The following is a 110,851-nucleotide window of genomic DNA, read 5'->3' as shown; positions in this document are numbered from 1 at the left end:
ACGGCGGCGGGCACGAACTGGCCCAGGGCGAGGGCGCCGAGGCTGCCCGTGTGCAGCCAGTCCTCCACCTGGGCGCTGCGGTGCCGGCCGGTCTTGCACCAGTGGGCGAAATGCTCACAGTTGTTGAACAGCAGGTTGTAGCGCTGCTCGCCGATGCGGCCCATGGCCCGCCGCAGGGTGACGCCCACCGCGGAACAACTCCCCTCGGGGTAGGCGACGGTGCTGATCGGCTCGCCCCGGCTGAAGTCCGTCCGCGGGCTGCGCAGGATCTCCCTTCCCTCCAGATAGTGGGCCACCGTGCCGTCCCCCAGGTCGATGCCATGGTGCAGAAACAGGCCGTGCTGGCGGGGAGCCTGCAGGTGATCGGCGGCAGCCAAGGCGAGGCAACGCGGAAGGGTTCAGCTTCGCGCCGCCGCGGTGCTGGATCGGCAGGCCTCCCGGTACGGATGGCCGCTCCGTGGCCCCGCAGCCGGTGGCGCCCTCAGGCCGTGGCCTGTTCGCCCCGGTGGCCGTCAAGGTCGGCGGCGGCACTGATCGGCAGCACCTTCGCTTTGCTGCGCTGCTCCACCAGCTCCCGGGTGATGGTGAAGGTCTGCACATCCCGCCGGGAGGGCAGGTCGTACATGACATCAAGCATCAGTTCTTCGACGATGCCGCGCAGCGCCCGGGCACCGGTCTTGCGGCGATGGGCCTCGGCGGCGATGGCCTCGACGGCCCCGGGTTCGAACTCCAGCCGCACGTTGTCCATGCTGAGCAGGGTCTGGAACTGCTTGACCAGGGCGTCCCTCGGTTCGGTGAGGATCGCCTCCAGGGCACTGGTGTCGAGGGGTTCGAGCACCGCGCTCACCGGCAGCCGGCCGATGAACTCGGGAATCAGGCCGTAACGCACCAGATCCTCCGGTTCGAGGTGGCGCATCACTTCGCTGGACTGCTTGTCCTTGCCGGATCGCACCCGGGTGCGGCCATCGGCGGGCAGGAAACCGATGGCGTTGCGGCCCATCCGTTTCTGGACCAGGTCGTCCAGACCCACGAAGGCGCCACCGCAGATGAACAGCACCTGGCTGGTGTCGATCTGGATGCAGTCCTGGTAGGGGTGCTTGCGGCCCCCCTGGGGGGGCACGTTGGCGACGGTGCCTTCCAGCATCTTGAGCAGGGCCTGCTGCACCCCCTCACCGGACACGTCGCGGGTGATCGAGGGGTTTTCGCTCTTGCGGGCGATCTTGTCGATCTCGTCGATGTAGATGATGCCCCGCTGGGCCTGGTCGACATCGAGGTCGGCCTTCTGGAGCAGGCGCAGCAGGATGTTCTCCACGTCCTCGCCCACGTAGCCGGCTTCGGTGAGGGTGGTGGCATCGGCCACCGCGAAGGGCACGTCGAGCATCTCCGCCAGGGACTGGGCCAGGAGGGTCTTGCCGCAGCCCGTGGGTCCGATCAGCAGGATGTTGGACTTGTGCAGGCGGGTGGCGGTCTGGTCGGTCTCGCCCTTGCCGTCCCCCTGCCAGGCCAGGCGTTTGTAGTGGTTGTAGACGGCGACGGCCAGCACTTTCTTGGCCTCCTCCTGGCCCACGACCTGCTGGTCGAGGAAGGCCTTGATCTCCTGGGGCCTGGGGATGGTGGCCAGGGTGGGGGCGGGTTTGGGTGCCTTCTTGGCCGGAGCCTTGCGGCCCCCATCCACGGCGGGCCTGCCCTGGGGCCCCGGGCCGTGGTGTTCGACGAGTTCCTCATCGAGGATCTCGTTGCAGAGATCGATGCACTCGTCGCAGATGTAGACGCCCGGTCCGGCGATCAACTTGCGCACCTGTTCCTGGGACTTGCCGCAGAAGGAGCACTTCAGATGGGCGTCGAACTTGGCCATCGGCGAGGAGGCGGCGGGAGCGGCGTTGGTCGCCCGGGGGAGGGGGTTTGGAGAGGCCCGGCCCCCAGGATCGACCCCAGCCGTCGTTTTGTCAGTCGTTCCTGAGGTTCGGACCGGCGGTGGAAGGGCGGTGGAGGGGCGACGTCCTAGGGGACGACAGGGGCTGGGGCGTCATCGACCACCCGGTCGATAAGTCCGTATTCAACCGCTTCCGCCGGTGAAAGGAAGTAGTCCCTGTCCGTATCTTCAGCGATCTTGTCGAGCGGCTGGCCGGTGTGCTCGGCCATCAGCCCATTGAGGGTGTCCTTGAGGAACAGGATTTCCCGGGCCTGGATCTCGATGTCGACGGCCTGTCCCTGGGCGCCCCCGAGGGGCTGGTGGATCATGATCCGGGCATTGGGCAGGGCCATCCGCTTGCCGTGGGCACCGCCGGTGAGCAGGAAGGCCCCCATGCTGGCGGCAAGGCCGTAACAGATGGTCACCACATCCGGGGCCACCTGCTGCATGGTGTCGTAGATGGCCAGGCCCGAGGTCACCGAACCGCCCGGGGAGTTGATGTAGATCTGAATGTCCTTCTCGGGGTCCTCGGCTTCGAGGAACAGCAGCTGGGCCACCAGGGAATCAGCCACCTGGTCGTCGATGCCGGTTCCGAGAAAGATGATGCGCTCCCTCAGCAGGCGGGAATAGATGTCGAAAGCCCGGTCGCCGCGGCCCGATTGCTCGACCACCGTGGGCAACACCCCCGGTGCGGCGGAGGGGCCCCCATCGGCCAGGCCGTTCCAGGGCCGCGGCCCGTGCCAGAGGTTGCTGACGGGGTGGGGCCGCGTTCCCGTGGGGCCCGCCAGGGCGGCGGGCAGCCAGTCGGGGATCAGGGGCGAGGGGGCGTCGATCACGCGGATTCGCTGGCGGACGGGGGGAGTGGCCTCAATCTATGGCTGGGCACCGTCCCCCTGGGCCTTGCCGCCCCCGGCGCCGGCGGCTCCCTTCTTCGTTTTGGTCGCTGCCTTCGGCGCTTTCGGCTGCGCGTCTGCGGTGGTTTCGGTGGCGGCGTCGCCGGCGTCTGTGACCTCCTCAGCCACCGGTGCCTTGTCGGTGATCGTGCTGTTGGCCTCCAGCCACTCCAGCAGCTTCTCCTTCAGCAGGTCCTCGGCCACCGCCAGCCGCAGCCGCTCCTGGTCGATGGCGGCACTGTCGCTGAGGCCCTGGCGGATCTCGGCCAGCTTCGCCTCCAGGTCGGCGGCAGCCACCTCGATCGTCTCGGCCGCGGCCAGGGCCTTGAGCGCCAGGCTGCGCCGCAGGCGCTGCTCGGCCTCGGGCCGGGACGTGTCCATGAGGCTGCGCACCAGATCGGGGGTGAACAGCTTCTTGACGTCCATGCCCTGCTGGGAGATCTGACCGGCGGTCTGTTCGATCAGGTTGCGCACCTCCTGCTGGATGAGGGTCTCGGGCAGCTCCACCTCCAGCTCCTCCACCAGCACCGACAGCAGGGCTTCGTGGCGGTTGGCCCGATGGCGGCGTTCGGCATCCTCCCGCAGGCGCTGCTCCAGGTCGGCGCGGAGCTCGGCGAGGGTCGGCTTGTCGCTGGCCTGCTGGGCAAAGGCATCGTCGAGGGCGGGAAGCTCCCGGGTCTTGAGCTCCAGCAGCGTGATGGCAAAGCGGGCCTCCCGGCCGGCGGCCTGCTCCTGGGGGTAGCTGTCAGGGAAGCGGCAGGTCACGTCGCGGCTGTCGCCGACGGCCATGCCGATGATGCCGGCCACGAAGCCGGGGATCATGCGGCCCTCCTCCAGCTCCACTTCCATCCCCTCGCTGCTGCCGCCCTCGATGGCCTCGCCGCTGTCGACGAAGCTGCCGCTGAAGGCGATCTGGGCCACATCACCCTCGGCGGCCGCCCGGTCCTCCACCGGCACCAGGGTGGCCAGCTGGCGGCGCGACTGCTCGATCAGCTCGTCGACCCGGGCGGGGTCGAAGGCCACCGGCTCGGCTTCGGCCGTGAAGCCCTTCGTGCTGCGCAGGGTGGGGATCGGCTCGACGTCCATCTCCAGGGTGATGGTGAGCTCCTCGCCCGGGGTGAAGCGCTGCAGGACCAGCTCGAAGGCCTCGTTGAGTTCGGGCCGGCCGATGGCCTCGATGGCCTCCTGCTGCATCGCTTCCCGCACGACCGCATCGACCAGGTCCTCCAGGGCGGTGGCGCGGATCCGCAGGGGTCCGATCTGCTGCAGCAGCACCGGTCGGGGCACCCGTCCCTTGCGGAAGCCGGGCAGCTTGACGCTGCGGCTCAGCTTCTCCAGAGCGGCGTCGTAGCTCTTCTGGCTGCGCCCCGCAGGCACGGCGACCTCCACGGCCAGGCGGCTTCCAGGACGCGGGGAGGTGGTGACCCGGAGGTTGGCTTCGGTGCTGGCGGCAGGACTCATGAAACGGGTTCGCTCGGGTCAGCCCCCCATCCTAGAAACTGGCCGTTTCGGGCCCCAGCCACGTATTGTGCGGTCGACGCAACGGCGCGCCCATATCCCCAACTGAACACTCCTTTCCGGCCCCTGGTCGGTGGTTTTGTTTCAGGGTCCCGTTTCCGCAGTCCCCTTTCCGACCCCTCCCGCCACCTGTTCCTTTCCCCCCGTTGACCGTCTCAGCGACCCTGTCCTCCCCTCCGCGCCAGCTGCCCTCCCGGCCCCTGCGCATCGCCATCCTCGGCGCCACGGGAGCCGTGGGCCAGGAACTTCTGGCCCTGCTGGAGGAACGCGGTTTCCCCGTGGCGGAGCTGGTGCCGCTGGCCTCCCCCCGCTCCGCCGGCCAGGATCTCCCCTGGCGGGGTGAGCGGATCCGGGTACAGCCGGTGGGTCCTGGGGCCTTCGACGGTGTCGATCTGGTGCTGGCGTCCGCCGGCGGCTCCGTCTCCAGGCAGTGGGCCCCGGTGGCGGTGGCGGCCGGAGCGGTGGTGATCGACAACTCCAGTGCCTTTCGCATGGATCCGGCCGTGCCCCTGGTGGTGCCGGAGGTGAATCCCCAGGCGGCCTTCGCCCACGGAGGGATCATCGCCAACCCCAACTGCACCACGATCCTGCTGACGCTGGCCCTGGCTCCCCTGGCGGCCAGGCGCCCCATCCGACGGGTGGTGATCAGCACCTACCAGTCGGCCAGCGGGGCCGGCGCCCGGGCCATGGAGGAACTGCGCCAGCTGAGCCGCACCGTGCTGGATGGCGGCGAGCCGGTGAGCGACGTGCTGCCCCATTCGCTGGCCTTCAACCTCTTCCTGCACAACTCGCCCCTGGAGCCCAGCGGCTACTGCGAGGAGGAGCTCAAGATGCTCCACGAAACCCGAAAGATCATGGGGTTGCCGCAGCTGCGCCTGACGGCCACCTGCGTGCGGGTGCCCGTTCTGCGGGCCCATTCCGAAGCCGTCAACATCGAATTCGAGGAGCCCTTTCCCGTCGACGAGGCCCGCGCCCTGCTGGCGGCCGCCCCCGGGGTCGAGCTGATCGAGAACTTCGAGACCAACCGCTTCCCCATGCCCACCGATGTCACCGGCCGCGATGCGGTGGCCGTGGGCCGCATCCGCCAGGACCTGAGCGATCCCCGGGCCCTGGAGCTCTGGCTCTGCGGTGACCAGATCCGCAAGGGTGCCGCCCTCAATGCCATCCAGATCGCCGAACTCCTGCGCGAACCCACCGCGGTGTCTCCGGCGCCGGGAGGTGCCGCTTGAGCACGGCCACCCTGCGGGCGCCGAGCACGGCCCCTTCCCCCGAGGCCCCCTTCGGTCGGCTGCTGACCGCCATGGTGACCCCCTTCCAGCCCGACGGTGCCGTCGATCTGGAGCTGGCGGCACGGCTGGCGGACCATCTGGTCAGCCAGGGATCCGATGGGCTGGTGCTGTGTGGCACCACCGGCGAGTCCCCCACCCTCACCTGGCAGGAGCAGCACGAGCTCTTCGCCGCCGTGAAGGGGACGGTGGGCACGCGTGCCACCCTGCTGGCGGGCAGCGGCAGCAACTGCACCGCCGAAGCGGTGGAAGCCACCGGCGAGGCGGCCGCCCTCGGGGCCGATGGCGCCCTGGTGGTGGTGCCCTACTACAACAAACCACCCCAGGAGGGGCTGGAAGCCCATTTCCGGGCCGTGGCCCAGGCCGCGCCGGATCTGCCGCTGATGCTCTACAACATCCCGGGCCGCACGGGCTGCAGCCTGGCGCCGGACACCACCGCCCGCCTGCTGGATCAGGCCAACGTGGTGGGTTTCAAGGCCGCCAGCGGCACCACCGAAGAGGTCAGCCGGCTGCGGGAGCTCTGCGGTGACCGCCTGGCGATCTACAGCGGCGATGACGCCCTCACCCTGCCGATGCTGGCGGTGGGCGCGGTGGGTGTGGTGAGCGTGGCCAGCCATCTGGTGGGCCCCAGGATCCGGGCCATGCTCCTGGCCCACCTGAGCGGCGACGTCACTGCCGCCCTCGACGCGCACCAGCAGCTGCTGCCCCTGTGCCGGGCCCTGTTCTGCACCACCAATCCCATCCCCGTCAAAGCCGCCCTGGAGATCAGCGGCTGGCCGGTGGGTGCCCCCCGACTTCCCCTCCTTTCCGCCGATACCGACGTGCGCCAACGCCTTTCCTCGATCCTGGCCGCCCTGCGTCCCACCTGACGCCAAGGCTGATTTCCAGAGTCACATCCGCTTCCGTCTCCCTTTCCTTCCCACCGTCAACCCTTCCGTTTCCTACATGTCCAGTCAGAACGTCAATCCCATCGTCCGCTCCGGCAACGGCGCCAAAGCCAAGCACCAGGGCCTGCGCGTCATTCCCCTGGGCGGCCTGCACGAAATCGGCAAGAACACCTGCGTCTTTGAATACGGCGATGAGCTGATGCTCGTCGATGCCGGCCTCGCGTTTCCCAGCGATGGCATGCACGGCGTCAACGTGGTGATGCCGGACACCAGCTACCTGCGCGAGAACCAGAAGCGCATCCGCGGCATGGTGGTCACCCATGGCCACGAAGATCACATTGGCGGCATTCCCCACCACCTCAAGAACTTCAACATCCCGATCATCTATGGCCCCCGTCTGGCCATGTCGATGCTGCAGGGGAAGATGGAGGAGGCTGGTGTCACCGACCGCACCACGATCCAGACGGTCGGTCCCCGGGATGTGGTGCATGTCGGCCAGCACTTCAAGGTGGAGTTCATCCGTAACACCCACTCGATGGCCGACAGCTTCACGCTGGCCATCACCACGCCCGTCGGCGTGATCATCTTCACCGGCGATTTCAAGTTCGACCACACCCCCGTGGACGGGGAGGCGTTCGACATCCAGCGCCTCGCCCACTACGGCGAGCAGGGGGTGCTGTGCCTGTTCAGCGATTCCACCAACGCCGAGATCCCCGGGTTCACTCCGCCGGAGCGGTCCGTGTTCCCGAATCTGGATCGCCACATCAGCCAGGCGGACGGCCGGGTGATCATCACCACCTTCGCCAGCTCGATTCATCGGGTGTCGATGATTCTCGAACTGGCGATGAAGAACGGGCGCAAGGTGGGTCTGCTGGGCCGCTCCATGCTCAACGTGATCGCCAAGGCCCGGGAGCTCGGCTACATGCGCGCCCCCGATGATCTGTTCGTTCCCATCAAGCAGATCCGCGACCTGCCCGACCGCGAAACCCTGCTGCTCATGACTGGCAGCCAGGGCGAACCGCTGGCGGCCCTCAGCCGCATCTCGCGCGGCGAACATCCCCAGGTGCAGGTGAAATCCACTGACACGATCATCTTCTCGGCCAGCCCGATCCCCGGCAACACCATCTCGGTGGTGAACACCATCGACCGGCTGATGATGATGGGCGCCAAGGTCGTCTACGGCAAGGGCGAGGGCATCCACGTCTCCGGCCACGGCTGCCAGGAGGATCACAAGCTCATGCTGGCGCTGGCCAAGCCGAAGTTCTTCGTGCCCGTGCACGGCGAGCACCGCATGCTCGTCTGCCACTCCAAGACGGCCCAGTCGATGGGGGTTCCGGCCGATCACATTCTGATCATCGACAACGGCGACGTGGTCGAACTCACCCCCGACACCATCAACAAGGGTGAGCCGGTGAAGGCCGGCATCGAGCTGCTGGATGCTTCCCGCAACGGCATCGTCGATGCCCGGGTGCTCAAGGAGCGCCAGCAGCTCGCCGAGGATGGCGTCATCACCCTGCTGGCGGTGATCACCACCGACGGCGTGATGGCGGCACCGCCGCGGGTGAACCTGCGCGGTGTGGTCACCGCCGCCGATGCCCGCAAGCTGTCGGTCTGGGCGGAGCGCGAGATCACCTGGGTGCTGGAGAACCGCTGGAACCAGCTGGCCCGCAACACCGGTGGCAAGGCTCCGGATGTGGATTGGGTGGGTGTGCAGCGGGAGGTGGAGGTGGGCCTGCAGCGCCGGCTGCGCCGCGAGCTGCAGGTGGATCCCCTGATCATCTGCCTGGTCCAGCCGGCCCCGGCCGGCACTCCGGCCTACAAGGGCCGGGCCGATGCCGAACCCGACACCCGGCCGGCGCCCCGCGGCGGCCGCCGGGATGGCGGCGGCGGTGGTCGCCAGGCGGCGCCGGCCGTGCCCCAGCGCCAGCTGGTGACGGCCGCCTCCGCGGCGCCGGCGACCACCATGGCCGCTCCGGCCCCGGCCGCTGCGGCCGTCACCAAGGCCCCCGCGGAGGAGCCGGAACCCACCGGCCGCATCCGCCGCCGTCGCTCCGCCGCCTCCGCGGGCTGATCGCCCCGATGCCTTCCGCCGGGGCCCTTCCAGAGCCCCGGCGGAAGGTCTTCCAGGACCTCAGCTGATTCTGACCAGCATCAGGCCGCTGAGCAGGTCCGCGTCCGCGGTGTCCTCCGACTCCCTGGCGGGGGCCGGTTCCTTCCAGGAGAGTTCCACCTCCTCGGCCAGGGACGGGTCGGCCTGGTGCAGTTCGATCAGTTCGGGCTCCTCCACCACGTCTGGAATCAACGACGGTTCACTCCAGGGGGCGGCTGGTGTGACGGCAGGCGTGGCCGCCGGGGTCTGCTCCGTGGGCAACACCTCCAGAAGCCCTGCGGTGGCGGAAGCCGCCGCCGTCGTCGGGCCCCCTGGCTGGGTCAGCCAGGGGGCCGCAGGGCCGCTGCTTGCCGGGGCGGGGGCCCCGGAGGCGGGCGTGACGGCCTCGCTGAGGCTGACCGCCGCGGCCGACGCGGCGGGCGCTTCTTCGATCGCGCACTGCTTCAGCCCCTGGGCAGCGATCTTGGTGAGGGCGGCTTCAGTGCTCTGCTCCGCCACGGCCCCGTAGTACACGGAGGCGGCGGTCTTGTCGGTGTAGCCGTAGAGGTGGGTATGACCCAGCAGCAGCTGCAGCCGCATCTGCAGCCCGACGACCTGGGTGTTGTCCGATGACTGCAGCTGCTGCAGCAGCTCCTCCCCGTCCTGCAACACGGAGGCCCATTGCTCCTTGGAGTAGGCCTGCTCGATCACCGCGTAGCGCTGGGCGGCTTCGTTGGCGGTGGTCTCAGCCATGGAGCACGTCAGGAGTTCGGACCCACAGTGTGCTGCGATCCCAGTGCAGTTGCCATCCTCCGGCCAGATCCAGGCGGCCAGGATCCCCCCCGCGGCCCAACCGGCTCACCAGGGTTTCGAGGTTCTTCGCACCCGGGGGGCTGCCCAGGTGGCGCTGCAGCCAGTGCTGCAGCAAACGCCGCTGGCTGGCCGGGGCCAGGTTGAGCAGCCGACCGCGCTGCAGCCGACCGGGAGTCCCCTCGGCCTCCAGGGCCCCCAGGGCCAGCTCCAGCAGCTCCGTTTCCGCTTCAAACTGCTGCTCCAGCCGCTCCGCCTGGGCACTGATCCGCCGGCTGGCTCCCGGGTGGAGCGCCTCCAGCACCGGCATCACCTCGGCGCGCAGTCGGTTGCGGGCGATGCGCAGGTCGGCGTTGCTGCTGTCCTCCCAGACCGGCAGGTTTCGTTCCCGGCAGAGGCGGCCGGTGTCGGCGCGATCAAACACCAGCAGGGGGCGGGCCAGCCGCAGGGCGCCGGCTTCCGGGCCCAGGGGGCGGCTGGCCCGCAGGCTGGAGAGGCCCTGCAGGTGGCTGCCCCGGGCCAGGTTGAGCAGCACCGTTTCGGCCCGGTCGCTGGCGGTGTGGCCCGTGACCACGTGGGTGCATTGCCAGCGGAGCGCCGCCTCGGCCAGGCGGCCGTAGCGCCAGTCCCGGGCCTCGGCTTCGCTGAGCGGGACAGGCTCGGCCCGATCAAGCTGCAGGGCCAGTCCCTCACTCCGGGCCCAGGCGAGCAGTTCCTCGGCCTGGCCGGCGGCGTCGGGGCGCCAGCCGTGATCGCCATGCCACAGCTGCAGCCGCCAGCCATGTAGAGGCTGGAGGTCGAGCAGCAGGGTGACGAGGGCCATCGAATCCTGCCCACCGGACACAGCCAGCAGCAGGGACCCCCCCGCCGGCAGCAGGTCGGGGTGCCGCAGCAGGTGGCGGTGCAGGCGCGTCTGGTCGCTGCCCCAGGGCCGCCGCGGCTGACTTGGGTCGGGTGGGAGAATCACGTCACGCTTCCGTCCGCCCGCCGATGACCCGCCTCTCCAGCCTGCCCACCGCCCTGCAGCAGGCGATCCGCCAGGGGCGCACGCTGAAGGTCATCGCCGGACTGGATAACTTCGACGCGGCCCGGGTGCGGCAGGTGGTCAGGGCCGCGGCCGCCGGTGGCGCCGACCTGGTGGATCTGGCCTGTGAGCCCGCCCTGGTGCGTCTGGCCCATGGGCTGGCACCGCAGCTGCCGATCTGCGTCTCGGCGGTGGATCCGGCCCTGTTCCCTCCAGCCGTGGAGGCGGGCGCGGCCATGGTGGAGATCGGTAACTACGACAGCTTCTATCCCCAGGGGCGCGTCTTCGGTGCCGACGAGGTGCTGGCGCTCACCCACCGCACCCGTGAGCTCCTGCCGGAGACGGTGCTGTCGGTCACCGTGCCGCACACCCTGCCCCTCGCTGCCCAGGAACGGCTGGCGGTGGAGCTGGTGGCCGCGGGCGCCGATCTGATTCAGACCGAGGGCGGAACCAGCTCCCGTCCCCTCAGTGCCGGCGCCCTGGGACTGATCGAAAAGGCCGCCCCGACCCTGGCGGCCGCCCATGCCATCAGCCGGGCGGTGCCGGTGCCGGTGCTGTGCGCCTCCGGACTTTCGGCCGTCACGGTGCCGATGGCCCTGGCCGCCGGTGCCGCCGGTGTCGGCGTGGGCTCCGCCGTCAACCGCCTCGACGATGAACTCGCCATGGTGGCGGTGGTGCGTGCCCTGCGGGAAGCGATGCAAGCGGCGGCTGTGGTTCACGGTGAACGGGCTCAGTAAACTGATCGGGCTGCTGTATTTCCTCCCATGGGCTCGCTTGCCTGGCTCCTGCAATGGCCGATCCGGGCCCTCATCCTGCTCCTGGTGGCGCGGTTGCCCCTCGGGGTGGAGATGGCGAGCTTCCCGGTCGCCCTCCTGTCGGCCGTCGTCATCGGTCTGCTGGGCACGCTGCTGATCTGGCCGCTGAAGCTGATTCTCGGGCCGATCTGGGCTGTCACCTCCCTGGGGGGCATCATCAGCCCGGTGTCGTTCCTGTTCAACTGGCTGATCACGGTCATCCTGTTCGGCCTGGCCGCCTGGTTGATCAAGGGCTTCCAGCTCAAGAACGGTCTGGTCAGCGCCATCCTCGGCGCGCTGGCCTACAGCGTGCTGAGCAGCCTGGTGCTGGGTTGGCTGGGGCTGGATGTGCCGCTCACCCGCGCGATGGCGGCCACCACCGGCCTGGGTTGATCGGTTTTCCCCGCCGAGCCGTTCCCCGGGGGTGAACGCCAGAATGGCCCGATGCCATTCCAGCTTCACGCCCCCTACGTCCCCAAGGGTGACCAGCCCACCGCCATCGAAGCGATGGTGAAGGGCGTGGATGGAGGCGAACGCTTCCAGACCCTGCTGGGGGCCACCGGCACCGGCAAGACCTTTTCGATCGCCAACGTGATCGCCCGCACGGGGCGTCCCACCCTGGTGCTGGCCCACAACAAGACGCTGGCGGCCCAGCTCTGCAACGAGCTGCGGGAATTCTTCCCCAACAATGCCGTCGAATACTTCATCTCCTATTACGACTACTACCAGCCCGAGGCTTACGTTCCCGTCTCGGACACCTACATCGCCAAGACCGCCTCGATCAACGAGGAGATCGACATGCTGCGGCACTCGGCCACCCGCTCCCTGTTCGAGCGGCGCGATGTGATCGTGGTGGCCTCGATCAGCTGCATCTACGGCCTAGGCATCCCTTCGGAATACCTCAAGGCCGCCGTGAAGTTTCAGGTGGGCGACAAGCTCGATCTGCGCGGCTCGCTCCGGGATCTGGTCAACAACCAGTACTCCCGCAACGACATCGAGATCAGCCGCGGTCGCTTCCGGGTGCGGGGCGATGTGCTGGAGATCGGACCCGCTTACGAAGACCGGCTGGTGCGGATCGAGCTGTTCGGCGATGAGGTGGAGGCGATCCGCTACGTGGATCCCACCACCGGTGAAATCCTCCAGAGCCTGGAGACCATCAACATCTACCCGGCCAAGCACTTCGTGACGCCCAAGGAGCGGCTGCAGGGGGCGATCCAGGCGATCCGGGCCGAGCTGCGCGAACGCCTGGAGGTGCTCAACGGCCAGGGTCGGCTGCTGGAGGCCCAGCGCCTGGAGCAGCGCACCACCTACGACCTGGAGATGCTGGAGCAGGTGGGCTACTGCAACGGGGTGGAGAACTACGCCCGGCACCTGGCGGGCCGGGAGGCCGGCACGCCGCCCGAGTGTCTGATCGATTACTTCCCCGACGACTGGCTGCTGGTGGTGGATGAGAGCCATGTCACCTGCTCCCAGCTGCAGGCCATGTACAACGGCGACCAGAGCCGCAAGCAGGTGCTGATCGAGCACGGCTTCCGCCTGCCCAGCGCCGCCGACAACCGGCCCCTCAAGGGGGAGGAGTTCTGGGAAAAGGCTCGGCAGACCATCTTCGTTTCGGCCACCCCGGGCGCCTGGGAGCTGGCCCAGAGCCAGGGGCAGGTGGTGGAGCAGGTGATCCGCCCCACCGGCGTTCTCGACCCGATCGTGGAGGTGCGCCCCTCCGAGGGCCAGATCGATGATCTGCTCGGTGAGATCCGGGTGCGGGCCGATCGCCAGGAGCGGGTGCTGGTCACCACCCTCACCAAGCGGATGGCGGAGGACCTCACCGATTACCTGGCCGAGAACGGGGTGCGGGTGCGCTACCTGCACTCGGAGATCCATTCGATCGAACGGATCGAGATCATCCAGGATCTGCGCAACGGCGCCTACGACGTGCTTGTGGGGGTCAACCTGCTGCGGGAGGGCCTCGATCTGCCCGAGGTGTCCCTGGTGGCCATCCTCGACGCCGACAAGGAGGGCTTCCTGCGGGCGGAACGCTCCCTCATTCAGACGATCGGCCGGGCGGCGCGCCACATCGACGGGGTGGCCCTGCTCTATGCCGACAACCTCACCGACTCGATGGCCAAGGCGATCTCCGAGACGGAGCGGCGCCGGGTGATTCAGCACGCCTACAACGAGCGCCACGGCATCACGCCCACCCCCGCCGGAAAGCGGGCGGGCAACTCCATCCTCACCTTCCTCGAGCTCTCACGCCGTCTCAGTGACGACCAGCTGGAGGAGGCGGCCGACCAGGCCGAGCACAACGCGGTGTCCCTCGATGCGTTGCCCGAGCTGATCAGGCAGCTGGAGGACAAGATGAAGGTGGCGGCGAAGAGCCTGGAATTCGAGGAGGCCGCCAACCTGCGCGATCGCATCAAGAACCTGCGCCAGAAGCTGGTGGGCCGGCCGGCGGCCTAAAGGGCGCGCCGATCCAGGGCTTCGGCCAGGCGGTTGGCGGCGGCGGCCAGTTCGGCCTGGGGATCGGGGCCGGCATCGGCGGCCATGATCTCCTCCTTGCGTTTCATCGCTTCGATCGCCCGCACGATCAGGAACACCACGAAGGCGATCACCAGGAAGTTGATCAGGGCCACGATCACCGCCCCGGCGGGCCAGGCGCTGATCGAATCGACCTGCGCCGCCTTCAGGGCCGGCTCCAGCAGGCTCGTCATCACCAGGCTGACGATCGCATCGACCACCTTGCCGAAGGCACCGCCGATCACCACGGCCACCGCCAGATCGACCACGTTGCCCTTGTTGATGAAATCCTTGAAGTCGCTCAGAAAGGAGCTGGCGGCGCGCCGGGCCATGGACATCGTTCGTGCAGGATGTCCTTTACTACCCCATGGCCGGAGGGTCTAACGCAGTCCCAAGGGTTCCAGCCGGAGCAGCTGGCCATCGCCGGCTCCGTCCGTGAGCACATACAGGAATCCGTCCGGGCCCTGGCGCACGTCCCTCACCCTGGCGCCGACGGAAATCTCCTCCTGTGGTGTCACCGAGCCCTTCGGATTGGGGCGCAGCCGATGCACCTGCTGCGACACCAGTCCGCCGGCGAAGAGATCGCCGTGCCAGCCCGGATAGCGATCGCCGTCGTAGAGCGCCAGGCCGGAGGGCGCGATGGCGGGCGTCCAGACCAGCGCCGGATCCCGCAGGCCCGGAGCACTGCTGGCCGGCGCGATGGCGGGGCCGAAGTATTCGCGGCTGTGGGTCACCGTCGGCCAGCCGTAGTTCACCCCGGCCTCGATCCGGTTGAGTTCGTCGCCACCCCTGGCGCCGTGTTCGCTGGCCCAGACCCGGCCATTGCGGCGATCGATGGCCAGGCCCTGGATGTTGCGGTGCCCGAGGCTCCAGAGTCCCGGCAGGGTGTTGGGCCTGCCGGCGAAGGGGGTGCCCCTGGCGGGGCTGCCGTCGTCGTTGAGGCGCACCACCTTGCCCAGGGCGCTGCCGGGGTTCTGGGCCTGGAGGCGGATCAGGGCCCCCTCCAGCTGGACCGGAGGATTGCCCCCATCACCGATGGCCAGCAGCAGGGTGCGATCGGGCAGCCAGAGCAGGCGGGAGCCGAAGTGCTGGCTGTCTGCCTTCCGTTGCGGCACGGCGAACAGCACCTGCAGGTCGGTGAGGGCGTGGCCGTCGAAGCGGGCCCGGGCCAGCCGGGTGTGGTTGGCCGCGGCGCTGCCGGCCGCATAGGTGAGATAGATCCAGCGGTTGGTGGCGAAGTCGGGATGCACGGCCACATCCAGCAGGCCCCCCTGGCCGGCGGCCAGCACCTCCGGTACGCCCCGGATCGGCTCCGGTTGCAGCACACCGCCCCGCACCAGGCGCAGCCGGCCCGGCCGCTCCGTGATCAGCAGGTCGCCGTCCGGCAGCCAGGCCACGGCCCAGGGGTGCTCCAGGCCGCTCACCACCGGCACGCTGCGCACCGCGGCGGAGACGGCCGCAGGCTGGCAGCCCCCCACGAGGGCGGGCACCAGCAGGACCGCCGCCAGCCCGTTCAGGATCGGTGAACGGCGACGGGCCATGGCGTGGGGGAGATCTCCAGCAGCACCAGGTCGCGCAGGTCGTGGAGCAGGGCCAGTTCGGTGCTGCTCAGCTGGCGCGGCCGGGTGTCGATCAGACACAGGGTGCCCAGGCAGGTGCCGTCGTCGAGGATCAGGGGCGAGCCGGCGTAGAAGCGGATGCGCGGCTCCCCCAGCACCAGCGGGTTATCCGCGAAGCGGTCATCGAGCCAGGTGTCCGCCACCAGCAGATCCGACCTCTGCGCGATCGCATGGGCGCAGAAGGCCAGATCGCGGGAGGTCTGGCCGGTGGCCAGGCCGTGGCAAGACTTGAACCACTGCCGCTCCGCATCGATCAGGCTGATCAGGGCGATGGGCACGTCGAAGGCAGCGGCGGCGATCCGGGTGAGGCGGTCGAAGCGTTCCTCCCGCTCCGTGTCCAGCAGGCCCAGCTCGCCCAGGCGGCGCAGGCGCCGCTCCTCATCCCCCGGCGGCCGGGCCCGCTGCCAGCGGCAGGGGGTGCGCAGGCTCCAGGCCCGAAGCCTGGCGCGCAGGAAGCGTTCGGAGATGGGCCGCACCAGCCACTCGCTGACCAGGGGGTCGTCCAGCCGGGCCAGGCTCTCTTCGGCGGCCAGCATCAGCACAGGTGTCTCGGCCCTGCTGTTGCCCAGGGACTCCCGCAGGCGGCGGGTCAGACCGGGCCCGTCCGGATGGGTCACCGGTTCCAGCAGCAGCACCGAGGCCCCCTGCTGCTCAAGGGCTTCGAGCAGCTGCGATTCATCGCCAGCCACGCGGAAAGGCAGGCCCTCCAGGCGCAGGGCGGTGGTGAGGGCCGCCTCCAGGTCCCCGTCCGCCACCCACACCAGGGCCGGAGGGCCACTGGGCGTCTCCGCCTGGCTTCCGCCTCCGCCAGCCTTCGTTTCGACGCCGGGGCCTTCGCTGGGGGAGGTGCGCAGCACCAGCCCCTCCGAGGCCGCCATCACCTCCAGGGGGGAGCCCCGGTCGGCCAGATCGGCGTGCACCCGGGCCAGGATCAGGTCGATCGCCGCATCGTTGCGCAGGGGGTCGTGGTGGGTGAGCACCAGCCGGGCCACCCCGGCCTCCTCACAGAGGCGCACGGCGTACTCCACCGAGCTGTGGCCCCAGCCGAGCTTGGCCGGAAACTCCAGGGCCGTGTACTGGGCGTCGTGGATCACCAGGTCGGCCCCCTCGATGAACTCCGCGTAGTGCAGGTCGGGGCCGGACACCGGGCCACGGCCGCTGGCCAGCTCGGCGGCGTGGGGTTCGTGGTCGCAGCAGTAGACGACCGTGGCCCCATCGGCCTGGAGCCGGTAGGCCAGGGTGAGGGCGGGATGGTTGAGGTGGTGGGTCGTCACCGTCACGTCGCCGACGCGGAAGGTGCCGACGCCCAGATCGTGGTACCGGATCGTGGCCGCGAACTGGTCGAGGGTGACCGGGAAGTAGGCGTGCTGCATCTGGCCGGAAAGCACGCTGCGCAGGCTGCCCGAGAGGCCGCTGGGTCCGTAGACGTCCCAGGCGTGGCCAGGGGCGAAGAAGGGGGCGAAGAAGGGAAAGCCCTGGATATGGTCCCAGTGGGTGTGGCTGATCAGAAGGGACCCCTCCATGCCGTCGGGGCGCTCCTGCATCAGGGCCTGGCCCAGGCCGTGGGCGCCGGTGCCGCAGTCGATCACCAGCAGGGTGCCGGTGTCGGAGCGGACCTCCACACAGGACGTGTTGCCGCCGAAGCGGAAGGTGTCGGGGCCGGGTTTGGCGATCGAACCCCGGGTTCCCCAGAACCGGACCAGCATGCCGTCACCCTGTCGCCGCCCCAACCCTAGGAAGGGCAGGCGCTTTCAGCTGCGGGTGCTTCGGTTCCCTCGGCGGCGTGGCGGGCCGTGCCGCCCAGGCCGAAGGCCTGGTGCACCGCCTGCAGGGCGCGGACCCCATCGGCCTCCGCCACCACGCAGCTGGTGCGGATCTCGCTGGTGGCGATCAGGGAGATGTTGATGCCCGCATCGGCCAGGGAACGGAACATCCGTGCCGCCGTGCCGGCGGTGCAGGCCATCCCGGCGCCCACGGCGCTGACCCTGGCGATGGCCGGGCCCTCCTCGAAGCAGGCGCCGTCCCACTGGCGCAGGACCGGGGCCAGGGCCCGCTCGGCCCCCGGCCGGTCGTCGCGCCGCAGGGTGAAGCTCATGTCCCGCCGCCGATCCTGGGGGCCGCCGTGGGTGCGCTCCGACTGCACGATGGCGTCCAGGCTGATGCCCGCATCGGCCAGGGCCCGGCAGATGGCCGCGGCGGCCCCCGGCCGGTCGGGCACCCGCCGCACCGACACCTGCACCTGGTCGCGGTCGAGGGCCACCCCCCGCACCGCCGGATCGCCCAGGTGACAGGGGGGCGGATCGTGGCGCAGCTGCTGGTCGGCCAGCTCGAACGCCTCCCCCGCCGCCCGCAGGGCCCGGGCCCCCAGCTGGCCATCCACCACGCAGCTCACCTTCACCTCGCTGGTGGCGATCAGGCGCAGGTTGATGCCCAGGCGGGCCATGGTGTCGAACAGGCGGGCCGCCACCCCCGGCCGGCCCAGGATGCCGGCGCCGGCGATGCTCAGCTTGGCCATGCCGGCTTCGGCCGTGAGCTGGGCGCCATCGGCCCCCATGGCGGCCAGCACCTCCTGGCAGACCCGGCGGGCCGGTTCCATCTCCGTGGCCGCCAGGGTGAAGGCGATGTCGTTGCTTGTCCCCTCGTGAATCGCCTGCACGATCAGGTCCACGTTCAGGCCGGCGGCGCCGAGGGCCTCGAACAGGGTGGCGGCCACGCCTGGCCTGTCGGGCACATGGGAGAGGGCCAGCACCGCCTGGTCCGTCTCCAGTTCGGCTCCGTCCACGGGCCGGCCCAGTTCCAGCCCTTCACTGCCGATCGGGCGGGCCGGGCCACTGGTGAGGCGGGTGCCGGGGGCCTGGCTCCAGCTGGAGCGCACCGTCAGGGGCACCCCGTAGTTGCGGGCAATCTCCACGGCCCGGGGGTGGAGCACCGCGGCCCCGAGGCTGGCCAGCTCCAGCATCTCGTCGCAGCTGACACTCGCCATCAGCTGGGCATCGCTCACCTTGCGGGGGTCGGTGGTCAGCACACCGGGCACGTCGGTGTAGATCTCGCAGCCGTCGGCACCGAGGGCGGCCGCCAGCGCCACCGCCGAAGTGTCGGAGCCGCCCCGCCCCAGGGTGGTGATCTCCGGGGTGCCGGCGTGGCCGCTGCTGGTGCCCTGGAAGCCGGCCACCACCACCACGTGGCCGTCCTCCAGCAGGCGGCGCAACCGTTCGGTCCGCACCTCCAGGATGCGGGCCCGGCCATGGGCCGATTCGGTGATGATCCCCGCCTGGGTGCCGGTCATCGAGACGGCGGGCACGCCTTCGGTATGCAGGGCCATCGAGAGCAGGGCGATCGACACCTGCTCACCCGTGGCCAGCAGCATGTCCATCTCCCGCCGTGGCGGGTCACTGCAGAGGCTGGCGGCCATGTCCGTCAGCTGGTCGGTGGTATGCCCCATGGCTGAGACCACGATCACCAGTTCGTGGCCCTCCTCGCGACTGGCGGCGATGCGGCGGGCCACCGCACGGATCCGGTCGGTGTCGGCCACCGACGTCCCCCCGAACTTCTGTATCAGCAGGCCCATGGGCTCGTCGCCGGCGCGTCGGGCTCGATTATCGACGCGGGGCGTGGCCGGGCTGGTCGTGCCAGCCCTGGGCGGCGGCCAGCAGGAAGCCGTCCCGGAAGGCGTCGCCGGGGTCGGCGCCGCGCTTGAGGGCGGCCTCCACGTCGAGCAGGCGGCGCAGCAGGGCCAGGAGCTGGTCGGGGCTGCGGCCGCGGATCTGTTTGCGCATCACGTAGATCCTCTTGGGATTGCCGATCCCCGCCGCCTTGGCGATCACGGCCACGTCCTGCTCGCCGCTGCGCTCCAGCAGGCACACCCACAGCCAGCCCCGGATCTGGCTGGCCAGGGCCGCCACGATCCGCAGGGCCGGTTCGTTGGCCTCCAGGAGCGCTTCCACCAGGGCGATCGCCTCGGCGGGGCGCTGGGCCAGCAGGGCATCCCCCACGGCCAGGCTGCTGGTGACCTGGCCGCCGATCAGGGCCGCCACCGCCTCGGCTGTGATGGGGCCCGCGGCGCTGCCGGTGTGCAGCGCCAGCTTCTCCAGCTCGCTGGCCAGCCGCAGGCCGTCGCTGCCGATCGCTTCGGCCAGGGCTTCCGCTGCCCCCGGAGCCAGGGCCAGCCCCCGCTCCCGGGCGGCGCTCTCCACCCGCTCGATCTGGCCGGCCCCGTCCCAGATCGGGGGCAGGGGAAAGGATCGCTCCTCCGCCACGGCCCGCAGCCGCTTGGTGGTGCGCAGCCGGGCGTCGGGCTTGCCCTCGCTGACCAGGAACAGGTGGCCTTCGGCGGGGATGAGCTCAAGGGCGGCCTCCAGCTGGGCGGCCAGCTCCGCCGGACAGGCCTGGCAGAAGGGACTGCGCTGCAGCACCACCACCCGGGCCCCGGCGCCGAAGGGGGCCGTGCGGGCCTCCTCCAGGGCCCGGGCCGCCTGGAGGGGGTCGGCCCCGTCGAGGCGACTGAGGTTGATCGTGGCCCAGGCCGGATCCACCAGGGCCTCGATCTGGACCGCCAGGGCCCGCTGTCGGGCGGCCTCGTCGTCGCCCCAGTAGAGGTGGATCGGCATCAGGGCAGGGGTGGCCGCGCCGGCAGGGGCAGGGCGGCCACCAGGCGGGGGTCCCGGCTGATCATCGCCGTGGCCCCGCCATGCAGGGCCGAGGCCAGCTCCATGGCGCCATCGGAGCCCAGGGCCGGCCCGGTGCCGGGTCGTTGCAGGCGTGCCGCCGCCAGGGCGACCTGGGGCGTCAGGCTCACCAGGGTCCAGGCCGCGGGGTCGCTGAACACGGCTTCGTAGCGGGCCGCCAGGGTTTCGTCCCCCCGGAGCAGCGGCCCCTCCACCAGCGTCCTCAGGGTGGCCATGCTCAGGACCCCGCGCCAGTGGCCGGCGGCGATCGCGGCGATCAGGGGCTCGTGCCGGCGTCCGCCGGCGTCCCCGCGCAGCCAGGGAATCAGCACCGTCGCGTCGATGGCCACGGCCGATCCGAGGGCCAGGGCGGCGCCGCCGTCCAGGGGCTCCACTGGCCCGCTTCCGCCGGCGGGGGGTGGCAGGGGATCGGGCCAGCAGTCGCGGCCGCTGCCCTTGAGGGCGAGCAGGGCCTGCCGCTGGGCCCGGTGGCGGCGCCACAGGGGGACCAGGGCGGCCACCGCGTGGCCATGGCGCGCGATGAGGGTCTCCTCGCCTCCCCGGGCCCGATCGAGCAGTTCAGGGAAGCGCTTCCTGGCTTCGAGCACGCCGAGGGTGGGCATGGTTCGCGGCGCCGGAATCGGGATCTGTACACAATGTACAGGTCTTGAATTCGGTTGAGGGCCGCCCCTGCCCGTGCTCCTGTCTCCGGTTCTGTTCCTCCCGTCTCGTCGGAGCCTGCCCAGTCGTTTCGCTGCTGGCCAGGTCCAGTCCCGCCCCGTCCGGCGGCTCCCGTAGCCTCGCCGTTTCCCCTTCCGGGCTGCAGGCCGCGCCGGGCGCCGGGGGTGGCTCAGCGACCGGGGCGCCGCAGGCGATGGACAGCTTCGATTCTTCGGGCTTCGCAGCCTCCCTCGACCACCCGATCTTCCGGGAGAGCGTGCGCCGCATCCGCGGCTGGCTGGGGCCCACCGGCCTGGAGGGGGTGGAGCAGGAGCTGCTCGAGCGGCTGGTGCACAGCAGCGGCGACCTGGCCCTGGCGCCGGATCTGCGCCTCGGCCCGGGGGCCTGCGCCGCCGGCCTCCAAGCCCTGGCGGCCGGCGCACCGATCCTCACCGACACCGCCATGGCCGCGGCGGCCGTGGCGCCCATGGCCCGGCGCACCTTCGCCAATCCGGTCCATTCGGTGTTGGCCTGGGCTCCCGCCGTCGCCCCCGCCGGTGGCACCCGGGCGGCGGCGGGCATGGAGCGGGCCCTGGCGGCGCACCCAGGGGCGGTCGTGCTGGTGGGCAGTGCGCCCACGGCCCTGGAGCGGCTGCTGGAGCTGGTCGAGGCCGGCACCATCGCCGCTCCGGCCCTGGTGATCGGCATGCCGGTGGGGTTCGTGGGGGTGGCCGAGAGCAAACGCCACCTGGCCGCCAGCGCCCTCCCCCAGATCCGCCTGGAGGGCAGCAAGGGCGGTGCTGGCCTGGTGGGTGCCGCCGCCAATGCCCTGCTGCGGCGGGCCTGGCTGGATCAGGCGGCCCTGGGTCCCCCCTGAAGCCCCACCGCCACATGGCTGTTGGCCTCGATGCGGCCGAGCACCTGGCGGGCCCGCAGCACCACCGAGGCCGGAACCCCCGCCAGCCGGGCCGCCTCGATGCCGTAGCTGCGGCTGGCGCCCCCCCGGCAGACCCGGTGCAGGAACACCAGGTCGTTGCCGGTCTCCTCCACCAGCACCTGGGCGTTGCCGACGTTGGGCAGCAGCTCAGCGAGCTCGTTGAGCTCGTGGTAGTGGGTGGCGAAGATCGTCCGGGCCCCGATGCCGTCGGCCAGGTGCTCCGCCACGGCCCAGGCGATCGAGAGGCCGTCGAAGGTGGCCGTGCCCCGGCCGATCTCGTCGAGCAGCACCAGGGAGCGGGGGCTGGCGTGGTGCAGGATGTTGGCGGTCTCGGCCATCTCCACCATGAAGGTGGACTGGCCGCTGGCCAGGTCGTCCACCGCCCCCACCCGGGTGAAGATCCGGTCGGCGATGCCGAGGCGGGCCGAGCGGGCCGGGATCCAGCTGCCGATCTGGGCCATCAGCTGCAGCAGGCCGCTCTGGCGCAGGTAACAGCTCTTGCCGCTCGCATTGGGGCCGGTGAGGACGATCAGATCCGGCGCCGGGGCGCCCAGCTGCAGGTCGTTGGGCGTGAAGGACGCGTCGACCAGCAGCTGCTCCACCACCGGATGGCGCCCCGCCTCGATCTCCAGTTCGCGGCCCTCACTGAGTTCCGGCCGGCAGTAACCGCCGGTGGCCGCCACCTCCGCCAGGGAGGCCAGGGCATCGAGTTCCGCCACCCGCCGGGCGGCCGCCCGCACGGGCCCTGCGGCCTCTCCAATGCTGCGACGCAGCTCGCAGAACAGGTCGTATTCCCGCTGGCAGGCCCGCGCCCGCAGCTGCAGGATCCGGCCTTCGCGGCCCTTGAGCTCCGGGGTGACGAAGCGTTCCTCGTTGGCCAGGGTCTGGCGGCGGATCCAGTGGTCCGGAACGGCGGCGGCGCGGGCGCGACTCACCGCCAGGAAGTAGCCGAAGGTGCGGTGGTACTGCAGGCGCAGGTTGGGGTTGCCGCTGGCCCGCCGTTCGATCGCCTCCTGCCGGGAGAGCCAGGCCTCCTGGTCGTCGAGCTGGTTGCGCAGGCCGTCGAGCACCGGATCGACCCCGTCGTGGAGCAGCCCCCCCTCGCTGAGGGACAGGGGCGGCGCCTCGACCAGGTGGTGGCGCACCTCCTCGGCCAGGGCGGCCAGTTCGGGCCAGGGACCCTGCAGGGCCGCCAGGGGGCCGCTGCGGCAGGAGGCCACCAGAGCGGCCAGGCGCGGCAGCCGCTCGAGGCCGTCGGCCAGGGACACCAGGTCGCGGGCGGAGGCGCTGCCGGCGCCGGCCCGGCCCGCCAGCCGCTCCAGATCCCCCATGGGCCGCAGCAACCGGCGCAGCCCCACCCGCAGGGGCCGATGGGCCACCAGCTCGCTCACCGCCTCCTGCCGCTCCAGGATCGCGGCGCGGTCCACCAGGGGGGCCTCGATCCAGCGCCGCAGGCAGCGGCCGCCCATGGCGGTGGCGGTGCGGTCGAGGGCCCAGAGCAGGGAGCCCTGCAGGGCGCCGCCCAGCTGGGTGCGGGTGAGCTCCAGGTTGCGGCGGGTCTGGGCGTCGAGCACCAGCTGGTCGCCGGCGTGCCAGAGCCGGGGCATTTCCAGGGGAATGGCCGCGGCGCTCTCTGCCGCCGCCGTCGGGGCCGGTTCGGGTGTCGGCTGGGTGGTGTCCAGGTAGGCCAGCAGGCCCCCGGCGGCCCGCAGCGCCAGCTTCGCCTCCCCCAGCCCCAGCCCATCAAGGCTGGCCAGGCGGAAGCGGCGGCGCAGCAGGGCGGCGGCTTCGGTGGCCTCGAAGGGGGTGCGGGCCAGGGGGGTGAGCCGCAAACCCTCGGGGCACCAGGGCGGCGCTTCCCCCTGGCCGGGCCAGACCACCTCGGCGGGCTCCAGCTGCAGCAGCTCCTGGTGCAGGCTGCCGCTGCCCATGCGCTCGGTCAGCCGGAACTCGCCGGTGCTGACGTCGGCGACGGCCAGGCCCCAGTGGCCGGCATGGCTGCCGTCCCCGTCGAGAACCACGGCGCAGAGCCAGTTGTTGCGGCGGGCCGCCAGCATGCCCTCCTCCAACACCGTGCCGGGGGTCAGCACGCGGGTGATGCCCCGGCGCAGCAGGGCCCCCTTGGCAGGGGTGGCCTCCAGCTGGTCGCAAAGGGCCACGCTGAGGCCGCGGCGCACCAGGTCGGCGCAGTAGCGCTCGGCGGCGTGGTGGGGGATGCCCGCCATCGGCACCCGGCCCAGGGCCTTGCCGGCGTCCTTGCCGGTCAGGGTGAGCTCCAGCAGGCGCGAGAGCAGGATCGCGTCCTCGAAGAAGAATTCGTAGAAGTCGCCGAGGCGATACAGCAGCACCCGGTCCGGATGGGCCGCCTTCAGCTCCACGTAGTGCCGCAGCACCGGGGTGAGTGCCGCCGGGTCCACCAGGGAATGGTGGTGCCAGCGGGGCAGGTCGCCATCGGGCTCCGGGCTCTCGCCGCCGCCGTCAGGGTCGGCCGGCTCGGGCTCCGGGGCCGCTGATCGCCGCCGGCGGGCCCGGGGCCGGGCGCTGGCATCGGCGAGCAGGGTCTGGTCATCCAGGCCGCCCTCGCGATCGGGCTCCGCCGCCGCCGGGGCCGGTTCGCCTCCGAACAGGTCGCCCTGGAGGCTGGCGTCGTTTGCGAGAGGGAGCTGCTGCTGCACTTCCCTGGCCATGGGCCCGCCGCCTGGAGCGCCCCGATCGTAGGAGGCCCGCCCGGGAGATCCTCACGTCCCTGGCGGTGGAGGCCCCGATGCTGCTCAACTGGGTCATGAGCTTCTTCGTGGTCTGATCCCTTGACGGTTTTCGAAGGTCGTTTCACCGATGTCGCCGGTCTGCGGATCGGCCTGGTGATCGCCCGCTTCAACGATCTGGTGACCGGCAAGCTGCTGAGCGGCTGCCTCGATTCCCTCTCGCGCCACGGCATTGATGTGGGCCCCGAGAGCAGCCAGCTCGACGTGGCCTGGGTGCCGGGCAGCTTCGAGATCCCCCTGGTGGCCCAGCGGCTGGCCGCCAGCGGCCGCTACCAGGTGGTGATCACCCTGGGGGCGGTGATCCGCGGCGACACCCCCCACTTCGACGTGGTGGTGGCTGAGGTGAGCAAGGGGGTGGCCGCCGTCGCCCGGGACACCGGCGTGCCGGTGATCTTCGGGGTGCTCACCACCGACACCCTGCAGCAGGCCCTCGAGCGGGCCGGCATCAAGAGCAACCTGGGCTGGAGCTACGGCCTCCAGGCCCTGGAGATGGGCAGCCTGATGGCCGCGCTGCCGCAGCCGACGCCATGAACCGCAAGGGACTCATCCTGGCGGGGGGCAGCGGCACGCGCCTGGCGCCCCTCACCACCGCCGTCAGCAAGCAGCTGGTGCCGGTGTACGACAAACCGATGATCTACTACCCGCTCAGCACCCTGATGCTGGCGGGCATCCGGGAGGTGCTGGTGATCACCACCCCCACCGACCAGCCCGCCTTTGAGCGGCTGCTGGGGGACGGATCGTCCTGGGGCATGACGATCCGCTACGCCGTGCAGCCCAGCCCTGATGGCCTGGCCCAGGCGTTCCTGATCGGTGCCGATTTCCTCGATGGCGCCCCGGCGGCCCTGGTGCTGGGGGACAACCTGTTCCACGGCCACGACCTGATCCCCCAGCTGCAGGGGGCCAACGGCGAGCGGCCGGGGGCCACGGTGTTCGCCTACCCGGTGAGCGATCCGGAGCGCTACGGGGTGGTGGAGTTCAGCGGCGATGGCCAGGTGCTGAGCATCGAGGAGAAGCCGGCCCGGCCGCGCAGCCGCTACGCCGTGACGGGGCTGTACTTCTACGACCACACGGTGGTGGAACGGGCCCGGCAGGTGCGGCCATCGCCGCGGGGCGAGCTGGAGATCACCGACCTCAACCAGCTCTACCTCGACGAGGGCCTGCTGCGCGTGGAGCTGATGGGCCGCGGCATGGCCTGGCTGGACACCGGCACTCCCGATTCCCTGCACGAGGCCGCCAGCTACATCCGCACCCTCGAGAAGCGCCAGGGCCTCAAGGTGGGCTGCCCCGAGGAGGTGGCCTGGCGCCTGGGCTGGATCGACCACGGCCAGCTGGAGCGCCTGGCCCTGCCCCTGAAGAAATCCGGCTACGGCGACTACCTGCTGCGCCTGCTGCAGGAGGCCGCCAGCGACCACCAGGCCCTGGAGCCCCAGCGATGAACGTCCAGTTCCTGGCCATCGAAGGCCCCCTGCTGATCAGCCCGGCGGTGTATGCCGACGAGCGGGGCTGGTTCAGCGAGAGCTGGAACCGGCGCCGCTTTGCCGAAGCCCTGGGGCGGGAGGACGCCGACGCCCCCGAGTTCGTGCAGGACAACCACTCCCGCTCCGTGCAGGGCGTGCTGCGGGGCCTGCATTTCCAGCGGGCGCCGCACCCCCAGGGCAAGCTGGTGCGCTGCACCGTCGGCGAGGTCTTCGATGTGGCCGTCGATCTGCGCCTGGACTCCCCCACCCTGGGGCAGTGGGTGGGCGAGCGGCTCAGCGCCGAGAACCAGCACCAGCTCTGGGTGCCGGTGGGCTTCGCCCACGGCTTCCTGACCCTGAGCGCGGTGGCCGAGGTGCAGTACAAGACCGCCGGCTACTGGAGCCGGGAGTGCGAGCGCTCCCTGGCCTGGAACGACCCGGCGCTCGGCATCGACTGGCCCCTGGGGGAGCTGCCGTCGCCCCACCAGCCCCTGCTGGCGCCCAAGGACGCCGCTGCCCCCAGCCTGGGGGCCCTGGCGGCGGCCGGCGATCTGTTCGCGCCCGACAACGTGTGAAGGATGGCCGCCGGAGGCGGGCAGGTCCCCGCGCTGCATGGCAGGATCCCCAACGCTGCCTGATCCGGCCTCGCGCCTTCCTGCCCCATGCAGATCCTCAACACCCTCACCGTTCTGGCCTTGGTGGTGATGTCCTTCGCCCTGATCGTGGCAGTGCCCGTGCTCTACGCGAGCACTGAGGACAGCGGCCGCTCCAACCGCCTGATCCTGATCGGCGGCGCCGCCTGGGTGGCCCTGGTGCTGGTGAACTGGGGCATGAGCCTGCTGGTGGTCTGAGGTCGACAGGGTGACGGCGTGACAGCCTGCCCGGACCACCCCAGCGCCGCCGTATGAGCGTCACTCGCATTCAGCCCAGGCGTCGCTTTTCATTCTTCGAGTGGAAGGAGATCGTCGAGTATCGCGATCTCCTGTATTACCTGTCGCTTCGCGACATCAAGCTGCGCTACAAGCAGACGAGTCTCGGGGCGGTCTGGGTGATCCTGCAGCCGCTCGTGCCCGCCATCATCTTCGCCGTGCTGTTCGGCAACTTCGCCCGTCTGCCCAGCAATGGCCAGCCCTACCTGCTGATGGTGTTCACCGGTCTGATTCCCTGGAGCCTGTTCAGCAACTCGATCGGTAGGGCTGGAACCAGCCTTGTGGCCAATTCCGGCCTGCTTTCGAAGATTTATTTTCCCCGCCTGATCATTCCCCTGGCCTCGATGGGGTCGGTGGTCGTTGATGGACTGGTCAGCCTTGGGGTCCTGGTGGTGCTGCTGGCCCTCTTCGGCATCGGTCTGGGCTGGCATCTGCTGGCCGCTCCGTTCTTTCTGCTGGCGGCCTTCCTGATGGGCCTGGGCTTGACGCTGATCGTAGCCTCGCTAAATGTCTATCACCGTGACTTCGGCTACGCGGTGCCGTTCGTCCTGCAGGCCTGGAACTATCTGACTCCGATTGTCTACTCGTCTTCCTTGATCCCTGAGCGATGGCAGTTCTTGTATTCCCTCAATCCAACGGTCGGTCTTATTGAAGGATTCCGCTGGTCGGTGCTGGGCGGTGTGCCGATCACCGTCACCATGATGGCGAGCATGCTGTCGGGGCTGGTCGCTTCCCTGGCGATCGGCATGGCCGTGTTCCAGAAGATTGAAAGGGGCTTTGCCGATATCGTATGAATTCGACCTCAGAGATTGCTGTCACGGTTCGTTCCCTGGGTAAGTCGTACAGGATTGATCATCTGGGCTCGGTGGAGCCTTCTGATGCAGCCAAGGGTGGCTCCCGGGGTCGCTGGCCCTGGCAAAGCAAGGGGCCACGCCAGCGCATGAGCAGTGAGATCTTCTGGGCCCTGCGGGATGTGGATTTCGAGGTTCCCCGCGGCAAGGTGTTTGGGGTGATCGGCAGGAACGGGGCTGGCAAGAGCACCCTGCTGAAGATCCTTTCACGGATCACCGAGCCCACCACCGGCATGGCTGAGATCCGTGGTCGCGTGGGCTCCCTGCTGGAGGTGGGCACAGGTTTTCACCCCGAGCTCAGCGGCCGGGAGAACATCTACCTCAATGGCACGCTGCTGGGAATGCGCCGCCGGCAGATCGACCAGGTTTTCGATGCGATTGTTGATTTTGCGGAAGTCCACCGTTTCATCGATACCCCGGTGAAGCGCTATTCCAGTGGCATGTATGTGCGCCTGGCCTTTGCTGTCGCCGCCCACCTGGAGCCGGATATCCTGATCATCGATGAAGTGCTGGCGGTGGGCGATCTTCAATTTCAGAAGAAGTGCCTCGGCAAGATGAAAGATGTTACGGGACAGGGCCGCACCGTGCTTTTTGTGAGCCACAGCCTCAGCACGGTCAATACCCTGTGTGACACCTGCATGTTGCTGGAGAATGGCAGGGTCACCCAGATCGGTCCCACCGAATCTGTGACAGCCTCCTATTTCGCCAGCAGCGAAGAAACGGCAGGTTCGCTGCTCGATCTAACTGCTGATCCGCTTGGTGACCAAGTCTGCCGCATGCTCGGAGCACGGATGGTGGATCGGTCCGGCGAACGGTTGAGCTATGCCCATATCGAAAGGGAGTTCGGCATCGAGATGACCTATGAGCTGATGCAGCCTTCCACGGGACCGGTGATTCCGAATTTCCATTTCTTCACGGCTGGCCAGTGTGCCTTCATCACTAGTCCCCTTCATCAGCCTCCGGCCTCACCCGGACGCCATCATGCGACGGTCTGGCTGCCGTCAAGATTTTTGAACGAAGGAACCTATTCCGTCAACTTCGCTGCCACCACGCCGATACCCCAGTGTTGCCATTTCCATGTTCAGGATCAGTTCTGTTTTGATGTGATCGAGGATTTGAATGATGAAGCTCGCCATGGGGCCGTGCATAAGGTCCCCGGTGCTGTCAGGCCACAGTTGAACTGGAGCTTGCGTTGATGGCTCCTGCCTGGCACCCGGGCAGGTGTCATGGGAGAATGGTGAGCTGAGGTGGATCGGATCTCGATGCGTTCGCTGGCTGCCAGGATCCGGAGGAAGTTGGCCCGTCTCGCGGCTTCGACGGCCAACCGCCCTCCGTCCTCCAGGAGACAGGCCATCGACCGCGTCCAGAAAAATCCTGGCCGGTTGGTGCCCTGGCTTGATCTCATCGGGATCGTCAAGGCTGGCTTTCCAGACAGCCTCCGCGAACAGGTTCTATCCCATGATCTGACACGTAGTGGTGTGATTCTCTGCTTCCAGGAGGAGCTTCAGACTCGAATGGCTACTGATCTTCTCCAGGCTTCCATGCGGCTGGATCAGGAGGATGCGGCTTCCGTCTGCGGTGATGTGGCACTTGAGATGATTCGGCTCAAAACCATTGCCCAGTGTCGTGACGCCCATGCAGAAGGCAACTATTACCGTGACGCTGAGCCTTACATCCAGAAGCAGTGGGAGGGGGTGATCTGGCCCATCATCAAGGATCTTGACTTCACTGACGTTCTTGAGCTTGCTCCGGGCCATGGCCGCAATACAGAGCATTTACGTAGGCTGGCTGGATCGATCACGCTGATTGATGTGAATCCCAATTGCATCGAGGCCTGCAGAGAGCGGTTCGGTGAGCAGCGTGATGGCTGCACATTCCGCTACTTCGTTACCAATGGTGATTCCCTCTCGATGGTCGATGCGAGTTCCCATTCCCTTGTCTATTCCTTTGATTCCATGGTTCATTTCGATTCGTCCGTGGTGCGCGCCTATGTCCATGAGATTGCGCGGGTCCTGCGGCCCGGTGGAAGTGCGTTCCTGCACCACTCCAACTACGGGACGGTTGCTCCCAACAGCGACTGGGCCCACAATCCCGGCAACCGCAGCGACATGACCGCCGAGCGGATGCGAGGGTTTGCAGAGGAGGCCGGTCTGGACGTGGCGTTTCAGCGCCTCAGTGGCCTCGCCGATGGCTGGGGTCTGGAGGATCTCGATGCCTTCACCGTGCTGCGTCGGCCCGCTCTCGCCTGAGATGGCCGTGATCAGTCACCGCGCCACGGCCCTCGAGGGAGTGGTGGAGATCAGCCGCCGGCCGCATGGCGATCACCGTGGCAGCTTTCTGAATGTCTTCCGGCGCGAGGAATGGAACCAGCTCTGGGGAGGGGATCGGCCGATCGAGCAGGTGAATCTCAGCCACAACCCAAGCCCCGGAACGCTTCGAGGCCTGCATCTCCAACGGGGGGCGCCTCCAGAGGTCCGATTGGTCACCTGCGTGGTGGGGCGTGTATGGGACGTGGCCGTTGACCTGCGGCGGGGCTCCCCGACGCGTGGCCTGTGGGTGGCGGTGGACCTCAGTGCCGAAGCGGGGAACTCACTGCTGATCCCCACGGGATGTGCCCATGGGTTTCAGGTGCTGGAGCCGGACAGTACCCTGCTTTACCTTCACGGGGCTCCTTATCACCCTTCGGACGAGACGGGTGTGCGATGGGATGATCCCCAGCTCGGCATCGACTGGCCGATGCAACCCAGGGACTTGAGTGAGCGTGACCGGTCGCTGCCTCTCCTGGAGCGCCTGCTGTGACCCACCACTGCCGACACTGCGCAACTGCACTGCAGCATGAAGTCATTGATCTCGGCCATCAGCCGCCCAGCAATGCCTACCTGTGCGAGGCGAAGCTGAGTCTGCCGGAAGTTACGTTTCCGCTGCGCGTTTATGTGTGCTCAAACTGCTGGCTCGTGCAGTTGCCCATGCATGCACCAGCGGATGAATTGTTCACTGCGGATTATGCCTACTTTTCCAGCACGTCGATCACCTGGTGTCAACATGCGGAGCGGTTCGTCAAGGCGGCCGTCGAGCGCCTTTCGCTCGGTCCCGGCAGTCTGGTTGTGGAGGTGGCCAGCAACGATGGCTATCTGCTCCAGTACGTGAAGGCACAAGGGATTCCGTGCCTCGGTATCGAACCAACCCGTGCAACGGCGAAGGCTGCGAGGAGCAAAGGCATCGATACACGCGAGCGATTCTTCGGTGGCGGCTTTGCCGCCGAGCTGGTTTCCCAGGGTTACCGGGCCGATCTTTTGGTGGCCAACAACGTGCTCGCGCATGTCCCAGATATCAATGACTTTCTAGCGGCCATTTTCCGTGTCCTGAAGCCCTCTGGTGTGGCCTCTGTGGAGTTTCCCCATTTGTTGCGATTGCTAGACGGAAACCAGTTCGACACGATCTATCACGAGCACTACAGCTACCTGAGCCTCACGACTCTGCAGCGAATGGCTGAGGATGCCGGGCTGATGGTGCTCGACGCCGAGCAGATCACCACCCACGGTGGCAGCCTGCGGGTATGGCTAGCCCGTAGCGGGGATCCTGCCGCTGCTGCCCAGACGCCGCACGAACGGGATGCTGTGGAGGGGGTCCTGGCGGAGGAGTCCGTAGCCGGGCTCACGTCGCTGGAGGCCTACGTCCGCTGCCAGGAACGAGCCTTGGAAGCCAAGTTTGCGCTTATGGAGTATCTGCTGGCTGCTCGCCGGTCCGGTAAACGGGTGCTTGCCTATGGTGCCGCAGCCAAGGGAAACACCCTGCTGAATTTCGCCGGCATCCGCAGCGACCTGCTGGAAGCGGTGGCCGATCTTGCCCCCAGCAAGATCGGAAAATGGTTGCCAGGAAGCCACATTCCCATCATTGGTGTTGATGATCTCTTAGAGCGGCAGCCTGATGAGCTCCTTGTGCTTCCATGGAACCTGGCGGGCGAAGTGAAGGCCCAGCTCAGAGGCAGGATCGACGTCCCAGTGAAAGTGGCGATCCCCATTCTCACCGTCATCTGAGCCATGGACGACTTCTCCCCCCCAAGAATTCCGTACACAAGGCCGTCGATCACGGAGCTGGAGGTGGCCTATGCCACCGATGCAGCTCGCAACGGTTGGGGTGAACATTGCTATGACTACATCGTCCGCTTCGAGGAGGCCTTCAAGCGCCACCTGGGTGTGGCCTATGCCATCGCCACTAGCAGTTGCACAGGCGCACTGCATATGGGTCTGTACGGCCTCGGTATCGGGCCAGGCGATGAGGTGATTATGGCAGATACCAATTGGGTTGCGACGCTCGCCCCCATCGTTCACCTCGGGGCTACACCGGTGTTCGTGGACATCCTCTCGGATAGCTGGTGCCTGGACCCCGAGCAGGTGGAGGCTGCGATCACGCACAGGACCAAGGCCATCGTGGCGGTTCATCTCTATGGCAACCTTTGCGATATGAATGCTCTGTTGGCGATTGGAGAGCGCCATGGCATCCCCGTGATTGAAGATGCCGCTGAGGCCATTGGTTCGGTTTTTCACGGCAGTCGTGCTGGGAGTATGGGCCGTTTCGGTGCATTCTCATTCCATGGCACAAAAACCATCACCACAGGCGAAGGTGGCATGTTTGTCACTAACGATGCGGACCTTTATGAGCTGGTGCTGACGCTTTCCAACCATGGGCGTGCCCGTGGCCAATCCAGGCAGTTCTGGCCAGAAATGGTGGGCTTCAAGTACAAGATGAGTAATGTCCAAGCCGCAATTGGCTGCGCACAGATCCAGCGGATTGATGAACTTGTTGCCGCCAAACGAAAGATCTTTATGCTCTATCAAGAGGCACTGAAGGATCTTCCGCTCAGGATGAATCCGGAGCCGGATGGCTGCACCAACGGATTCTGGATGCCCACCTTTGTGGTTGACGATGAAACTCCTTTCCATCGTGAAGACTTGATCGGAGAGCTGCAAACGAATGGAGTTGATGCAAGGGTCTTTTTCTGGCCTCTCAGCTCAACGCCCACGGGTGGCCGCAAGGCCTTTGAGATTCCCTATCTCGCTGATAGCATCCATCTGCGAGCGCTCAATCTTCCCTCCCATCACAATCTCTCGGATGATGATGGTTCTTTTGTCTGCGCCAAGGTTCACTCTTATTTCTCTCGCAAGCGCTGACAACTTATGAGTTTATCCCGGCCGAAAGTTTTGATTTGGGGAATTGCGGGTGCCTCCCTTGGATTGGAGATAGCGAAGTCCCTGGCCAAGGATGGCGGCTTTGATGTACTTGGTGCTGATATCAGTCCACAGGCCTACGGTCACTACTCTGACCTATTCAAGCAAACATTTGTTCTGAACGGGGTGTCCTTCCTCTCGGACGTATTCAAGATTCTTTCTGGAGAGCAGATCGATTTCCTGATCGCAGGAGGTGACGTCGTGGCAAGAGTCTGTGCCGGAATCGAGGATGATGTGAAAGCAGCAGGTGCTCTTTATGTCGGCAACAATGAGTCTACTGTGATGGCATGTGCGGATAAGTACCTGTGCTTTGACCTGCTGTCTCGTCAAGGGATTCCATGCCCGCCGACCCATTTACTTTCAGAGACAGGTGCTTTTTCACATGACGCTAGCTATCCCATCATTGTGAAGCCCCGAATTGAGAGTGGAGGCTCCCGTGGAATCAGCATTCTTTATAATGCCGGCGACCTCCACGGTTTTGCCTCGTTGCATGCTGGCGATGCTAATTCATGGATTTGCCAGGAGTATCTCAAGGATTCATCAAACGAATTGACGATTGGCGTGCTCTCCCAAAGAGATGGAACTGCAGCTGGATCAATATTGCTTCGAAGGACATTTCAAAATATGCTCTCAGTGCACGACCGCAGTCAGGAGCATCTGATCTCTTCTGGATCATCCCAGGGTGAGTTCTTTCGAGATGGGGCCATAGAAGCTGCAGCGATGAAAATTGCAGATGCCGTGGGGAGTTGCGGCCCATTGAACATCCAGTGTCGACTGAAGAATGGGGTGATTATGCCATTTGAGATCAACCCCCGATTCTCGGCATCTACATATCTCAGGGCACTGGCAGGAGTTAACGAGGTCTCACTCTTTCTGAACCATCTTCTGTCTGGGTCTCCTATCAGATACCCTGTTCCTTCTGAGGGTCTGGCTCTTCGGTCTTTCGCTGAATGCTTTGTTCCATATCATCAGGATGCCGGCTAATGTTCTCTGTTGTCTATAATGACACCATTGCTGTTGCGAGTGTCTTTGACGATATCCCTCCGAACTGGCTAGTTGTAGACTGCAGGCCACTGATTGATGGCGATGGGAATGCAAAGCAATTGGTCGAGGGTATTCTTGCTGTCGGTCTAGGCCAACTCAATCTTGGAAGGAAGGTCTGCTTTGCTTGTGATTATGGTCATTCACGCAGTAATTACTTGGCTGCATTGGCGATCAGCCGCCATGCTTCCATTCCCTTAGGGGATGCGATCACCCTCATCAAAGAGAAGCATGTCGAGTCATGCGTCAAGCCCAGTCTGCTCCGATCCCTGATAAGCAATTCCAGTGAAGCTGTACGCAAAAGTGCCTTCGCCATCACGGGTGCTGATCAGCCTTTAGGCCGTTTGTTGCTTCAAAGTGTCATAAAGATGAATGGTGGGCTTCTTCCCGTCAGTCTTGACGACTCTTCGGATGCAGACAAGGGATCCACGAGGTATGAAGAGGTCTTGCTCCTAAACCGGATTACAGACCTCATTCACTCCGCATATCCGGATCCTCCGAACTCATACCTTAGTTCAAAGCAATCTTACGTTCAGTTCGTCGACATTCTTCAGGCCTGCATAGCTGCAAACTGCGTGTTTCATTACGTCTCATCATGGAGTGTTTTCGAAGCTTCTACTGACCAAGAGGTCGTCGAATCTTCCCGCCCGGTCCCCTTCTCTCTCTACTCCCAAGCCCGATGCCTGCATGAGCAGCAACTGATCTATGCGGCTCAGTCAAGCGGTTTGCGCTTTAAGATCTACCGACTGCCTTGTCTGCTTTCAAGGGACTCGATTCTTCCGCGATTCCTGACCTATTTCGCCCATACGGCTTCATCGGGAAAGACTATCTTCATTCATCGGTATAGCAACGGTTATCCGGTCGTTCCATTGATGAGTCTGGAGGTTGCTGTCTGCCAATTGACGCAACAGATGCTGTCCCCTGGTGTGGGCAATGACATCATCCATGTCTGTCGTCATTCATGCAGGATCTCAGTGGCTGAGCTGGGTAGGCAAATCGCCAGGAACTACGGGGTGGATGTCCTCGAGACCCCTGTTGAACGTAACGCCTTTACAGGTACTTTTCATAGCCAATATCATTCTCTTGACAGTCCGTCTCCTTCTGGCGTTCCTGCGGAAGAGTTTGATCCCATGGACTATGTTCAGAGCTACATCAGGACATCTCGGCATTCTTCGCTGAGCGAGTGAATCCCTCCATTGTCATCTGGAATATGGCATAGGAGAGCACGTCTAGAGGCTATCCTGGAGCACAGATGCCGTGATAAACTTCAAGTCCATACGAGAGAGAGTCAGATGAGCCAAGAGCTTCTACGCCAACAGCAATTCAAATGGACGCGAACAGGATATCATCCGGAATACAATAAGCAGCTCGCCAAGTATAAAGTGGTTTCTTGCCTCGAGCAGGTCGCTCGCCACTGCCGCGATGACGCGGACGGCAGATCTCTCCTGGATATCGCTTGTGGAGATGGATTCATCACTGAGCAGTTGGCCAGTTCATTTGACAAGGTTGTTGGTGTTGATGCTAATGCTGACGTTGTGGAGATGGCCAGACGACGCATTCCTGAAGCTGAGTTCCATAATGCTTTGGCCGAGGACTATGCCTCCAGTGATCTATTCAGTGTTGTCACGCTTCTTGACTTGCTCGAGCACGTGCAATCACCGGTTGACCTCTTGAAGCATCTAAAGGGATTCTTGAAGCCTGGCGGCGTCCTTGTTGTTCATGTTCCCAACGCAAAAGCCATTAACAGACAATTAAATGTCTTGATGGGGAGTCTCACTCACTGTGAAGAGCTGTCTCCATTTGATACTGAGATTGCAGGTCACCGTCGCTCATACTGCATGACTTCACTCCTGGAAGACGTTGAGTGCGCTGGCTTGGTCCCAGTTGATCAGGGTGGAGTCTTCTTCAAGACCCTGTCCACTCCTCAGATGGATCACTTGCTTTCTGCGCCCCAGTGGGAGACTGCGGAGCATGGGTGGGGGAGGTCCGGCGATACCTCCGTTGACTGGAAAGAGCGATTCTGTGAGGCAAGTTACAGGCTCGGAATAGAGTATCCGGAGATGTGCAATGTCTTGCATGTAACCTGCATGATTCCATAGCCCTTATTGCGCTTAAATAGGCATCAATCTTCTTCGTCCCTCACGCACCCAGCTAACGTGTCAAATCAGATTAGTGAATCTCTTTTCGTTGAAGGGCTTAAGTTGCAGGCCCGCTCATGGTCGATGATGACCAATCTTATCGGCTATACCTATAAATTTGAATGGATGGGACGTCCCATTATTCAGTATCCCCAGGATATCCTCGCTTTTCAAGAGATTGTTTTTGACTCGCGCCCGGACCTAATTCTTGAGACAGGAATTGCCCATGGTGGCTCTCTGGCACTCTCGGCCTCTTTGCTTTGTCTCTTGGATGTAATGGATGGCCTTGATCCTCGGCACTCGTCTCGCCAAGTCGTTGGTATTGATATCGATATCCGTCCCCATAACCGCAAAGCTCTCGATGAGCATCCGTTGCGGTTCAAAATGCAGTTGATTGAGGGATCATCTATTGATCCCGATATCATCAAGCAAGCTCGTGGATATGCTGACAGTGCTGAACATGTTCTTGTATCCCTGGATTCCAATCACACCCACCAGCATGTCCTCGCCGAGCTCAATGCCTATGCAGATCTTGTCTCGGTTGGCAGCTACTGCATCGTTTTCGATACTGCGATCGAAGACTTACCTCCAGGCTCTTTCCCAGATCGCCCGTGGGATGTGGGCAACAATCCAAAAACGGCTGTTCACGAGTGGTTGAGGAGCCATCCCGAGTTTCATATTGACAATGACATAGACAACAAGCTGTTGATTAGCGTGGCTCCCGATGGGTATCTCAAACGGGTCGTCTGACATCTTGTTCCTTCCTGTATGAACTATCTATTTGGACTTTATGCGACTTGATGAACTCCTGTATTTCTCCTCTGGTCAGGCCGACCCTAACCCTTGCCCTCCCAAAAGTGGCTTGCTTGATCCGCCTTGACTCAGTTTCCTGAGACGATGGTATCTTCAATGTTACGCTTAACTGCGTTTGGGCCTACCGATGGATCAGCCCCCACTCGTTACTGTTGGGATGCCGACATACAACAGGCCAGCGTCGCTTCAGCGCTCACTCGACTCCATCAGGGCGCAGACTTATCGGCACCTTGAGATTGTCGTTTCGGACAACGCATCGCCTGATCCCAGGGTAGGCAGGTTGATATCTACGGCGTACTCAGAGGATCAACGTATTCGTTACTTCTGCCAACAGAGAAATATTGGTCCAGCTGATAACTTTGCATTCGTCCTGAGTCAGGCGAGGGGTGCCTTCTTTATGTGGGCTGCGGATGATGATGAATGGCATCCAACTTTCGTTGAGAAGCTTCTTGAGCCCCTCTTATGTCATTCCAAGAGCGGGTTGTCCTTCTGTGATTTTGATGTCCGATATCCGGATGGCTCACTCTGTCGCGATTATGGATCTTTCTACCATGCGTATCGTGAGTTTCTTCACGACGATGGCGTCAACCGGGTGACCCACTATGCGCTTCAGCAGCCTGAGCGGGGGAAGGCCAACCTGATTTATGGATTGTTTCGTAGGGAGGCTTTGATTGATGCTTCTGTCATCAAGTTCTTTCATTCCAAGGCTTGGGGCGCAGATATGCTGTTTGTTTGTGATGTCTTGTCCCGCTGGTCATTCAGTCTTGTAGAGGAAAAGCTGTATACAGTTGGTATTCATCCTCAAGCTCCTGCACTCGCGGCTGATGATGCCGGGACGTTGCCTTATGGTAGCAAGTCTCATCGCTTGCAGCTCATGGCAAGTCATCTGCATTACTTTCTTGTCTATCTGCGGATTATGTCTAAGGCCCCAGACTCAAGCCCGTTGTCGTCCCTCCTTTTCTTTTTCCGCTTACTACCCCTGATCATTCGGTGGCTGAGGCTGGATCTGGCTTAGCGCTCTCTTTAGTGTCTTGCGTTGCTTGACGAAGGCAGCCGCAGTTCCGCTGGGGTATTTCTCGACCAACGGAGAGAGGCCTTTATGGATGGCAGGAGCCCTGGAGGTAGTACCATCATCTATAGGATGCCCCCAGCGGAATACATGGCGCTTCTGGATCAGCACGCAAGCAATATTGTTTCTCAGAACGGCGAGGATGGGATTCTTGCAGAAATCTTCCGGCGCATTGGGCCACGATCCAAGCGTTGTGTGGAATTCGGTGCCTGGGACGGTAGGCATCTGAGCAACACCTGGGCGCTTTGGCATGAGTCGGGTTGGTCTGCCGTGCTCATCGAAGGTGATCGCGAGCGATTCCTTCAGCTTGAGCAGTCCATCATTCCATTCCCTGGGGTGCAGGCGGTTCACGCGTTTGTAGCGGCCACTGGGCCGAATACTCTGGACAGCCTGCTGGCCCAGCAGGGCATTCCCCCTGATGGGGTGGATTTACTGTCGATTGATATTGATGGCGACGACTATCATGTCTGGTCATCTCTATCCATGTATCGGCCGCGAGTCGTTGTCATTGAATACAATCCCACCATTCCCCCTGAGCTTGACCTTGTGCAGCGACGGGGCGATTACTTCGGGGCCTCGGCGGCAGCATTGACGCGCCTGGCGAGGGACAAGGGTTATGGACTCGCCGCCTGCACCGCCACCAATTGCATCTATGTGCATTGGGATGATTTCCAAGCCCTCGGTACCCCTGAGCTCGATCTGGTGGTGAGTTTCGACAGGAGCCAGTTGTGTTATGTGATTAATGCCTATGACGGCCGTACGTTTCTGACCACGAATCCTGTTTATTCGCGACCCTTGCCGCTGGCCTCTTTTGCCTATTGGTGGGAGCGACTGCTGCAGAATCTCCGGGCTCAGCCTGGCGAGGATCTCCTTCCAGCCGAGGATCTTCAGCCGGTCAGTCTGGTGCTGGAGTCGATGCTGCGGCGCCGCAGCATCAAGGAGCGGCTGCTGGCGGCATGGAGCAGGACGCTAAGCATCTCCTGGGGCCATGTCGTGTCTTTCTGCACGGCCCTCCCACCGTATCGGCTGGTTGAACGCTTGGTTCATGCCCTGCAGCGACGGGCGATGGAGCGCGAACTGATCAGGGCTTGGCGGCGTTCGGGCAGCCCGGTGCCACCACCCCATCTGTATAAGCAGAGGCTACTGGCGCGATATGCCTCCCGCTATCGACTCTCAACGCTTGTTGAGACCGGCACGTACCTGGGTGACATGGTCTTTTCCCTACGCAAGCGCTTCAATACGATCATTTCCATCGAACTCAGTTCAGAGCTCTGTGAGCGTGCCCAGCTGCGTTTCAGTGATTTCCCCCATGTCTCCATCATCCAAGGTGATAGCTCCCAGGTTCTACCCGAAATTCTTGATGGCTTGAAGGTTCCTACGCTCTTCTGGCTTGACGGCCACTACTCGGCTGGGACTACGGCGCTCGGCGAGCGTGAAACTCCCGTGTCTGCTGAGATGGAAGCCATCCTGAACCATCCCGTTCGCGGCCATGTCGTGTTGATCGATGATGCCCGTAACTTTGATGGCACCCACGACTACCCAACGCTTTCTTCGCTGAGAGACTATGTTTGCGGTGCCTACCCTAAGGCTGATTTCGTGGTGCAGGACGATGTCATCCGCATCGTTCTTTAAGGTAGGCAAATGGCTGATCCCATCGTTACCGTCCTGCTCCCTGTCTATAACTGTGAGCGATATCTTGCCGATGCCATCGAAAGCATCCTCTCGCAGAGCTATTCCGATTTTGAGTTCATCATCATTGATGATGGATCCACAGACCGGTCTTCCGAGGTCATCGCCGGCTTTGGAGATCAGCGAATCAAGGTCTTCCAGCATGAGAATCGTGGCCTCGCTGCCACACTCAATCGAGGCATCGAGCTTGCCACCGGGAAGTATATCGCCCGCCAGGATCAGGATGACCTCTCCTATCCGGAACGGCTCGCGCATCAGGTGGAGTTCATGGAAGCGCATCACGACTGCGTGTTGCTCGGCACCTGGGCGCAGATCATGGAGATCGATCGTGTCGTCAATCGTTTCCATCACCATCCGCCTGAGGACGCGGAGCTTCGTTATCTGATGCTGTTCAACAATCCCTTTGTCCACAGCTCCGTTATGCTGCGCCGGTCCGCACTCGCCCAGGTGGGTGGTTACTCAACGGACCCGGACCGACAACCGCCAGAAGACTTCGAGCTGTGGTCACGGCTGGCCCGTGTGGGGGGGATCGCCAATCTCGGCGAGGTTTTGCTCGCTTACAGGGAGATTCCTGGCAGCATGTCGCGCGTCGGTCCGTCTCCGTTCCGTCATCGGTTGATCACGATCTGTTCGGAGAATCTTGCAGTGTCCTCAGGCCTCTCCGCTGACGATCCCGACATTCGGACTATCGCGGCTCTCACCCACGGGGGAGCGGAAGAGGTCTCCGCCCGGCCCGACTTCTCCCGGATCCAGTCCATCCTTCTCGCCGCCATTCAGCCGTCGGCGACCGAGCCACTCGCCGAGTCCCTGCGCCAGGACGCCCTGGCCCGCGTCCAGGCCATGAAGGGGGCATGGATGGTCCGTTCGTCGCCCGCCTACGAGCTTCTCCAGACCGCTGGACCCTTCCGCAACCTCGCCAAGCGGATCTGGCGCCTGGCTCAACGGTTCAGGGGGCCGCGATGAAGACCATCGTCATCGGCGGTGCCGGGTTCATCGGCTCTTTGGTCAGCCAGGCCCTGATCGCTTCCGGCCGTGAGGTGACTGTCGTGGGACGGCGTCCCCCCGGTGCCCACACGTCCTCCTTGCCGTGCGCCTATCGCTGCGCCGATCTCGGCAATCGCGCCCAGATGCGGGAGATCCTCGAAACTGGCTGCGAGGTGATCGACCTGGCCTACGCCACCGTCCCGAAGACCAGTTACGGCGATCCCGTCTTCGATTTGCTCGCCAATCTGCCCGGCAGCGTCGGTTTGCTTGAGGAGGCGATGGCCGTGGGGGTCCGCCGCCTGCTGCTCGTTTCCTCCGGGGGCACGGTCTATGGCCCGCCCTGCGCCCTGCCCATCGCGGAATCCCACCCGACGGCCCCCATCAGCCCCTACGGCATCACCAAGCTGACCATCGATCACTACGCCCTGATGTTTCATCACACCCGCGACCTGCCGGTGGTGGTGGTGCGGCCGGCCAACGCCTACGGCATCCAGCAGCGATCCCGGACCGGCCAGGGTTTCCTCGCCGCCGCCATCGATGCCATTCTTTCGCGACGTGAGATCGAGATCTATGGAGATGTGGGGACCATCCGTGATTACATTCACGTCACGGATGTGGCCAGTGGCATCCTTGCGGCCCTGGATTTCGGCGGCGATGGCGAAATCTATAACCTCGGCACCGGCATCGGCGCCAGCAATCTGGATGTGATCACTCTGCTACGCCCCCTGGTCGAGGCTGCCGGCCACACCCTCGAGGTGAACCACCTGCCTGCGCGTCGCTTTGATGTCGACGCCAACGTGCTCGACGCCCAGAAGCTCTTTTCCGTGTCCGGTTGGAGAGCCCAGGTGTCTCTGCAGAACGGCCTCGCCCAGATGTGGGATCATGCCCTGAAGGCCTCCTCCCTCTGAGGACTGCCTCCGTTCACCCGGTCCTGACCCAATGGGTATTCTTTCGCGGCTGCAGGTACTTCGTGGATCTGTCGCTGCCCAGTCCCCATCCCTGGATCCCTTCCTCAGCACGGCCAACCCCTCCCGCAATCCCTCCTGCGGGCAATTCGAGGTGGACGGCTGGGTCACCTCCGCGTTCGTGGCCCGCACCCTGGTCCCCGTGGTGGGTGTCCATCCCTTCCCCCTCCAGGAACTGATGCTGATGACGGCGACGGTCTGTCGCTTTGAGCCATCGTTGATCTTCGAGTGGGGTACGAACATCGGTAAGTCGGCGAGGATCTTTTATGAAATCGCCCAGTACTTCCACATCCCCACCACGATCCATTCCTGCGATCTTCCCGATGACGTCGACCATGTGGAGCATCCCCATGCCCAGCGGGGTGCCATGGTGCGGGGCCTCGAAGGGGTGCAGCTGCACCAGGGCGACGGTCTGACCACGTCCCTCGGACTCTGGGAGCGGGCGGGGCGTCCCCCTTCCCCCCTCTTCTTCCTCGATGGCGACCACAGCCACGCCAGCGTCAGGCGGGAGATCGACGGCATCCTGGCGGCCGTCCCTGACCCGGTGCTGCTGCTCCACGACACCTTCCTCCAGTCCCCCGATTCCGGCTACAACATCGGACCCCGTCAGGCCGTCGAGGAGTCCCTGGCCGCCCATCCCGGACGCTTCCAGGCGGTGCATTCCGGGCTCAGCCTGCCGGGCATGACCCTGCTCTATTCCACCACCCCGGCTGCGGCGTAGGTTCGCCCCAGCCCCGCCGGCCCATGAAGATCCTGCATACGGTCGAGTCCTACCTGCCGGCCCGCCATGGCATGTCGGAGGTGGTGCGGCAGATCTCCGAGCGGCTGGTGGCCCGGGGCCATGACGTCACCGTGGCCACCCGCTCCGACCCGGCCCGCAGCGGCGACAGCATCGAGGGGGTGAAGGTCAGGGGATTCGACGTCCAGGGCAAGAGTGCGGTGGGGGTCTGGGGGGATGTCTCCGGCTACCAGCGTTACCTGCTCGCCTCCGATGCCGACGTGATCGTCAACTTCGCGGCGCAGCAGTGGGCCACCGATCTGATGCTGCCGCTGCTGCCCCAGCTGAAGGCCCGCAAGGTGTTCGTTCCCACGGGCTTCTCCGCCCTGGGGGATCCCACCTTCGCCGCCTACTTCGCCGCCATGGGCGAATGGATGCGCAGCTATGACACCTGCGTCTTCCTCTCCGACTCCTATCGCGACATCGACTTCGCCCGCCGGGAGGGCGTCGAACGCATCGCCATCATTCCCAACGGGGCGGCGGCCGAGGAGTTCGAACGCCCCCGCGACCCGGGACTGCGGGCCCGGCTCGGGATTCCCGAGGACGACCTGCTGATCCTGCATGTCTCCGGCTACCTGTCGGTGGCCAAGGGCCAGGCCGAAGCCCTGGAGATCTTCTCCCATTCCCAGCTGCGGCAGGCCACCCTGCTGCTGGTCAGTCCGGACTTCTCCCAGTCCCTGGCCCGCTCCCTGACCCCGCGGCAGCTGGCCCGGGGCCTGTACCACCTGCTGCGGGGCAAGGGGCTGCGGGCCCTGGCCTTCCCCACCCAGCTGCAGGTCATGAAGCGGCTCAACCGGCGCCGCAACAGGGCGGCGTACCGACAGGTCCTCGGCCATTCCCTCTCCCGTCACGACACGGTGAGTGCCTTCCTCGAGGCCGACCTGCTGCTGTTCCCCTCCTGGATCGAGTGCTCCCCCCTGGTGTTGTTCGAAGCCGCCGCTTCTCGCACCCCATTCCTGGTCACACCAGTGGGCAATGCGGCCGAGATCATCGCCTGGACGGGAGGAGGGCAGCTGTTGCCCGGCCAGCAAAGCGACGACCGCGAGGGCAGTGTGCGCGCGGATGTGGCCGCTGGTACCCGGCGCCTGGAGGCGCTGGTGGTCGACGCTCCCGGCCGCGCCAGGATGGCCGCTTCCGCCCACCTGGCCTGGCAGGCCCACTTCACCTGGGAGCGCATCGCCGACCAGTACGAACGGCTTTACCGCTGCCTGCTGGAGGGGGAGGCGATCACCGACCAGTTCCCGGCCCCGCCCCAGCTCTGATGCGCACCCTCACCCTGATCTTTTCCAAGGATCGGCCCTTGCAGTTGCAGGCGACTCTGGCGTCGTTCGCCCTGCATTGCCAGGAGGCGGCACAGACGCCGATCACGGTGCTTTACCGGACCAGCTCAGAGGCCTTTGCCCAGGGATACGACCATCTGCAGCAGGAGTTCCAGGGTCGACTCCTGATCGACTGGGTGGAGGAGCGCTCCTTTCGCCACGATCTGTTGGCCTGCCTGCGGCAACCCCCCGCCGCCTCCCGCTGGCGCCGGATCCTGGATCGCCTGCGGCTGCGCTCCTGGCGCGCCAGCTGTGAGCAGCTGCTGTTTCTGGTCGACGACAACATCTTCGTGCGGCCCTTTTCGTTGCAGGCGATTCATGGCGCCCTCGAACAGCAGCCCTCGGCCGTTGGCTTCTCCTTGCGCGTGGGCCGCAACACCACAACGTGCTATTCAATGAGCTGCGCCCAGCCGCTGCCGGATTTCCAGCCCGTGGATGGTGGGCTGCGGTTTCGTTGGGTGGGACAGACCGGCGACTTCGGCTATCCGATCGAGGTGTCCAGTTCCGTCTATCGCCTCGCCGATCTGATCGGCCTGCTGCGGACGCTCCCTTACGTCAACCCCAACCGTCTCGAACAGGTGCTGTCCTCATCCAGTTCCCTCTTCTGCTTGAGCAAGCCAGACTTGCTTTGTTTTGACCAGTCGGTGGCCTTCTGCGCGCCGATCAACAAGGTGCAGACCATCCTCGAAAACCGGGCTGGAGCCAGCGACTACTACTCCACTGAGGCCCTCCTGGGCCGCTTCCTCGAAGGCCAGCGGGTGGATGTCGAGGCCCTGCGGGATTTCGTGCCCCAGGCGGCCCATGTGGAAATCGCTCTGCCGTTGCAATCCGCCCAGACGCTGTGACCGCTCGCATCGCGATTCTGCTCTGCATGAAGGAGAACACACCGTCTGCCCTGGCCCTGCGGGCCATCCGCAGCACGGCTTCCAGTCTGGCCCCAGGTGACCTGCTTTATCTGCGCGTCGATGGTGGCCAACTCTCGGCCCCCGAGATGTTCCGATCCGCTGCCGCTCCCGCCACTCTGGTGCTTCGGGAAGTGGCGGAAGGCCGGGGCTTGGCCCATGGCCTCAACCAGATGGTGGAGGAAGCGCTGCGCGATCCAGGTGTTGCTTTCCTGGCGCGAATGGATGCCGATGATGAATCCCTACCCGGGCGCATGCAGTGTCAGCGCCAGTACATGGCCGAGCACCCAGACGTTGACATTCTTGGCACGGCCTGCCATGAGGTTGATGAGTACGGCGCCTATCTTCAACTCAAGCGGATGCCCATCAGCCACGCGGCCATTGTGGCCACGTTGCCGCGCAGCAACCCCCTCAACCACCCCACGGTAATGCTGCGTCGCCGGGTTTTTGAGTGCGGTCTCCGTTACCGGGAAGATGTTAAACGTACAGAGGACTATCATTTCTGGATTGCGGCGGCGTCGTCGGGCTTCATATTTGCCAATCTGGAGGAGCCATGGCTGAACTTTCAGCGTGATTCCGCCTTTTTCCGGCGTCGCGGTGGTTGGTTTCAAGCGTGGGCCGACCTCCACGTTCGGCTCAGGGCGATGCGGGAGCTTCGGTTGTATTCTCTGATGAATCTGCTTTGGGCTGTTGCGGCCTTTAGTCTGCGAATCATGCCAGCAACTCTGCAGAAATGGCTCTATTGCCGGTTGCGGTAGCCGTTCCGATTTTGCTGTCTCCAGGCCCAGCCATCCCGACAGATGTCCTCCAGGCTTCGCGTGGTGGACCAGCCAAGGGCCTGCTTGGCAGCGGAGGAATCGGCCACACTCTCCGCCACATCGCCCGGCCGGCGCGGTGCAAACTCATAGGCGACAGGACAGCCGTTGATCCGCTCGAAGGCCTGGATCATTTCAAGCACGGAATGGCCATGGCCACTGCCCAGATTGAGGGTCAGGATCTGTTCGTCTGAGGCCAGGAGCACCTCCAGGGCCTGCCGATGGCCTTCGGCGAGATCCATCACATGGATGAAGTCACGGATGCCGGTGCCATCGGGTGTGGGCCAGTCGGAGCCGAAGATCTGCACGTGGGGCCGGATCCCCATGGCCACCTGTGTGATCAGCGGAAAGAGATTCGAAGGCACCCCATGGGGGTCTTCGCCGATGCAGCCGCTGGGGTGGGCGCCGACGGGGTTGAAATAGCGCAATTGCGCCATGCGCCAGCCCGGCTCACTCTGGGCGACATCGGCCAGCAGCCGCTCGACAGCCGCTTTGGTCTGACCGTAGGGATTGGCCGGCTGAATGCAGGCACTTTCCGGGATCGGCAACGTCTCGGGGCAGCCGTAGAGAGCGGCGGTGCTGCTGAACACGATGGTGCGGCAGGCATGCCGGCGCATGGCCTCGAGCAGGCAACGCGTGCCCTCGACATTGACGTGCCAGTAACTGAGCGGTTGGTGGATCGAGTCGCCTACCGCTTTGAGGCCAGCGAAGTGAAGAACGGCCGTGATGCCGGGGCTGTCTCCGGGGTCTCCGGATCGGAAGGCCCGATCCAGGTCCGCGGAGCTTCTGATATCACCGTTGATGAAGATCAGTTGGCTTTCGCCCGTGGCCGACGTCCATACCTTGTGATCGCTGGGCTGGCCTGGGCTGAGGTTGCAGAGCTCGGCGACGCGGTGCAGTGCTTCAGCGCTGCTGTTCTGCAGGTTGTCGACAACCACCACGCGATAGCCCGCACCGATCAGGACGAGACAGGTATGGCTGCCGATGAAGCCGGCTCCTCCAGTGATCAGGAGAGTCGCCAAAGACCGTTGTCATTGATGTCTGATCTTACGAGGTCATGGGGCTCTATGCATCGTCTTGAAGTCGGCTCTGGAAGGCAGTGGACAACTGACAGGCTGGGCCCCTCGGGCTCTTGCCAGCAGCCGGATTGTCTTGATCAGGATAAGAATATCCAGCATCAGACCGGCATTGCGCAGATAATAAAGGTCGTAGCTGAGCTTCATCCTGCTGTCTTCAACGCTGGCACCATAGGGATAGCAGACTTGAGCCCAGCCGCTGAGGCCGGGTCGCACCCAGTGGCGCACGCGATAATGCTGGATTTGTTGTTCCAGCGTGTCCTCAATCTCGGGTCGTTCAGGTCTCGGACCGATCAGGCTCATCTCACCTTTGAGCACGGCAATCAGCTGGGGCAGTTCATCGATACGAAGCCGTCTCAGTGTGTTTCCCACCAGGGTGACCCGTGGGTCATCGCGGCTGGCCCAGCGGGCCCCACGCGCCTCCGCTTCCTGGCACATGGTTCTCAACTTCCATACCTCGATGGCCTCTCCGTAGAGGCCTGTGCGCCGCTGGCGGTAGAGGATGCCCCCCCCGTCTTCGAGTCGGATGGCGATGGCGGCGATCAGCAGGATGGGCGCCGTGACGACCAGCAACAGGCTGGCGACGACCACGTCTCCCAGGCGTTTGAGACGCCATCCCCAGCGGTTCGGTTGCAGTTCGAAGCCATCCGCCTGAAGCAGCCAGCGGCTCGAGAACAGCTCCGGGGGAACCCGTTGCAGGTGATGCTCGGCCCAGATCACGAGGCTGCAGACGCTGGCGCCGCGTTCGCGCCGCGCCAGCAATTTCTGCAGCAGGGCATCGTTCAGTTCAGCGGCTTCGCTCACCGCGATGCCATCCACCATCAGCAGAGTCGCCTCGAAGTCCGGTGCAAGCGCCCGGCAGTCGCAGTAGTGGAGATCGAGCAGAGGCTGCTCACCGTCACGCGCCAGCTCCCGTTGCACCACGTTCAGTTCGGCGGCTTCTCCCACCAGCAGCCAGGCCTGGCGCTGACTCAGCAGGCGGGTGACGACCAGTTGGGCTGTTCCGGAGGCCAGAGTGACTGCCGCCAGCAGGGGAAGGATGAAGTTCCGGAACGTTCGCGGGTCTTCAACCTTCAGTCCCCAGTTGAGTAACACGACGACGACGGCGAGCACCAGCAGCGCAACCACGGCAGTGGCGGCCAACCGGCGTCGCTGGGAATCCCGCTGCCCCTGGTCGGGCTTGGAGTAGCGCCCCAGCAGGTACGAGACCCCCACCCAGAGGACGACCAGGCCCACGATGGAACCGGTGACCCCGGCCCAACGGTCGAACCGCTGCAGGAACAGGCTGTTGTAGGTCCCGAGCAGCAGCAGGGTGTCGAACAGGGCCAGCCCCAGCAGCAGCCGCCGCTGTCTCAGCCAGGGAGTCCGCCACCACATGCCTTGCCGCCGCCGCCACCTGTGGACTTTATGGGTGGTTCCGCCTGGCTCCCCTGGCCCTGGACTCGGTGTCGCTGCCCCCATTTGACCAAGGGCGCCCCCATGGGGCATGCTCAACTCGTCGGTGCGAACCGGCCGAGCCAAGCCCAGCGCCGTTAACGGCACTCACGCCTGGCCCCGTCAAGCGCGGATGTAGCTCAGTGGTAGAGCATCTCCTTGCCAAGGAGAGGGTCGAGAGTTCGAATCTCTTCATCCGCTTGTCTGTTTCAGCATCAGGCGCTGGCTGTCCACCCGGCTGAAGCCCAGCTTCTCGTAGAAGCCCTCGCCTGTGGTGGTCATCAGGTAGACCCGCTCGGCGGCGGCCACGGGCGGGCTGGCCAGCAGTTCCTCGACGATCCGCCGGCCCAGTCCCTGCCCCTGCTGGTCCTCGGCCACCACCACGTCCCAGAGCACGGCGCGGAACACGCAGTCGCTGGTGGCGCGTCCGAATCCCACCAGGTTCTTGCCCTGCCAGGCGCTCACCACCACCTGGCTGCCGCTGAGCATGCGCCTCAGCTGGGATCGCTGCCGGCCGGTGGCCCAGAAGCTGTGGCCATCCAGCAGGGCGCCGAGGGCCGCCAGCCGCCAGCGCAGGCGCAGGCACAGGCCGCCGTGGCGGACCAGCCGGATCGGGGCGAGGGAGGGGGCCTCGTGCCTGGGGGTGGCGCTGCTCAACGGGCCGGTGTGAAGGGCATCAGCTGCGAATCCTGCTTGGCGGCCGGTGCCGCGGGCCTCTGCAGGTGCGGATCCCCGACGCAAGAGACGCCGAGAACCCTTGCAGCAGCACGTTTCTTCGCTCTCGGCCGCGGTTTCGCGATGGTAGGGTAAGCAACTACGGACAGGCTTTCTCCATGCTCAAGCTGCTGCTGGGTGATCCCAATGCCCGCAAGCTGAAGCGCTACCAGCCGTTGGTGTCCGACATCAACCTGCTGGAAGAGGAGATCGAGCCCCTCAGCGACGAGGAGCTGCGCGGCCTGACGGCCGAGTTCCGACAGAAGCTGGAGAAGCCCGAGACGGCCGCCCGCCGCAAGGCCCTGCTGGACGAGCTGCTGCCCCAGGCCTTCGCGGTGGTGCGCGAGGCGGGCAAGCGGGTGCTGGGCATGCGCCACTTCGATGTGCAGCTGATCGGCGGCATGGTGCTGCACAACGCCCAGATCGCCGAGATGAAGACCGGCGAGGGCAAGACCCTGGTGGCCACCCTGCCGGCTTACCTCAACGCCCTCACCGGCCGCGGGGTCCACGTGGTCACGGTCAACGACTACCTGGCCCGCCGCGACGCCGAGTGGATGGGCCAGATCCACCGCTTCCTGGGGCTGAGCGTCGGCCTGATCCAGCAGGACATGAGCCCGCCGGAGCGGCGCCGCAACTACGCCTGCGACATCACCTACGCCACCAACTCCGAGTTGGGCTTCGACTACCTGCGCGACAACATGGCGAGCGACATCGCCGAGGTGGTGCAGCGCGAGTTCCAGTACTGCATCATCGACGAGGTGGACTCGATCCTCGTTGACGAGGCCCGCACCCCCCTGATCATTTCCGGTCAGATCGAGCGGCCCCAGGAGAAGTACATGCAGGCGGCCCGGATCGCCGGCGAACTCCTGCGTGCGGCCGAGATGGGCAAGGACGGCATCGATCCTGAGGGCGACTACGAGGTCGACGAGAAGCAGCGCAACGTCACCCTCACCGACGAGGGCTATCAGAAGGCCGAACAGCTGCTCGGCGTCCAGGACCTGTTCAACCCCCAGGACCCCTGGGCCCACTTCATCAACAACGCCCTCAAGGCCAAGGAGCTGTTCGTCAAGGACGTCAACTACATCGTGCGTGACGCCGACGCGGTGATCGTCGACGAGTTCACCGGCCGGGTGATGCCCGGTCGCCGCTGGAGCGATGGCCTGCACCAGGCGATCGAGGCGAAGGAGGCCCTGCCGATCCAGCCCGAAACCCAGACGCTGGCCAGCATCACCTATCAGAACTTCTTCCTGCTCTACCCCCGGCTGGCCGGCATGACCGGCACCGCCAAGACCGAGGAAGTGGAGTTCGAGAAGACCTACAAGCTTGAAGTGGCCGTGGTGCCCACCAACCGGAAACGTTCCCGCTCCGACTGGCCCGATCAGGTCTACAAGACCGAAACGGCCAAATGGCAGGCCGTGGCCGCCGAGACCGCCCAGGTGCACCAGTCCGGCCGTCCGGTGCTGGTGGGCACCACCAGCGTCGAGAAGTCTGAGCTGCTCTCCACCCTGCTGCAGGAGCAGGCCATCCCCCACAACCTGCTCAACGCCAAGCCGGAGAACGTCGAGCGGGAGGCCGAGATCGTCGCCCAGGCGGGCCGGGCCGGCGCCGTCACCATCGCCACCAACATGGCCGGCCGTGGCACCGACATCATCCTGGGCGGCAACAGCGACTACATGGCCCGCCTCAAGCTGCGGGAGGTGCTGCTGCCCCGGCTGGTGCGCCCCGAGGAAGGCCACCGCCCGCCCGTTCCCCTGCAGCGCTCCACCGAAGCGCCAGCCGGCTTCGGCGGTGCCGTGGCGCCGAGCTCCAAGCCCGCCAGCGAGGCCCGGGCCATCGGCAACCTCTACCCCTGCAGCCTCTCCGACGACACCGACAAGGCGCTCGCCAGCCTCTCCCGCGAGTTGGTGGCGGCCTGGGGCGACCGCACCCTGACCGTGCTCGAACTCGAGGACCGCATCGCCCAGGCGGCGGAGAAGGCCCCCACCGACGATCCCCAGATCCAGCGCCTGCGGGAGCTGATCGCCCAGGTGCGCGCCGAGTACGACGGGGTGGTCAAGCAGGAGGAGGGCCAGGTCCGCACTGCCGGAGGCCTGCATGTGATCGGCACCGAGCGCCACGAATCGCGCCGCGTCGACAACCAGCTGCGGGGCCGGGCCGGCCGCCAGGGCGACCCGGGCAGCACCCGCTTCTTCCTCTCCCTGGAAGACAACCTGCTGCGCATCTTCGGCGGCGACCGGGTGGCGGGCCTGATGAACGCCTTCCGGGTGGAAGAAGACATGCCGATCGAATCGGGCATGCTCACCCGCTCCCTGGAAGGGGCCCAGAAGAAGGTGGAGACGTACTACTACGACATGCGCAAGCAGGTGTTCGAGTACGACGAGGTGATGAACAACCAGCGCAAGGCGGTGTACACCGAGCGGCGTCGGGTGCTGGAGGGCCGGGAGCTCAAGCAGCAGGTGATCGGCTATGGCGAGCGCACCATCGACGACATCGTTGAGGCCTACGTGAACCCCGACCTGCCGCCCGAGGAGTGGGATCTCACCCGCCTGGTGGAGAAGGTCAAGGAGTTCATCTATCTGCTGGAGGATCTGTCTCCTGACCAGGTGGGCGGCCTGTCGATGGAGGAACTCAAGGCTTTCCTGCAGGAGCAGATGCGCAATGCCTACGACATCAAGGAGGGCCAGATCGAGCAGATGCGGCCGGGCCTGATGCGGGAAGCCGAGCGCTTCTTCATCCTTCAGCAGATCGACACCCTCTGGCGTGAACATCTGCAGGCCATGGAAGCCCTGCGGGAGTCGGTGGGCCTGCGGGGCTACGGCCAGAAGGATCCCCTGATCGAATACAAGAACGAGGGCTACGACATGTTCCTCGAGATGATGACCCAGATGCGCCGCAACGTGATCTACTCGATGTTCATGTTCCAGCCCCAGGTGCCACAGGCGGTTACGGCCTGAGGGCGTTTCGCCGCTTCAGTTGGGGACGTCCGGGTTGTCTCCCAGAAACTCCAGGATCTCCCGATCGCGCAGGTTCTGGGCATTGCCGCTGCAGGGTTCCTGCAGTGGCCTGCCGGCGGCCACTTCCTTCAGGCAGGCCTGCAGCCGGTTGACGTCGCTCTCGAGGCTGTCGATCCGCTCCATCAGGTTGCGGATCACCGACGCCTCCGCATCCGGCAGGGCGGAGTGGGCCAGGGGATCGATGCGGGCTCCCGCCTGGTGGATCACCCGGCCGGGAATGCCCACCACGGTGCTGTCGGCCCCCACGTTGCGCAGCAGCACCGAGCCGGCGCCGATGCGGGTGTTGGAGCCCACGGTGATCGCCCCCAGCACCTTCGCTCCCGCCCCCACCACGACGTTGTCCATCAAGGTGGGGTGACGCTTGCCGTGTTCCTTGCCGGTGCCCCCCAGGGTCACCCCCTGATAGAGGAGGCAGTTGTCACCGATGACGCTGGTTTCACCGATCACCACGCCCATGCCGTGGTCGATGAACACGCCCCGGCCGATGCGGGCTCCGGGGTGGATCTCCACCCCGGTGAGCAGGCGCCCCAGCTGGCTCAGCATCCGCGGCAGCAGGGGCAGCCCCAGCCGCCAGAGGCGGTGGCTGAAGCGGTGCAGCTCCAGGGCGTGGAAGCCCGGGTAGCAGAGCAGGATCTCCAGGGTGCCCCTGGCCGCCGGATCCCGCTGCCGGATGATGGCCAGGTCGGCCCTGAGTGCATCGAGCATGGTGGGATCCTTCAGGTGCCCGGTTCGGGTGAGCGCACGTCGGTGCGTTGGAAGTCATCCCCCTTGTAGAGCAGCGGCATGTTCATGGCCCTGGCCAGTCCGTAGCTGAAGCAGTCGCCCAGATTCAGCCCTGCCCGGTGGCGCCCCTTGCCGAACTCGCGCCAGCCCCTGAGCGCCCACAGCAGATGGCTCTGACCAAAGGGCAGCACCTGAATGTCCAGGGCCTGGCAGAGGGATTCGACGGCCTCGCTGGAGGCGCCGAAGCGGCTTCCTTCGGCCACCAGGGAGGCTTCCAGCTTCGTTGCCGCTGACATCAGCAGCATCGGGGCCTCCGCCATCCGCACGGACAGAGCCTCGGCCTCGTCTTCCTTGAACAGAACCGCCAGAAAGGCTGAGGTGTCGATGACCATGGGGGATGGGGTCATTCAGATCGGCAGGCCACGGTCGTCGTAGAGACTGTCCTGCAGGTCGCGGCAGGAACGCGGATCCCTGATCGGCAGCTCCGAGAAGCGTTCCTGGATCTGACGGATGGCTTCCAGTCTGGTGGAGCGAACGTTCTCAGGCCCGGGTGCCGTTGTTCTGGTGAGCTCCGCCTCCAGGGCCTGGCGAACGGCCTCCGTCACGCTGGTGCCCCGGCGCGCGGCCAGGTCCTTGGCCATGGCATGGACCCTGGGGTCCTTGATGTTCATGCCCATGGCCCTGCATGGTAGAAATCTCAACTATTCTACCCGCCAGCCTCGGCCCCCTCCGCCCCTCACGGGTTGGCCCTCAGACCGCCAGGAGGCCGATCTCCTTGCGCAGCTGGTCGATGGTGGCGGTGCCAAGGTAGCTCTGGGCACAGTGCACCATCGGCAGGCGCATCAGCTGGGCGCGGTTCTGGCGCAGGGTCTGCTCCACCAGGGGCAGGCTGGGCTTGTCGCAGATCACGTGGCTGGAGGCCCGCAGCAACGCCAGCAGGCGGCTGCTGGTGTCGGGATTGGCCGTCATCACCAGCAGTTCGTTGCCCCGCATGCTGTGCAGGATCACTTCGGCGGCCCGCAGGATGCCTGGGCTGATGCTGACCAGGCCCACGCAGCTGCCGGGGCGCAGCTCCTTGAGCATGCCCAGTTCGTGGCCGAAGTCGTTGAGGTCCACCGGTACGGCCCGCACCCCGTGCACCTTGGCGATCTGCTCCACTTCCTGCAGGAAGTAGCGGCTGGTGACCACCGTTCCCTTGCTGGAGGTTTCCAGCACCGATTCGAGCTCCTCGATCGGCACCACCTCCACCGGCACCTCCAGGCTGGGCCTGAGTTCCTCGGCAATCAGGATCGAGGCGCCGATGTCCTCGCGGGAGGTGCTCACCAGCACCCGGGCGCCGCAGCGCAGCCGCCAGTCGATCTCGCGGGTGAGCAGTTCGCGGGCCTGCTGCAGGGTGCAGCCGGCATTCAGCAGACCATCGACGCTCTGGCGCACCTCCCGGTCGATATCCGGCAGCGCCTTGCTGCGCAGCCCCGGCGGCGGCTTGATCTCGCGCGGGTTCTGCTGGTCGCGTACATAGATCCCTGAGCCGGCCATGGCCTCCACCACGCCGTCCGTTTCGAGCTGGCGGTAGACCTTGCTGATCGTGTTGCGGTGCAGGCCGGTCTGCATGGCCAGCTGACGTGTGCTCGGCAGCCTGTGGCCCGGCGGGTAATGCCGGGCGGCGATGGCGAAGCAGATCTGGTTGTACAGCTGGGTCGACGCCGGGATGTCGCTCTCCTGCTGAATGTGAAAACGCACGCCAGTGTGGCCAGGGGGTCTGGCCGCCACCCTAAGGAGCTTTCGCCCCCGTGACAATTCCCTCGTTGTCATACGACCATGTGCCGGTTGCCCTGTGCCGGTTTGTCCCACTCCGATTCCGTCGCCTCCTGGTTGCAGCTCGAGCCCCGGCGGCCGGACCAGGTTCCGCTGCGCTGCTGGTGGGCCAGGCCCGCCGGCACACCGCCCCGGGGCGGCGTGCTGGTGCTGCCGGAGGTGTTTGGCCTCAACGGCTGGATCCGCAGCGTCACCCAGCGGCTGGCCGAAGCGGGCTACGCGGCTTTGGCGGTGCCCCTGTACGCCCGCACCGCCCCTGAGCTGGAGCTGGGTTATGGCCCGGATGACCTGGCGCTGGGCCGCCGCCACAAGGAGCTCACCTGCACCGACCAGCTGCTGGCCGATGTGGGCCTGGCCGCCGACTGGCTGCAGCAGCAGTTGCCCGCGTCTGCCACCGGCCTGGGGTGTGTGGGGTTCTGCTTCGGTGGCCACGTCGCCCTGCTGGCGGCCACCCTGCCCCAGGTGGCTGTCACGGTCGATTTCTATGGAGCCGGTGTGGCCACGGGCCGCCCCGGTGGCGGTCCCGCCAGCCTGACGCTGGTGCCGTCGATCGGCGGCACGCTGCTGTGTGTCTGTGGCGATGCCGATCCCCTCATCCCCCCGGCGGACGTGGCGGCGATCGAAACGGCCCTCGCCGTGTCCAGTGCGCACCGCCTGGTGCTCCTGGAGGGGGGCCACGGCTTCATGTGCTCGGCCCGGCCCGACCATCGCCCAGAGGCGGCGGAGCAGGGCTGGTCACTGCTGCTGGAGGCCTTCGAGCAGGGGCTGGGGGCACCAGGGGGCCAGGGGCAAGCCTGAGGGCAGGCTCAGCCCGCAGCGGCAGCGGCCGTCTTGCCGGCGGCCTGTTTGCGCGGGCTCAGGAACATGATCATGTTGCGACCTTCCCGCTTGGGGGGCTGCTGGATCTCGGCGTTCTCTTCGAGATCCTTGGCCATGCGATAGAGCAGCTGTTCGGCCAGGGCCGTGTGCTGGATCTCCCGGCCCCGGAAGATCACCGTGCACTTCACCTTGTCGCCGGATTTGAGGAAGCGGACCGCCTGACCGATGCGCACCTGGTAGTCGTGCAGATCGATCTTGTAGCGCATCTTCACCTCCTTGACCTCGGTCTGGTGCGACTTCTTCTTGGCCTCCTTGGCCTTCTTCTCCTGCTCGAACTTGTATTTGCCGTAATCCATGATCCGGCAGACCGGCGGATCGGCCTTCTCGCTCACCAGGACCAGATCCAGCTCGCGGTCGCGGGCGACCTCCAGGGCCGCCTCTCGGGTGATGACTCCCAGTTGACTGCCGTCCGCATCCACCACACGCAGGTTGGGGTAGCTGATGCGGTCGTTGATGTTGGGCAGCTCCCGCACGGGAGCACGGCGATCAAAACGGGGACGGGGAGGCATTCACAGGGGCGGTTAGCTGTTCACCCTAAACCGCCCATGGCCGCCGCCACCGCCCGCTGAAGCACATCCGCCTCCGAAGCCCCTTCGGTGGCCGGATCCGTCAACCAGAGCGGCTGGTGCTGGCGCCGGAACCAGGTGCGCTGGCGTTTGGCGTATTGCCGGGTCCGCCGTTCCGTCAGGGCCATGGCCCCATCCCGGTTCAGCTCGCCCCGCAGCAGCCCGGCGGCTTCGCCATAGCCGATCGTTTCCAGCAGGGGGCAGTCGGCGCCGAAGCGATCGATCAGCTGGGCCGTTTCCTCCACCAGGCCGCCGCCATAGAGGGCGGCCGTGCGGCGCCCGATGCGCTGGGGCAGGTCGGCCGGATCCAGTCCCAGCTCCAGCACCCGCCAGGGGGGAGGGCAAAGCGTCTGCTGGGCCGACAGGGGCCGCCCGGTGGCATAGAGCACTTCCAGGGCCCGGATGGTGCGCACCGCGTCGGCCGGGGCGATCCGCCCTGCCGCCCGTGGGTCGTTCTGCTGCAGCAGCTGGTGGCAGACGGCCTGACCCAGGGCGGCGAACTGGGCCCGCAGGGCCGGCTGGGGCGGCACCGCCGGTGGCTGCAGGCCCGCCAGCAGGGCCTTGAGATAAAGCCCGCTGCCCCCCACCAGCAGGGCCACGCCCCGGCGCCGGTGTTCCGCCGCGATCGCGGTGCCCGCCAGGGCCGTGAACTCCTGCAGGGTGAGCGGCTGGTCGGGGTCGCTCAGATCCAGCAGTTCGTGGCGCACCCGGGCCCGCTGTTCGGGGCTGGGCTTGGCCGTGCCCACGTCCATGTGGCGGTACATCTGGCGGGAGTCCACCGACAGCACGGCCAGATCGAGGGCCTCAGCCAGCTCGATCGCCAGGGAGGTCTTGCCGCTGGCCGTCGGGCCCAGCAGGGCGATCACCAGGGGCAGCTCGGCGCTGGGTTCGGCTCCGGGGGGGGGCGCCACAGGGCGGCCTGGGCAGGGGGGATCGGGCCATCCTGCCGGAGGTGGAATCGAGGGGCGATTGCACCCCCGTTGCAAATCGGTTCCCAGAGGCGCCTCTGCGCCCCTCCGGGACGGCGGTGGTAGATTGCCCTTTGCGCAGCGTCCTTTCGGAGCCGCTTCGCCCCATTGCCGCCCCACCGCCCCTGGGATTCGCCGCCCTTGTCAGCCCCCTGGGGAGACCTTTTCTGAATGAGCGACGCCATCAAAGTCGAAGCGGCCTACGGCGCCGAGCAGATTCAGGTGCTGGAAGGCCTGGAGCCGGTGCGCAAACGGCCGGGCATGTACATCGGCACCACCGGCCCCCGGGGTCTGCACCATCTCGTCTACGAGGTGGTCGACAACTCGGTCGACGAGGCCCTGGCCGGCCACTGCGACGCCATCGTGGTGACCCTGCATGCGGATGGCTCCGCCAGCGTCACCGATAACGGCCGCGGCATCCCCACTGACATCCACCCCCGCACCGGCCGCAGCGCCCTGGAGACGGTGCTCACCGTGCTCCACGCCGGTGGCAAGTTCGGCAGCGGCGGTTACAAGGTTTCCGGCGGTCTGCATGGCGTCGGCATCTCGGTGGTCAACGCCCTCAGCGAGTGGGTGCAGGTCACCGTCCACCGCCAGGGCCAGGTCCACCGCCAGCGCTTCGAGCGCGGCCTGCCCATCGGCACCCTCGTCTCCGAGGACGCCCCCGACGCCGGTACCGGCACCGCGGTGCGCTTCCTGCCCGACCTGGAGATCTTCAGCGGCGGCATTGCGTTCGATTACCACACGCTCTCGGCCCGTCTGCGCGAGCTCGCCTACCTCAACGGCGGCGTCCGCATCGTCTTCCGCGATGAACGGCCTGCTGCCACCAACGCCGCCGGCGAGGCCCACGAGGAGGTCTATCACTACGAAGGCGGCATCAAGGAGTACGTCGCCTACATGAATGCGGAGAAGGATCCTCTGCATGCCGAGATCATCTATGTGAATGCCAGCAAGGACGGCGTCCAGGTGGAGGCGGCTCTCCAGTGGTGCGTCGATGCCTATTCCGACAGCATTCTGGGTTTTGCCAACAACATCCGCACCGTCGATGGCGGCACCCACATCGAGGGCCTCAAGACGGTGCTCACCCGCACCCTCAACACTTTCGCCAAGAAGCGCGGCAAGCGCAAGGACGCCGACAGCAACCTGGCCGGTGAAAACATCCGCGAAGGCCTGACGGCTGTGCTGTCGGTGAAAGTGCCGGAACCGGAATTCGAAGGCCAGACCAAGACCAAGCTGGGCAACACCGAGGTGCGTGGCATCGTCGACACGACGGTGGGTGAGGCCCTGGGCGAATACCTGGAATTCAACCCCCAGGTGATCGACCTGATCCTGGAGAAGGCCATCCAGGCCTTCAACGCCGCCGAGGCTGCCCGCCGGGCCCGGGAGCTGGTGCGCCGTAAATCGGTGCTGGAGAGTTCCACCCTGCCCGGCAAGCTGGCCGACTGCAGCTCCCGTGACCCGAGCGAATCGGAGATCTACATCGTCGAGGGGGATTCGGCCGGTGGCTCCGCCAAGCAGGGCCGCGACCGTCGCTTCCAGGCCATCCTGCCCCTGCGCGGCAAGATCCTCAACATCGAGAAGACCGACGACGCCAAGATCTACAAGAACACCGAGATCCAGGCCCTGATCACGGCCCTGGGATTGGGTATCAAGGGCGAGGACTTTGAGGAAAAAAATCTCCGCTACCACCGCATCGTCATCATGACCGACGCCGACGTGGACGGCGCCCACATCCGCACCCTGCTGCTCACCTTCTTCTACCGCTATCAGAAGGCCCTGGTGGAGGGCGGCTACATCTACATCGCCTGCCCGCCGCTGTACAAGGTGGAGCGCGGCAAGAACCACAACTACTGCTACAACGAAAACGAGCTCAAGAAGGTTCTCCAAGGCTTCGGTGAGAAGGCCAACTACAACATTCAGCGCTTCAAGGGCCTGGGCGAAATGATGCCCAAGCAGCTCTGGGAAACCACCATGGACCCGGAGACCCGCATGATGAAGCGGGTGGAAATCGAGGATGCCCTGGAGGCCGATCGCATCTTCACGATCCTGATGGGCGACAAGGTGGCCCCACGGCGGGAATTCATCGAAGCCCACAGCGCTGAGCTGGATTTCGCCCAGCTCGACATCTGATGAACCCACGCCATCCCATGCCGGTGCCGGCCTGGCGCTGGGCTGCCTTGCTGGGATTTGCCCTGCTGGCCCCGGCAGCCCTGCCCGCCGGCGGCGGCGAGCGGCGCTTGCCGGAAGTCCGGCGCCGCGAGCGCCAGGCCGAGCCCCTGCTCAGCAACGGCAGCCTCGGGCTCCACTGCGCTCCCCGCTGCCAGGCGCCGGTGCTGGCGCGGCTGGAAACGGGGGCCCCGCTGCGGGTGTTGCGGCAATGGATGGAGCCGGGCGGGCGCCGTTGGCTCCAGGTGGAAGCGTCCACCGCTGCCGGGCGGGCCAGCCGCGGCTGGTTGGCGGGCTGAGCCAGGCCCCTGTGGGTGCCGATCCGACCAACAGTCAGCTCACGCGTCAGCCGGCTCAGGCTTCAGCACCCGATCCGCCACCCAGGCGCTCAGCCAGGCGCCGGCGGGGGCGGTGGTCACGATGCTCAGCACCGCCACCGCCAGGATCACCTCGCCAGCTCCGCTGGGCAGTCCCGCCGCCTGCATCGCCATCAGGGGCATGGCGCCGATCGCCGCCTGCACCGTGGCTTTGGGGGTGTAGGCCACCACCACGAACAGGCGCTCCCCGGCGCTGAGGGGGCTGTCGTGCAGGCAGGCCAGGGTGCCGATCGAGCGGGCCAGCAGCCCCAGGGCCAGCACCGCCAGCCCGGCCAGGCCGCTGCGCCAGGCCACCGCCAGGTTGAGCTGGGCCCCCACAAGCACGAACAGCACCAGTTCGGCGAACACCCAGATCGAAGCCAGCTTGGCGGCGATCGGATGGGCCAGATCCTGGCGCCATTCCAGGATCACCACCCCCAGGGCGATGGCCGCCACCAGGCCGGTGAAGGGCACGAGGCCGTTGAGGCGTTCCTGCAGGCGCAGCAGCAGCAGCGCCAGGGCCAGCACGATCAGCACCTGGCGGTTGGCGTTGGGACGGAAGCGTTCGATCCAGCGGATCAGCCCCCAGCCTAGCAGCGCCCCGGCCGCCGCTCCCAGGGCCAATCCCAGCGGTAGCCCCAGCAGCCGGCCCGGCAGGTCGCTCTGCTGCTGCACCAGCAGCCCCAGCAGCAGGCCATTGACCACGATCACGGCGATGTCATCGAGGGAGGCGGCGGCCATCACCATCGAGGGGATCGCCTTGGCGGTGCCGCGCCGCTCCTCAATCAAGCGCAGCATCAGCGGCACCACCACCGCCGGCGAGACGGCCGCCACCACCGAGCCCAGCAGCGCCGCCTCCAGCCAGCTCAGAGCCAGCAACGGCTGGGCCACGGCCGTGATCATCAAGCCCTCGCAGCTGGCGGGGATCCAGGCCAGCAGCAGCACCCGGCCGCCCACCTGCCGCAGGGTGGTCAGGTTGAGCGCAAAGCCCACCCGCAGCAGGATCACGATCAGGGCCATCTGACGCAGATCGCCGCTGAGGGCCAGCAGCCGCGGGTCGATCGCCCCTAATCCCGAGCTCCCCAGGGCCACGCCCACCAGCAGCATGCCGATCAGGCCGGGCACCCCGAGCCTGCGGAACAGGCCATCGGCCAGCAATCCGAGGATCACCAACTCGGCGAATCCCAGCCAGCCCATCAGGGTCGCCGTTGCGCTGGCGGCAGTCTGGCGCTGCTCAGGCCGTCAGGGCCGTTTCGATCGCGGCCACCAGTTCCGCCCCGTCGGGCTCGACGGCGCTCTTGTAGCGGGCCACCACGCTGCCGTCCTTGCCGATCAGGAACTTCTCGAAGTTCCAGGCCACGTCCCCGGCGGGTTCCGCCTGGGTGAGGGTGTCGTAGGGCGCCGTCTTGGAGCCGGTGGCGTGCACCTTGTCGAACAGGGGAAAGTCGGCCCCGTAGGTGCTGGTGCAGAACTGCTGGATCTCTTCCAGCGTTCCCGGCTCCTGGGCGCCGAAGTCGTTGCAGGGGAAGCCGAGCACCGTGAAGCCCTGGGGCCCGTAGGTCTGCTGCAGTTTCTGCAGGCCGGCGTACTGGCGGGTGAAGCCGCAGCGGCTGGCCACATTGACCACCAGCAGCACCGTCCCGGCCCACTCGCCGAGCCGGCGCTCCTCGCCGCTGGCGGTGCGCACCACCACGTCGCTCACGTTCAGGGCCATGGGTACCAGCAAGCAGTGTTCGCAGTGGACCCTAGCGGCTCTGCCCATACACTCGTACTCACCGGCATGCGTGAAGCGATGGCTGAGGCCTCCGCCGTCGCCGAGGTGGTGGCCCGCCAGCTGGAGGGTTTGCTGCAGGCGGGCAATTACGACGGCGCCAAACTGCTGCTGCAACCCGTGCAGCCGGTGGATTCGGCCGAGGCGATCGGCACCCTGCCGCGCACGCTGCAGGCGCTTGCCTTCCGGCTGCTGCCCAAGAACGAGGCGATTGAGGTCTACGAGTACCTCGATGGCTCGGTGCAGCAGAGCCTGCTGGAGCGGCTGCGCTCCGGTGAGGTGCTGGAACTGGTGGAGGAGATGTCCCCGGACGACCGGGTGCGCCTCTTTGATGAACTGCCCGCCAAGGTGGTGCGGCGGCTGCTGGCGGAGCTCAGTCCGGCGGAGCGGCGGGTCACGGCCCAGATGCTGGGCTACGAGGCGGAAACAGCCGGGCGTCTGATGACGACGGAGTTCATCGACCTCAAGGAATTCCACAGTGCCCAGCAGGCCCTCGAGATCGTCCGCCGCCGCGCCCGGGACACGGAGACGATTTACAGCCTTTATGTGACCGACGCCTCACGCCACCTCAGCGGCATGCTCTCGCTGCGGGATCTGGTGACGGCGGATCCGGAGGACCGGCTGGGGGATGTGATGACGCGGGAGGTGATGAGCGTTGCCACCGACACCGACCAGGAGGAGGTGGCCCGGGTGATCCAGCGCTACGACTTCCTGGCGGTGCCGGTGGTGGACCGGGAGCAGCGGCTGGTGGGCATCGTCACCGTCGATGACGTCATCGACGTCATCCAGCAGGAGGCCACCCGCGACCTCTACGCCGCCGGCGCCGTGCAGGCCGGCGACGAGGACGACTACTTCCGCAGCAATCTGTTCACCGTGGCGCGTCGCCGGGTGGTGTGGTTGCTGGTGCTGCTGGTGGCGAACACCGGCACCTCGGCCGTGATCGCCTCCGAACAGCTGGTGCTGAAGCAGGTGGTGCTGCTGGCGGCCTTCATTCCGTTGCTGATCGGCACCGGCGGCAACGTGGGGGCCCAGAGTTCCACCGTGGTCATCCGGGGCCTGAGCACCCAGCGGCTGCAGTCCCTGGGTCCCTGGCGCACCATCGGCCGGGAGCTGGTCGCTGGTGCGCTGCTGGGCGGCTTGCTGGCGGTGGTGGTCGTGCCCTGGGCCTGGACGATGGGGGGCAGCGTGCTGGTGGCGACCTCAGCCGGCATCAGCCTGGTGGCGATCACCACCCTGGCCGCCACCGCCGGCGCCGCCCTGCCCCTGCTGTTCGCCCGCCTCGGCCTCGATCCGGCCTTGATGTCGGCCCCGTTCATCACCACGGCCACCGACGTGGCGGGCGTTTTCATCTACCTCAAGACGGCCCAGCTGCTGCTGCCGCGGCTGGGCACCGGTTGACCCCGGGGATTGACGGTTTCTGAGAGGAGTTCACACTTCTTTATGTTACGCTTTACAGACAGTTATGGATCAGTTCCATGGTCGTCGCTCTCGCCGTTGCCCAACCGTCGACTCCCGCCGCTGTTCAGTCCGTGGTTCGCCCCTCCCCGGGCCGTTCCATGCCGCCGGTGGATGGCGATCTGGTCCGCTCCTACCTGCGGGACATCGGCCGGGTGCCCCTGCTGAGCCATGAGCAGGAGATCACCCTGGGCCGGCAGGTGCAGGAGCTCATGGCCCTGGAGGACATGCGCGAGGAGCTGAAAATGCGCTCCGGTGGCACCGATCCGAGCCAGCAGGAACTGGCGGTGGCGGTGGGTCTGCGCCCCGAAGTGCTGCGCAAGCGCCTGCACGCCGGCCGCCGCGCCAAGGAGCGGATGGTGGCGGCCAACCTGCGCCTGGTGGTGAGCGTCGCCAAGAAATACACCAAGCGGAACATGGAGCTGCTGGATCTGATCCAGGAGGGCACGATCGGCCTGGTGCGGGGTGTCGAGAAGTTCGACCCCACCCGCGGCTACAAGTTCTCCACCTATGCCTACTGGTGGATCCGCCAGGGCATCACCCGGGCCATCGCCGAGAAGAGCCGCACGATCCGGCTGCCGATCCACATCACCGAAACACTCAACAAGCTCAAGAAGGGCCAGCGGGAGCTGAGCCAGGAATTGGGCCGCACCCCCACCCTGAGCGAACTGGCGGTGGCGGTGGAACTCCCCGAAGAGGAGGTGAAAGACCTGCTCTGCCGCGCCCGCCAGCCGGTGAGCCTGGAAACAAAAGTGGGCGATGGCGAAGACACCGAGCTGCTGGACCTGCTGGCCGGGGACGACCTGCTGCCGGCCGACCTGGTGGATGGCGAGTGCCTCAAGGGCGACCTGCGGGCCCTGCTGGAGCAGCTGCCGGAGCTGCAGGGCCGGGTGCTGAAGATGCGCTACGGCATCGACGGCGAAGAGCCGATGAGCCTGACCGGCATTGGCCGCATCCTGGGCATCAGCCGCGACCGGGTGCGCAACCTGGAGCGCGACGGGCTGGCCGGTCTGCGCCGCCTCAGCGATGCCGTCCAGGCCTATGTGGTCATCTGATCCCGCCGTTTGCGAGGCTTGAGCCCAGCCTCCACCCCCACTTCCATGGCCGGCAATCCTTCTGCAGCCTCGGAAGAGCCCACGATGGAGGTGGTCAGCCTGTTCCCCCGCTACCTGCTGCAGGGCCAGTTGCCTGTGGCTCAGCTGGCCGATCTTCAGGCCATGGCCAGGGCCGTGCTGGCCGAGCCCGAACGCAGCCCCGATGCTTCGGTGAAGCTGGCAGGACAGCTGTCACAGCAGCGGGAGCTCGGTCCCGACCATCCCGCGGCAGCGGAGCTCTGCCGGTCGGTGATCCTGCCGGCCTGTGAGCGCTGGATCCGCCATGTGATCGACCAGCAGCCCCCCCAGGGCCGGGGTCCGTGGACGCCGGGCCGCTATGGCCTGCAGATGATCGACCTGTGGCTCAATGCCCAGCGCGCCGGCGACTACAACCCCACCCACACCCATGGCGGCAGCTTCTCCGGGGTGCTGTTCCTGCAGGTGCCGCCCCAGATCAACGCCGAGCGTTTCGACGGCCAGCTCTGCTTCCATGGGCCGGAGGAGTGGCACATCCAGAGCTTCCGCACCGGCATGGCCCATTACGTGCTGCCGGTACCCGGGGATTTTTACGTGTTTCCTGCCTGGCAGCCCCATTCGGTGCCCCCCTTCCGCGGCGATGGCGAGCGCTGGTCAATCGCCTTCAACGTGGTGGCGGTGCCCCAGCCGCCGCCACGGCCGGCCCCGTCGCCTGTGGCCGTCCAGGGCTTGGCTCAGGGGAATGTGTCCCTCTCCAGCACCCGGCCCCGGCCGGGGGGATTCGTTTAAGGGGCGACGTGCTGGATCCGGGCCCGCTGGAGCCGCTTCGGGACTCCCTGCTGGATTGGTGGGAGACCCACGGACGCCATGCCATCCCCTGGAAGCTCCGCCCCGACGGATCTCGCCCCGGGCCCGGTGAGTCCCTCGACCCCTTCGGCGTGTGGGTGGCTGAGGTGATGCTGCAGCAGACCCAGCTGGCGGTGGTGCTGCCCTACTGGCAGCGCTGGATGGCGGCGTTCCCCGACCTCAGAACCCTTGCCGCCGCCAGCGAGCACGACGTCTTGATGGTGTGGCAGGGCCTCGGCTACTACGCCCGGGCCCGACGCCTGCACGGCGGGGCGCAGCGACTGATTGCGGCGGGTGGCGATCCCTGGCCGCGCACGCTTGAGGGCTGGTTGGCCCTGCCGGGCATTGGCCGCAGCACCGCCGCCAGCATCCTCTCGTCGGCCTTCGATCTGGCCCATCCGATCCTCGATGGCAACGTCCAGCGGGTGTTGGCCCGGTTGGTGGCCCATCCGGTTCCGCCGAAGCGGCAGCTGGCCGACTTCTGGCGGCTGAGCGCCACCGTCCTCGACCCCAAGCGTCCCCGGGCCTTCAACCAGGCTCTGATGGACCTGGGCGCCGGCGTCTGCACCCCCCGCCAGCCCACCTGTGGCGCCTGCCCCTGGCGTGAACTTTGCGCTGCCTACGCTGCCGGCGATCCCGGCCGTTTCCCTGTGAAGGACACCCCCGCGCCCATCCCGTTCCAGGTGATCGGGGTAGGGGTGGTGCAGGACGGCGAGGGGAGGGTGCTGATCGATCAGCGGCTCCAGGAGGGCCTGCTGGGCGGCCTGTGGGAGTTTCCGGGCGGCAAACAGGAGCCGGGCGAAGCGATCGAAGCGACGATCGAGCGGGAGCTGCGCGAGGAGCTGGCCATCGAGGTGGCGGTGGGGGAGGAGCTGATCAGCCTCGAGCACGCCTACAGCCACAAGCGGCTGCGCTTCGTGGTGCATCTCTGCCGCTGGCTGGCGGGGGAGCCGCAGCCGCTGGCCTCCCAGCAGGTGCGCTGGGTGGCGCCGCAGGAGCTCTCCGATTACCCGTTTCCGGCCGCCAATGCCCGCATCATCGCGGCGCTGCAGGCAAGGATCGCGGCGGGGTGAAGCCTGGTGGCGTGATCCGGGCCAGCCGGCCCTCGCCGGACTCCGGGTGGCTCAAGTCCACCTCCCAGGCCCCCTCCGGCCGGAAGCTGAGTCGCTCGGGCCACTCCACGGCCATCACGGCGCCGATACGGCGGGCCTCCTCCTCTTCCTGGGCGAACAGTTCATCGGCCGCGGCGCCCTGCTCAAGCCGGTAGAGATCCACATGCACCAGGGCCGCGGCGCCCGCATCGGGTCCGGCGTCGGTGTCGTAGTGCTGAGCCAGGGCGAAGGTCGGGCTGGTGATCGGTTCGACGATGCCCAACCCGGCGGCCAGTCCCTGCACCAGTGCCGTCTTGCCGGCCCCGAGCTCCCCCCGCAGCAACAGCAGGGCGCCGTCACCGGCACCAGAGGCGATCAGCTGCGACGCCAGCCGCCGCCCCAGGGCGTCGGTGGCGGAGGGGTCCGCCAGTTGGCACACCTCGATCGCGTCATTCGGTTCCACCCTTGTAGATTGGCCCCCAGCGAGCCCGAAGCCTCGGCGTCTCTGCAGATATTTCCACTTTTTCGTCCTCCCATTCGGGAGCTTTTCCTTCATGGTGGCAACACCCTCCAGCCCTGAGGCTGCGTTTGCTGGCGTTCAGGCCACCAATTCCTATGTGATCGCCGATCTCGGCCTGGCCGACTGGGGCCGCAAGGAACTGGCGATCGCCGAAACCGAGATGCCCGGTCTGATGGCCCTGCGCGAGACGTTTGGCGCGGAACAGCCCCTCAAGGGGGCCCGGATCGCCGGCAGCCTGCACATGACGATCCAGACCGCCGTTCTGATCGAAACCCTGGTGGCCCTCGGCGCCGAGGTGCGCTGGGCGTCCTGCAACATCTTCTCCACCCAGGATCACGCCGCCGCCGCCATCGCCGCCGCCGGCATCCCGGTGTTTGCCTACAAGGGCGAAACATTGGATGAGTACTGGGCCTTCACCCACCGCATCCTCGAGTGGAGCGACGGCGGCACCCCCAACATGATCCTCGACGACGGTGGTGACGCCACCGGCCTCGTCGTGCTCGGCACCAAGGCTGAGAAGGATCTTTCGGTGCTCGAGAACCCCTCCAGCGAGGAGGAGGTGGCCCTGTTCAACTCCATCCGCCAGCGGCTGGCGGTGCAGCCCGGCTTCTACTCCCGCATCTACGCCAACATCCAGGGCGTCACCGAGGAGACCACCACTGGTGTGGCCCGTCTGTACCAGATGCAGAAGAGCGGCGAACTGCCGTTCCCGGCCATCAACGTCAACGATTCGGTCACCAAGAGCAAGTTCGACAACCTCTACGGCTGCCGCGAATCGCTGGTCGACAGCATCAAGCGCGCCACCGATGTGATGGTGGCCGGCAAGGTGGCCCTGGTGCTGGGCTACGGCGACGTGGGCAAGGGTTCGGCCCAGTCCCTGCGCGGGCTCGGCGCCACCGTGATGATCGCCGAGATCGATCCGATCTGCGCCCTGCAGGCCGCCATGGAGGGCTATCGCGTCGTCCGCCTCGAGGACGCCGTTGGTGATGTGGACATCTTCGTGACGGCCACGGGGAACTACCACGTGATCCGCCATGAGCACCTGCTCGCCATGAAGAACCAGGCGATCGTGTGCAACATCGGCCACTTCGACAACGAGATCGATGTGGCGTCGCTCAAGCAGTACGCCTGGGACAACATCAAGCCTCAGGTGGATCATGTGATCCTGCCCAGCGGCAACCGGATCATCCTGCTGGCCGAAGGCCGGCTGGTGAACCTGGGCTGTGGCACCGGCCACCCCAGTTTCGTGATGAGCAACTCGTTCACCAACCAGGTGTTGGCCCAGATCGAGCTGTTCTGCAAGGGCGACGCCTACGGCAAGGAGGTCTACGTGCTGCCCAAGCACCTCGATGAGATGGTGGCCCGTCTGCACCTCGATCGGATCGGCGCCCGGCTCACCGAGCTCACCACCGAGCAGGCGGCCTACATCGCCGTCCCCGTCGAAGGTCCCTACAAGCTCGACCACTACCGCTACTGAGCGGTCAGGGCCCGTGGGCTGGGAACTGGTTCAGAAGCTTCCCGAGATGATCGGGTTGGCCGTGGAGGCCAACCCGGCAGCGGGGTACGGGGCGATCTTCGCGGCCATGTTTCTGGAGAATCTGTTCCCTCCCATCCCGTCGGAGCTGATCATGCCCCTCGGGGGCTTCTACGTGCAGCAGGGCAAGCTCTCCCTGATTCCGGTGGTGCTGGCCGGCCTGCTGGGCACCGTTCTCGGTGCCCTTCCCTGGTATGGCATCGGCCGGCTGGTGAATGAGGAGCGCATCGAGCAATGGCTTGATCGCCACGGACGCTGGATCGGCATCAGCTCTCAGGAACTTCAGCGCAGCCGCCGCTGGTTCAGCCGTCACGGCACGGCTCTGGTGTTCTGGGGCCGGCTGGTGCCCGGCATCCGCACGCTCATCTCCGTCCCTGCCGGCATTGAGATGATGCCGCTGACGCCCTTTCTGCTCTGGACCACGGCCGGCAGCCTGATCTGGACCCTGCTGCTGACGCTGGCAGGCCTGGCCCTGGGCGAGAGTTACACCAATGTTGAACTCTGGATCGAGCCTGCCGCCCGGGTGGTGAAGCTGCTGCTGGTGCTGGGTGTGCTGGCGGGGGCCGTCTGGCTGGGGCTGCGCATCTGGAAGCAGAGCCGCCACAGTCCCTGATCCAGAGCCACCAGCCTCCGAGCAGTAAAAAAGGCGCCCCGGGGGGCGCCTCCTTTGGCTTCGGACGCTTGATAACCCGGCTGGGTCACTGGCACAAGCCCCCATCGCTACAGCTGGGTAGAAAGGCTCAGAAGGGCACTTCTTCCTCGCTGGGCTCGCCGCCACCGAATCCCCCGCCGAAGCTGCCGCCACCGCCGCCTTCGGCATCCCGCTTGCTGCCGAGCAGCTCCAGGCGGTCGACCCGGATCACGGGCTTGCTGCGCTCCTCACCACTGGCCCTGTCCGTCCAGCGGTCGAGCTTGAAGGAACCGATGATGCCGATCAGGGCACCCTTGCGGACGTAGTCGGCGGCCACCTGGGCCTGCTTGCCCCAGATCTCCAGATTGAACCAGTCCGGTTCGCCGTCGCGGCTGCGGCGATTGACCGCCAGGGTGAGGTTGGCGACCATGCTGCCGGATTCGAAGTAGCGGACCTCCGGGTCGCGGCCGGCTCTGCCGACGAGGGTGATGGAATTGACGCCCATGGCGTGCTCCTGAAACGAGTGGATCAATGATGGGGCACCCCGATCGGGGGCCTCTCTCTTTCCGTTCCACCCTTCGTCCCGGTTGTCACACCCACCAGGTGTTGGCCGGTCCACCGGAATCGCCCCAACTATGATCGACCGCTGCCAGAGGTCTTGCCCGTGTTTTTCCGCCGTTTCCAGTTCTCCCGCGATATCGGCATCGATCTGGGGACGGCCAACACACTGATGTATGTCTCGGGCAAGGGCATCGTGCTGCAGGAGCCGTCTGTCGTGGCGATCGATCTGGAGCGCGGCACCCCCCTGGCGGTGGGTGAGGAGGCCAAGCTGATGCTCGGCCGCACCCCCGGCAACATCCGGGCGATCCGGCCCCTGCGCGATGGGGTCATCGCCGACTTTGATGCCGCCGAGCAGATGATCAAGAGCTTCATCCAGAAGGGCAACGAGGGCCGGGGGGTGATCGCCCCCCGCCTCGTGATCGGCATCCCCAGCGGCGTCACCGGCGTGGAGCGCCGCGCCGTGCATCAGGCCGGCCTGGCCGGGGCGCGGCAGGTGCACCTGATCGATGAGCCGGTGGCGGCCGCCATCGGTGCCGGCCTGCCGGTGACCGATCCGGTGGGCACGATGATCGTCGACATCGGCGGTGGCACCACCGAGGTGGCGGTGCTCAGCCTGGGCGGCACCGTGCTGAGCGAGTCTGTCCGGGTGGCGGGCGATGAGCTCAGCGACGCCATCAGCGTCTACCTCAAGAAGGTGCACAACCTCGTGGTGGGTGAGCGCACCGCCGAGGACATCAAGATCCGCATCGGCTCGGCGTTCCCCGACGACGCCCACGACGAGACCTCCATGGATGTGCGGGGTCTGCACCTGCTGTCCGGCCTGCCGCGCACGATCAACATCCGGGCCGGAGATATCCGTGAAGCCATGGCCGAGCCGCTCAACGTGATCGTGGAGGCGGTCAAGCGCACCCTGGAGCGCACCCCTCCCGAGCTGGCGGCCGACATCGTCGACCGGGGGATCATGCTCGCTGGCGGTGGTGCGCTGGTGCGGGGCATCTGCGACCTGATCAGCCACGAGACCGGGATCCTGACCCACGTGGCTGAAGACCCCCTGCTCTGCGTGGTCAACGGCTGTGGCATGGTCCTGGAGGACTACAGCCGGCTGGAGCGGGTGCTCGACACCCCTGAATTCCTCCGTCAGACGGCCTGATCCCCATGCCGGCATGGCGCTGGCTTCGTTTCGTCCAAGGCTCGTCCCTGCGACGGATCACCCCCTGGCTGCTGGTGCTGCTGGCCTTGGTGGCCGTGCGGCTCAGCAAAGGGGCAGTTGTCTCCGATGCCTATGCCCTCCTGAGCCGACCCTTCTGGCCCGGGACGGCCCAGGCCGAGTGGCTGCGGTCGGCCCGACGGGTGGAGGATGGGGCCCGCCTGGCCCAGCTGGAGCAGGACAACCAGCGGCTGCGGACCCTGCTGGAGCTGCAGAAGCAGAATCCCAACCGGGTGACGGCCCCGGTGATTTCCAGGGATGGCGCTGGCTGGTGGCGGCAGCTGTTGCTTGGGCAGGGGGCCCTCAGCGGTATCCGGGCCGGCCAGGCGGTGGTCGGTCCGGGCGGTCTGGTCGGTCTGGTGGGCAGTGTCACCCCCAGCACAGCCAGCGTCACCCTGCTCACCGATCCCCGCAGCCGTGTCGGGGTGTGGGTGGGGCGCACCCAGCACCACGGTCTGCTCACCGGCATCGGCACCGGCCGGCCCCTGCTGCGCTTCCTGGAGAAGGATCCCCAGGCCCGTCCCGGTGACGTGGTGGTGACATCCCCCGCCAGCACCCTGGTGCCGCCGAACCTGCCGGTGGGTGTGATCCAGTCCATGGACGCCAACGCCGACCCGGCCCCGGTGGCGGTGGTGCAGCTGATCGCGCCGGTTTCGGCCCTCGACTGGGTGCAGGTGCAGGTGCGCTGATGGATCTGCTCACCCGCCAGCCCCTGCTCGTCGCCTCGGCCCTGCTGGTGCCCCTGCTCGTCCTGGCCTCGCCGGGTTGGCTCAGCCTTGATGGCGTTGGCCCCTGCTGGGCGGTGCTGTGGCTGCTGCCCTGGGCCTTGAGTGACGGACCGTTTTCGGGGGCCTGCGCCGGCCTCGCCCTGGGACTGCTGCTGGATGCCGTTTACCCCGGCGGTGTCACCCAGGTGCCCGCCCTGCTGCTGCTGGGCTGGTGGTGGGGGCGGATGGGACGGCGGGCACCGCCGATCCAGCGCAGTTTCAGCCTCGGTCTGCTCGCCCTGCTCGGCACGGCCCTGCTCGGCCTCACCCTGATGCTGCAGTGGGGCGTCCAGGACTGGGTGGGTACCCGGGAGGCGGTCCAGCTGGCGGGACCGGAACTGGGTCGCAACCTGGCCGATCAGGGGGTGAACCCCGCCCTGCTGGCCCTGCCGGGGTGGCGCTGGGATGATCTGGCGGGTCCCGGCCTGCGGGTCCTGCTCTCCCAGACGCTGATCACGGCCTTGCTCGCCCCGATGCTCTGTTCCCTGCAGTTGTTGCTCTGGCGCCAGGTGGGCTCCGGCTGGCGGCGCTGAGTGATGCCCAGATCCCTGCCACGACGCCAGGCCCTGCGGCTGCTGGCCGCCCCCGTCGCCCTCGCCCTGGGCGCCGGGGCCTGCGCGCGGCGGCCCGGGCCCAGCCAGGGCAAGGTGCTCAACGTCTGGACCCTGGACCTGGCGCCCCGCTTCAACACCTACATGCGGCGGGTGATCGCGGCCTGGGAGCAAGACCATCCCGGCGTAACGGTGCGTTGGACGGACGTGCCCTGGGGATCGGTGGAACGCAAGCTGCTGGCGGCCGTGTTCGCCCGCACCGCCCCTGATCTGGTCAATCTCAACCCCAACTTCGCCGCCAACCTGGCCAGCAAGGGGGGGCTGCGGGATCTCACCCCCCTGCTCCCCCCCGACGCCGCGGATCGCTACCTGGCCGGGATCTGGACCTCGGGCCAGCAGCAGGGCGAGCAGTTCGGCATTCCCTGGTACCTGACGGCCCGGGTGACGATCGCCAACCGGCGGCTGCTGCAGCGGGCCGGCCTCAGCGCCCCACCCCGCCGCTGGGAGGAGGTGCCGGCCTATGCGGAGACGGTCAGGCGCCGCACCGGCCGCTACGCCCTGTTCGTGACCGTCGTCCCCGACGACTCCGGCGAACTGATGGAGGCGCTGGTGCAGATGGGGGTGCTGTTGCTCGACGAGCGCCAGCGGGCGGCGTTCAACAGTCCGGTCGGTCGCCGCGCCTTCGCCTTCTGGAGCGATCTCTACCGCCGCGGGCTGCTGCCGCGGGAGGTGGTGAGCCAGGGCTACCGGCGCGCCATCGAGCTGTTCCAGGCCGGGGATCTGGCCCAGGTGGCCAGTGGCCCTGATTTCCTGCGCAACCTGCAGACCAACGCCCCCGGCATCGCCGCCACCTCCGCCCCCTTCCCGCCCCTGACGGGGGCGAACGGTGAAGCCAATGTGGCGGTGATGAACCTGGTGGTGCCCCGCCAGAGCGCCATGGCCCCGGAGGCGGTGAGCTTTGCCCTGTTCCTGAGCGATGCGGCCAACCAGCTGGCCTTCGCCGAGGAGGCCCGGGTGTTGCCGTCCTCCAGGGGAGCCCTGGCGAGCCTGGAGCGCAAGCTGCGGGGGGCGGTCCCCAGCGATGGCCAGGAGCGGCTGGTGCACAACGCCCGGCTGCTCTCGATCGAGACCCTGGCCCAGGCCCGGGTGCTGGTGCCGGCCACCCCGGGGGTGAAGCGGCTGCAGGCGATCCTCTACACCCAGTTGCAGCGGGCGATGCTGGGACAGCTCGACAGCGACGCAGCCCTGGCCGAAGCCGAGCTGCAGTGGAACCGCTACGCCGAGGCCCGCTGGCCCTGAAGGGAGCGGCCGACGGGGCAGGCAAGGGATTCCGAAGAAATGTTGCCTTTCGCTCAGACGCCCGCTGCTGGAGCCGATTCCGTGCTCGCAGCTCCAATCAGTGTCGCGTTATGGTTGCGATTCTTCATCCAGCGGACAGGAGCGATGCCCATGCCCACGGCTGCCTCCTCCTTCACCGATGGTGCTGATCTGGAGGCTTCCGCGGGCGGCGCTTCCCCGTCCCAGCCGATCGCCACCCTGCTGGTCGTCGACGACGAGGCGGCGGTGCGCCGGGTGCTGCTGATGCGTCTGCAGCTGGCCGGCTACCGGGTGCTCTGTGCCGAAGACGGCGAGGAGGCCCTGGCCCTCTTTCACCAGGAGCAGCCCGATCTGGTGGTTCTCGACGTGATGCTGCCCAAGCTCGACGGCTTTGCCGTCTGCCGGCGCCTTCGGGCCGAATCCTGCGTGCCGATCATCTTTCTCTCCGCCCTCGATGCCATCGCCGAACGGGTGGCGGGTCTGGATCTGGGAGCCGACGACTACCTGCCCAAGCCCTTCAGCCCCAAGGAACTCGAAGCCCGCATCTCCACGATCCTGCGGCGCATGGGGCGGGGGGCGGCCACCAGCGAGCCCCGCGAACTCCCCGTCGGCTCCGGGGTGCTGCGGGTGGGCGATCTGGTGGTCGACACCAACCGCCGCCAGGTGACCCGCGAGGGCCAGCGCATCGCCCTCACCTACACCGAATTCAGCCTGCTGGAGTTGCTGTTCCGGGAGCCGGGCCGGGTGGTGCCCCGGGCCGAGATCCTCGAGCAGCTCTGGGGCTACCCCCCCCGCCGTGCCGCCGACCTGCGCGTGGTGGACGTGTATGTGGCCCGCCTGCGCGGCAAGCTCGAGCCCGATCCCCGCAACCCCGAGCTGATCCTCACCGTGCGCGGTACTGGCTACGCCTCCCAGCGGATGGGTGAGGCCTCCCTGGCCGCCGCCGGCTGATCCTGCAGGATGGGCAGCCACCCTTCTCCACCCCCAGCCTGCCTTGTCGGATCTGCGTGAGACCCGTCTGGAGAAAGCCCGCACCCTGGAGTCCCTTGGTCGGGCTCCCTATGCCCTCGGCTTCGCCCCCAGCCACCGCACCGCCGAGCTGCAGCAGGCCCACGCCGACCTGCCCAACGGCGAGGAGCGGGCCGTTGAGGTGGCCGTCGCCGGCCGGGTGATGACCCGTCGGGTGATGGGCAAGCTGGCCTTCTTCACCATTGCCGACGAATCCGGTCCGATCCAGCTGTTCATCGAGAAGGCCACCCTGCTGGCGGCCCACCCGGAGGAGCCCGAAGGCTTCGCCCAGATCACCTCCCTGGTGGATGGCGGCGACTGGATCGGGGTGCACGGCAGCCTGCGCCGCACCGATCGGGGCGAACTCTCGGTCAAGGTGACCGACTGGGTGATGCTCACCAAGGCACTCCAGCCCCTGCCCGACAAATGGCATGGCCTGGCGGATGTGGAGAAGCGCTACCGCCAGCGCTACCTCGATCTGATCGTCTCGCCCGACACCCGGGAAACCTTTCGGCGCCGGGCGCGCCTGGTGAGCGCCATGCGCCGCTGGCTCGATGAGCGCGACTTTCTCGAGATCGAAACGCCTGTCCTGCAGACCGAAGCCGGCGGTGCCGACGCGCGTCCCTTCGCCACCCATCACAACGCCCTCGACCTGCCCCTCACCCTGCGCATCGCCACCGAACTGCACCTCAAGCGGCTGGTGGTGGGGGGCTTCGAGCGGGTGTACGAGCTCGGCCGCATCTTCCGCAACGAGGGGATCAGCACCCGGCACAACCCCGAGTTCACGTCGGTGGAGATCTACCAGGCCTTCGCTGATTACCACACGATGATGGACCTCACCGAGCAGCTGCTGGCCGCGGCCTGCCTGGAGGTCTGCGGTGACACCCGCCTCACTTACCAGGGCACGGCGATCGACCTCACCCCGCCCTGGCGGCGGGTCACCATGCATGAACTGGTGGAGCAGGCCACCGGCCTGGATTTCAACACCTTCGCCGATCGTGCCCAGGCGGCCGCGGCCATGGAGGCCGCGGGCCTGGTGGCCCCCGAGGCGGCCGACAGCGTGGGACGGCTGCTGGTGGAAGCCTTCGAGCAAGCGGTGGAAACCAGCCTCGAGCAGCCCACCTTCGTGATGGATTACCCGGTGGAGAATTCGCCCCTGGCCCGGGCCCATCGCAGCAAGCCGGGGCTGGTGGAGCGCTTCGAGCTGTTCATCGTCGGGCGGGAGACGGCGAATGCCTTCAGCGAGCTGATCGATCCGCTGGATCAGCGGGCCAGGCTCGAGCTGCAGCAGCTGCGCCGCCAGGCCGGGGACCCCGAAGCCCAGACGGTGGATGAGGACTTCCTGCATGCCCTGGAGGTGGGCATGCCTCCCACGGGCGGCCTCGGCATCGGCATCGACCGGCTGGCCATGCTGCTCACCGACAGCCCTTCGATCAGGGATGTGATCGCCTTCCCCCTGCTGCGCCCGGAGGCTCGGGAACGGTCGGGAACCGACGCAGTGGGATAATGGTCCCCAGTAGGCCTTTTCCCCCTCGGGGCTCTGGTATGAGTGGTGAGCGCGTCGGTTTTCGCTTTCAACACGCCGATGCGGTGGTGAAGCGCAATCCCCAGGGGCGATCTCGCCGTGGCTGGGTCATGGAACCGGTGGAACAGACCACCAGCCGGGGAACCAAGATGCCCGCCTACCGCATCCGCTGGCGGGACAGTGAACGTCCGGAGATTGTGCTGCAGCACATGCTGATCGCCGATCCCGACCCCACCCCCCCGCCCGAGGGCGTGAGTCTGGTGCCCCCGGTCCCCAAGAAGTAGGTTTCCAGCAGGCGCGGCTGCGGGGCATCAGATCCAGCCCTTCCAGCGGTAGGCCAGCAGGCCGAGATGCTCCCGCATGGCGGTGGTGGTCAGCACCAGGGCTTCGGCACTGGGCAACAGCCCCAACACGCTGCTGGCCAGGGTGGGCGTGCCGAACGACCGCCGATCGGGCAGCTGGAAATCACAGGCCACCGGGATGATCCGGAACTCGGGCGCCGCCCGGCGCAGGGTGGCCAGCGAGCGGGGCAGGTGGGTGGCGCTGGTGACCAGGAGCAGGGAGGTCCAGCCCCGCTGCCGGGCCACCCGCACCAGGGCGCTGGTTTCCTCCGCCGTGTTGCGCCCCTCTTCGCTGGTCACGATCCGATCGGCCGCCACCCCCAGGCTGGTGGCCAGGGCCTTGGCCAGCTTGGCCTCGCCGGAGGCCGGATCGTTGGCCATGAAGCTGACCTTGCCACCGGTCACCAGCAGCCAGGGGGCCTTGTCCTCCCGCATCAGCGCCACGGCGCGCAGCAGCCGGTCGCCGGCCTCGTTGACTTCCACCCCCTGGCGCGGTGGCAGGGCCGGCCGCAACCCACCCCCCAGCACCAGCACCGCATCGGCCTTGGGGATCGGCGAGGGCGTCAGCCGGGCGGCCTGTTCCTCCAGCCCCCAGACCAGCTGGCGACTCAGCAGGGGCGTGGCCGCCAGCCAGAGGAGCACGATCCCCACGCTGGAGAGGACCAGGCCGATGCGGCGCTGGCGGGTCAGCAGGCCCGCGATCTGCAGCAGCAGGGCCAGGCCGAGGGGGTAGAGGCCGAGCGGCAGCAGTTTGGAGAGCAGAAAACCCATGGCGGGGAGTTGGCGTGGAGCGGCTCAGCGCTGGCTGCGTCGCTTCAGCTCCTGCAGCTCCTGCTGGGCCTCGAAACGGGCCCAGTCGGCCTCCAGATCGGGCGTGGCGGCAGGGCCGGAGTTGCGCTGGCGGGTCAGTTCGGCCAGCTCCTGCTCGACGCTGGCGAAGCGCTGGCCCAGATCGGCGAGGGCCTGCCAGCGTTGGCGCCCCTGGTCCATCAGGCCCGCCACATGGCTCTCAGCGCGGCCCGCCAGCTCCCCGGCCCCAGCGCTTCGGGCCCGACCGATCCGCTCCTGCCACTGGCGGATCTCCTCGGCCAGCTTCAGCAGTTGCTTTCGCTGCTCCTCGGCCTGCTGCCGCAGGCGCACCCGTTCGGCCAGCAACTGTTTCTGCCGGTCGCGGGCGGCCTGTCCCCGCAGCAGCTCCTCCTGCTGGGGATTGGTGCGCAGGAAGCCCTCCAGCTGCTGATCCAGCCGCGCCTCCAGTTCCTCCAGCCAGCTGCTCATGGCACGGGTTCGCCGGGGGCGCGGGTGATCAGGGGCGCTTCGATCTCCTCCTGCAGGGGGGTGATGGCCGCCTCGCGGGAGCGCAGCAGCAGCTGGGTGAGCCGGGCGATGGCCCCTTCCCCCAGGTCCTGCTCGCCGATGCGGTCGAAGGCCTGGCGGTACAGATCCTCGAGTTCCTCGATCAGCCCTTCGCGGACCCCGCGCATGGACTGACGCTGCTCCTCCCTGCTCATCGATCACTCCGCTGCTGTTCCGAGTCTGCCTGCACCAGCAGATACAAAGCGAAATCGCCGTCAGGATCGCTCCAGCGGCCCGACCCCTGCCAGCCGGCGCTGGCCGCCAGGGCGAGGAAGGCCTCGGGGGCGTACTTGTAGCTGTACTCCGTGATCAGTGGTTCAGCGGCGGCGAACGGCCAGCACCGGCCCGCCAGCCGCACCTCCAGGTCCCGCTGGCTCACCAGGGCCATGGCGATGCGGCCCTGCTCGGCGTCCCACCAGGCCCGGTAGGCGAAGTCCGCCGCCTGGAAGTCGCCGTCCAGATCACGGTTGAGCCGGCTGAGCAGGTTGCGGGCGAAGGCCTCCGACCAGCCGGCGGCGTCGTTGTAGGCCGCCTCCAGCCGCTGCACCGCCTTGGGCTGGTCGATGCCGATCAGCAGGCGGCTGCCGGCCCCCAGCAGCCGGCGGAACTGGCGCAGCAGGGCCTGGGCGCCGGCGGGGTCGAAGTTGCCGATCGAACTGCCTGGGTAGAAACCCAGCCGCCCGTGGCCCGCCAGGGCGGGGTGGTCCGGCAGTTGCTCCAGGAGGCTGTAGTCGCAGCAGATGCCCAGCACCGGCAGGTCGGGGTGGCGGCCCTGCAGGGCCTGGCAGGCGGGCGCCAGGTGGTCGGCGCTGATGTCGAGGGCCACATAGGCGGCTGGTTTGAGGGCACTGAGCAGGGGGCTGACCTTGCGGGCGCTGCCGGCGCCGAATTCCACCACCACCCCGGGTCCGAGGGCGGCGGCCAGCTCGGCCGCCCGCGCTTCCAGCAGGGCCGTCTCGGTGCGGGTGAGGCCGTACTCCGGCTGTTCGCAGATGGCCTCGAACAGCCGGGAGCCCTCGGCGTCGTACAGCAACCAGGCCGGCAGCTGTTTCGGCTGGCGGCCCATGCCCTCAATCACCAGCCGGACCATATCGGCCGGCTCGGGATGCAGGTCGATCAGCATCGGTCGATGGCACCGCCCCCGGCGCCCTCGTCAGCGCCGTCTCGGGCCAGACGCAGGCCGGCGGCCATCCAGCGGCAATGGGGCGCGAAGAAGTTGCGGTAGGTGGTTCTGGCGTGGCCCGCCGGGGTGAGGAAGCTGCTGCCCCGGAGCACGAACTGGGAGGTCATGAACTTGCCGTTGTATTCCCCCACCGCACCGGCGGCGGGCCGGAAGCCCGGGTAGGGACGGTAGGGGGTGGCGGTCCACTGCCAGAGGGCACCGAAGGCCTGGGGCAGGGGGCGGCCGCCGGGTTGGGCGGCCTCTGTCGCCACCAGTTCCCATTCGGCTTCGCTGGGCAGCCGGGCGCCGCTCCAACGGGCAAAGGCATCGGCCTCGAACCAGCTCAGGTGCCGCACCGGCGCCTGGGGGTGGCGCGGCCGGCGGCCCGCCAGGCTGAACTCCCAGTCGCCGCGCCAGTAGCGCGGAGCGCACCAGCCACGCTCCTGCACCACTGCCCAGCCCTCGCTCATCCACAGCTCCGGGCGCCGGTAGCCCCCATCGGTGATGAAGGCGGCGTACGCCTCGTTGGTCACGAGGGTTTCGGCGAGGCTGAAGGGCTCCAGCCACTGGCGGTGCCGGGGGGCCTCGTTGTCGAAGTGGAAGCCACCGCCGTCGTGGCCGATTGCCACCAGCCCACCGGGGTGGGAGCGCCAGCCAGCGGCGGTTTCCGGCGCCCCGGCCCCGGGAGGTTCGACGCCATAGGCGGGCTCCAGCGGGTTGCGGCTGAAGCCGTCGAGCAGATCCATCAACAGCAGCTCCTGGTGCTGCTGCTCGTGCTGCAGCCCCAGTTCCACCAGCTCGAGCAGGGGGGTGGCCGCCTCGGCGGGACGGCGATCGAGTTCCAGCAGCAGCGTTTCCAGCCCGGCGTCAACGCGGCGGCGCCAGGCCAGCACCTCACCGATGGCCGGGCGGGTGAGCAGACCCCGCTGGGGGCGGGGGTGGCGGCTGCCGATCGCCTCGTAATAGGAGTTGAAAAGATGGCCCCAGCGGCGGTCGGGTGTTTCATGGCCGCTCAGGTGGGGCTCCAGCAGGAAGGTCTCGAAGAACCAGGTGGTATGCCCCAGGTGCCACTTGGCCGGGCTGGCATCGGCCATGCCCTGCAGGCAGAGGTCCTCCGGCTCGAGGCCGTCGATCAGACGCTCGCTGTGCTGCCGTACCGCCTGGAGCCGTTGCAGGAGCCTGGTGATGTCCGCCGGGGTGTGTGCCCTGGAGCCCATGGACCTGCCCTTCTCTGGGGCCGACCATAGGGATGTTCCCTACGATCCGGCCACGCAGCCAAGGAGAAGGCCAGCCGGATGGGAGCCCACAGCGATGGCATGACCACAGGGATCACCGAGGGCTTCAGCGGCGCGGTGGGCCGGACGCCACTGATCCGGCTCCATGCCCTCAGCGCCCTCACCGGCTGCGAGATCCTCGGCAAGGCGGAGTTCATGAACCCCGGTGGGTCGGTCAAGGACCGGGCCGCCCTCGGCATCCTGCAGGAGGCGGAGGCGAGCGGCCAGCTGCAGCCGGGGGGCACGGTGGTGGAAGGCACCGCCGGTAACACCGGCATCGGCCTGACCCACCTCTGCAATGCCCGTGGCTACCGCTGCTTGATCGTCATCCCCGAAACCCAGTCGGCGGAGAAGATCGGCCTGCTGCGCAGCCTCGGCGCCGAGGTGCGCACGGTGCCGGCGGTGCCCTACAGCGACCCGGCCAACTACGTGCGTCTCTCCGGCCGCATCGCCGCGGAGACGCCCGGCGCCCTCTGGGCCAACCAGTTCGACAACCTCGCCAATCGGCGCGCCCACTACGGCAGCACCGGGCCGGAGATCTGGCAGCAGACCGGCGGCCGGCTGGATGCCTGGGTGGCCGCCACCGGCACCGGCGGCACCTATGCGGGGGTGGCCCTGTATCTCAAGGAGCAGGATCCTGCGATCCGCTGTGTCCTGGCCGATCCCTGCGGCAGCGCCCTCTACAGCTGGGCCACCGACGGCACCCTGAAAAGTGAGGGCGGCTCGATCACCGAAGGCATCGGCAACAGTCGCGTCACTGCCAACCTCGAGGGAGCCCCGATCGACGATGCCGTCCGCATCGATGACCCCATGGCGCTGCGCACGATCTACGGCCTGCTGTGGCAGGAGGGCCTGTTCATGGGGGGCTCGGTGGGCATCAACGTGGCGGCGGCGGTGGAAACGGCCCGGCGGCTTGGGCCGGGGCATCGCATCGTCACCGTGCTGTGCGACAGCGGCGATCGCTACCGCTCCCGCCTCTACGACCGTGATTGGCTGGCGGGCCGCGGCCTGGAGCAACCCCAGCGCAGCGGCGCGGCCCTGATCCCATGACGGCAGCCCAGGGTCAGATGATCGGCGGCCGTTACCGGCTGGAGCGCTGCCTCGGCTCGGAGAGTGCCGGGCCCCAGGGGGCGTTGTGGCTGGCCAGCGACCAGCTGGCCGCCGACGCGCCCGTGGCCTTGCGTTGCATCGGACCCGACCAGGACCAGGCCCGGGCCCGGGAGCTCTGGTCGCGGCTCCAGGGGGTGCTCCATCCCCAGGTGCCCCGCATCGGCGCCGTGATCGAGGCCGACGACCAGCTCTGGCTGGTGCGGGAGTGGCAGGCGGGCCGCACCTACCAGCAGCTGCTGGAGCTGCGGGCGGAACGCCAGCTGGTGTTCGGGGCAGGCGAGGTGCTGCTGCTGCTGCGCCAGCTGCTGCCGGTGCTCGCCGCCCTGCACAGCCAGGATCTGCTGCACGGCGACCTGAGCCCCGCCAATCTGCTGCGCCGCGACAGCGACGGGTTGCCTGTGCCCCTCGATTTCGGCCTGGTGCGGGGCACCGCCAGTGGCACCGCCGGGGAACGGCTGCTGGGCGCCACGCCGGGCTACGCCCCCCCGGAGCTGGCCAAGGGTGAGCCCGCCCAACCCTGGATGGATCTGCACGCCCTCGGGGTGGTGGCCCTGGTGTTGCTGAGCGGTGATGCCCCTGGGGGCTTGCTCGATCCGACCACGATGCAGTGGCGCTGGCCGGCAGCCCTGGAGGCCGAGCCGGACCTGCGGCTTCAGCTGCAAAGACTGCTCAGCCGCCATCCCGACGAGCGTTTCGCTTCGGCCGGCCAGGCCCTGGTGGCCGTCCAGTCCCTGGCCATGCCCGACAGCACGGGCCCGGTGCCCCGTGCCGATCGCACCGTGATCCTGGTGCCCGCGGCGGCGCCGGCCCCGCCACCGCCCCCGGCGCCGGTCGTCGCCAGCGAGGTGGCTGCCGCCGAGGCCCCCCGCCCGCCCGAAACGCCCCGGGTGGAGCCCCAGCTGCCCCTGCGCCTGGCGGTGCCGCCGCCACCTCCAGCCGTCGTGGCCGCTCCCGACAGCCTGCGACGCCGCTACGAGGAACGGGAGGAGGCCGCTGAGGGGGGCTTCTGGCCGGTGCTGATCGCCCTGGTGCTGTCGGCCGTGGTGGGCACGGCGGTGGGCTGGTGGTGGCTGAGCCGCGGCAAGGTGGCCACACCGCCCCCCGGCGGGGTGCCCGAGCTGCCCAGCAGCCTGCCCCCCTCGGAGGTGGATCAGCGCCAGCAGCTGCTCAACCGTCTGCGGGCGATGCAGGTGGACCGGGCCTGGTTCCTCAGCCTGGTGGATGCGGCCCTGCTGGCCCAGTACCCGGAACGCAACGGCCGGCTCCCCTCCGACACCCTTGAAGACGCCCCCCTGCGGCGCGTCTGGAACGAGCTGGCCGAGGAATGGCTGGCCCGGGTGGAGCAGCTGCCCCTGCCCCTGCGCCGGCGGCTGGGTAACTTCAGCGCCACCGACTGGGAGGCGCGCCAGGCGGGCTTCGTGCGCCAGGGCCTGAGTCCGGCGGTGCTGCGGGAGCTGGTGTCGGCGAGTGTGCAGAACCTGCTGCCGAGTCGTGCCTCCCAGGCGATGCCGCCGGAGCCCTTCCGCCAGATCTGGTATGCCGCCGGCGAGCTGACCCTGGAAAACCTCAGGATCGAGCCGATCGAGGCCCCCTCCGGCGCCACCCAGGTCCTGACCGCCGAAGTTCCCGCCAGCGGCGCCCGGCTGTTCCCGATCCGGCTCCCTGCTGGCCATGGCCTGGCCCTCGGGGTCAACGGCTCCCCCCTGCTGCAGATGAGCGTCTTTTCTGCGGAGGGCACCCCGCTGGAGGCCAGGGGGCCGCTGCGGGTGGTCACCCTCGGCTCCCAGAAGGGCTCGCCGGTGCAGCTGCTGCTCACCAACGACGGCGTTGCCCCGGCCCTGATCCGCTTGTCGTTGCGGGCCGACCCTCCGGCTCCCACCCCCCCACCCGCCCTGGACTCACCACCGGCCCCCGAGGAGACACCGGAAACGCCGGACGTGCCGGCACCGGCCAATCCCGGCGCCGGCCAGACGCCGGCCGGGCCAGCGGCCCCAGCACCGCCGCCGCCGGTGGAACCCACCAACCCCTGAGAACGCTGCTCAGAGCCGGGCGACGGCGGCCCGGGTTTCCTTGGCGATCTGCTTGCTCTTTTCGTCCTGGCGCTTGTCGTGCAGCTTGCGGCCCTTGCCCAGGCCGATGGTGATCTTGATCCAGGACCCCTTCAGGTGCAGGTTGAGCGGGATCAGGGTGAGGCCCTTCTGATCCAGGGAGACGCGCAGCTTGTCGATCTCGCGCCTGTGGGCCAGCAGCTTGCGCACCCGCAGCGGCTCGTGGTTGAAAAAGCGGCCAGCGTGGCTGTGGGGGGAGATGTGGACGTTGTGGAGCTGCATCTCGCCGTTGCGGATCAGGCAGAAGCCGTCGCGCAGGTTCACCTGGCCGGCCCGGATTGATTTCACCTCGGTGCCGAGCAGTTCAACCCCGGTCTCGAGCGTTTCGAGAATCTCGTACTGGTGTCTGGCCAGACGGTTGTCGGCCAGCAGCCGGTTGGCCGGGTCGGCGCTCTTGGCGCCACCGCCCTTCCTGCCGGGCCCCTTCGCCATCGCTACGTCCTTGATCACCTGGATGCTCCCCGACCCTAGGCAGCAGCCGGTACCCTCCAACCATGGCGATCATCTCTTCGGGAGGACCGATCGGGCGCGTCCCGGGAGAGGGCGGGCGCGTCCCGGGAGCGGGCCGGGCCAAGGCCGATAGCCCCCCCGCGGCGCGCCTCGTCGATCCCACCGCCCGGCCTGAGGAGGAGCCGGTGGTTCGGGAGGACGGGCTGAGGCCCCGGCGCCTGGCGGACTACATCGGCCAGAGCGAGCTCAAGCAGGTGCTGCGCATCGCCGTGGAGGCCACCCGCCGACGCCAGGAGGCCCTCGACCACGTGCTGCTCTACGGGCCCCCCGGCCTCGGCAAGACCACCATGGCTCTGGTGCTGGCCGAAGAGCTCGGGGTGCGCTGCCGGATCACCAGCGCCCCGGCCCTGGAGCGCCCGCGCGACATCGTCGGACTGCTGGTGAACCTGCAGCCCCGCGAGGTGCTGTTCATCGATGAGATCCACCGGCTCAACCGCGTGGCCGAGGAGATCCTCTACCCGGCGATGGAGGACTTCCGCCTCGATCTCACCGTGGGTAAGGGCACCACCGCCCGCACCCGCAGCCTGGACGTGGCCCCCTTCACCCTGGTGGGGGCCACCACCCGCGCCGGGTCGCTGAGCTCGCCGCTGCGGGACCGCTTCGGCCTGATCCAGCGGCTGGAGTTCTATGGCCTCGATGACCTCGAGGCGATCGTGGTGCGGGCCGCCGGTCTGCTGCAGTTGCCCCTGCGGCCCTGTGCCGCCCAGGAGGTGGCCCGGCGCTGCCGGGGCACACCCCGCATCGCCAACCGCCTGCTGCGACGGGTGCGCGACGTGGCGGCGGTGGGGGGGCACGGCCAGATCGATGCGGCGTTGGTGGAGGAGGCCCTTGCCCTGCACCGGGTGGATGGCCGCGGCCTGGATGCCAGCGACCGCCGCCTGCTGCAGCTGATGCTCAAGGCCTACGGGGGCGGCCCGGTGGGGCTCGACACCCTGGCGGCGGGCCTGGGGGAAGATCCTGCCACCCTCGAAGCGGTGGTGGAGCCCTATCTGCTGCAGCTGGGGTTCCTGCAGCGCACCCCACGGGGACGCATCGTCACAGCCGCCGGCCGCGCCCACATCGACGGTCCGGCCGCGGTGGCGGCGTGAGGCCCCGGATGGCGGTGGTTCTTTCTGTCCTGGCTCTGCTGCTGGGGGGGCTTCTGGCCTGGCCGCCAGCGGTGTGGGCCGCGGCCGGCCCTGGGGCGCCGTCGTTGCCGGTGCTGTTTGATCGGGCCCTGGCCGCCAGCCGTGAGGGGCGTTTCGGCGACGCTCTGCCCCTGTGGGATCAGGTGGTGGAGCTGGCGCCGCAGGAGGCGTCGGCCTGGAGCAACCGGGGCAACGTGCAGCTGGCCCTGGGGGATCCGGTGGCGGCGATCGCCGACCAGGACCGGGCCATCAGCCTGGAGCCCGGCAGCGCCGACCCCCACCTCAACCGCGGCACCGCCGAGGAGGCCCTGGGCCTGTGGCCGGCGGCCGCCGCTGATTACCGCTGGATCCTGGAGCGGGATCCCCTGGAGGCCTCCGCCCTCTACAACCTGGGCAATGTGGAGGGCTCCCAGGACGACTGGCCGGCGGCGCGCCGGTGCTTCGAGGCGGCGGCCGCCGCCAGGCCGGGCTTCGCCATGGCCCGCTCCAGTGCCGCCCTGGCCGCCTTCCAGCTGGGGGACACCAAAGCGGCGGAGAAGCAGCTGCGCGACCTGATCCGCCGCTACCCCCTGTTCGCCGATGCCCGGGCTGGCCTCACGGCGTTGCTCTGGCAACAGGGTGCCCGGGGGGAGGCGGAGAGCCACTGGGCCGCGGCCTCCGGCCTCGATCCCCGCTACCGGCAGGAAGAATGGCTGCTGCAGATACGGCGCTGGCCGCCTGTTCCCGTCCAGGCTCTGGCCCAGTTCCTGGCCCTGGCCCCCTGAACCGGCTTCCCACCTTCCGCCCATGACCCCGTTGTCCTTTTCCCCCATGGCCCCGGCTGATGCCACCTGGGAGGAGCTCGGGATGGACGCGACCCTGCAGGCGGCGTTGCCGGAGCTGATCCAGCTGCGGCGCCACATCCACCGCCACCCCGAGCTGAGCGGCCATGAGCAGCAGACCGCCGCCCTGGTGGCCGGTGAACTGCGGCGTCTGGGCTGGGAGGTGCGCGAAGGGGTGGGCCGCACCGGGGTGGTGGCCGAGTTGGGTCCGCTGGGGGCCCCCCTGGTGGCCCTGCGGGCCGACATGGACGCCCTGCCGATCGAGGAGCGCACCCAGCTCGCCTACGCCTCCAGCCGCCAGGGCCTGATGCATGCCTGCGGTCACGACATCCACACCACCGTGGGCCTGGGGGTGGCCCAGCTGCTGGCCAGCGTGGCCGACAGGCTCACGGCCCGAGTGCGGCTGCTGTTCCAGCCGGCGGAGGAGACGGCGGAGGGGGCGGCCTGGATGCGCGCTGATGGGGCGATGGACGATGTCCAGGCCCTGTTCGGGGTGCACGTGTTTCCCAGCCTGGAGGTGGGCACGGTGGGGGTGCGCAGCGGCAGTCTCACGGCCGCGGCGGGGGAACTGGAGGTGGAGGTGCTGGGGGAAGGCGGCCATGGCGCCCGCCCGCACCAGAGCACCGATGCGATCTGGATCGCGGCCCGGGTGGTGAGCGGGCTGCAGGAGGCGATCAGCCGGCGGCTCGATCCGCTGCATCCGGTGGTGGTCAGCTTCGGGCTGATCGAAGGCGGCAAGGCCTTCAACGTGATTGCCGACCACGTGCGGCTGCTGGGCACGGTGCGCTGCCTGGATCTGGAGGTGCATGCCCAGCTGCCCGGCTGGATCGAGGACACGGTCCATGCCCTCTGCCGCGGCCACGGGGGCGAAGCCCGGGTGCACTACCGCTGCATCTCGCCGCCGGTGCACAACGATCCGGAGCTCACCCAGCTGGTGGCCGACGCGGCCGTGGCCCTGCTGGGCCGCTCCCGGGTGCAGTGGCTGGAGCAGCCGTCACTGGGGGCTGAGGATTTCGCCGAACTGCTGGCCAACACCCGCGGCACGATGTTTCGCCTGGGGGTGGCCGGACCCGGCGGCTGCTCGCCCCTGCACAGCAACAGCTTCGACCCGGATGAGGGCTGCCTGGAGGTGGGCATCAAGGTGCTGGCCCTCAGCCTGCTGCGCTGGATGGAGCGACCGGTTTGAGCGTCCGTCGGGCCCCCCGCTTCCTGGCCGCCCTGCTGGCGCTCTCCGCCCCGCTGCTGATCCTGCTGGCCCTGCTGGCGCTCATCACCCGCCAGGGGGCCGATCGGCTGGCGGCCCTGCCCGCCCTGGTGATCGGCTGCGGGCTGCTGGGCACGAGCATGCTTCGCCGCCGCCGCCGTCGGGCCGAACTGCTGCGGGCGCTGCGCGAGGGGCCGCAGGCCTGAAGCATGCTGCGCCAAGGTGAAGGATCCCCGCCGTGATCCCCGTGAGTGAAGCCACCCCCGATCTCGAAGCCGCGCGGCAAGCGATCGCCTCCGGTGACCCCAGCCGGGCGATGCCCGCCCTGGCGGGACTGCGGGCGGTGGAGGCCGAGGCGGCCATCCCCTTGTTGCTGCTGGGACTGGAGCAGACCACCTTCGTGATTCGTTCGCTGGCCTGTGCTGGTCTGGGGGTGAAGCGCAATGAGGTGGGCTGGCAGGCCCTGGAGACGGCGGTGCGGCAGGACGAGGACGCCAATGTGCGCGCCGAGGCCGCCAATGCCTTGGCCAACTACGGCGTGGTGCGGGCCTGGCCCCTGCTGCGGGACGCCTTTGTGGCCGACGACCAGTGGTTGGTGCGCTGCAGCATCCTTTCGGCCCTGGCTGAGCAGGAGGCGATGCCGGCGGCCTGGCTGCTCCAGCTGGCGCGGCTGGCCATCGCCGATGGCGACGGCACGGTGCGGGCCGGTGGGGCCGAGATCCTGGGCCGGCTGGTGCGCCAGGGAGAGGAGCCGGAGGCGGCCGAATCCCGCGAGGCCCTGGCGGGCCTGCAAGGCGATGGCGACCATCGGGTGGCGGCCGTGGCCCTCGACGGTCTGCAGGCCTGAGGCCTTCGCCGACCCGGGTCATCAGCCCTGGGGAAACGTTGCTGCGGAGCCCTACGTCCGTTCAGGCTTAGCCCCATCCCCTTTCAGCCTTGCTAGGTTTCGAAAGTCACTAGGGGTGCCCGGCACAGGATCCACCGATCGCTGCGCCCAGGGCTGAGATCACACCCTCCGAACCTGATCCGGGTCATGCCGGCGCAGGGAAGTGGAACAGGATCGTGAAACCAATCTCAGGCCGCGCCCTCGTCCTTTGCCGTAGCCCGTCATGCGCAGCGCCTGGATCCAGAAGCGTCGTGGTCAAGCCAACGTCACCCAGCTGCATTACGCCCGCCAGGGGGTGATCACCGAGGAGATGGCTTTCGTGGCCAGCAGGGAAAACCTGCCGGAGTCGCTGGTGATGGAGGAGGTGGCCCGCGGCCGCATGATCATCCCGGCCAACATCGAGCACCCTGGCCTGGAGCCGATGGCGATCGGCATCGCCAGCAAGTGCAAGGTGAACGCCAACATCGGCGCCTCGCCCAATGCCTCCGACCTCAACGAGGAGGTGGAGAAGCTGAAGCTGGCCGTGAAGTACGGCGCCGACACGGTGATGGACCTCTCCACCGGCGGCGTGAACCTCGATGAGGTGCGCACGGCGATCATCAATGCCTCCACGGTGCCGATCGGCACGGTGCCCGTGTATCAGGCGCTGGAGAGTGTGCACGGCTCGATCGAGAAGCTCGACGCCGACGATTTCCTGCACATCATCGAGAAGCACTGCCAGCAGGGGGTCGATTACCAGACGATCCATGCGGGCCTGCTGATCGAGCACCTGCCGCTGGTGAAGGGCCGCCTCACCGGCATCGTCAGCCGCGGCGGCGGCATCCTGGCCCAGTGGATGCTTTACCACCACAAACAAAACCCGCTGTTCACCCGCTTCGACGACATCTGCGAGATCTTCAAGCGCTACGACTGCAGCTTCTCCCTGGGGGATTCGCTGCGGCCGGGCTGCCAGCACGATGCGTCCGATGCGGCCCAGCTGGCGGAACTGAAGACGCTGGGTGAACTCACCCGTCGCGCCTGGAAGCACGACGTGCAGGTGATGGTGGAGGGTCCGGGCCATGTGCCGATGGATCAGATCGAGTTCAACGTCAAGAAGCAGATGGAGGAGTGCAGCGAGGCGCCCTTCTACGTGCTCGGCCCCCTCGTCACCGACATCGCCCCCGGCTACGACCACATCACCAGCGCCATCGGCGCCGCCCTGGCCGGCTGGCACGGCACGGCGATGCTCTGCTACGTGACGCCGAAGGAACACCTGGGCCTGCCCAACGCCGAGGACGTGCGCGAGGGCCTGATCGCCTACAAGATCGCCGCCCACGCCGCCGACATCGCCCGCCACCGCCCCGGCGCCCGCGACCGCGATGACGAGCTGAGCCGGGCCCGTTACGCCTTCGACTGGAACAAGCAGTTCGACCTGAGCCTGGATCCGGAGCGGGCCCGCGAGTACCACGACGAAACCCTGCCCGCCGACATCTACAAGCAGGCCGAGTTCTGCTCGATGTGCGGCCCCAAGCACTGCCCGATGCAGACCAAGATCACCGACGAAGACATCGAAGGTCTGGAGCAGGTGCTGGCCGCGCAGAAGAAGGCCCAGGGCGAGCCCCTGGGGGTGTGATCACGGTCCAGGAGGTGATCACCGTCCTGGGGCTGGAGCCACACCGCACCTGCGGCCTGGTGGCCCAGAGCTACACGGCCGGAGCAATCCCGGGCGGAGCCCTCTACTTCCTGGCCAGCCCGGAGCGGGGCATCCAGCTGCATCGGATCGGCCAGGATCAGGTGTATCACCACTACCTGGGGGATCCACTGGAGGTGCTGCTGGTGTCAGCCGACGGCGAGGCTTCGCGGCATCGGGTGGGGAGCGATTTGGCGGCGGGAGAGCGGCCCCAGTTGGTGATTCCCGGTGGCACGTTTCATGCGGGGCGGGTGGCTCCGGGTGGCGCCTTCGGTTACGCGCTGCTGGGCACCAGTGTGTGGGGGCGGGTGGATCCGGAGCGGGTGGAGCGGATGGAGTTGGGGGCTCTGGGCGGGATGTTCCCTGGTGCGCTGACCGTGATCAAGGCGTTTGACTCCGTTTGACCGAGGAGGCCGACGAGCGCGACTTCGTGGGCACGATGGAGAACCTGCGCTCCGGCAAGCCCGCCGACGGTGGGCTGGAAGAGGCGGACGACTGGGTGGCCGACCTGCGCGGCGGCCTGCGGGCCTGCAAGGCGCAGGCGCTGCCGCTGGAGCACCCCGCGTACATCACACCATTGCGGTCTGCTGTAGCCGCGAACGCAAGTGGTTCATGGACCCGTTATCCGCGGTTGGAGTTGGCGTTCCCGATTGGAGTGTCGTTGCGGGCCAACGGTTTAAGAGGCTGTCTAGTTTCGTAGGCCTGCTTGAGCCAGGCGGTGTGGAGTGCCTTTGCTAGGTTGCCGCCGCCTGCCTGGCCCGTTGCTGCCTGATGAAAGCCGTCATCCTGGCCGGTGGACTGGGTACCCGATTAGCGGAAGAAACCCACCTGCGGCCCAAGCCGATGGTGGAGATCGGCGGCAAGCCGATCCTGTGGCACATCCTCAAGATCTACAGCCACCACGGGATCAACGACTTCATCATCTGCTGCGGCTACAAGGGTTATGTGATCAAGGAATACTTCGCCAACTATTTCCTGCACACCAGTGATGTCACTTTCCATATGGATCTCAACCACATGGAAGTGCACCGCCAGAAGGCCGAACCCTGGAAGGTCACCCTGGTCGACACCGGCGATGCCACCCTCACCGGCGGCCGTCTGGCCCGGGTGCGCAGCTACCTGCCGCCGGGGGAATCCTTCTGCTTCACCTACGGCGACGGCGTCGCCGATGTGGACATCACCGCCCTGATCGCCCACCACCGCCGCGAGGGCCTGCAGGCCACCCTCACCGCCGTCCAGCCCCCCGGCCGCTACGGCGCCCTGCACCTGGAAGGCGATGCGGTGGCCGATTTCGAGGAGAAGCCCGACGGTGACAACGCCTGGATCAACGGCGGCTTCTTCGTGCTCGAGCCCGCCGTGATCGACCTGGTCGACGGCGACCAGTGCGTCTGGGAGCAGGCCCCCCTCAAGGCCCTGGCCACCCAGGGCCAGCTCAGCTCCTTCAAGCACCGCGGCTTCTGGCAGCCCATGGACACCCTGCGCGACCGCCAGCGCCTGGAGGACCTCTGGCAGCAGGGCCGCGCCCCCTGGAAGGTCTGGAGCTGACCATGATCAGCCCCGCCTTCTGGCAGGGCAGGCGCGTCCTGCTCACCGGCCACACCGGCTTCAAGGGCAGCTGGCTGGCCCTCTGGCTCTGCGAACTCGGCGCCCGCGTCACCGGCTTCGCCCTGGCGCCGGACACCGACCCTTCCCTGTTCGACCAGCTGGGCCTGGCCTCCCGCCTCGATCACCACATCGGCGATCTGCGTGATCCGGCCGCCCTGCGCGAGCTGGTGGCCGCCGTCCAGCCGGAGGTGGTGCTGCACCTGGCCGCCCAGCCCCTGGTGCGGCGCAGCTACGCCGAGCCGGTGCTCACCTGGGACACCAACGTGATGGGCACCATCCATCTGATGGAGGCCCTGCGCCCCCTGGCCCATCCCTGCGCCGCGGTGCTGATCACCACCGACAAGGTGTACCGCAACAACGAATGGCTCTACGGCTACAGGGAGAACGACCCCCTCGGCGGCCACGACCCCTACAGCAGCAGCAAGGCCGCCGCCGAGCTGGCGATCAGCTCCTGGCGCGCCAGCTACTGCGGCACCCTGCCCCACCAGTCGCCCCACCTGCGCATCGCCAGCGCCCGGGCCGGCAACGTCATCGGCGGCGGCGACTGGGCGGCCGATCGCATCATTCCCGACACCGTCCGCTCCCTGCGCGCCGGCGAGCCCATCACCCTGCGCAACCCCGCCGCCACCCGCCCCTGGCAGCACGTGCTCGAACCCCTCGGCGGCTACCTGGCCCTGGCCGAGGCCCTCGCCGAGCCCTCCGATGGCCTGGCGATGGCCGAGGCCTTCAACTTCGGGCCCCAGCTGGAGGCCAACCGGCCCGTGCAAGAGCTGGTGGAGCAGGCCCTGGCCCACTGGCCCGGCACCTGGATCGATGCCTCCGACCCCAGCGCCCCCCACGAGGCCGGTCTGTTGAATCTGGTGGTCGACAAGGCCCACCACCGCCTCGGGTGGTCGCCCCGCTGGGACTTCGCGACCACCACCGCCCGCACGCTTCAGTGGTATCGCCGCGTGATCGAGGCGGGCGACGACCCGCTGGCCTGTTGCCTCGACGACCTCACCGCCTACCTAGCCGCTCTCCCGCCGGGCCGTTCCACCCCATGACCGCCGACCTCGACCAGCTCAAGCAGGAGATCCTGCGGCTCACCCGCGACTACGCCCGCCGCGCCCACGCCGCCTATCGCCCCGGCGATGACCCGGATCGCACCCCCCACGCCGACGGCCAGACGATCCCCTACGCCGGCCGGGTCTTCACCGAAGACGAAGTCGAAGCGGCCGTGGGCACCACCCTCGACTTCTGGCTCACCCTCGGCACCGAAGGCGCCGCCATGGAGAGCGAGCTGGCGGCCTTCCTCGGGGTGCGCCACAGCCTGCTGGTCAATTCCGGCTCCTCCGCCAACCTGGTGGCCATCTCGGCCCTCACCTCCCACCGCCTCCCCGCCGAGCGGCGCCTGCGCCCCGGCGATGAGGTGATCACGGTGGCGGCCGGCTTCCCCACCACCGTGGCGCCGATCCTGCAGGTGGGCGCCGTGCCGGTGTTCATCGACGCCGATCCGGTCACCGGCAACGCCCGCTGCGACCAGCTGGAGGCCGCCTACCGGCCCGGCGTCACCAAGGCCGTGATGATGGCCCACGCCCTGGGCAACCCCTTCGATCTGGCGGCGGTGCTGCGCTTCTGCCGCGCCCATGATCTTTATCTCGTCGAGGACAACTGCGACGCCCTGGGGTGCTCCTATTCCATGCCCCGGGAGCTGGCCGAATCCCTCGGCTTCAGCGCCAACAGCCCTGGCCTCGAGGAGGGCCCCGACCGCGTCATCCGCTGGACCGGCACCTGGGGCGACATCAGCACCCAGAGCTTCTACCCGCCCCACCACCTCACCATGGGCGAGGGCGGCGCCGTCAACATCGTCCGCGACCAGAAGCTCAAGGTGGTGGCCGAGAGCTTCCGCGACTGGGGCCGCGACTGCTGGTGCCCCTCCGGCAAGGACGACACCTGCGGCAAGCGCTTCGACTGGCAGCTGGGCGAACTGCCCGCCGGCTACGACCACAAGTACATCTACAGCCACCTCGGCTTCAACCTCAAACCCCTCGATCCCCAGGCCGCCATCGGCCGGGTGCAGCTGCGCCGCCTCCCCGAGTTCATCGAGGCCCGCAAGCGCAACTGGCAGACCCTGCGCGAGGGGCTGGTGCCCACCGAGTCCGTGCTGGAGTTCTCCCTGCCCACCCACGCCACCGGCTGGGATCCGCAGGCCGGCTTCTCCTGGGATGCCACGGGCTGCCGCACCGACTGCTCCTGGTTCGGCTTCAAGATCTCGGTGAAGCCCGACGCCCCCTTCCGCCGCACCGACCTGGCCCGGGAGCTCGATGCCCACCGCATCGGCAACCGCATGCTGTTCGGCGGCAACCTGGTGCGTCAGCCGGCCTTCGTGCAGCTGCGCGCCGACCGCCCCGACGCCCTGCGGGTGGTGGGCGAGCTGGCCGGCGCCGACGCGATCATGGTTGACACCCTGTTCCTCGGCACCTACCCGGGCCTGACGGCCCCGATGCTGGCCAAGGAGATCGAGGTGATCCTCGACTTCTGCCGCAGCCGATGAGGCTGTTCCTCACCGGCGGCACCGGCTTCATCGGCTCCCATGTGCTGGCGGCGGCCCTGGCGGCGGGCCACCAGGTGCGGGCCCTGCGCCGCAGCCCCGCCTCCGCCCCGGTGATCCCCCTGCCAGGTGAGCCCGAGTGGTGCCAGGGCGACCTCGCCAGCCTGGAGACCTCGGCGCTGGAGGGCGTGGAGGCGGTGCTGCACCTGGCCTCGGCCGGGGTGAGCCCCAAGCCCGCCAGCTGGGACGAGCTGGTGCAGGCCAATGTGGCCGGCAGCCTGCGGCTGCTGGAGCGGGCGGCGGAGGCGGGGGTGCGCCGCTGCGTCGTGGCCGGCAGCAGTCACGAGTACGGCAACGCCGCCCGCCGCTACCAGGCCATCCCCCCCGACGCCCCCCTGGAGCCCCTGAGCGCCTACGGCGCCAGCAAGGCGGCGGCCTTCCAGCTGCTGTGCGCCTTCGCCATCGCCGAGGGGCTGGAGCTGTTCTACGGCCGCATCTTCTCCGCCTACGGCGAGGGCCAGTATTCAGGCAACTTCTGGCCTTCCCTGCGGCGTGCCGCCCAAGCCGGCCACGACTTCCCGATGACCTCCGGCCGCCAGATCAGCGATTTCATCCCCGTCGCCGAGGTGGCCGACCACCTGCTGGCGGCCTGTGCGCGGCCCGATGTGGCCGCCGGCGCGCCCCTGGTGGTGAACATCGGTTCGGGGGCCGCCACCAGCCTGCTGGCCTTCGCCGAAGCGGAATGGGAGCGCCTGGGGGCGACCGGTAGATTGCGCCCCGGTGTGCTTCCCGACCGCCCCGATCAGATCGAGCGATACGTTCCGGACCTGGCTGGTCTGCGGCTCCCCGCGTCCCCTCTGCCCTGATGTCGATGAAGGTCCTGATCACCGGCGGTTGCGGCTTTCTGGGATCGAACCTCGCTGCCTCCTACCTGCAGGAAGGGGCCGAGGTGATCGTGGTGGATGCCCTGTTCCGCAAGGGGTCGGCGGCCAACCTGGCCTGGCTGGAGCAGCAGGCCGCGCCGGGGCGCTTCCACTTCCTCCAGGCCGACCTGGCCGAGGCGGAGGCCGTGCTGGCCGTGTTCCGCCGCCACGCCCCCTTCGACTACATCTGCCACGTGGGCGGCCAGGTGGCCATGACCACCTCCCTGACCGATCCCGCCCGCGACCTGCAGACCAACGTGCTGGGCACGTTCGCTGTGCTGGAGGCGGCCCGGGCCCTGTCCCCTGAGGCGCTGATCGCCTACAGCAGCACCAACAAGGTCTATGGCGATCTGGAGGAACTGCGCTACGAGGAGACCCCCACCCGTTACCACCTGAGCGACCACCCCGAAGGCCTCGATGAAGCGCTGGGGCTGGATTTTTCCACCCCCTACGGCTGCTCCAAGGGCGCCGCCGACCAATACGTGCGCGACTGGGCTCGCGTCTACGGCCTGAAAACAGTGGTTTTCCGCCACTCCTCGATCTTCGGCGGCCGCCAGTTCGCCTCCTTCGACCAGGGCTGGGTGGGCTGGTTCTGCCAGAAGGCGATCGAGCAGAAGCGTGCCCACCTCGCCGGCGTGGCCCCCGAGCCCTTCACCATCGCCGGCACCGGCAAGCAGGTGCGCGATGTGCTCCACGCCGACGACCTGATCCGCCTGTACCGGGCCGCCTACGACCACCGCCAGCAGATGAACGGGGAGATCTTCAACATCGGTGGCGGCGCCGCCAACTCCCTCAGCCTGCTGGAGCTGTTCGCCCTGCTCTCCGAACTGCTCGCCATTCCGCCGCTGGTGTACACGCCCACCCCCCGGCGGGCCAGCGACCAGGACTGCTTCATCGCCGCCATCGGCAAGGCCCAGCGCCTGCTCGGCTGGGTGCCGGCCATCTCCTGCCGCGACGGCGTCAGCCGCATGCTCGCCTGGACCGAAACCAACCTGATGAAGGCCTGAGCGGAGACGCTGCGCGCACCCATGGCGAACGTCCTCCACAAGATCCAGCAGATCCGGCAGTCAGCGGAGCAGCGACTGCCTCCCAGGCTGCATGGCTTTCTCGTGTCCGCCGCCCTGATCGGCCTCTGTGCCCTCGGCTACCACCTGCGGCGCCCCTCCGTCTCCCTGGCGCCCACCCTCTATGCGGAGGACGGCTCGATCTTTCTGCAGCAGGCCATCGATCAGGGCACCGGTTCGCTGCTGCAGCTGTATGCGGGATACAGCCATCTGCTGCAACGCCTCACGGCGCTCACGGCTGTGAATCTGCTCTCCCCACTGACCTATCCAGGCTTCTTTCTGCTGGTGGCCTGGGTGTCCTACCTGCTGCCGCTGGTCAGTGTCGAGGCCCTGATCGGTGCCGGGGTGTTCAGCCGGCTGATGCGGGTGGCCTACATCCCCTACGTCTATTACCCCTATGCCGGCGAGACCTATCTGAATCTGCCCAATGCCTACATCTTTTTCCCGCTTGGCTTCATCCTGATCGCCTATGGCGTGGTGGCACAGCAGGGGAGTGGGCGCCCGGAGGTCTTCAAGTCTCCGTTTCTCAAGGCATTTCTGCTGCTCTATGGGCTGGTGGCGGCCTTCACCGGCCCCTTCATGGCCATCTACACGATTCCGTTGCTGGTCTTCCATGGCCTGCGTCGCCGCCGACTGCCGATCCACCCACTGTGGCTGAGCCTGCCGGTGCTGCTGTCGTCCCTGCAGATCTACTTTTCCCAGCTGCAGACCAACTACCCCCTCTCAACGGTCAGGGCGATCGCCAAGCTGCTGAAGCGGCCTGACATCCTGCTCGATTGGTTCACGGTTCACCTGATCAGCCCACTGCTGGGGGGCTACAAGCCCTGGTGGTACCTCCGGAATCTGCCTGATCCCCTGCAGTTGCTGGCCGTGCTGGGGGTGTTGGCCCTAGTGCTGCTGGCGATGCGGGTGGTGACGAGGCAGATGGGCCAGCCGGCCCTTCTTTACCTGGCCATCTTCTCCACCCTGGTGCTCTCCTTCTCCAGCCTGCTGGTGGCCACCCGACGCGGCGTGGACCTCGCCCTGATGGTGGTGGAGGACGCGGGGGGACGATTCTTCTATTGGAACACCGTCCTGTTTCTGTCTGTGATGTTGATGGCGTTTGTCCTGCTGGCCCGTGACAAACAAACGCGAAACACGGCCTCTAGCCGTGCCTTGGCGACCTGGCTGGTTCTGACGTTGGTCTTTTATCACAACAATGTCGTTGGCAGGGCCGTCACCGAGGAGAGTCCCAGTGGTGAGGTCACGACATTCGTCTACGAGGATCAATTGAGAGATCAATGTAGGAAGTCGGATCCTCTGCCTGTAACGATCTATGGCGGTCCGGTGTGGAGTTTCACGCTGGGCCCGAAACAGATCGATCGGCTCTGCGTCAGTCTCAGCTAACGCCCGAACATGCCCACAGCGACAATTGCATAACCGAGGCTGATCGCCACCAGACTGGCCGGTGGCAGAGCGGCCGAATCCTTGACAGCGAAGAGCACATACAGCAGCGGATATTGCAGGCTGAGTATCAACACTGCCAGTTTGCGATCGGCGGCGGGCAGCACAAGGGCCGTGATTCCGAACGATGCGCCATAGCAAAGCAGCGAGGCCACCAGATAGAGCAATGTGGTGCGGATGCCTTCGGCCGGAGGGCGGATCCGCAAGATGAATTGGCCCAGGCATGCCGCTAGAACGGCAGCGAATAGATACACTGCCTGCAGCATGCTTTTGGTCAACATTGTCTTATGACGGCAGCGACTCATCATATCGCCATATGCATTCCCTGTTACAACGAGTCCTCGAACGTTGAAGCCCTCTATGTGAGGTTGTCGAAGGTTCTTGATCAATTCCCCGACGATGTCTTCTCCGTCGTGTTTGCCGACAATTGCTCCACCGACCAAACGGTCGCTCTGATCGAAGGATTGGCGGCCAGGGATTCACGGGTTGGCCTGATTCGCAATGTCTCGAACTTCGGCTTTGTGCGCTCCTCTGCCAACGCCCTGCTGGTCCCTGATGCGGACGCCAATGTCTTTCTGATGTCAGATCTGCAGGATCCCCCCGAGTTGGTGGCGGATCTGATCACGGCCTGGAAGCAGGGTGATCACCAGGTGATTTTTGCTGTACGGCGTTCCAGCCACGAAAGCCCGATCCTGTTTCTTTGCAAGAAGATCTACTACGCCACGCTGTCCTGGCTCTCCGACTACCCGATGGTGCGCGACACCACAGGTTTCGGCATCTACGATCGATCCGTGATTCTGGCCCTGCGGCAATCGATCGATTCCTATCCCTTCATCAAGGGTCTGGTCTGTGCCATCGGCTTCAAGTGGTCCACCATTCCGTACGTGAGTGCCGATCGCAAAGGAGGCAGCAGTTCGGCCTCGCTCTCTTTTCTGGTGGATTTCGGTGTGCTTGGCATTGTCACCTCCTCCCGCAAGCCGATGCGGCTGATCACCACCGCCGGCCTGACGCTCGGGGCCCTCTCGATCCTGCTGTCGTTCGTGGTGATGCTCAGCAAGCTGATCTTCTGGGAAAGCTTTCAGTTCGGCCTGGCCATGCTCTCGATCTCGGCGCTGTTCTTCGCCGGCGCCATGATGTTCGCCCTCGGGATCCTGGGCGAATACATCGGCTTCATCAACCAGCGCACCTTGCGCCTGCCGCTGGTGGTGGAGCGCAGCCGCCACAACGTGCCCTCCCGAGAGGGCTGAACTGTCCTTGCGAACGGATAAAGCTGAGATGATAAAGCCGGACCCCAAGGCCCGGCTTCGGAAAGGATCAAGCCAACCCTTGAGGGGGTAAGGCTCGATCAGCCCAGGGCCTTCGCCGTGGCCACCACGTTGTCGACGGTGAAGCCGAACTTCTCGAGGCAGACGCCTCCGGGGGCGGACGCACCGAAGCTGTCGATCGACACAGTGGCGCCATCGAAGCCGGCGTACTTGTGCCAGCCGAAGGAGCTGGAGGCTTCCACCACCACCCGCTTGCGCACGGCCGCGGGCAGCACCGACTCGCGATAGGCGGCGTCCTGCTCCTCGAACAGCTCGACGCAAGGCATCGACACCACGCGCACGGCCTTGCCTGCAGCGCTCAGCTGGGCGGCAGCCTTGACGCAGAGGTCGAGCTCGGTGCCGCTGCCGATCAGGATCAGATCCGGGGTGCCGGTGCAGTCTTCGAGCACATAGCCGCCCTGGGCCACCTTGTCGGCGGCGGAGTTGGCCTGGTTGACCATGGCCTGGCGGCTGAGGGCCAGCACCGTGGGCCGCTTGCGGTTGGTGACGGCGACCTTGTAGGCCCCCACCGTCTCATTGCCGTCGCCGGGGCGCATCACCAGCAGGTTGGGGATGGCGCGCAGGTTGGCCAGGGTTTCCACCGGCTGGTGGGTGGGACCGTCTTCGCCCAGGCCGATCGAGTCGTGGGTGAGCACGTAGATCACGCCCAGTTGGGAGAGGGCCGAGAGGCGCATGGCGCCGATCATGTAGCCGGCGAACACCAGGAAGGTGCCGCCGTAGGGGATCAGGCCGCTGTTGTGGTAGGCGATGCCGTTGAGGATCGCCGCCATGGCGTGCTCCCGCACGCCGAAGTGCAGGTAGCGGTTGGCCTCATGGCCCTTCTGGAAGCTGGCCTCGCCCTTGATGTCGGTGAGGTTGGAGTGGGTGAGGTCGGCGGAGCCGCCGATCAGCTCGGGCAGGCTGGGGCCGAAGGCGTTGAGGGCGTTGTAGGAGTGCTGACGGGTGGCCAGGCCCTTGTCGGCGGGGGTGAAGACGGGCAGCGAAGCATCCCAGCCCTCGGGCAGCTCACCGCGCAGCAGGCGCTCGAACTCGGCCGCTTCGGCGGGGTACCGGCTTCGGTAAGCGGCCAGGCTTTCGTTCCAGGAGGCTTCAGCGGCGGCCCCGCGCTGGATGGCGGCGCGCCAGTGCTCGTAGGCGGGCTCGGGCACCTCGAAGGCCCCGTAGCTCCACTCCAGTTGCTGGCGGGTGAGCTCGGCCTCCTCGGCTCCGAGGGCGGCGCCGTGCACGCCGGCGGTGTTGGCCTTGTTGGGGGAGCCGTAGCCGATGGTGGTGGTGACCTTGATCAGGCTGGGACGATCGGTGACCGCCTTGGCCGCTTCGATCGCCCGGGTGATGGCGGCCACGTCGGTGTTGCCGTCTTCAACGTGCTGCACATGCCAGCCGTAGGCCTCATAGCGCTTCATCACGTCCTCGGTGAAGGACACGCCGGTATTGCCGTCGATGGTGATGTGGTTGTCGTCGTAAAGGGCGATCAGCTTGCCCAGACCCAGGTGACCGGCCAGGGAGGCGGCCTCGCTGGAGACACCCTCCTGGTTGCAGCCGTCACCCATCAGCACATAGGTGTAGTGGTCGACGATGGTGGCGTCGGGCCTGTTGAACTTCGCCGCGAGGTGGGCTTCGGCGATCGCCAGGCCCACGGCGTTGGAGATGCCCTGGCCCAGGGGGCCGGTGGTGACCTCCACGCCAGGGGTCTCGAAGGTTTCCGGGTGGCCGGGGGTGCGGGAGCCCCACTGGCGGAACTGCTTGAGGTCCTCCAGGGTCACGCTGTCGTAGCCGGTGAGGTGCAGCAGCGCGTAGAGCAGCATGCAGCCGTGGCCGGCCGAAAGCACGAAGCGGTCGCGGTTGAACCACTGAGGATTCTTGGGGTTGTGGCGCAGCACCTTGTCCCACAGGGAGAAGGCCATCGGAGCGCAGCCCATCGGCAGGCCGGGGTGGCCCGAGTTGGACTTGTTGATCGCATCGACCGCCAGGAAGCGGATGCTGTTGATGCAGAGCGTCTCTACGTGGCTATCGACCTGGGTGGTGGGGGCGGCGACCATGGCTTGACAGGGGAGTGCAGGGAAAAGGGAGGTGTTCCTGGGATGGGGCGCCGGGTGATCAGGTCATCCGGCGGAAGGCGAGGCAGACGTTGTGGCCGCCGAATCCGAAGGAGTTGGAAAGCACGACGTTGACGTTGTGTTCCCGGGCCTGGTTGGGTACCACATCCAGATCGCAGGCGGGATCGGGCGTGCTGTAGTTGATCGTAGGCGGTACCTGGTTATGGGTTACCGCCAGCACCGCGGCGATCGCCTCGATGCCGCCGCTACCGCCCAGCAGGTGGCCGGTCATCGACTTGGTGGAACTGACCGGGATGGTCATGGCGTGGGCCCCGAGGGCCGACTTGATGGCGGCGGTCTCGTTGCTGTCGTTGGCCTGGGTGCTGGTGCCATGGGCATTGACGTAATCCACCGCCTCCGGCTCCAGCCGGGCATCGGCCAGGGCCAGCCGGATGGCCTCCGCCGCCCCCACGCCGCCCGGGGAGGGAAGCGTGTAGTGGTAGGCGTCACAGGTCATGCCGTAGCCGATGATCTCGCCGAGCACCCGGGCGCCCCTGGCCGTGGCGTGCTCGAGGCTCTCCAGCACCAGCACCCCCGCCCCTTCGCCGATGACGAAGCCGTTGCGCTCGGCGTCGAAGGGACGGCTGGCCGTGGCCGGGTCATCGTTGCGGAACGAGAGGGCCCGGGCGCTGGCGAAGCCGGCCACCCCGAGGGGGGTGATCGCCGATTCGGCACCGCCGCAGACCATGGCGTCCGCCAGCCCCATCTGGATCAACCGGAAGGCGTCCCCGATGGCGTTGGAGCCGGCGGCGCAGGCGGTGGCCACAGCACTGCTAGGCCCCTTGGCGCCGATGGCGATGGCCGCCAGTCCCGTGGCCATGTTGGGGATCATCATCGGCACACAGAACGGGCTGACCCGGTCGGGACCGCGGTCGGCCAGGACGTGGGCCTGGGTTTCCATCATCAGCAGCCCGCCCACGCCGGAGCCGATGGCCACCCCAACGCGCTGGGCATTGCTGTCGTCGATGCTCAGGCCGGCATCGGCCACGGCCTGTTTGGCCGCGACCACACCGAACTGACAGAAGCGGTCCCAGCGCTTCGCTTCCTTCGGTTCGAGCCAGCCGGCCGTGTCGAAGTCCTTGACTTCGGCGGCGAAGCGGCAGGCATGGCGGGAGGCATCGAAAAGGGTGATCGGCGCCACCCCATTGCGGCCGCTGATCAGCCCCTCCCAGTAAGTCGCGACGTTGTTGCCGATCGGTGTGACCGCGCCCAGGCCGGTAACGACGACGCGGCGGAGACCCTCCACCATGGACGCCTCAGGCCTGCTTCTCTTGGATGTATTTGACGGCGTCGCCCACCGTGATGATCCCTTCGGCCGACTCGTCGGGGATCTCGATGTCGAAGGCTTCCTCCAGGGCCATCACCAGCTCGACGGTGTCGAGGGAATCAGCTCCCAGGTCGTTCTGGAAGTTGGATTCCGGCTTGACCTCGTCAGCCTCCACGCTGAGTTGTTCGGCAACGATCGACCGGACTTTCTCGAAGATCGCTTCCTGGGACATGGCTGCTGTGAGGGAGGCAGCATCCTACGGGTCGCCCTGGTCGGGCCCTTTCGCCGTATGAACAAGGGTGACGGCCGACGCCGGGTCCGGCCCTGCGCCGGAACGGTGTGGGTACTTTGGGCACCTCGCCGTTCGTTCCCGGCCCTGGCATGTCCCACGCCGTCAAGATCTACGACACCTGCATCGGCTGCACCCAGTGCGTCCGTGCCTGCCCCCTCGACGTTCTCGAGATGGTGCCCTGGGATGGCTGCAAGGCCGCCCAGATCGCGTCCTCTCCCCGCACCGAAGACTGCGTCGGCTGCAAGCGCTGCGAAACCGCTTGCCCCACCGACTTCCTGAGCATCCGCGTCTACCTGGGCGACGAGACCAGCCGCTCCATGGGCCTGGCCTACTGAGCTCGGCAGCATCGCTGCCCTCCCATAAGCTCTTGCCCGGCGCCAGCGCCGGGCTTTTTTTTGGCCCAGCACTCCCGTTGGGCCCACCATTCCCGTTTCCCGCCGGATTGCTTCTCCTATGTGCGGCATCGTTGCCCTGATCGGCTCGCGGGAGGCGGCCCCCCAGCTGCTGGAAGGTCTACGCCAGCTGGAGTATCGCGGTTACGACTCCGCCGGCATCGCCACCGTCGACGCGGCCGGCTTGCACTGCCTCAAGGCCGAGGGCAAGCTGGTCAACCTCACGGCCCGGTATGAGGAACGGGGGGCACCGGGCCAGTGCGGCATCGGCCACACCCGCTGGGCCACCCACGGCAAACCGGAGGAGCGCAACGCCCACCCCCACCTCGATGGCAGCGGCCAGCTGGCCGTGGTGCAGAACGGCATCATCGAGAACCACCGCAGCCTCAGGGAGGAGCTGCAGGCCGAAGGCGTCGCGTTCCGCTCCGACACCGACACCGAGGTGATCCCCCACCTGCTCGCCCGCCGGCTGCGGCAGCGGCAGGCCGAGGGGGCAGGGGCCTCGCCGGCGCTGTTGCTGGAGGCCCTGCAGCAGGTGCTGCCGTTGCTGCAGGGGGCCTATGCCCTGGCGGTGGTGTGGGCGGCGGTGCCGGGGGCCGTGGTGGTGGCCCGGCGGCAGGCGCCGCTGCTGATCGGCCTGGGGGAGGGAGAGTTCCTCTGCGCCAGCGACACGCCGGCCCTGGCCGGCTTCACCCGCACGATCCTGCCCCTGGAGGATGGCGAGGTGGCCCTGCTGACGCCCCTGGGCATCGAGCTGTACGACGGGGCCGGCACGCGGGTGCAGCGCAACCCCACCCTGCTGGTGGGCACCGAGCACGTGGCGGACAAGCGCAGCTTCCGCCACTTCATGCACAAGGAGATCCACGAGCAGCCGGAGACGATGGCCCTGTGGGTGGCCCGCCACCTGCCGGAGGGGGCACTGGTGGCGCTCCCCCTCGATGAATCCGTCTACGAGGGGGTGGAGCGGATCCAGATCCTCGCCTGCGGCACCAGCCGCCATGCGGCCCAGGTGGGGGCCCACCTGCTGGAGCAGCTGGCGGGGCTGCCCACGTCGGTGTTTTACGCGAGCGAATTCCGCTATGCCCCACCACCGCTGGAGCCCCATACGCTCACCATCGGCGTCACCCAGTCAGGCGAGACGGCCGACACCCTCGCCGCCCTGGCGATGGAGCAGGAGCGGCGCTTCCTGGTGGCCGATCCGGCCTATGCGCCGCGCTTGCTGGGCATCACCAATCGCCCCGAGAGTTCCCTCGGCCGCCTGGTGCCCCATCTGCTCGACATCGGTGCCGGCATCGAGGTGGGGGTGGCGGCCACCAAGACCTTCCTCGGCCAGCTGCTCGCCTTCTACGGCCTGGCGCTGGCCTTCGCCGAACGCCGCGGCGGCACGGCCCATCCCCTCGGCGGCGGCCGCACCCCCGCCGAGCTGCGGGCCCTGGCCGAGCAGCTGCGCGCACTCCCGCCGGTGCTGCAGCGGCTGGTCGATGACCATGACCGCTGCTGTGCCGAGCTGGCCCATCTGTTCGCCGACACCCAGGACGTGATCTTCCTGGGGCGAGGCATCAACTACCCGATCGCCATGGAGGGGGCCCTCAAGCTCAAGGAGATCAGCTACATCCACGCCGAGGGCTACCCGGCCGGGGAGATGAAGCACGGCCCGATCGCCCTGCTCGATGCCCGGGTGCCGGTGGTGTCGATTGCCGTGCCGGGCACTGTGTTCGAGAAGGTGCTCTCCAATGCCCAGGAGGCCAAGGCCCGCGATGCCCAGCTGATCGGGGTGGCGCCCTTCTGCCCGGACACCGAACTGTTCGATGTGCTGCTGCCCCTGCCGGAGGTGGACGAGCTGCTCAGCCCCCTGCTCACCGTCATACCGATGCAGCTGCTCAGTTACCACATCGCCGCCCACCGCGGCCTGGACGTCGATCAGCCGAGGAACCTGGCCAAGAGCGTCACCGTCGAATGAGGGTGTCGGTCCGCGGCGGGCCTGCGGCGGGCGAGCCCGCTGGCGCGGGCAACGCCGCCTCCGAGCCCACCGCGGACCGACACCCTCCTGGGGGGAGTGGCACTGAGAGCCGTCGGTGTCCTCCCTCCCCAGCCCGGCTCCTGCCCTGCCCCTTGCCGCCTTGATGGTGCCGGCCGAAGGCGGCGTTGCCCGCCGCAGGCCGGCGCCCTCAAGGCTGGCTCAGGGGCTCGGTCAGGGCCGGGGCGTCGCTGCGCCCGTAGCGGTCGTCGAAGCGGACGATGTCGTCTTCGCCGAGGTACGGACCGCTCTGCACCTCGATCAGCTCCATGGCGATCTTGCCGGGGTTGGTGAGGCGGTGGCGGGCGCCGAGGGGGATGTAGGTGCTCTGGTTCTCACCCACCAGTTCCTCCACGCCGTCTTTTTCCACCACGGCGGTGCCCCGCACCACCACCCAGTGCTCGGCCCGGTGGTGGTGCATCTGCAGGGAGAGGCTGGCGCCGGGCTTCACCGAGATCTTCTTGACCTGCCAGCGCTCCCCTTCCACCACGCCGTCGTAGTGGCCCCAGGGCCGGTAGATGCGGCGGTGGGCGCGGCTCTCGGGGGCGCCATCCCGCTCCAGCCGGCCGACGATGCCCTTCACCTCCTGGGCCCGGTCGCGGTGGGCCACGAGCACCACGTCGTCGGTTTCGACCACCACCAGGTCCTCCACGCCCAGCCCCACCACCAGGCGGTGTTCGCTGCGCAGATAGCAGTTGCGGCTGCCCTCGCTGATCACCCGGCCACGCAGCACGTTGCCTTCGGTGTCCTGCTCGGAGGTTTCCCACAGGGCCCCCCAGCTGCCTACGTCGCTCCAGTCGGCATCGAGGGGCAGTACCACGCCCCGCTCGGTCTTCTCCATCACCGCCACGTCGATGGCGATGCTGGGGCCGTTGGCGAAGGCCACCCGCTCCAGCCGCAGGAACTCCAGGTCGGCGCTGTCCTGCTCCAGGGCCGTGCGGCAGGCGCTCACCACCTCGGGGGCAAAGCGCTCCAGCTCCGCCAGGATCGTGCTGGCCCGGAACAGGAACATGCCGCTGTTCCAGGTGAAGCGGCCCGTGGCCAGGAATGCCTCGGCGGTGGCCTTGTCCGGCTTCTCCACGAAGCGGGCGATCGGTACGGGGGTGGTGGCGGCCATGGGTCCGGCGGCCTCGATGTAGCCGTAGCCGGTCTCGGCGCTGGTGGGCACGATGCCGAAGCTGACCAACTGGCCGGCGGTGGCAGCGGCCATGCCGGCGACCACCGTGGCGCGGAAGTCGACGGCCCGGCGGATGACGTGATCGGCGGCCAGGATCAGCAGCAGCGGGTCGTCACCGCGGGCGGTGGCCTGCAGGGCCGCCACCGCCACCGCCGGGGCGGTGTTGCGCCCCATCGGCTCCAGCAGGATCGCCGCCGGCTCCACGCCGATCTGGCGCATCTGTTCGGCGACGATGAAGCGATGGTCCTCGTTGCAGATCAGCAAGGGTGGTGCCAGGTCAGGCAGGCCCTGCAGGCGCTGGTGGGTCTGCTGGAGGAGGGTTTCCTCGGTGGTACCGGCCAGGGGCCAATACTGCTTGGGGTAGCTGGCCCGCGACAGGGGCCAGAGGCGGGTTCCGGTGCCACCGCAGAGGATCACCGGAACCAGGGAGGGGGAAGCCATGGAAGCTGCAGCTGTCCCGCAGGACCATCAGTCGGGCCCATTCAACCTGAGGCGGCCGCGCTCGTCAGCGTTCCGCCGCACCTGGGACGGATTCAGAGGTCGAGCAGGCCGGGGGGCGGCGTCAGGCCGATCCAGCCTTCCGCCAGGTTCACCTCCGGCACGATCGCCTCCACGAAGGGGATCAGCAATCGCCGGCCCCCCGCCGTGAGCTCCACCTCCAGCAGATCGTTGCCGGCATGGATCAGGTCGGTCACGGTGCCGAGGGTGCTTTGGGGCTCGTCCAGTAGCCGTACCTGGAGCCCCACCAGATCAAGCAGGTGGAATTCCCCCGGCTCGAGGCTGGGACGGTCGTTGGCGGGCACCAGCAGGTGCTGGTCCACCAGGGCTTCGGCGGCGTTGCGGTCGCTGACGCCTTCGAGGCGCAGCACGAAGAGGTTCTTGCCTGGCAGGGGCCGGCCGGACAGCAGCCTCACCGGCCGCGGTTCGCCGTTGGGGGCCTGCAGCCAGCGCATCCCGGGTCTGGTGAAACGTTCGGGGAAGTCGCTGAGGGGCAGCAGGCGCACCTCACCGCCCATGCCCTGGGCCGCCACGAACCGTCCGACCGCCATCAGCTCCCCCGGGTCGTCGGCTCCGGGCGCCTCGTTGCTGGTATCGGCCACGGCCTGAGCACTCGCTTCGCGGCGCATCATCGCGCCATGGCACCTGGGCACCGATAATGGCCCCACTTGATGGCTCCCGGGGGCCTCCGCCATGGCCAGCAGCCCGATCCTGCCCGGTTCCACCGTGGTGGTGCGCGATCCCCGCTCCATCTACAACGGCTACCAGGGCTTCGTGCAGCGCATCAGCGGGGCGATGGCGGCGGTGCTGTTCGAAGGCGGCAACTGGGACAAGCTGGTGACCGTGCCCCTCAGCACCCTGGAGCAGGCCTGAGCTCGAGCGTCGCCAGGGCAGCCCGGGCGGCTTGCTGTTCCGCCTCCCGCCGCGAACCGCCCCGGCCCTCACCGCTGAGCCCGGCCACCTCCACGCGGCATTCGAAGCGCTCCGGATCCCCGTGCACCCGGCTGCGCTCCTGGCAGCTGTAGGCGGGCAGACCCTTCCCCTTGCCCTGGCTCCATTCCTGCAGCACCGACTTCCAGTTGTGGCGCACGGGGTCGGCCAGCAGCTCGGCGGCGCTGGCCTGCCAATGGGGGGCCAGCCAGTGCTGCACGGCCGCCAGCCCGCCGTGGGGCCCGCCGCCCACGGTGTAGATGGCCCCCACCAGGGCTTCGCAGCATTCGGCCAGCACGGTGGCGCGGCCGGCCTGGTCACCGGCGGCCATCGGCCCCAGCAACAACACCGGCTCCAGGGCAATGGCGCGGGCCAGCTCGCTCAGCCAGCGGTCGGACACCAGCTGGCCCCGCAGGGCGGAGGTGTCGCCGACGCTCAGGGACGGGTGCGCGGCGCGCAGGAACTCGGCGGCCGCCAGGCGCAGCACCGCATCGCCGAGGAACTCCAGGCGGTCATGGTGGCGGGGCTGGCCGGTGGAGCTGTGGGTGAGGGCCTCATCCAGGGTGGCCAGGGCGGCGCTGGCGGCCTCCGGATCCAGGGGCAGCAGGCTGGAGGCGGCGCCGGAGCCGAGACTCTCCAGAAAAGCCAGGAGTTGCTGGCGGCGCTGGGGAGTCATCGCGGGGCAAGGGGGGAAAGCAGGACGTAAGCCGGGTTCTGTTCTCCCCTGCCAACGGCAGGGGGGGTGATCATCTGTCTGGGACCGCCGTCACCGGCGGCCTCGAGCGGCGCATGGGAATCGGGACGGGGAAGATGGCCAACCGCTGTCCCTGGGCCTTGCTCCCAGCCGGGGTTTACCAAGCCGGCACCTCTCGATGCCGCTGGTGCGCTCTTACCGCACCTTTGCACCCTTGCCTGTGCCACCGGGCGAGCCCGGCCGGCCATCGGCGGTGTGTTTCTGTGGCACTGTCCTCACGGTCACCCGCACTGGGCGTTACCCAGCAAGCCTGGCCATTGGGGAGCCCGGACTTTCCTCAACCGGCCGCAGCTCTGGCCCGAAGGCCGCACCGCACCGATCGCGATCACCTCGCCTGCTTTCCGCTGTTCAGACTAGGAGCCTGAGGCGAGACCAAGCCCAGCCCTAAAGTGACCAAGCGCGGGGGAGGGTTAGCCTGACTCACCCCAATGCAGGGGCTGTAGCTCAGCCGGATAGAGCGACGGTTTCCTAAACCGTAGGTCGTGGGTTCGAGTCCCGCCAGCCCCGTTCATCGCCTGGCTCTTTCTGGGCGAAGGCCGTTGTCAGTCCCTGTAGCGGAACAGACCGATGCGCCTGAACAACCCCAGGAGTGGACCGAATTGTTCGGCGATGCCGGTGAAGGCGATGGCCATGAGCACGGCCTGCACGGAGTTGCGCGTAACATCGGCGATGAACCGCTCCAGACGCTGGCGACGCAGTTCACCGGCCTGGTAGTTGGCCGCATTGAGCTGACTGTTGAAGTTGATCAGGAGTCGCTGCTTGATCTCGCCAAAGGGTGCGTCGAATTTGGCTGGGACGGGCGGCGGCGTCGGGAGGCTGGCAAGAAAGCTTCTCAACTCCGGTTCGCTGCTGGTTGCTGTCACACCTCGGATTACATTTTTGATCAGCTGGATGCTCTTATTCTCGGTTGCCTGAACCACTCCACTGGCCCGGTTTCCGGCATAGAGTTGGTAAGGAATCAACACCAAGAGCAGTACGGCAAACCAGCCGGCCGCCCTGCGCACGAAGTCCGATCGTTGTTGCAGCGTCCGGCTTTTCGCGTTCAGCCAGGTGGCCCCACACACCAGAAGCGTGCCGAGCAGCAGAAATGTGGTGCTGGCGAGGATGGCGCTGATCAACTGCAGTTGCCACGCCGGATCAATCAGTTTGACCGGCAGGGCAATGAACAGAAGACTGCTCAGCGAACTGCCAATCAGAATCCAACCAACAAGGTCGCAGGCGCGGGAGGCGATGCTCGGAAGCCTCGTGGGGGCCTCATCGTTCAGTCTCAATTCGTCCATCAGTACAAACCCTTCCGTGGACTGTGGGCCATGGGGATCCGTCTCTGGGTTCAACGTTCAACGGCCAGATTACCCCTCCGAGGCGGTGTGGGCTCCCCATGGCCTGACCGCTACGGTTCAGATCAAAAAAAAAGCCTCCCCGAAGGGGAGGCTGTAGGTGAGCAGATGGTTACTGAGGAACCCTGCTTAAGATTGTCAGGCAGCCTGCTTGATGCGACGGCGCATCTTACGGGAGAGACCGAAGGCGGCACCAGCACCGAGGATCGGCAGAGGACCCGGAACGGAGGAGGTAGTGAACTCCTTGTTCTGTCTGAACCGCAGGCCGAAGCTTTCAATGTCGGCGGTGGGGTCGTTGCCACCTAATGCCGAGAAGGTCTGGGAAAATACCGCTTCAAAGGTGTCGTCAATGAAGGTATCGATGGGTCCAGGGCCTGAGGTGGAACTTACAGACCCACCGGTTAGTGCCGTTGAAGAGGCTACGGTGTTGAGGGCGCCCCCACCAATGGTGCCACCTGTAATGTTGGCTTGGGCGTTAAGGAATCTAAAACCAAGTGATTTGAATGGTTCGATGATAGTGATTTTGTAACCGAAGGTTCCTGTTGCATTAGGTGCGCTCCGGCCGGGATCGAAGTTATACTGCATCGAAAAAGCCGTCGGAGCGGTCTGGCGGAACGAAACCGTATCGCCAGCCGCCGGAGTGAAACCGGTGAAGGTGAAGTCCGAAAACTGTTTGTCGCCTACGAGGGGGTTGCAAGCTGCGGTGTTGAGAGCAGTGGCGGCGCAACTGACTGGATCGGCCAAGGCCTCGCTGAGCTGTGCCTTGGATTCGCCGGCTTGAACGGTCAGAGCGATGGTGGCGGCCAAGACGCCAGCTTTGGCGATGGTCGCCGGTCTGAAGCGGAATCGAGTGGTCGTCATGGATTGGAGTGGGTGGTTGGGTGCGTGGGGGGTCAATGTGGCCCAAGCACCTATGAGGCGAACTTGGCCAACGTGGCAACCTTACCACAAATCTGAGGAATCCTTAAGGAGCGCTGTCATCGGATCTTCAGCTTTGTCAGGGCTTCGTCATCCTGCGGCCGGATCCGGGTCGTTGCCGGTGAGAGATCCCTGCTCCCACATGGAATTTTGCCTGACGCCAGGCTGCGAACGATCGTTAAGCGTTCCCTTTCTGCCGCTGCGATCCCCACCCTCAGTGGGGGCTGGATGTCCTCCCACTGCCCAGATGGTGGTGAACACCCGGAAAGTGGGGGCCAGCTGAGGCCTGGCTCCAGCCGTAACGTGCGCTACCGCTGGTGGGCTTCCCAAAGCGGACGCTCCCGCTAGCGTGGTGCCAGTCGTCAGTAGTGGATGACCCAGCTTCACGACCTGCGCCTGCGGTTGCTGGTGCAACAGGAGAGCGAGGCCATCGCCCACGCCCATCCCGATGAACTGGATCTCTCGGTGGTGCAGGCCCGCTGCCTCTGCTGGCTGGCCCTGCTCGCCGACGCCCATGAGGAGCAGGCCAGCGACGCCGAACGCCGCGGCGACGTGGAGCAGGCCATGGGCTGGTTCGCCGATTCCATGCGCCTGCGCGATGTGATTCAGGTGGTGAGTTCGATCGAAATTCCCCTGCCGCTGCTCAGTGAGGCGGGTGATCGGCCCGATCAAGGCCCCTTAGCGGCCTGACGGTGCCATGATGGTCGTTGAATGAAAGAAGGGACGCGGTGCCAGAAGAGCCCTGCCAATGTCCTGATTGCCAGCGGTTCTATCGGGAACACGACCGGCTGATCCGAGAAAATCCCAGCCTCCGTCAGCAACAGGAGCTCAACTGGGCCGCCCTGCAGTCGTTCCGCACCCTGGCCGGCCGGGTGCTGGAGGAGCTTCAGAAGCAGCACGGCGATAGTGATGCGGCGCCCACCCCGGCGGCTCCCGAGGCCGACCTGCAGGAGGCCGGCGCCGACGGGCCACCTGAAACCGATGCGATTCAGCAGGCCATGGCCGACCTGGAGAACATCAACGCCCACCTCTTCTCCATTGAGGCTTTGATGGAGCGCATCTTTGATGTGAGGGTGCCCGAGCCCGTGGAACAGACCTTCCGCGAAGTGGCCGGTGAGCTGGCCCCCGACCCCCTCAACGCCGACCGCCTGCGTCTCAATCGCCTTCTGCACCAGACACCAGATCTGCCTGATCACCGGGGCGGCTGAGCCGCCCCGCCCCGCTTCAGTGGGCCGTTGGCAGCTTGCGGCCCTTGGCCGGGGCCTCATCGATCTCGCAGGTGATCGTCACAGGGAATTCCTCCGTTTTCCAGATCCGTTCGCTGTACTCCCGGATCGAGCGGTCCGAAGAGAACAGCCCACTGCGGGCGGTGTTCAGCAGTGACATCCGGTTCCAGCGGGGGCGGTCGCTCCAGGCGTCGCTGACCGCCTGCTGGGCGCGCATGTAGGCCTCGAAGTCGGCCAGTACGAAGAACGGGTCGAGGCCAGTGAGATTCTCCAGCAGTGGCTTAAACAGCTCCTTGTCACCGTTGCTGAAGTGTCCCTGCCCCACCAGATGCAGCACCTCCGGCAGCTCCGGCGTGCTGGCGATCCGTTCCCAGGGCCGGTAGCCCTGCTCCTTGAGGGCGGCAATGCCTTCGGTGGTGCGGCCGAAGAGGAAGAAGTTGTCTTCGCCCACCTGCTCGCGGATCTCGACGTTGGCGCCATCGAGGGTGCCGATGGTGAGGGCACCGTTCATCATGAATTTCATGTTGCCGGTGCCGGAGGCTTCCAGGCCGGCGGTGGAGATCTGCTCGGAGAGGTC

The 110,851-nt window shown here is 67.2% G+C and carries 110 protein-coding genes, 2 tRNA genes, 1 other RNA gene and 1 riboswitch (1 of these 114 cut by a window edge); of the genes, 70 read left to right on the top strand and 43 right to left on the bottom strand.

Going from position 1 to position 110,851, the window contains the following annotated elements; genetic code table 11:
- The 4 genes from KBY95_RS09120 to tig form a co-directional block, all read right to left on the bottom strand.
- Window positions 1-377 carry the 5' portion of a lecithin retinol acyltransferase family protein gene (locus tag KBY95_RS09120; protein WP_254964665.1) on the bottom strand. It extends 355 nt beyond the left edge of the window, so 377 of the gene's 732 nt are visible here — the first part of the coding sequence; its start codon is at window positions 375-377; its stop codon lies off the left edge, out of view.
- Window positions 378-481: 104 nt separating this feature from the next.
- Window positions 482-1,855 (bottom strand): ATP-dependent protease ATP-binding subunit ClpX, encoded by a 1,374-nt coding sequence (gene clpX / locus KBY95_RS09115; RefSeq protein WP_254964664.1) that lies wholly within the window; start codon window positions 1,853-1,855, stop codon window positions 482-484.
- A 146-nt stretch (window positions 1,856-2,001) separates the two neighbouring features.
- Complete coding sequence (gene clpP / locus KBY95_RS09110; RefSeq protein ID WP_261353601.1) at window positions 2,002-2,628, bottom strand: ATP-dependent Clp endopeptidase proteolytic subunit ClpP; 627 nt, start codon at window positions 2,626-2,628, stop codon at window positions 2,002-2,004.
- Between the two features lie 156 nt (window positions 2,629-2,784).
- Window positions 2,785-4,266 carry a trigger factor gene (tig, locus tag KBY95_RS09105; protein ID WP_254964662.1) on the bottom strand — a complete coding sequence of 494 codons (1,482 nt, stop codon included), beginning with the start codon at window positions 4,264-4,266 and terminating at the stop codon, window positions 2,785-2,787.
- A gap of 203 nt (window positions 4,267-4,469) precedes the next feature.
- On the opposite strand from tig, the gene KBY95_RS09100 reads away from it, so the two are divergent.
- The 3 genes from KBY95_RS09100 to KBY95_RS09090 all read left to right on the top strand — a co-directional run bounded on the left by KBY95_RS09100 (window position 4,470) and on the right by KBY95_RS09090 (window position 8,567).
- Window positions 4,470-5,552, top strand: coding sequence for an aspartate-semialdehyde dehydrogenase (locus KBY95_RS09100; protein WP_254964660.1), 1,083 nt, complete (start codon window positions 4,470-4,472; stop codon window positions 5,550-5,552).
- Window positions 5,549-6,478 (top strand): 4-hydroxy-tetrahydrodipicolinate synthase, encoded by a 930-nt coding sequence (gene dapA, locus KBY95_RS09095; protein WP_254964658.1) that lies wholly within the window; start codon window positions 5,549-5,551, stop codon window positions 6,476-6,478. The genes KBY95_RS09100 and dapA overlap by 4 nt, the downstream gene beginning before the upstream one ends.
- Window positions 6,479-6,554: 76 nt before the next feature.
- A complete protein-coding gene (locus tag KBY95_RS09090) occupies window positions 6,555-8,567 on the top strand; it encodes a ribonuclease J (RefSeq protein ID WP_254964657.1) in 2,013 nt (670 codons plus the stop codon).
- A 60-nt stretch (window positions 8,568-8,627) separates the two neighbouring features.
- Here KBY95_RS09090 and KBY95_RS09085 read toward each other — a convergent pair whose 3' ends face one another.
- Together KBY95_RS09085 and tilS are read right to left on the bottom strand one after the other, a co-directional pair.
- Window positions 8,628-9,338 (bottom strand): hypothetical protein, encoded by a 711-nt coding sequence (locus KBY95_RS09085; protein ID WP_254964655.1) that lies wholly within the window; start codon window positions 9,336-9,338, stop codon window positions 8,628-8,630.
- Complete coding sequence (gene tilS / locus KBY95_RS09080) at window positions 9,331-10,362, bottom strand: tRNA lysidine(34) synthetase TilS (RefSeq protein ID WP_254964653.1); 1,032 nt, start codon at window positions 10,360-10,362, stop codon at window positions 9,331-9,333. Before tilS ends, KBY95_RS09085 begins: the two co-directional genes overlap by 8 nt.
- A gap of 23 nt (window positions 10,363-10,385) precedes the next feature.
- Here tilS and KBY95_RS09075 point away from each other — a divergent pair, with 23 nt between their 5' ends.
- The 3 genes from KBY95_RS09075 to uvrB are packed head-to-tail and all read left to right on the top strand — an operon-like array spanning window position 10,386 to window position 13,667.
- On the top strand, window positions 10,386-11,156 hold the full coding sequence (locus KBY95_RS09075) for a DUF561 domain-containing protein (RefSeq protein ID WP_254964652.1): 771 nt from the start codon (window positions 10,386-10,388) through the stop codon (window positions 11,154-11,156).
- 27 nt (window positions 11,157-11,183) lie between these two features.
- Window positions 11,184-11,606 carry a phage holin family protein gene (locus KBY95_RS09070; RefSeq protein WP_254964650.1) on the top strand — a complete coding sequence of 141 codons (423 nt, stop codon included), beginning with the start codon at window positions 11,184-11,186 and terminating at the stop codon, window positions 11,604-11,606.
- Window positions 11,607-11,657: 51 nt separating this feature from the next.
- A complete protein-coding gene (gene uvrB, locus KBY95_RS09065; protein WP_254964649.1) occupies window positions 11,658-13,667 on the top strand; it encodes an excinuclease ABC subunit UvrB in 2,010 nt (669 codons plus the stop codon).
- On the opposite strand, the gene mscL is transcribed toward uvrB, so the two are convergent.
- The 6 genes from mscL to KBY95_RS09035 are packed head-to-tail and all read right to left on the bottom strand — an operon-like array spanning window position 13,664 to window position 20,630.
- Window positions 13,664-14,056, bottom strand: coding sequence for a large conductance mechanosensitive channel protein MscL (gene mscL / locus KBY95_RS09060; protein WP_254964647.1), 393 nt, complete (start codon window positions 14,054-14,056; stop codon window positions 13,664-13,666). The genes uvrB and mscL overlap by 4 nt on opposite strands.
- Before the next feature lie 48 nt (window positions 14,057-14,104).
- Window positions 14,105-15,265, bottom strand: a complete 1,161-nt coding sequence (locus tag KBY95_RS09055; RefSeq protein WP_254964646.1) for a PQQ-dependent sugar dehydrogenase — start codon at window positions 15,263-15,265, stop codon at window positions 14,105-14,107.
- On the bottom strand, window positions 15,238-17,049 hold the full coding sequence (locus tag KBY95_RS09050; protein ID WP_254964645.1) for an MBL fold metallo-hydrolase: 1,812 nt from the start codon (window positions 17,047-17,049) through the stop codon (window positions 15,238-15,240). Before KBY95_RS09050 ends, KBY95_RS09055 begins: the two co-directional genes overlap by 28 nt.
- Window positions 17,050-17,075: 26 nt before the next feature.
- A complete protein-coding gene (locus KBY95_RS09045; protein WP_254964644.1) occupies window positions 17,076-18,911 on the bottom strand; it encodes an aspartate kinase in 1,836 nt (611 codons plus the stop codon).
- Between the two features lie 28 nt (window positions 18,912-18,939).
- Window positions 18,940-19,950: a DNA polymerase III subunit delta gene (gene holA / locus KBY95_RS09040; RefSeq protein ID WP_254964642.1), complete on the bottom strand. Its 1,011-nt coding sequence runs from the start codon at window positions 19,948-19,950 to the stop codon at window positions 18,940-18,942.
- Complete coding sequence (locus tag KBY95_RS09035) at window positions 19,950-20,630, bottom strand: type II toxin-antitoxin system Phd/YefM family antitoxin (protein ID WP_254964641.1); 681 nt, start codon at window positions 20,628-20,630, stop codon at window positions 19,950-19,952. Before KBY95_RS09035 ends, holA begins: the two co-directional genes overlap by 1 nt.
- Before the next feature lie 251 nt (window positions 20,631-20,881).
- Here KBY95_RS09035 and KBY95_RS09030 point away from each other — a divergent pair, with 251 nt between their 5' ends.
- Window positions 20,882-21,544, top strand: coding sequence for a precorrin-8X methylmutase (locus tag KBY95_RS09030; RefSeq protein ID WP_254964639.1), 663 nt, complete (start codon window positions 20,882-20,884; stop codon window positions 21,542-21,544).
- Here the strand turns inward: KBY95_RS09030 and mutS are convergent.
- The gene (gene mutS / locus KBY95_RS09025) at window positions 21,520-24,291 is read right to left on the bottom strand and encodes a DNA mismatch repair protein MutS (RefSeq protein WP_254964638.1); all 2,772 of its coding nucleotides are present in this window, start codon (window positions 24,289-24,291) and stop codon (window positions 21,520-21,522) included. The genes KBY95_RS09030 and mutS overlap by 25 nt on opposite strands.
- A gap of 120 nt (window positions 24,292-24,411) precedes the next feature.
- On the opposite strand from mutS, the gene ribH reads away from it, so the two are divergent.
- The 22 genes from ribH to KBY95_RS08915 all read left to right on the top strand — a co-directional run bounded on the left by ribH (window position 24,412) and on the right by KBY95_RS08915 (window position 45,290).
- The gene (gene ribH, locus KBY95_RS09020; protein WP_015109826.1) at window positions 24,412-24,900 is read left to right on the top strand and encodes a 6,7-dimethyl-8-ribityllumazine synthase; all 489 of its coding nucleotides are present in this window, start codon (window positions 24,412-24,414) and stop codon (window positions 24,898-24,900) included.
- Window positions 24,897-25,805, top strand: coding sequence for a glucose-1-phosphate thymidylyltransferase RfbA (gene rfbA, locus KBY95_RS09015; protein ID WP_254964637.1), 909 nt, complete (start codon window positions 24,897-24,899; stop codon window positions 25,803-25,805). The genes ribH and rfbA overlap by 4 nt, the downstream gene beginning before the upstream one ends.
- Window positions 25,802-26,401 carry a dTDP-4-dehydrorhamnose 3,5-epimerase gene (rfbC, locus tag KBY95_RS09010; protein WP_254964636.1) on the top strand — a complete coding sequence of 200 codons (600 nt, stop codon included), beginning with the start codon at window positions 25,802-25,804 and terminating at the stop codon, window positions 26,399-26,401. The genes rfbA and rfbC overlap by 4 nt, the downstream gene beginning before the upstream one ends.
- A gap of 87 nt (window positions 26,402-26,488) precedes the next feature.
- The gene (psbZ, locus tag KBY95_RS09005) at window positions 26,489-26,677 is read left to right on the top strand and encodes a photosystem II reaction center protein PsbZ (RefSeq protein ID WP_094584244.1); all 189 of its coding nucleotides are present in this window, start codon (window positions 26,489-26,491) and stop codon (window positions 26,675-26,677) included.
- 53 nt (window positions 26,678-26,730) lie between these two features.
- Window positions 26,731-27,549 (top strand): ABC transporter permease, encoded by an 819-nt coding sequence (locus tag KBY95_RS09000; protein WP_254964635.1) that lies wholly within the window; start codon window positions 26,731-26,733, stop codon window positions 27,547-27,549.
- A 146-nt stretch (window positions 27,550-27,695) separates the two neighbouring features.
- Window positions 27,696-28,802 (top strand): ABC transporter ATP-binding protein, encoded by a 1,107-nt coding sequence (locus tag KBY95_RS08995; RefSeq protein WP_254964634.1) that lies wholly within the window; start codon window positions 27,696-27,698, stop codon window positions 28,800-28,802.
- A gap of 99 nt (window positions 28,803-28,901) precedes the next feature.
- Window positions 28,902-29,855, top strand: a complete 954-nt coding sequence (locus tag KBY95_RS08990; protein ID WP_254964632.1) for a class I SAM-dependent methyltransferase — start codon at window positions 28,902-28,904, stop codon at window positions 29,853-29,855.
- Window position 29,856: 1 nt separating this feature from the next.
- The gene (locus KBY95_RS08985) at window positions 29,857-30,405 is read left to right on the top strand and encodes a dTDP-4-dehydrorhamnose 3,5-epimerase family protein (protein ID WP_254964631.1); all 549 of its coding nucleotides are present in this window, start codon (window positions 29,857-29,859) and stop codon (window positions 30,403-30,405) included.
- A complete protein-coding gene (locus KBY95_RS08980) occupies window positions 30,402-31,643 on the top strand; it encodes a class I SAM-dependent methyltransferase (RefSeq protein ID WP_254964630.1) in 1,242 nt (413 codons plus the stop codon). Before KBY95_RS08985 ends, KBY95_RS08980 begins: the two co-directional genes overlap by 4 nt.
- Before the next feature lie 3 nt (window positions 31,644-31,646).
- Complete coding sequence (locus KBY95_RS08975) at window positions 31,647-32,777, top strand: DegT/DnrJ/EryC1/StrS aminotransferase family protein (RefSeq protein WP_254964628.1); 1,131 nt, start codon at window positions 31,647-31,649, stop codon at window positions 32,775-32,777.
- Window positions 32,778-32,783: 6 nt separating this feature from the next.
- Window positions 32,784-33,818, top strand: coding sequence for an ATP-grasp domain-containing protein (locus KBY95_RS08970; protein ID WP_254964627.1), 1,035 nt, complete (start codon window positions 32,784-32,786; stop codon window positions 33,816-33,818).
- Window positions 33,818-35,062 carry a sugar nucleotide-binding protein gene (locus KBY95_RS08965; protein ID WP_254964626.1) on the top strand — a complete coding sequence of 415 codons (1,245 nt, stop codon included), beginning with the start codon at window positions 33,818-33,820 and terminating at the stop codon, window positions 35,060-35,062. Before KBY95_RS08970 ends, KBY95_RS08965 begins: the two co-directional genes overlap by 1 nt.
- Before the next feature lie 105 nt (window positions 35,063-35,167).
- On the top strand, window positions 35,168-35,974 hold the full coding sequence (locus tag KBY95_RS08960) for a class I SAM-dependent methyltransferase (RefSeq protein ID WP_315858898.1): 807 nt from the start codon (window positions 35,168-35,170) through the stop codon (window positions 35,972-35,974).
- A gap of 123 nt (window positions 35,975-36,097) precedes the next feature.
- On the top strand, window positions 36,098-36,763 hold the full coding sequence (locus tag KBY95_RS08955) for a cephalosporin hydroxylase family protein (protein ID WP_254964624.1): 666 nt from the start codon (window positions 36,098-36,100) through the stop codon (window positions 36,761-36,763).
- Window positions 36,764-36,953: 190 nt separating this feature from the next.
- Window positions 36,954-37,841: a glycosyltransferase family 2 protein gene (locus tag KBY95_RS08950; protein WP_254964622.1), complete on the top strand. Its 888-nt coding sequence runs from the start codon at window positions 36,954-36,956 to the stop codon at window positions 37,839-37,841.
- Window positions 37,842-37,985: 144 nt separating this feature from the next.
- Window positions 37,986-39,527 (top strand): hypothetical protein, encoded by a 1,542-nt coding sequence (locus KBY95_RS08945; RefSeq protein WP_254964621.1) that lies wholly within the window; start codon window positions 37,986-37,988, stop codon window positions 39,525-39,527.
- A 9-nt stretch (window positions 39,528-39,536) separates the two neighbouring features.
- On the top strand, window positions 39,537-40,547 hold the full coding sequence (locus KBY95_RS08940) for a glycosyltransferase family A protein (protein ID WP_254964620.1): 1,011 nt from the start codon (window positions 39,537-39,539) through the stop codon (window positions 40,545-40,547).
- Window positions 40,544-41,476: an NAD-dependent epimerase/dehydratase family protein gene (locus KBY95_RS08935; protein WP_254964619.1), complete on the top strand. Its 933-nt coding sequence runs from the start codon at window positions 40,544-40,546 to the stop codon at window positions 41,474-41,476. The genes KBY95_RS08940 and KBY95_RS08935 overlap by 4 nt, the downstream gene beginning before the upstream one ends.
- 31 nt (window positions 41,477-41,507) lie before the next feature.
- Window positions 41,508-42,254, top strand: coding sequence for a class I SAM-dependent methyltransferase (locus tag KBY95_RS08930; protein WP_254964617.1), 747 nt, complete (start codon window positions 41,508-41,510; stop codon window positions 42,252-42,254).
- A 23-nt stretch (window positions 42,255-42,277) separates the two neighbouring features.
- On the top strand, window positions 42,278-43,573 hold the full coding sequence (locus KBY95_RS08925) for a glycosyltransferase family 4 protein (RefSeq protein WP_254964616.1): 1,296 nt from the start codon (window positions 42,278-42,280) through the stop codon (window positions 43,571-43,573).
- Window positions 43,573-44,475, top strand: coding sequence for a hypothetical protein (locus KBY95_RS08920; RefSeq protein ID WP_254964614.1), 903 nt, complete (start codon window positions 43,573-43,575; stop codon window positions 44,473-44,475). Before KBY95_RS08925 ends, KBY95_RS08920 begins: the two co-directional genes overlap by 1 nt.
- Window positions 44,472-45,290 carry a glycosyltransferase gene (locus KBY95_RS08915; RefSeq protein ID WP_254964613.1) on the top strand — a complete coding sequence of 273 codons (819 nt, stop codon included), beginning with the start codon at window positions 44,472-44,474 and terminating at the stop codon, window positions 45,288-45,290. Before KBY95_RS08920 ends, KBY95_RS08915 begins: the two co-directional genes overlap by 4 nt.
- On the opposite strand, the gene galE is transcribed toward KBY95_RS08915, so the two are convergent.
- Both galE and KBY95_RS08905 read right to left on the bottom strand, forming a co-directional pair.
- Window positions 45,272-46,369, bottom strand: coding sequence for a UDP-glucose 4-epimerase GalE (galE, locus tag KBY95_RS08910; RefSeq protein WP_254964612.1), 1,098 nt, complete (start codon window positions 46,367-46,369; stop codon window positions 45,272-45,274). The genes KBY95_RS08915 and galE overlap by 19 nt on opposite strands.
- Window positions 46,370-46,402: 33 nt before the next feature.
- Complete coding sequence (locus tag KBY95_RS08905) at window positions 46,403-47,800, bottom strand: exopolysaccharide biosynthesis polyprenyl glycosylphosphotransferase (RefSeq protein ID WP_254964611.1); 1,398 nt, start codon at window positions 47,798-47,800, stop codon at window positions 46,403-46,405.
- A gap of 186 nt (window positions 47,801-47,986) precedes the next feature.
- Here KBY95_RS08905 and KBY95_RS08900 point away from each other — a divergent pair.
- Window positions 47,987-48,058 (top strand) — tRNA-Gly (locus tag KBY95_RS08900).
- On the opposite strand, the gene KBY95_RS08895 is transcribed toward KBY95_RS08900, so the two are convergent.
- Complete coding sequence (locus KBY95_RS08895) at window positions 48,050-48,514, bottom strand: GNAT family N-acetyltransferase (protein WP_396094963.1); 465 nt, start codon at window positions 48,512-48,514, stop codon at window positions 48,050-48,052. The two genes, KBY95_RS08900 and KBY95_RS08895, sit on opposite strands and share 9 nt — an antisense overlap.
- Before the next feature lie 176 nt (window positions 48,515-48,690).
- On the opposite strand from KBY95_RS08895, the gene secA reads away from it, so the two are divergent.
- Complete coding sequence (gene secA / locus KBY95_RS08890) at window positions 48,691-51,525, top strand: preprotein translocase subunit SecA (RefSeq protein WP_254964610.1); 2,835 nt, start codon at window positions 48,691-48,693, stop codon at window positions 51,523-51,525.
- Window positions 51,526-51,540: 15 nt separating this feature from the next.
- On the opposite strand, the gene cysE is transcribed toward secA, so the two are convergent.
- The 4 genes from cysE to KBY95_RS08870 form a co-directional block, all read right to left on the bottom strand.
- Window positions 51,541-52,290 carry a serine O-acetyltransferase gene (gene cysE, locus KBY95_RS08885; protein WP_254964609.1) on the bottom strand — a complete coding sequence of 250 codons (750 nt, stop codon included), beginning with the start codon at window positions 52,288-52,290 and terminating at the stop codon, window positions 51,541-51,543.
- Between the two features lie 11 nt (window positions 52,291-52,301).
- Complete coding sequence (locus KBY95_RS08880) at window positions 52,302-52,715, bottom strand: type II toxin-antitoxin system VapC family toxin (protein WP_254964607.1); 414 nt, start codon at window positions 52,713-52,715, stop codon at window positions 52,302-52,304.
- Entirely contained in the window at window positions 52,716-52,949 is a 234-nt protein-coding gene (locus KBY95_RS08875) for a type II toxin-antitoxin system VapB family antitoxin (RefSeq protein WP_396094966.1), read from the bottom strand.
- 109 nt (window positions 52,950-53,058) lie between these two features.
- On the bottom strand, window positions 53,059-54,048 hold the full coding sequence (locus KBY95_RS08870) for a GntR family transcriptional regulator (RefSeq protein ID WP_254964605.1): 990 nt from the start codon (window positions 54,046-54,048) through the stop codon (window positions 53,059-53,061).
- Window positions 54,049-54,150: 102 nt separating this feature from the next.
- Between KBY95_RS08870 and KBY95_RS08865 the strand changes: the two genes are divergently transcribed.
- Window positions 54,151-54,921: a dienelactone hydrolase family protein gene (locus KBY95_RS08865; protein ID WP_254964603.1), complete on the top strand. Its 771-nt coding sequence runs from the start codon at window positions 54,151-54,153 to the stop codon at window positions 54,919-54,921.
- 8 nt (window positions 54,922-54,929) lie between these two features.
- Here the strand turns inward: KBY95_RS08865 and infC are convergent, their stop codons facing one another.
- Both infC and miaA read right to left on the bottom strand, forming a co-directional pair.
- Window positions 54,930-55,511, bottom strand: coding sequence for a translation initiation factor IF-3 (gene infC / locus KBY95_RS08860; RefSeq protein WP_261362394.1), 582 nt, complete (start codon window positions 55,509-55,511; stop codon window positions 54,930-54,932).
- Window positions 55,512-55,531: 20 nt separating this feature from the next.
- On the bottom strand, window positions 55,532-56,479 hold the full coding sequence (gene miaA, locus KBY95_RS08855; protein WP_254964602.1) for a tRNA (adenosine(37)-N6)-dimethylallyltransferase MiaA: 948 nt from the start codon (window positions 56,477-56,479) through the stop codon (window positions 55,532-55,534).
- Between the two features lie 228 nt (window positions 56,480-56,707).
- Here miaA and gyrB point away from each other — a divergent pair, with 228 nt between their 5' ends.
- Entirely contained in the window at window positions 56,708-58,666 is a 1,959-nt protein-coding gene (gene gyrB, locus KBY95_RS08850; RefSeq protein WP_254964601.1) for a DNA topoisomerase (ATP-hydrolyzing) subunit B, read from the top strand.
- Between the two features lie 17 nt (window positions 58,667-58,683).
- Window positions 58,684-59,001 (top strand): SH3 domain-containing protein, encoded by a 318-nt coding sequence (locus tag KBY95_RS08845; protein ID WP_254964600.1) that lies wholly within the window; start codon window positions 58,684-58,686, stop codon window positions 58,999-59,001.
- A 39-nt stretch (window positions 59,002-59,040) separates the two neighbouring features.
- On the opposite strand, the gene KBY95_RS08840 is transcribed toward KBY95_RS08845, so the two are convergent.
- A complete protein-coding gene (locus KBY95_RS08840; RefSeq protein ID WP_254964599.1) occupies window positions 59,041-60,255 on the bottom strand; it encodes a cation:proton antiporter in 1,215 nt (404 codons plus the stop codon).
- Between the two features lie 37 nt (window positions 60,256-60,292).
- Window positions 60,293-60,772, bottom strand: a complete 480-nt coding sequence (locus tag KBY95_RS08835; RefSeq protein ID WP_254964598.1) for a glutathione peroxidase — start codon at window positions 60,770-60,772, stop codon at window positions 60,293-60,295.
- Window positions 60,773-60,850: 78 nt separating this feature from the next.
- Here KBY95_RS08835 and mgtE point away from each other — a divergent pair, with 78 nt between their 5' ends.
- From mgtE to mutT, 4 genes are all read left to right on the top strand, one after another.
- On the top strand, window positions 60,851-62,227 hold the full coding sequence (gene mgtE / locus KBY95_RS08830) for a magnesium transporter (RefSeq protein WP_254964597.1): 1,377 nt from the start codon (window positions 60,851-60,853) through the stop codon (window positions 62,225-62,227).
- A 77-nt stretch (window positions 62,228-62,304) separates the two neighbouring features.
- On the top strand, window positions 62,305-63,339 hold the full coding sequence (locus KBY95_RS08825) for an RpoD/SigA family RNA polymerase sigma factor (RefSeq protein ID WP_315858899.1): 1,035 nt from the start codon (window positions 62,305-62,307) through the stop codon (window positions 63,337-63,339).
- A gap of 45 nt (window positions 63,340-63,384) precedes the next feature.
- Window positions 63,385-64,143 (top strand): 2OG-Fe(II) oxygenase family protein, encoded by a 759-nt coding sequence (locus KBY95_RS08820; RefSeq protein ID WP_254964596.1) that lies wholly within the window; start codon window positions 63,385-63,387, stop codon window positions 64,141-64,143.
- Window positions 64,144-64,151: 8 nt separating this feature from the next.
- Window positions 64,152-65,273, top strand: coding sequence for an 8-oxo-dGTP diphosphatase MutT (gene mutT / locus KBY95_RS08815; RefSeq protein WP_254964595.1), 1,122 nt, complete (start codon window positions 64,152-64,154; stop codon window positions 65,271-65,273).
- Here the strand turns inward: mutT and tsaE are convergent.
- Entirely contained in the window at window positions 65,236-65,754 is a 519-nt protein-coding gene (tsaE, locus tag KBY95_RS08810; RefSeq protein ID WP_254964594.1) for a tRNA (adenosine(37)-N6)-threonylcarbamoyltransferase complex ATPase subunit type 1 TsaE, read from the bottom strand. The two genes, mutT and tsaE, sit on opposite strands and share 38 nt — an antisense overlap.
- A gap of 91 nt (window positions 65,755-65,845) precedes the next feature.
- On the opposite strand from tsaE, the gene ahcY reads away from it, so the two are divergent.
- Window positions 65,846-67,288, top strand: a complete 1,443-nt coding sequence (ahcY, locus tag KBY95_RS08805; protein WP_254964593.1) for an adenosylhomocysteinase — start codon at window positions 65,846-65,848, stop codon at window positions 67,286-67,288.
- Window positions 67,289-67,334: 46 nt separating this feature from the next.
- Window positions 67,335-67,958: a DedA family protein gene (locus KBY95_RS08800; RefSeq protein ID WP_261353595.1), complete on the top strand. Its 624-nt coding sequence runs from the start codon at window positions 67,335-67,337 to the stop codon at window positions 67,956-67,958.
- Window positions 67,959-68,085: 127 nt separating this feature from the next.
- On the opposite strand, the gene KBY95_RS08795 is transcribed toward KBY95_RS08800, so the two are convergent.
- Complete coding sequence (locus tag KBY95_RS08795; RefSeq protein ID WP_254964585.1) at window positions 68,086-68,481, bottom strand: single-stranded DNA-binding protein; 396 nt, start codon at window positions 68,479-68,481, stop codon at window positions 68,086-68,088.
- A gap of 159 nt (window positions 68,482-68,640) precedes the next feature.
- Here KBY95_RS08795 and KBY95_RS08790 point away from each other — a divergent pair, with 159 nt between their 5' ends.
- From KBY95_RS08790 to KBY95_RS08760, 7 genes are all read left to right on the top strand, one after another.
- A complete protein-coding gene (locus KBY95_RS08790) occupies window positions 68,641-69,687 on the top strand; it encodes a rod shape-determining protein (RefSeq protein WP_216907425.1) in 1,047 nt (348 codons plus the stop codon).
- A 5-nt stretch (window positions 69,688-69,692) separates the two neighbouring features.
- A complete protein-coding gene (gene mreC / locus KBY95_RS08785; RefSeq protein ID WP_254964583.1) occupies window positions 69,693-70,433 on the top strand; it encodes a rod shape-determining protein MreC in 741 nt (246 codons plus the stop codon).
- Window positions 70,433-71,044 (top strand): rod shape-determining protein MreD, encoded by a 612-nt coding sequence (locus KBY95_RS08780; protein WP_254964582.1) that lies wholly within the window; start codon window positions 70,433-70,435, stop codon window positions 71,042-71,044. Before mreC ends, KBY95_RS08780 begins: the two co-directional genes overlap by 1 nt.
- 3 nt (window positions 71,045-71,047) lie before the next feature.
- Entirely contained in the window at window positions 71,048-72,361 is a 1,314-nt protein-coding gene (locus KBY95_RS08775) for a sugar ABC transporter substrate-binding protein (RefSeq protein ID WP_254964581.1), read from the top strand.
- 150 nt (window positions 72,362-72,511) lie between these two features.
- Window positions 72,512-73,330, top strand: coding sequence for a response regulator transcription factor RpaB (gene rpaB, locus KBY95_RS08770; protein WP_254964580.1), 819 nt, complete (start codon window positions 72,512-72,514; stop codon window positions 73,328-73,330).
- A 43-nt stretch (window positions 73,331-73,373) separates the two neighbouring features.
- Window positions 73,374-74,894 (top strand): lysine--tRNA ligase, encoded by a 1,521-nt coding sequence (gene lysS, locus KBY95_RS08765; protein ID WP_254964579.1) that lies wholly within the window; start codon window positions 73,374-73,376, stop codon window positions 74,892-74,894.
- A gap of 38 nt (window positions 74,895-74,932) precedes the next feature.
- Window positions 74,933-75,196: a hypothetical protein gene (locus KBY95_RS08760; RefSeq protein WP_015109772.1), complete on the top strand. Its 264-nt coding sequence runs from the start codon at window positions 74,933-74,935 to the stop codon at window positions 75,194-75,196.
- 27 nt (window positions 75,197-75,223) lie between these two features.
- Here the strand turns inward: KBY95_RS08760 and KBY95_RS08755 are convergent, their stop codons facing one another.
- From KBY95_RS08755 to egtB, 5 genes are read right to left on the bottom strand one after another with little or no spacing between them, the layout of a single operon-like run.
- Window positions 75,224-76,024: a YdcF family protein gene (locus tag KBY95_RS08755; RefSeq protein WP_254964578.1), complete on the bottom strand. Its 801-nt coding sequence runs from the start codon at window positions 76,022-76,024 to the stop codon at window positions 75,224-75,226.
- Window positions 76,025-76,048: 24 nt separating this feature from the next.
- A complete protein-coding gene (locus KBY95_RS08750; RefSeq protein ID WP_254964577.1) occupies window positions 76,049-76,531 on the bottom strand; it encodes a hercynine metabolism protein in 483 nt (160 codons plus the stop codon).
- Window positions 76,528-76,764 (bottom strand): hercynine metabolism small protein, encoded by a 237-nt coding sequence (locus KBY95_RS08745; protein WP_254964575.1) that lies wholly within the window; start codon window positions 76,762-76,764, stop codon window positions 76,528-76,530. Before KBY95_RS08745 ends, KBY95_RS08750 begins: the two co-directional genes overlap by 4 nt.
- On the bottom strand, window positions 76,761-77,732 hold the full coding sequence (egtD, locus tag KBY95_RS08740) for an L-histidine N(alpha)-methyltransferase (protein WP_254964574.1): 972 nt from the start codon (window positions 77,730-77,732) through the stop codon (window positions 76,761-76,763). Before egtD ends, KBY95_RS08745 begins: the two co-directional genes overlap by 4 nt.
- Window positions 77,726-78,988, bottom strand: coding sequence for an ergothioneine biosynthesis protein EgtB (egtB, locus tag KBY95_RS08735; protein ID WP_254964573.1), 1,263 nt, complete (start codon window positions 78,986-78,988; stop codon window positions 77,726-77,728). Before egtB ends, egtD begins: the two co-directional genes overlap by 7 nt.
- 99 nt (window positions 78,989-79,087) lie before the next feature.
- Between egtB and KBY95_RS08730 the strand changes: the two genes are divergently transcribed.
- On the top strand, window positions 79,088-80,095 hold the full coding sequence (locus KBY95_RS08730; protein ID WP_254964572.1) for a cysteine synthase A: 1,008 nt from the start codon (window positions 79,088-79,090) through the stop codon (window positions 80,093-80,095).
- Entirely contained in the window at window positions 80,092-82,185 is a 2,094-nt protein-coding gene (locus KBY95_RS08725) for a protein kinase domain-containing protein (protein WP_254964571.1), read from the top strand. The genes KBY95_RS08730 and KBY95_RS08725 overlap by 4 nt, the downstream gene beginning before the upstream one ends.
- A 9-nt stretch (window positions 82,186-82,194) precedes the next feature.
- Here KBY95_RS08725 and smpB read toward each other — a convergent pair whose 3' ends face one another.
- A complete protein-coding gene (smpB, locus tag KBY95_RS08720; RefSeq protein ID WP_254964570.1) occupies window positions 82,195-82,695 on the bottom strand; it encodes an SsrA-binding protein SmpB in 501 nt (166 codons plus the stop codon).
- A gap of 62 nt (window positions 82,696-82,757) precedes the next feature.
- On the opposite strand from smpB, the gene ruvB reads away from it, so the two are divergent.
- The 14 genes from ruvB to KBY95_RS08650 all read left to right on the top strand — a co-directional run bounded on the left by ruvB (window position 82,758) and on the right by KBY95_RS08650 (window position 95,988).
- A complete protein-coding gene (ruvB, locus tag KBY95_RS08715; protein WP_254964569.1) occupies window positions 82,758-83,861 on the top strand; it encodes a Holliday junction branch migration DNA helicase RuvB in 1,104 nt (367 codons plus the stop codon).
- 8 nt (window positions 83,862-83,869) lie between these two features.
- Window positions 83,870-84,664, top strand: a complete 795-nt coding sequence (locus KBY95_RS08710) for a tetratricopeptide repeat protein (protein WP_254964568.1) — start codon at window positions 83,870-83,872, stop codon at window positions 84,662-84,664.
- A gap of 82 nt (window positions 84,665-84,746) precedes the next feature.
- Window positions 84,747-85,907: an amidohydrolase gene (locus tag KBY95_RS08705; protein ID WP_396094988.1), complete on the top strand. Its 1,161-nt coding sequence runs from the start codon at window positions 84,747-84,749 to the stop codon at window positions 85,905-85,907.
- Window positions 85,904-86,131: a DUF3188 domain-containing protein gene (locus KBY95_RS08700; protein WP_254964567.1), complete on the top strand. Its 228-nt coding sequence runs from the start codon at window positions 85,904-85,906 to the stop codon at window positions 86,129-86,131. The genes KBY95_RS08705 and KBY95_RS08700 overlap by 4 nt, the downstream gene beginning before the upstream one ends.
- Window positions 86,132-86,172: 41 nt before the next feature.
- Window positions 86,173-86,772, top strand: a complete 600-nt coding sequence (locus tag KBY95_RS08695; RefSeq protein WP_254964566.1) for a HEAT repeat domain-containing protein — start codon at window positions 86,173-86,175, stop codon at window positions 86,770-86,772.
- Window positions 86,773-86,873: 101 nt separating this feature from the next.
- Window positions 86,874-86,990, top strand: a riboswitch (TPP riboswitch).
- 44 nt (window positions 86,991-87,034) lie between these two features.
- Window positions 87,035-88,423 (top strand): phosphomethylpyrimidine synthase ThiC, encoded by a 1,389-nt coding sequence (gene thiC, locus KBY95_RS08690; protein ID WP_254964565.1) that lies wholly within the window; start codon window positions 87,035-87,037, stop codon window positions 88,421-88,423.
- Window positions 88,420-88,884, top strand: a complete 465-nt coding sequence (locus KBY95_RS08685; RefSeq protein ID WP_254964564.1) for a cupin domain-containing protein — start codon at window positions 88,420-88,422, stop codon at window positions 88,882-88,884. Before thiC ends, KBY95_RS08685 begins: the two co-directional genes overlap by 4 nt.
- The gene (locus tag KBY95_RS08680; protein ID WP_254964563.1) at window positions 88,881-89,180 is read left to right on the top strand and encodes a hypothetical protein; all 300 of its coding nucleotides are present in this window, start codon (window positions 88,881-88,883) and stop codon (window positions 89,178-89,180) included. Before KBY95_RS08685 ends, KBY95_RS08680 begins: the two co-directional genes overlap by 4 nt.
- 71 nt (window positions 89,181-89,251) lie before the next feature.
- Window positions 89,252-90,025: a glucose-1-phosphate cytidylyltransferase gene (gene rfbF / locus KBY95_RS08675; RefSeq protein ID WP_159817594.1), complete on the top strand. Its 774-nt coding sequence runs from the start codon at window positions 89,252-89,254 to the stop codon at window positions 90,023-90,025.
- 2 nt (window positions 90,026-90,027) lie between these two features.
- Entirely contained in the window at window positions 90,028-91,128 is a 1,101-nt protein-coding gene (gene rfbG, locus KBY95_RS08670) for a CDP-glucose 4,6-dehydratase (protein ID WP_254964562.1), read from the top strand.
- The gene (gene rfbH / locus KBY95_RS08665) at window positions 91,125-92,618 is read left to right on the top strand and encodes a lipopolysaccharide biosynthesis protein RfbH (RefSeq protein WP_254964561.1); all 1,494 of its coding nucleotides are present in this window, start codon (window positions 91,125-91,127) and stop codon (window positions 92,616-92,618) included. The genes rfbG and rfbH overlap by 4 nt, the downstream gene beginning before the upstream one ends.
- Window positions 92,615-93,481: an NAD(P)-dependent oxidoreductase gene (locus KBY95_RS08660; protein WP_254964560.1), complete on the top strand. Its 867-nt coding sequence runs from the start codon at window positions 92,615-92,617 to the stop codon at window positions 93,479-93,481. The genes rfbH and KBY95_RS08660 overlap by 4 nt, the downstream gene beginning before the upstream one ends.
- A 5-nt stretch (window positions 93,482-93,486) precedes the next feature.
- Window positions 93,487-94,545, top strand: a complete 1,059-nt coding sequence (locus KBY95_RS08655) for an SDR family NAD(P)-dependent oxidoreductase (protein WP_254964559.1) — start codon at window positions 93,487-93,489, stop codon at window positions 94,543-94,545.
- 21 nt (window positions 94,546-94,566) lie between these two features.
- Window positions 94,567-95,988, top strand: coding sequence for a hypothetical protein (locus KBY95_RS08650; protein ID WP_254964557.1), 1,422 nt, complete (start codon window positions 94,567-94,569; stop codon window positions 95,986-95,988).
- On the opposite strand, the gene KBY95_RS08645 is transcribed toward KBY95_RS08650, so the two are convergent.
- Window positions 95,985-96,326 carry a hypothetical protein gene (locus tag KBY95_RS08645; RefSeq protein ID WP_254964556.1) on the bottom strand — a complete coding sequence of 114 codons (342 nt, stop codon included), beginning with the start codon at window positions 96,324-96,326 and terminating at the stop codon, window positions 95,985-95,987. The two genes, KBY95_RS08650 and KBY95_RS08645, sit on opposite strands and share 4 nt — an antisense overlap.
- 6 nt (window positions 96,327-96,332) lie before the next feature.
- Here KBY95_RS08645 and KBY95_RS08640 point away from each other — a divergent pair, with 6 nt between their 5' ends.
- A complete protein-coding gene (locus KBY95_RS08640) occupies window positions 96,333-97,292 on the top strand; it encodes a glycosyltransferase family 2 protein (RefSeq protein WP_254964554.1) in 960 nt (319 codons plus the stop codon).
- 98 nt (window positions 97,293-97,390) lie between these two features.
- Here KBY95_RS08640 and tkt read toward each other — a convergent pair whose 3' ends face one another.
- Genes tkt through acpP form a run of 3 tightly spaced genes read right to left on the bottom strand, consistent with a single transcriptional unit; the run spans window position 97,391 to window position 100,965 of the window.
- Window positions 97,391-99,409, bottom strand: coding sequence for a transketolase (gene tkt, locus KBY95_RS08635; protein ID WP_254964552.1), 2,019 nt, complete (start codon window positions 99,407-99,409; stop codon window positions 97,391-97,393).
- A gap of 58 nt (window positions 99,410-99,467) precedes the next feature.
- Window positions 99,468-100,715, bottom strand: coding sequence for a beta-ketoacyl-ACP synthase II (gene fabF / locus KBY95_RS08630; protein WP_254964551.1), 1,248 nt, complete (start codon window positions 100,713-100,715; stop codon window positions 99,468-99,470).
- Between the two features lie 7 nt (window positions 100,716-100,722).
- On the bottom strand, window positions 100,723-100,965 hold the full coding sequence (gene acpP / locus KBY95_RS08625) for an acyl carrier protein (RefSeq protein WP_254964550.1): 243 nt from the start codon (window positions 100,963-100,965) through the stop codon (window positions 100,723-100,725).
- 149 nt (window positions 100,966-101,114) lie between these two features.
- Here acpP and psaC point away from each other — a divergent pair, with 149 nt between their 5' ends.
- Both psaC and glmS read left to right on the top strand, forming a co-directional pair.
- A complete protein-coding gene (gene psaC, locus KBY95_RS08620) occupies window positions 101,115-101,360 on the top strand; it encodes a photosystem I iron-sulfur center protein PsaC (protein ID WP_011377242.1) in 246 nt (81 codons plus the stop codon).
- 118 nt (window positions 101,361-101,478) lie between these two features.
- Complete coding sequence (gene glmS, locus KBY95_RS08615) at window positions 101,479-103,377, top strand: glutamine--fructose-6-phosphate transaminase (isomerizing) (protein ID WP_254964549.1); 1,899 nt, start codon at window positions 101,479-101,481, stop codon at window positions 103,375-103,377.
- 208 nt (window positions 103,378-103,585) lie between these two features.
- Here the strand turns inward: glmS and KBY95_RS08610 are convergent, their stop codons facing one another.
- Both KBY95_RS08610 and rimM read right to left on the bottom strand, forming a co-directional pair.
- The gene (locus KBY95_RS08610) at window positions 103,586-105,052 is read right to left on the bottom strand and encodes a mannose-1-phosphate guanylyltransferase/mannose-6-phosphate isomerase (protein ID WP_254964548.1); all 1,467 of its coding nucleotides are present in this window, start codon (window positions 105,050-105,052) and stop codon (window positions 103,586-103,588) included.
- A gap of 92 nt (window positions 105,053-105,144) precedes the next feature.
- Entirely contained in the window at window positions 105,145-105,660 is a 516-nt protein-coding gene (gene rimM, locus KBY95_RS08605; protein WP_254964692.1) for a ribosome maturation factor RimM, read from the bottom strand.
- Window positions 105,661-105,802: 142 nt separating this feature from the next.
- Here rimM and KBY95_RS08600 point away from each other — a divergent pair, with 142 nt between their 5' ends.
- A complete protein-coding gene (locus KBY95_RS08600) occupies window positions 105,803-105,982 on the top strand; it encodes an NAD(P)H dehydrogenase subunit NdhS (RefSeq protein ID WP_015109734.1) in 180 nt (59 codons plus the stop codon).
- On the opposite strand, the gene rnc is transcribed toward KBY95_RS08600, so the two are convergent.
- Window positions 105,960-106,715, bottom strand: coding sequence for a ribonuclease III (rnc, locus tag KBY95_RS08595; RefSeq protein WP_254964547.1), 756 nt, complete (start codon window positions 106,713-106,715; stop codon window positions 105,960-105,962). The two genes, KBY95_RS08600 and rnc, sit on opposite strands and share 23 nt — an antisense overlap.
- Before the next feature lie 11 nt (window positions 106,716-106,726).
- Window positions 106,727-107,135, bottom strand: an RNA gene (gene rnpB / locus KBY95_RS08590) — RNase P RNA component class A.
- Between the two features lie 91 nt (window positions 107,136-107,226).
- On the opposite strand from rnpB, the gene KBY95_RS08585 reads away from it, so the two are divergent.
- Window positions 107,227-107,300 (top strand) — tRNA-Arg (locus tag KBY95_RS08585).
- 35 nt (window positions 107,301-107,335) lie between these two features.
- On the opposite strand, the gene KBY95_RS08580 is transcribed toward KBY95_RS08585, so the two are convergent.
- Together KBY95_RS08580 and KBY95_RS08575 are read right to left on the bottom strand one after the other, a co-directional pair.
- The gene (locus KBY95_RS08580; protein WP_254964546.1) at window positions 107,336-108,073 is read right to left on the bottom strand and encodes a hypothetical protein; all 738 of its coding nucleotides are present in this window, start codon (window positions 108,071-108,073) and stop codon (window positions 107,336-107,338) included.
- A 195-nt stretch (window positions 108,074-108,268) separates the two neighbouring features.
- Window positions 108,269-108,991 (bottom strand): hypothetical protein, encoded by a 723-nt coding sequence (locus tag KBY95_RS08575; RefSeq protein ID WP_254964545.1) that lies wholly within the window; start codon window positions 108,989-108,991, stop codon window positions 108,269-108,271.
- Between the two features lie 429 nt (window positions 108,992-109,420).
- On the opposite strand from KBY95_RS08575, the gene KBY95_RS08570 reads away from it, so the two are divergent.
- Window positions 109,421-109,738 carry a hypothetical protein gene (locus KBY95_RS08570; protein WP_216907445.1) on the top strand — a complete coding sequence of 106 codons (318 nt, stop codon included), beginning with the start codon at window positions 109,421-109,423 and terminating at the stop codon, window positions 109,736-109,738.
- A 38-nt stretch (window positions 109,739-109,776) separates the two neighbouring features.
- Window positions 109,777-110,256: a hypothetical protein gene (locus KBY95_RS08565; protein ID WP_254964544.1), complete on the top strand. Its 480-nt coding sequence runs from the start codon at window positions 109,777-109,779 to the stop codon at window positions 110,254-110,256.
- Between the two features lie 16 nt (window positions 110,257-110,272).
- On the opposite strand, the gene KBY95_RS08560 is transcribed toward KBY95_RS08565, so the two are convergent.
- Window positions 110,273-110,851: glycogen/starch/alpha-glucan phosphorylase (locus tag KBY95_RS08560; RefSeq protein ID WP_254964543.1), on the bottom strand; the 579-nt coding region annotated here is incomplete at its 5' end.

This window comes from Cyanobium sp. Aljojuca 7A6 (assembly GCF_024346455.1).
Taxonomy (GTDB): domain Bacteria; phylum Cyanobacteriota; class Cyanobacteriia; order PCC-6307; family Cyanobiaceae; genus Cyanobium.
Note: the sequence above shows the minus strand (reverse complement) of the source record. Positions and strands in the feature narration are given on the sequence as shown.

Bases quoted from the DNA above. Each gene is read 5' to 3' on its own strand.
- KBY95_RS08640 (WP_254964554.1), top strand. From the start codon at position 96,333: ATGACGGCAGCGACTCATCATATCGCCATATGCATTCCCTGTTACAAC.
- rpaB (WP_254964580.1), top strand. From the start codon at position 72,512: ATGCCCACGGCTGCCTCCTCCTTCACCGATGGTGCTGATCTGGAGGCT.
- rfbC (WP_254964636.1), top strand. From the start codon at position 25,802: ATGAACGTCCAGTTCCTGGCCATCGAAGGCCCCCTGCTGATCAGCCCG.
- KBY95_RS08705 (WP_396094988.1), top strand. From the start codon at position 84,747: ATGGACGCGACCCTGCAGGCGGCGTTGCCGGAGCTGATCCAGCTGCGG.
- KBY95_RS08950 (WP_254964622.1), top strand. From the start codon at position 36,954: ATGGATCAGCCCCCACTCGTTACTGTTGGGATGCCGACATACAACAGG.
- KBY95_RS08660 (WP_254964560.1), top strand. From the start codon at position 92,615: ATGAGGCTGTTCCTCACCGGCGGCACCGGCTTCATCGGCTCCCATGTG.
- KBY95_RS09055 (WP_254964646.1), bottom strand. From the start codon at position 15,265: ATGGCCCGTCGCCGTTCACCGATCCTGAACGGGCTGGCGGCGGTCCTG.
- KBY95_RS08965 (WP_254964626.1), top strand. From the start codon at position 33,818: ATGTTCTCTGTTGTCTATAATGACACCATTGCTGTTGCGAGTGTCTTT.
- KBY95_RS09030 (WP_254964639.1), top strand. From the start codon at position 20,882: ATGGACAGCTTCGATTCTTCGGGCTTCGCAGCCTCCCTCGACCACCCG.
- infC (WP_261362394.1), bottom strand. From the start codon at position 55,511: ATGCCTCCCCGTCCCCGTTTTGATCGCCGTGCTCCCGTGCGGGAGCTG.
- KBY95_RS08730 (WP_254964572.1), top strand. From the start codon at position 79,088: ATGACCACAGGGATCACCGAGGGCTTCAGCGGCGCGGTGGGCCGGACG.
- KBY95_RS09075 (WP_254964652.1), top strand. From the start codon at position 10,386: ATGACCCGCCTCTCCAGCCTGCCCACCGCCCTGCAGCAGGCGATCCGC.
- KBY95_RS08880 (WP_254964607.1), bottom strand. From the start codon at position 52,715: ATGACCCCATCCCCCATGGTCATCGACACCTCAGCCTTTCTGGCGGTT.
- rimM (WP_254964692.1), bottom strand. From the start codon at position 105,660: ATGGCGGTCGGACGGTTCGTGGCGGCCCAGGGCATGGGCGGTGAGGTG.
- KBY95_RS08610 (WP_254964548.1), bottom strand. From the start codon at position 105,052: ATGGCTTCCCCCTCCCTGGTTCCGGTGATCCTCTGCGGTGGCACCGGA.
- mgtE (WP_254964597.1), top strand. From the start codon at position 60,851: ATGGCTGAGGCCTCCGCCGTCGCCGAGGTGGTGGCCCGCCAGCTGGAG.
- psaC (WP_011377242.1), top strand. From the start codon at position 101,115: ATGTCCCACGCCGTCAAGATCTACGACACCTGCATCGGCTGCACCCAG.
- tig (WP_254964662.1), bottom strand. From the start codon at position 4,266: ATGAGTCCTGCCGCCAGCACCGAAGCCAACCTCCGGGTCACCACCTCC.
- KBY95_RS08925 (WP_254964616.1), top strand. From the start codon at position 42,278: ATGAAGATCCTGCATACGGTCGAGTCCTACCTGCCGGCCCGCCATGGC.
- KBY95_RS08575 (WP_254964545.1), bottom strand. From the start codon at position 108,991: ATGACGACCACTCGATTCCGCTTCAGACCGGCGACCATCGCCAAAGCT.
- ahcY (WP_254964593.1), top strand. From the start codon at position 65,846: ATGGTGGCAACACCCTCCAGCCCTGAGGCTGCGTTTGCTGGCGTTCAG.
- KBY95_RS08760 (WP_015109772.1), top strand. From the start codon at position 74,933: ATGAGTGGTGAGCGCGTCGGTTTTCGCTTTCAACACGCCGATGCGGTG.
- KBY95_RS08920 (WP_254964614.1), top strand. From the start codon at position 43,573: ATGCGCACCCTCACCCTGATCTTTTCCAAGGATCGGCCCTTGCAGTTG.
- KBY95_RS09050 (WP_254964645.1), bottom strand. From the start codon at position 17,049: ATGCTGGTCCGGTTCTGGGGAACCCGGGGTTCGATCGCCAAACCCGGC.
- rfbF (WP_159817594.1), top strand. From the start codon at position 89,252: ATGAAAGCCGTCATCCTGGCCGGTGGACTGGGTACCCGATTAGCGGAA.
- KBY95_RS08955 (WP_254964624.1), top strand. From the start codon at position 36,098: ATGATGACCAATCTTATCGGCTATACCTATAAATTTGAATGGATGGGA.
- KBY95_RS08645 (WP_254964556.1), bottom strand. From the start codon at position 96,326: ATGTTGACCAAAAGCATGCTGCAGGCAGTGTATCTATTCGCTGCCGTT.
- KBY95_RS08945 (WP_254964621.1), top strand. From the start codon at position 37,986: ATGGCGCTTCTGGATCAGCACGCAAGCAATATTGTTTCTCAGAACGGC.
- rfbG (WP_254964562.1), top strand. From the start codon at position 90,028: ATGATCAGCCCCGCCTTCTGGCAGGGCAGGCGCGTCCTGCTCACCGGC.
- KBY95_RS08960 (WP_315858898.1), top strand. From the start codon at position 35,168: ATGAGCCAAGAGCTTCTACGCCAACAGCAATTCAAATGGACGCGAACA.
- KBY95_RS08875 (WP_396094966.1), bottom strand. From the start codon at position 52,949: ATGGCCAAGGACCTGGCCGCGCGCCGGGGCACCAGCGTGACGGAGGCC.
- KBY95_RS08905 (WP_254964611.1), bottom strand. From the start codon at position 47,800: ATGTGGTGGCGGACTCCCTGGCTGAGACAGCGGCGGCTGCTGCTGGGG.
- KBY95_RS09085 (WP_254964655.1), bottom strand. From the start codon at position 9,338: ATGGCTGAGACCACCGCCAACGAAGCCGCCCAGCGCTACGCGGTGATC.
- KBY95_RS09045 (WP_254964644.1), bottom strand. From the start codon at position 18,911: ATGGGCCTGCTGATACAGAAGTTCGGGGGGACGTCGGTGGCCGACACC.
- KBY95_RS08600 (WP_015109734.1), top strand. From the start codon at position 105,803: ATGGCCAGCAGCCCGATCCTGCCCGGTTCCACCGTGGTGGTGCGCGAT.
- clpX (WP_254964664.1), bottom strand. From the start codon at position 1,855: ATGGCCAAGTTCGACGCCCATCTGAAGTGCTCCTTCTGCGGCAAGTCC.
- gyrB (WP_254964601.1), top strand. From the start codon at position 56,708: ATGAGCGACGCCATCAAAGTCGAAGCGGCCTACGGCGCCGAGCAGATT.
- KBY95_RS08840 (WP_254964599.1), bottom strand. From the start codon at position 60,255: ATGGGCTGGCTGGGATTCGCCGAGTTGGTGATCCTCGGATTGCTGGCC.
- egtD (WP_254964574.1), bottom strand. From the start codon at position 77,732: ATGCTGATCGACCTGCATCCCGAGCCGGCCGATATGGTCCGGCTGGTG.
- KBY95_RS08780 (WP_254964582.1), top strand. From the start codon at position 70,433: ATGGATCTGCTCACCCGCCAGCCCCTGCTCGTCGCCTCGGCCCTGCTG.
- mscL (WP_254964647.1), bottom strand. From the start codon at position 14,056: ATGGCCCGGCGCGCCGCCAGCTCCTTTCTGAGCGACTTCAAGGATTTC.
- acpP (WP_254964550.1), bottom strand. From the start codon at position 100,965: ATGTCCCAGGAAGCGATCTTCGAGAAAGTCCGGTCGATCGTTGCCGAA.
- KBY95_RS08940 (WP_254964620.1), top strand. From the start codon at position 39,537: ATGGCTGATCCCATCGTTACCGTCCTGCTCCCTGTCTATAACTGTGAG.
- KBY95_RS09070 (WP_254964650.1), top strand. From the start codon at position 11,184: ATGGGCTCGCTTGCCTGGCTCCTGCAATGGCCGATCCGGGCCCTCATC.
- KBY95_RS08995 (WP_254964634.1), top strand. From the start codon at position 27,696: ATGAGCAGTGAGATCTTCTGGGCCCTGCGGGATGTGGATTTCGAGGTT.
- KBY95_RS08570 (WP_216907445.1), top strand. From the start codon at position 109,421: ATGACCCAGCTTCACGACCTGCGCCTGCGGTTGCTGGTGCAACAGGAG.
- KBY95_RS08745 (WP_254964575.1), bottom strand. From the start codon at position 76,764: ATGAGCAGGGAGGAGCAGCGTCAGTCCATGCGCGGGGTCCGCGAAGGG.
- KBY95_RS08825 (WP_315858899.1), top strand. From the start codon at position 62,305: ATGGTCGTCGCTCTCGCCGTTGCCCAACCGTCGACTCCCGCCGCTGTT.
- rnc (WP_254964547.1), bottom strand. From the start codon at position 106,715: ATGACTCCCCAGCGCCGCCAGCAACTCCTGGCTTTTCTGGAGAGTCTC.
- KBY95_RS08775 (WP_254964581.1), top strand. From the start codon at position 71,048: ATGCCCAGATCCCTGCCACGACGCCAGGCCCTGCGGCTGCTGGCCGCC.
- KBY95_RS08975 (WP_254964628.1), top strand. From the start codon at position 31,647: ATGGACGACTTCTCCCCCCCAAGAATTCCGTACACAAGGCCGTCGATC.
- KBY95_RS08750 (WP_254964577.1), bottom strand. From the start codon at position 76,531: ATGAGCAGCTGGCTGGAGGAACTGGAGGCGCGGCTGGATCAGCAGCTG.
- KBY95_RS08845 (WP_254964600.1), top strand. From the start codon at position 58,684: ATGCCGGTGCCGGCCTGGCGCTGGGCTGCCTTGCTGGGATTTGCCCTG.
- KBY95_RS08795 (WP_254964585.1), bottom strand. From the start codon at position 68,481: ATGGGCGTCAATTCCATCACCCTCGTCGGCAGAGCCGGCCGCGACCCG.
- KBY95_RS08650 (WP_254964557.1), top strand. From the start codon at position 94,567: ATGGCGAACGTCCTCCACAAGATCCAGCAGATCCGGCAGTCAGCGGAG.
- fabF (WP_254964551.1), bottom strand. From the start codon at position 100,715: ATGGTGGAGGGTCTCCGCCGCGTCGTCGTTACCGGCCTGGGCGCGGTC.
- mutS (WP_254964638.1), bottom strand. From the start codon at position 24,291: ATGGCCAGGGAAGTGCAGCAGCAGCTCCCTCTCGCAAACGACGCCAGC.
- secA (WP_254964610.1), top strand. From the start codon at position 48,691: ATGCTCAAGCTGCTGCTGGGTGATCCCAATGCCCGCAAGCTGAAGCGC.
- mreC (WP_254964583.1), top strand. From the start codon at position 69,693: ATGCCGGCATGGCGCTGGCTTCGTTTCGTCCAAGGCTCGTCCCTGCGA.
- KBY95_RS08710 (WP_254964568.1), top strand. From the start codon at position 83,870: ATGGCGGTGGTTCTTTCTGTCCTGGCTCTGCTGCTGGGGGGGCTTCTG.
- psbZ (WP_094584244.1), top strand. From the start codon at position 26,489: ATGCAGATCCTCAACACCCTCACCGTTCTGGCCTTGGTGGTGATGTCC.
- KBY95_RS08820 (WP_254964596.1), top strand. From the start codon at position 63,385: ATGGCCGGCAATCCTTCTGCAGCCTCGGAAGAGCCCACGATGGAGGTG.
- egtB (WP_254964573.1), bottom strand. From the start codon at position 78,988: ATGGGCTCCAGGGCACACACCCCGGCGGACATCACCAGGCTCCTGCAA.
- smpB (WP_254964570.1), bottom strand. From the start codon at position 82,695: ATGGCGAAGGGGCCCGGCAGGAAGGGCGGTGGCGCCAAGAGCGCCGAC.
- glmS (WP_254964549.1), top strand. From the start codon at position 101,479: ATGTGCGGCATCGTTGCCCTGATCGGCTCGCGGGAGGCGGCCCCCCAG.
- rfbA (WP_254964637.1), top strand. From the start codon at position 24,897: ATGAACCGCAAGGGACTCATCCTGGCGGGGGGCAGCGGCACGCGCCTG.
- KBY95_RS08800 (WP_261353595.1), top strand. From the start codon at position 67,335: ATGATCGGGTTGGCCGTGGAGGCCAACCCGGCAGCGGGGTACGGGGCG.
- rfbH (WP_254964561.1), top strand. From the start codon at position 91,125: ATGACCGCCGACCTCGACCAGCTCAAGCAGGAGATCCTGCGGCTCACC.
- KBY95_RS08725 (WP_254964571.1), top strand. From the start codon at position 80,092: ATGACGGCAGCCCAGGGTCAGATGATCGGCGGCCGTTACCGGCTGGAG.
- KBY95_RS08655 (WP_254964559.1), top strand. From the start codon at position 93,487: ATGAAGGTCCTGATCACCGGCGGTTGCGGCTTTCTGGGATCGAACCTC.
- KBY95_RS08755 (WP_254964578.1), bottom strand. From the start codon at position 76,024: ATGGGTTTTCTGCTCTCCAAACTGCTGCCGCTCGGCCTCTACCCCCTC.
- uvrB (WP_254964649.1), top strand. From the start codon at position 11,658: ATGCCATTCCAGCTTCACGCCCCCTACGTCCCCAAGGGTGACCAGCCC.
- KBY95_RS09035 (WP_254964641.1), bottom strand. From the start codon at position 20,630: ATGCCCACCCTCGGCGTGCTCGAAGCCAGGAAGCGCTTCCCTGAACTG.
- cysE (WP_254964609.1), bottom strand. From the start codon at position 52,290: ATGCTCGATGCACTCAGGGCCGACCTGGCCATCATCCGGCAGCGGGAT.
- KBY95_RS08935 (WP_254964619.1), top strand. From the start codon at position 40,544: ATGAAGACCATCGTCATCGGCGGTGCCGGGTTCATCGGCTCTTTGGTC.
- holA (WP_254964642.1), bottom strand. From the start codon at position 19,950: ATGCCGATCCACCTCTACTGGGGCGACGACGAGGCCGCCCGACAGCGG.
- KBY95_RS08835 (WP_254964598.1), bottom strand. From the start codon at position 60,772: ATGGCCCTGAACGTGAGCGACGTGGTGGTGCGCACCGCCAGCGGCGAG.
- KBY95_RS08930 (WP_254964617.1), top strand. From the start codon at position 41,508: ATGGGTATTCTTTCGCGGCTGCAGGTACTTCGTGGATCTGTCGCTGCC.
- KBY95_RS08580 (WP_254964546.1), bottom strand. From the start codon at position 108,073: ATGGACGAATTGAGACTGAACGATGAGGCCCCCACGAGGCTTCCGAGC.
- KBY95_RS08985 (WP_254964631.1), top strand. From the start codon at position 29,857: ATGGCCGTGATCAGTCACCGCGCCACGGCCCTCGAGGGAGTGGTGGAG.
- KBY95_RS08970 (WP_254964627.1), top strand. From the start codon at position 32,784: ATGAGTTTATCCCGGCCGAAAGTTTTGATTTGGGGAATTGCGGGTGCC.
- ruvB (WP_254964569.1), top strand. From the start codon at position 82,758: ATGGCGATCATCTCTTCGGGAGGACCGATCGGGCGCGTCCCGGGAGAG.
- thiC (WP_254964565.1), top strand. From the start codon at position 87,035: ATGCGCAGCGCCTGGATCCAGAAGCGTCGTGGTCAAGCCAACGTCACC.
- KBY95_RS09000 (WP_254964635.1), top strand. From the start codon at position 26,731: ATGAGCGTCACTCGCATTCAGCCCAGGCGTCGCTTTTCATTCTTCGAG.
- KBY95_RS09090 (WP_254964657.1), top strand. From the start codon at position 6,555: ATGTCCAGTCAGAACGTCAATCCCATCGTCCGCTCCGGCAACGGCGCC.
- tkt (WP_254964552.1), bottom strand. From the start codon at position 99,409: ATGGTCGCCGCCCCCACCACCCAGGTCGATAGCCACGTAGAGACGCTC.